This window comes from Zhongshania borealis, assembly GCF_039539625.1.
GTDB lineage: Bacteria > Pseudomonadota > Gammaproteobacteria > Pseudomonadales > Spongiibacteraceae > Spongiibacter > Spongiibacter borealis.
The window spans coordinates 115,344-230,686 of sequence record NZ_BAABDM010000003.1 but is presented as its reverse complement, the minus strand read 5'-3'; the positions used below and the strand labels follow the sequence as shown (position 1 = coordinate 230,686).

The window sequence follows — 115,343 nt, the reverse complement described above, 5'->3', positions numbered from 1 at the left end:
GACCACACTTAACGCCACAGAAGCTCGTTCCAAGCTTTACGCGCTGATAGATGAAACGTCTACTAGTCACCAACCTATTATTATTACTGGAAAGAGGGGCAACGCTGTTTTGCTGTCGGAAGACGACTGGAATGCCGTCAATGAGACACTTCATCTGCTATCCACTCCCGGTATGCGCGAATCTATCCGAGAAGGTATGGACGTCGAACTCGACAAGTGTAGTAAGAGCCTTGATTGGTGAGCTGGACTCTTTATTTCACTAAACAGGCTCAAAAAGATGCTCGAAAACTAGCGTCGTCCGGGCTAAAGGATAAGGCTCAGGAGCTGCTGAAAATTGTCCAAAGGAACCCGTATCAAAATCCTCCTCCCTTTGAAAAATTAATTGGGGATTTAGCGGGCGCCTATTCTCGCCGAGTAAACATCCAGCATCGCTTGGTATACCAAGTCTTAGAAGAAGAAAAAGCGATTAAAGTATTGAGGCTATGGACTCACTATGAGTAAAGCCTAAAACGGTAGAAATATCCCTAATAACGAAATACCTTTACTTCCAAACGTGCGCTTAATTACCAGATCAGGAAGCAGCCGCTTACATGCGTAATGTGGATGACTCCAGCGTCACCAGACTGTGTGAAAACTTTTGATCACCGTTTATCTCACGCTTATGATGAATCGGTCTTAGCCGGCGATCCAAGTTTAAGGCCGCATTTAGTATAATAAATTGGTAAGCCAAACCAGAGGCAATCTGCGATGACTCACCATATCAAAGGTCAATCAAGACACCAATCCACGTTGTTTCCAGAAGTAATTGATAACTTTGTTACTGAAGACAACCCTGTTCGAGTTATTGATGTTTTTGTCGACCAACTTGATTTGTTGAGCCTAGGTTTCGAGAGTGTTACTGCAAAGCAAACTGGTCGTCCAGGTTATCATCCAGCCACGATGTTAAAGCTCTACATTTATGGTTACTTAAATCGTATTCAATCCTCTCGCCGGCTAGAAAAGGAAACTCACCGCAACGTGGAGTTAATGTGGCTGCTAGAGCGTCTAAGACCTGACTTTAAAACCATTGCCGACTTTAGGAAAGATAACGGCAAGGGGATTAAAAATGTCTGTCGTAAGTTCGTTGACCTGTGCCGGCAAATCAATATGTTTGATGATTCCGCTTTCGCTATTGATGGTAGCAAGTTTAAAGCGGTCAACAATAAGGCTAAGAATTACACACCCAGCAAAGTCCAATTTCATATCGATCATGTTGAGAGCAGTATTCAAGATTACTTAAGTCAAATGAATACCAACGATAACGACGAAAAGGACACGTCCAGCTCAGTCTCAGCGTCAAAATTAGCATGGTATAAGCAGCGCTTGCTCGAGCTCAAGGCGCTTGAAAAAGAAGTGAACGAACACCCCGATAAACAAGTATCACAAACTGACCCTGATGCACGATTAATGAAGACGCATCATATGGAGCGGCAGGTCTGCTATAACGTGCAAAGTGCTGTGGATACTAAACACCACCTGATTGTTGCGCATGATATTGTCATGACAACTGATCGCGGCCAACTTGCCGTAGTGGCAAAGCAAGTCCAACAAGCACTAGATAAGAAAAATATCACCGTTATCGCCGACAAAGGCTATTTTAGTCGCACCGATATAAAGGCGACCCAAGACTTGGGTGTAACGGCTAGCATCCCTCAATCAGATACGTCAGGTTCGAAGAAAAAGGGTATATTCAATAAATCGCTCTTCAAATACGACAAACATAAAGATGTCTATATCTGCCCAGCGGATGAGGAGCTGCCGCATCGACGTAATGTGACGGACAGTGGCCTTGAGCTAAAGGTATACGTCAACCACATCGCTTGCCGAGATTGTGCGATCAGAGCTAAATGCACAAGATCACAAAACGAACCAAGAAAAATGAAACGTTGGATTTACGAAGATGATATCGACGTGATGCAAAAACGACTTGATGACAATCCCAGCCTATCTGTCCTGAGAAAACAAACAGTAGAGCATCCGTTTGGCACCATTAAAATGTGGATGGGTGCGACCCACTTTTTAATGAAGCGCAAAAAGAATGTGAGCATAGAAATGAGCTTACATGTGCTGGCTTATAACCTGAAACGAATGATGACTATAAAGGGAACCATTGGGTTAATGGAGGCTATGAGGCAATAACGGAGAAGTCGCCTTGTTTGGTATGTAAAGCCGCGAAAATCATCATTCTTGCCTCACCTTTATATTGCAGCGCAAAAAGTTAGTTCTAATCCTCATTATCGGTGACTATGTCATTTGGTAGGTGAGCGAAGCTTGTGACGATGTTTGGCGGCGTGATTGCGGTTTTCACACAGCCTCTCACATTAGCGGTCAGTCGCAGATCGGACTTCCTTATCACGTGGCATAGGCAAGCTTTTAATAGTGAGTGAATTAACTCTTAAGTTATTTTTGAGTCACCGACAAAGTTTGAAGAATTCCGCACTCTTTAACAGTGCTTTGACTGGCACAGCTATTTCGTAGCGCCATCAATTTGTCTTGAAGGTCTTGTAACTCATTTATTCGAAGTGCAACTTGCTCTATATGGCTATCAATCATTCTGTTCACATCCTCGCATCCCATTCCCGGCTGCTGATTTAGCTCGATCAGCTGCCGAATTTCGGCAAGCGAAAGATCAAGGCTCCGACAATGCTTGATGAACTTTAGCTGATCTACCGTTGCCGAATCATACAAGCGAAAGTTACCGTCACTGCGCCGCAGCGAGGCCAACAGCTTTTCTTTTTCATAGTGCCGTATGGACTGCACAGAACACCCAGTTAACTTGGCTAGCTCTCCAATTTTCACCAATCTCACCTCAATGCTTGACTCTATAGTTACCATAGAGTTTAGGCTAAGCATGATTTAAAGTAAAAGGAGCGGCGCAATGACACTGACTGGCAACGGCCAACCTGCAGAGAATACCGATGATAAAGGTGCTATAAGCACCCTGCAGCCCGATAAAATCTACGTTAGCCAGTTTGTGGTTTCCAAGATGGACTGTCCTTCTGAGGAACGCATAATTCAGATGGCTCTAGAGGGCATGGAACCGGATGTGGTTCTAGAATTTGACACGCCCAACCGCATGCTGAAGGTATTTCACAGTGGCAACCTTGTCGCCATACAGTCTCGTTTGGATTTGCTTAGCCTCGGCGCGAAAATTAAAGATACTCACAATTTAGACCACGATGAACTGTCGCAAGTGATAGCTTCAGCAAAAGAGGCAAGTTTAAAAGAAGGTACCATCCTAAAATGGTTACTTGCGATTAACGCAACCATGTTTGTTGTTGAATTTTTGGTTGGGTGGTTGGCGCAATCTGCTGGGCTTATTGCAGACTCGCTAGATATGTTCGCTGACGCGACAATTTATGGCGTGGCACTCTACGCAGTTGGCCACAGCGTCAAAAGGAAGCTGCAGGCTGCTCACCTTTCAGGCTGGTTGCAACTAGCGTTAGCTTTAGGTGCGCTAAGTGAAGTGATACGACGATTTATGTTTGGCAGTGAACCTGCGTCCACTTTGATGATGAGCTTTGGTTTTATCGCTTTGATAGCCAACGTAGTATGCCTAATTTTGATATCTAAAAGCAAAGATGATGGCGCACACATGAAGGCCAGCTGGATTTGCTCATCGAACGATGTGATCTCCAATGTGGGTATTATTTTAGCCGGCGTGCTTGTCGCAGCAACAGGTTCGCGTTACCCTGACTTGCTGATTGGCTTGGTTATTTCCGTCATTGTGTTGCATGGCGCGCACCGAATTCTGAAGTTAAAAGCTTAAGCAGTTCGGCGTTTCGAACGCTACCAGATACCAAACGGCATTCATTAAAAAGGTTAATTGTGACTAAACATTGGACATCTTATCTGCTGATAATACTGATTGCTTGCCAGTCAGTATTTGCTTTTGCGGATAACCATGACGTTCAAGACGCAAGTCCATTGGCTGTATTTGATCAAAGTAACATCACTCAAAACGAATTAATTGTTAAGCAGCTTAATACCAAAAATTCGACACATCTAGACAACTGCGACCACTGCGGTTTTTGTCATCATGGCCAGCTAGTTCCGGCACTCCTGTCATTTTCATCTGCTCCTAGCACTGTATTACTCAAAACCCAATATAATATGGCGATTCCTAACGACCCGCTATTCTCCTTCTACCGCCCTCCCAAAGTTTAAGCCTACGTTTTACTAATCTAACGACATTTCGGTTATTTCCGTAATGTTCAGCATGATTCCGTCTATTAAACGTGGATTTTTACATGGCTATTCGCTTTTTTATGCCTACGAGATTCGTATGGCGCACGCAACACAGCTTTAGAAAGCTGATGCTTTTATGTTTGTTTTTCGGCTGGCAAGTATCTTTTGCGCACGCTGAAGCTACAAATAACTCCCTTACGCTCAATGCCGCACTTAAGCGTGCTATCGAGCTAAACCCGTCATTAAAGGTTTTTGAGTTTCGCAATTCTGCGCTAAGTGGGCAGATGCAAATTGCGGCGCTAAAACCTGCCTATGAGCTAGGAATTGACGCAGAAAACTTTTCTGGCGCTGATGAGCTCAGTGGGTTTGATGGCGCAGAACTTACCGTTTCGCTCTCCTCTGTTTTGGAAATGGGTGATAAGCGCTCAGCGAGGCGGGGTATTGTTTCAAGTAGTCGCTCAGTGATCGATGCACAGCGACAAGTGGAATCATTGGAATTATTAGGCGAAGTGACCCGACGTTATGTGGATGCGCTTGCTGCACAGGAGCAGGTTACCCTTGCGAGAGAAGCCAATAGGCTTGCCAATGAAACGCTTAATATCGTGAGACGGCGCGCCGAAGCTGGGGCAGCGCCTGAAGCAGAGGTGAAACGGGCACTCGCGGCTGCGTCACAGGCTGGCCTAACGCTACAGTCCACCCAACAGCAGCTTAACTACTTAAAAGTTTCCCTCGCTGCTCACTGGGGTGAAAAAACGCCTAATTTTGTGACACTTGAAGGTGATTTATATCACTTTGGCACCGATATTGAGTTTGACTCGCTCTTCGCAAAAATGGAGAAGAATCCAGCAATCCTCATTTTTGCGGCTGAAGAGCGCCTCAAGGATGCCGAACTGCGCGTTGCCACAACACAGTCGAAAGCGGATGTCAGTTGGTCGCTAGGCGTGCGTCGATTTCAAGCAAACGATGATTCTGCACTGGTGGCCGGCTTCAGCATGCCGCTGTTTTCCGGCAGAAGAAACACAGGGGCGGTCTCTGCCGCGCGTGCCCAGCGCAATGAAATCTATGTACAAAAAGAAGTGGCTTTACTGAGTATGCACACACAATTGTTCCGTGCATTCCACAATAGAAAGCAAGCAATTCTCGCGGCCAAAACACTACAAAGCACCATCATCCCTGCGCTGCGAGATGCACTCAAAGAAACGCAAACTGCCTATGAACGTGGGCGCTATGGCTATTTGGATTACGTGTCTGCACGGCAGGAGTTACTGAATGCTCAGCGCACACTGATCGAAGCGGCTGCGTCTGCACTCACTTATGGCGCCGAAATTGAACAGCTAACAGCAGAGCCCTTGTCCTCGACGCTCTATAGCGTATCAAGCGATTTCTCAGGAACAGTACAATGAATATATACGATACGATTAAAACACCCATTATTAATGCCATTTTCTACGCCACAATTTGTTTTTCAGCATTAGTCGCCCATGCCGAAAGTGGACATGGCGATGAAGAAGATCATGACGAGGGCCACATTGAACTCTCTCAAGAGCAAATGAAGCACGCGGGTATCGGCCTAGCCCAAGTTGGGCCTGGCGCAATTCGCGAGACATTAGCCGTTTACGGGGTTATTACGAGCAACGCGGAACAAACCCAAGCCGTCACAGCCCGCTATGACGGCGTCATCCGCGCCGTCAATAAAACCATTGGCGATAACGTCCGCAAAGGTGATGTGCTTGTCACTGTTGAGGCGAATGAAAGCTTAAAAACCTATCCTATTTATTCTGCACTTAATGGTGTCATTAGTCAGCGCAACGCCAATATTGGCGAACAGACAAACGATAAAACACTGTTTGTTGTTGAAGATTACTCTAGCGTTTGGGTAGATCTTTCCGTGTTCCCCAAAGACATCGCCAAGCTCTCATTGGGGCAAACGGTAAGGATAAAAAGCACTAACCACGCCAGCACTGGCGAAGGGAGAATTTTCTTTATTGCCACTCAGGGTAACCCTTCTAATCAAGCCACCACAGCGCGCGTCCTGCTGAACAATGTCGACAATCTATGGAAACCTGGACTTTTTGTTAATGCCGAAATCACCCAAACAGAAACTGCTGCAGCCACTGTTATCAACAATGAAGCTGTGCAACTGATCGAAGGTGAAACCGTTATTTTCGTGAAAGGAGACGAGGGTTTTGAACCTCGTAATATCACCTTAGGTCGCACAGATGGCGAAGCCAGCGAAGTACTGCGTGGACTAAAAGTTGGCGAAACATACGTAATCAAAAATAGCTTTGTTTTGAAATCTGAAATGGGCAAGGAGGATGCTGAGCATGGACATTAATCACATCCACCGCACTGCGAACTCCAACCGCAGCTATTGCCACCAGCACTACGTTATTTCGTGGTGCGAGACCGTAGTAGGGCCTCGCTATGATCGATAAACTTATTCATTTTTCAATTGCACGCCGTTGGCTGATCATGTTTTTTGCGCTCGCCATTAGTGCACTCGGTGTGTGGAATTATCAAAACCTGCCCATCGATGCTGTACCCGATATCACCAATGTACAGGTACAAATTAATACGGGTGCACCCGGTTACTCACCGCTGGAAGTAGAGCAGCGGATTACCTACTTGGTCGAGCTGGCAATCACCGGATTACCTTACGTAGAGAGTACCCGCTCTTTGTCGAGATATGCGCTCTCTCAGGTCACCGTTGTGTTTGAAAAAGGGATGGACATTTACTTTGCCCGCAACCTGATCAATGAACGTTTGCAGCAGGCCAAAAGTGATATGCCCTCGGGCATTGAACCCGTGATGGGGCCAGTAGCGACCGGCCTCGGGGAGATTTTTCACTACGCGGTGCACGCAGACGACGATGCCCGACAGCCAAACGGCGAGAAATATGATGCGACTGCCTTGCGCACCTTGCAAGATTGGGTCATTCGTCCCCAGTTGCGTCTGGTCAATGGTGTGACGGAAATCAACACGATCGGAGGTTTTGAAAAAGAGTTTCACATCACTCCGACCCCTGCGCGACTATTAACCTTCGGCTTAAGCTTTGATGACTTGGTTGAGGCAATAGAAAAAAACAACGCTAATGTTGGTGCGGGTTACATTGAAAAAAATGGTGAGCAATATCTTATTCGCGCACCTGGGCAAGTTGCCGACATTGCTGAACTGGAGAAGATCATCGTCACTCACAAAGACGGTATCCCGATAACAGTAGGAGATGTCGCCGACATCAGTTTTGGCAAACAGCTCCGTACCGGCGCGGCAACCCGCGATGGGGAAGAAACCGTACTCGGCACCGCCGTGATGCTGTTGGGCGGTAATAGTCGCAGTGTTTCGGAAGCGGTTTCCGCAAAGCTGGTGGAAATCAATAAAACACTGCCCAAAGGGATCACCGCCGAGCCCGTCTATAACCGAACGGTACTCGTCGATAAAACCATTGCAACCGTACAGAAGAACCTACTTGAAGGTGCCGTACTGGTTGTCGTTGTTTTATTAGTCATGCTCGGCAACGTCCGCGCCGCTTTGCTCACTGCGATGGTCATTCCGCTGTCAATGCTAATGCTCATGACCGGTATGGTACAAGCCAAAGTCAGTGCCAACTTGATGAGCTTGGGAGCGCTCGATTTTGGTCTTATTGTCGACGGCGCAGTGATTATTGTTGAGAACTGCATACTAAGACTGGCTGGTAGGCAGCATCAACTCGGCCGCATACTCAAACTTGATGAACGCTTCCAAACCGTTTTCGCCGCGACACGGGAAGTTTTCACGCCAAGCTTGATCAGCGTTCTGGTGGTGATTTTAGTAAACTTGCCGATCCTCGCTCTCACCGGCGTGGAGGGGAAAATGTTTACGCCCATGGCCATGGCCGTGATCATCGCCTTATTGTCGGCCTTGGTGCTGTCATTAACCTTTGTGCCCGCTGCAGTTGCACTGTTGCTCAGTGGTCATATTGAAGAAAAAGACAACATCATTGTTCGTCAATCAAAACGGGTGTATACCCCAGTTCTGGCGTGGGTACTCAAATTCCGTTTCAGCGTATTAGCCGGCGCGGTACTGCTAATCATCGCTGTTGGTGGATTGACCACAAAAATGGGCACTGAGTTTATTCCAAACCTGGATGAAGGTGATATTGCCATTCAGGCTTTGCGTATTCCCGGCACCAGCCTTACTCAATCCCTCGACATGCAGTTTCGGCTTGAACGCGCCGTACTGGAAATACCGGAAGTAAAAACCTACTTCTCACGCGTCGGTACCGCAGAGGTTGCCAGTGATCCCATGGGGCCAAACATCTCTGATGGCTATGTGATGCTGAAAGATCGTGCAGACTGGCCCGACCCCGACAAGTCTAAAGCCCAATTGCTAGAAGATATCCGGCAAAAACTAACGCTCATCCCCGGAAACGCGTTCGAGATCAGCCAACCGATACAGCTTCGCTTTAATGAACTGATTTCCGGTGTTCGCTCAGACCTAGGCATTAAGATTTACGGCGACGATCTAGATCAGTTATTGAAATCAGGTTCTGAGATTGCAACGGCGCTTAACGGCGTTGAGGGTGCCGAAGGCGTCAAAGTAGAGCAGGTTTCTGGTTTACCTATATTGTCGGTTGAAGCCAATCGGCCGGCGCTATACCGCTACGGTCTGAACGTCGCTGATGTCCAAGAGGTATTAGCAGCTGCGACAGGTGGCGAAGAAGCCGGATTAATCTTTGAGGGTGACCAACGGTTTACCATCGTTGTACGGGTAGCGGAGGAAATCCGCAACGACTTGCGAGCGCTAGAACGGTTGCCGATACCGCTCCCGCAAGGAGGCTACGTACCACTCAATGAAGTCGCCACGCTCACGCTGGCACCGGGGCCGAATCAAATTTCCCGCGAAAATGGTAAGCGTCGTCTCGTTGTGAGTGCCAACGTACGGGGCCGGGATTTAGGTGGTTTTGTCGCCGATGTGCAAACTCAAATTGAACGAGAGGTGACCTTACCGCCCGGCTACTGGCTGGAATACGGTGGCACGTTTGAGCAACTCCAATCCGCAACGGAGCGGTTAAGCCTCTTAGTACCCGTGACACTTGTCATGATTTTTGCCCTACTCATGATGACCTTTGGTTCTGCGAAAGATGCGGCACTCGTATTCAGCGGTGTGCCACTTGCGCTAACTGGCGGTGTCATTGCGCTTTGGCTGCGTGACATCCCCTTGTCTATCACCGCAGGCGTTGGCTTCATTACGCTATGCGGTGTTTCGGTGCTCACCGGCGTAATGATGGTCTCGGCGTTTAGAGATCAGCTGGAGCAGGGTAATGATATCGATCTATCGATCAAAGAAGGCGCGATGTTACGGCTACGGCCGATATTAATGGTCGCGTTGGTAGCCGCGCTCGGATTTCTCCCGATGGCCCTCAACACCAGCACGGGTGCAGAAGTGCAACGCCCGCTCGCGACGGTGGTTATCGGTGGAATCATCTCCTCTACTCTATTAACCCTATTGGTTTTGCCCGGTTTATACCGTATGGCTTACCGCAAGCCCAAAAACATCCCTAAGGGTGATGAGAGTCAAATGGCATCTTAATCCTTCATCGTCTGGCCATTACTTATGGCCAGACGAATGCTCAACCATAAATATCGCTCTACTAATTCCTGGAGTACCGTTATGAAACAAATCAAAGTGTAGTGGCATAGTAAATTTGGCCACCTGACTAGGAGGGATATGGGGGTTGAGCCTGCATAAAAGCCTACGGCCTTCGTCGGATTACGTGTTTTTGAGCGTCCGCTTTTTACCATAAGGCGACTCATCGCATGTGATCTCTCCAGATTTCTTGGTAGCTATAGAAAAGCCCTACAATACTTTCAAGCTCTCATTGCAGCGCGGTTCCCAAGATTTAAAATCAGCTCCCCCACTTTTGCTTAATGCCTTACATAGTAGCAGGCCTTTTCAGCCTTATAGCGGGTCAGACCACACGGCAAATTCATTGCCGCTAGGTTCGGCAAAATGAAAACGACGGCCGCCGGGGAATTCATAGATTTCTTTCAGAATACTGCCGCCAGCGCGCACTATCTCGTTGCGAGTCTCCTCTAAGGTCGCGCTGTAAAATACAAGTAACGCACTGCCACTTTCGACTTTTGCACTCAGCGGCGCGCGGTAAAACCCGCCGTCAAGACCAACATCTGCAAACGCAGTGTAATCAGGACCATAATCCGTAAAAGACCACGCAAAGGCTTTGCTAAAAAACGCCTTGGTTGCGTCGAGATCAACCGCTGCGAACTCGACATAATTCAGCTTGCCGTGGATATTCATGTACTCACCTCTTTTAACTGGATGTTTGCATACTGAATTCTTAATGCAGAATTTCAATAATTTCTAAGGTAGCGGCAAGTAAACGTAGACGTCGGTCTTCAATTTCAACTGTCACGTAACCATAATCATCAATGGGCTGAATAATGCGCCCATGGCTGTATACATCGCGCTCTAGGTGATGGCCTACTGCCAATTTTTTCTGCCAACCCGGTGGCAGCGAACGGCCTTCCTCAACTTTCTTTTGCAAGCCTGGTGGCAAGGATTTCCCTTCTTGTTTGGCGAGGGCTGGCGTGGTTACCAGCAACAAAGCCGACGCAAATACAAATCCTAAAATCGCTGTTATTTTCATTTAAGTAGTTCTCACAATACACGACATAAACATCGCAACTAAGGCTCAGACAACAATTCATAAGCTAAGTGCTGCTGAGCGACCAAACAGCCAACTTTCGCTCGAGATCGCCTTTTACCTTATACTCTCCGCCCTGCCCCCAAGACCAGTCAGCATTATGCGTAAAAAAGACAAGAAAGCCGAAAACGACATCATAGAGGTGCTTACCCAAGCCTGCGATGAAGCCTTAAGCAATATTGCCGATTTTCGTTGGCTGACCCACGAATTAGACTACAGCAATATCAAGCAGAGCCTGACTGTACGTTGTATTTTTGATCCCGACGCTGACCTCAAAGCGCTAAATAGCAGCCCTGAAGGTCTCGCCTTAAAACATTCCATACGGGATAAGCTCCGCAGCGTGGGCTACTTACCCGGCAACAACTTAAGCTGGATCGAATTTGAACTCGATGCACCAAGGGGCAAACGCAAGAGCACCGCGAGTGAGCGCAAGGTTCACTAAGCTACTCGCGAATAACACAAAGGAAAAAATCCATTACCGAAAATCTACATCGCCAAAACTGGCGTGTTCCCAATTTCAATCGAAAACGTGCAAATGAACTATAATCCACAGCGCCGTCTAGTGCTTTTTGCGCGATTCATTCCAAATTGTTAGCCATGTGCCAATTTAAGACCAACAATGCCAATAAAAATAAAACCTAGGCTAAGTATTTTCAGTATGTCAGCGGGCTCATTGAATAGCATAATTCCTAGCATTGCCGTACCAATAGCACCAATGCCTACCCATACAGCGTAAGCTGTACCTACAGGCAAGGTTCTCATTGCGATACCCAGCAGCAAAATACTCAGCACAAGTGACAACGCCGTGGCTATTGTCGGCCAAAGTTTTGTAAAGCCATCAGTGTACTTCAGGCCTATTGCCCAACAAATCTCAAGCAGGCCCGCTGCCACAAGAATCAGCCAATTCATCAATACCTCTCCATCACAGGGGCCGTCCCCTAGTAATTGCCGAGAGGTGAGGTCGTCCTCACTTCAGAATTCCTAACGCCTAAAGCAACAGCGAAAATTCGCACAGCGTTCTTGGTTTATGGATCGTTTACCTAAGCCACGCTGTTCGCGACTCTACCATCGGTATGTACTAAAATATAGTGGACGACACTACGATCACTGCCCGCCCCGCGCCATGAAATCCTAGGCACTATCCTTGGCGGTTAAAAGACTAAACGCCCTTCTCAATGTGTGTCATAAGTTCCGATATAACATTGATAAGCGTCAGAAAATCAGGCGACAATACGGTTTACCCAAACCTCGATTTTAAGAATAAGGAAAACCCCAATGATTCAACCCTCGGCAATTTTTGCCCCTATTATGGTATTGGTATTATGGAGCTTTGTCATGATGACATGGATGGCCATTACCCGACTACCCGCCATACCAAAGTTAAAATTAGGCCGCGATGTTGGCAAACGCACCAAGGAATTAGGCGATCAAATGCCGGCACATATTCAATGGAAGGCCGACAACTACAATCATTTGATGGAACAACCTACTATTTTCTATGCCACTGCATTGGTATTGGCAATGCTGGGCGCGGGTGATGGCAGCAATCTCATATTGGCGTGGCTTTACGTTGGCGGCCGCATTGCCCACAGTTTGGTTCATGCAACAAGCAATGTTGTTCTACTGCGTTTCAACCTGTTTGCGTTGACCTCAATAGTACTATTGATCATGGCCATTAAAGCCTGCCTGATCATTTTCTGAAATCGCGTTGAAGTAAGGTAGTGTAGTGACGCTGCGAAGCCCTATAGCCTGGGCTTGCAGCGTTTTTTTATTGTTTTCTTAAACTGCTTCAGTAATTAGCGCATTACTGATACGCACCGCGCGATGAGGCTGAAACTGTGGCCCGTTTAACTGCTCTATTTTGCCGCCGCTGTTTAGAAAATCATCTACCTGCCGCGAGATCTCTGCCCGAAGACTTTGCTGATATTGATTAGAATGTGTGCCATGTTGTTTGATGTAACGATCCATATTTCCACCCCATTTACACTATTAGCATCTACGCCGCCGGCTCAGCGACAGTGAGAATGCTATACGTCGCTAATGACATTTTCGGGATGGTTTTATGACAGCTTTAAAAAAATAAAGGCCGCATAGCGACCTTTAAGAGTGTGACAAGCTTTTAGTATTTATACCGCAGGCATTTCGTCCGCCATTTCACGCAGCTTATTTTTTGCCACTTTATCCAAGGTAGCCCGAGGGAACTCATCTACCACATACACTGCACGGGGTACTTTAAAGTCAGCCAAATTGGCTTTGCAGTGGTCAATGATAGTTTGCGCAAACTGCTCATTATCCTCCGGTGCTCCCCAGCCTTTAATCACAAAGGCAACGGGCACCATATCAAGCATATCGTGCGCTTTGGCCACAACCGCAATTTCACCGATACCACCACCGGGAACCTGCATACAGACTTCCTCGACCTGGCGGGCAGAAACATTTTCACCCCCAACTTTTAGTGCATCTTTATCACGATCGCTGAAGTAGAAATTACCTTCATCACCCACGTGCACCATGTCGCCAGTTTTAAACCAGCCATTAGGCGTAAACGCCTTAGCCATCGCCTCAGGGTTTTTATAATACTCCAGAAATATATTCACGCCTCGCGTGCCCTGCACCCAGAGTTCGCCGATTTCACCCTTTTTACAGGTTTCACCGGTCTCGGGATTAACCACCGCCAAATGATAACCCGGTGTGGGTTTACCGATAGAGCCCTGTGGCCAATCGCTAACAAAGTCTGACCGCGTTGCGTGCGTCACGGTTTCGGTCATGCCCCAGCTGGCGAAAGACTTGGCTTTTAACCACGCTTCAATATCTTTCCAGATTATTCCCATGGGCATAACTTTTAAACTGTGTTTTTCTGGCACAGGCTCTACGCCAATCGCCTTGAACACAAAGGGAATCATTGAGCAGTGGCTTACCTGGTACTTCGCAATCACTTCCCAAAAACGGCTTGCCGAAAATTTGGGCATTAGCACCGCGGTACCACCCACCCCCAATGACCCCCAAAACGCCCAGCTTTGGCAGTTCACATGGAAAAATGGCAGAAATCCCAAATACACACTATCGGCCGTCATGCCCATACTCTGCGTGCCCATCACCCCAGACCACAATGCATTGGCGTGGGTGTGCACTACCGCTTTAGGCAGTGAAGTCGTCCCGGAGGTAAACATAATACCGGCCGGTAACATGGGCTCTGCAGGCCGCTCAGGTAAGCTAGCCTCGTCGGCATACAGATCTGCAAATGCATCGCCAGCGCAGCTGCCTTCTGCTGGCTCACCAGAGTTATCCTCGGTCACCACAATCCATTTAAGGTCTTTAGCGTGGGCCTCGATCTCTTTATAAAATTTGGGCTGGGTAATAGCGCCGACGGCTTCTGTATGGCTCGCAAAATAACTAATTTCACCGCCAACAGAACGTGTATTGGTGGTGACACCGACCGCGCCGATTTTAGAACAGGCATACCATGCCAAGACCATTTCTGGGCAGTTCTCGGCGTGGATCATGATTTTGTCGTGCTTGCGAACGCCTTTGGCGTACAAACCCGCTGCAATACGGCTGGTCTCGTCGTCGAAGGCGCTGTAGGTCCAACGCTTTTCCTCGCCAGAACGCGGCTCCCAAATCATAAATGGATGATCGGGTTTAACGCGCGCCCAGTGACGCAGCCGCTGGGGAATGTCCTGATCGGCAAAGTCAAATTCGGCGGCGGCTACCGCAATATCCAAATCCATGCTCATGAGTCTTCCTCTTATATTAATTAGTTATCACTAGGCTACAGTCGTATGGGGTGCAATCGCGACCAGATAACACTTATCTTAACCAAGGCATTGAGCCTGCTCTATGACATTTCCACTCAAATCCCTCGTAAGTGAGTGATTCGGTCAGTCGCTAAACTTCTGTTAGAATACGCCGCTTACATCTGCGCACGCCGCACCGCCTATTTACGCCACAGAAGCCGACACCCTATGACAGCTCTCTCCCCCACTTTGCAACTGGCCTGCGAACTCATTGAACGGCCCTCAGTCACCCCTGCCGACGCCGATTGCCAAGCTATTATGATGGCGCGCCTGAGCGCAATTGGCTTTGAATGCCAGTCTTTACGCTTTGGTGATGTGGATAATTTCTGGGCAGTACACGGCAGCAGCGGACCCATTTTTTGTTTTGCCGGTCATACCGACGTAGTGCCGACTGGCCCCGCCGCTAATTGGCAAACCCAACCCTTTAACGCGGTCATTCAGGACGGCATGCTACGCGGACGCGGCGCTGCCGACATGAAGGGCAGTCTTGCCGCGATGGTTACCGCCTGCGAGAACTTTGTTGCCGCCCACCCTGACCACAGCGGCCGTATCGCATTTTTAATCACTAGCGACGAAGAAGGCCCAGCCATTAACGGCACAGTAAAGGTGGTTGAGTGGCTAGAACAACAAAATGAGAAAATCACTTGGTGTTTGGTCGGCGAGCCTTCCTCTACCGATCATGTTGGCGATGTAATTAAAAATGGTCGCCGTGGTTCCCTCGGGGCGGTGATGACCGTCCGCGGTATCCAAGGTCATGTCGCCTACCCCCATTTAGCGAAAAACCCCATCCATGTCGCCGCCCCGGCGCTAGCCGCACTCGCCGCCGAGCAGTGGGACGAAGGCAATGATTTTTTCCCGGCCACTTCTTTTCAGATCTCTAATATCAATGGCGGCACTGGCGCCACCAATGTGATTCCTGGCGAACTCGAAGTGGTGTTCAATTTTCGCTTCTCGACTGAGCTCACTGCGGAGATATTAAAAGACCGCACCCACGCCATACTCGACAAGCACGGTGTGGACTACCAGATTGACTGGAACCTCAGTGGCCAACCCTTCCTTACCTCAGAAGGCCCGCTGGTAGAAGCTGCCCAACACGCCATAAAAGCAGTGACAGGTAAGGACACGATTTTGTCGACTGCTGGCGGCACCTCAGATGGGCGATTTATCGCACCCACTGGCGCGCAAGTTGTTGAACTCGGCCCCGTGAATGCAACGATCCACAAAGTAGATGAGTGCGTTAAAGCCGACGATTTAGATAAATTATCTTTGATGTATGAAGGGATGTTACGGGAATTATTGGCTTAAGTTTTTTAAAACAGCCACGAGCTACGTTCGATCTCCTTTGCCAAGGCCGAAGTCCACCCCAGTAAGGGAGTCCCAACATCGACACGAGGCACTCGCCACGGCGAACGCGAGGATTTAGCCTTAGCGTTCGCCGTCTCCCGTATAGCATTCCGTATTCGATTACTTAGGGAAGGCTCGCAGCGGGTAAATATCAAAGCGCACCGCTTTACCCGCCACAGACAACTGGGGTTTACGCTCGGCGAGATACGGCGCTTTCGGCGGGCGCTTAACCACGACTCGATGCCGCGCGCGCTGCAAGGCGATATCCAGCAAGGCGGCACCATCCTCATCCAAGCCGACCAGTGAATGGAAAAGGCGCATTTCTTTTTTGACCAAGGCCGACTTCCCCGATACGGGGAACATAGGGTCTAAATAGACCACATCAGGGCAATCGCCTTCGCCAAGCCCCGCCAAGTAATCCGCCGCGCCCAGCTTAAACAAATTCATCCGCGCTGCGATATCCATGGTATCGATGCTGATATTGGCACGCATTAAGCCATCTTCCAGCAGCGCCGCAACGACAGGCATGCGCTCACACATTGTCACTGTGCAGCCATTGCTCGCCATCACAAAACTATCACGACCGAGTCCGGCTGTAGCATCAACCACCGCTGGCCGATTGCGACTGCCGCCGAGGGCTTTGATCAATAATTCTTTACCAGGATGGCGATGATGCAAGGCGTGAACAAAATCAACGGCGACTGGGTTCTCACGCTGGGAAGGCGCTAAACCGATGCCCAAGCGGCCTTGATCGAAAAACACATAGAGTTGCTCGGGGTCTGGCAGCCAGTTTTTTACCAGCGCCAAACCCAAGCGGGCGGCCAAATCATCACAGGCAGCACTGGTTTTGAAAAATACCGGCGCTGTTAGCGATTTGCTCAAGACTTGGGCTTGGCCGCAGCGAAATCCAACATGCGGGTAAGTGGTATCATGGCCTGAACACCAAGCGCAGGATCAACGTGCACTTCGTTACCGCCGTGTTCTAGCACATAGGCAAGATTATCGAGGGCGTTCATCGCCATCCATGGGCAATTTGCACAGCTGCGGCAAGTAGCACCGCTTCCAGCGGTTGGCGCGATGATAAATTCCTTATCAGGAACCAACTGTTGCAGCTTATAAAAAATGCCCTGATCGGTGGCAATGATCATTTGCTTATTGGGCAGGTCACGCGCTGCATTAATAATCTGGGTGGTTGAACCCACCATATCTGCAATAGCAACGACGCTTTCTGGTGATTCTGGATGTACTAGCACAGCCGCGTCGGGATAGACCTTTTTCAGATCAAGAATACCCTGAGCCTTGAACTCCTCGTGAACAATACAGGCGCCGTCCCACAGCAATACATCGGCACCCGTTTCACGACGCACATAATCGCCAAGATGCTTATCTGGTGCCCACAGGATTTTTTGCCCTTCGCTGTCGAGATGATCAACCACATCTAAAGCAATACTAGAGGTGACCACCCAGTCGGCTCGGGCCTTTACCGCCGCAGAGGTATTCGCATATACCACCACGGTGCGGTCGGGATGCTGATCGCAAAAAGCAGAAAACTCTTCAATAGGACAACCGATATCTAAAGAACAGGTAGCCTCTAACGTTGGCATAAACACCTGTTTTTCAGGCGACAAAATTTTTGCCGTTTCGCCCATAAACTTAACACCAGCAACCACCAGTGTTGACGCCGGGTGGTCACGGCCAAAACGGGCCATTTCAAGCGAGTCGGAAACGCAGCCGCCAGTCTCTTCGGCCAGGGCCTGAATTTCTGGGTCGGTGTAGTAATGAGCAACCAGCACCGCATTGCGCTCTTTGAGCAAGCGTTTGATTTTTTCACGCAGATCCGCGCGCTCGGCAGCCGGCACTTGCGGCTGCTCGTGGAGCTTAGCTAAATGATCGCGAACCACCTGCTGGGCTGATGCTTGTTCCGTCATATTCAATCTCGTTCTAGGCGGATACTGGGGCGCGAAGTTTAACAGATTTGTTATAGGCAATCCCAGTAGACCGCTAAGCACGACTCAAATCGCAGGACCATATCGTAAAAATAGTGGTACAAATTAGCTACCAGCCTTGCAGGCAAGTCGTAGAAAAACCCCAAACCAACAATTAAATCCTTATATTTCATAGCCTTATATCATTAAAAAAACGACCTGCACGACAAGACAAATCAAACATCTATTTGTGAACATCTGTTGACTTAAGCAGCAGAAGCACATAAAGTGCACAAATGTTCACAAATAATATTTATAAGTCACACAGGCCAAGAGGAAATAGGCATGAACCTCAATACTAAACAATCGCGCAGCACCTGGCGCCGCATCGCCGACTCGCGACTAATCAATGCACTGGCAGCGCCCAACGGAATGGGTCGCTATTTAGAGGCCTTAAACCCAATGTGGTCGCTGGATCAAAATCGGATTCCGGCCATTATCACCGCAATTCATCGTGAAACCGACGACGCAGTGACCTTAGAACTGTCCCCTAATGGTGACTGGCCCGGCTTCCGTCCCGGTCAATTTTGCCAACTGTATATTGAAATTAATGGTCGCTTGCACAGCCGCAGTTACTCATTGAATAGTCGCGGCGGTCGAGTGAGCCTCACCGTAAAAGCGCAAGCCGACGGCCTTGTCTCTCGCCATATAAACAGTGCACTCAAGCTTGGCGATATCGTTCGTCTTTCCCCTCCGATGGGAGACTTTGTGCTTCCCGAGCAACTACCCGACGCGATCCTCATGGTTGCTGCCGGTAGTGGTATTACGCCAATCATCGCGATGATTGAAGCGGCGCTCAAACGCGGATACAAGGGTGGTATAACCCTGCTTTATTACAACCGTAGCGAAGCCGATACCTTATTCAATGCCCGCTTGCAGAAACTTGCCAGCAGCCACGGAAATTTTTCAGTCCTAGCGGTTTACAGCAACGGTCAAAGCGAGCTGCGCGGTCATTTTGAGCAGCAACATCTGCTCACCGCATTGGGTTTTCAAGATACCCTGAACTCACACACTGGTGCACTCAGCTTGCCAACATGTTTTGTGTGCGGGCCGGAAACATTAATTCAGTCGGTTAGCGAGGAATACAAGCAACTTGGCTATTCTGACAAGTTCCACGCCGAACGCTTTAAGGCCGTAGTCAGCCTGTCGGGTAATACCGAGGTCGTTGGCAAACTCGCCTTTAAGAACAGCCAATGTGAAGTAACCAGCGACAGTCGCAATCTTTTGGACCAAGCCGAAGCCGCCGGCCTTCAACCCCAAGCCGGTTGTCGCATGGGGATATGCCACAGCTGCAGCTGCCTCAAAACCGAAGGAAGCGTACGCAATATAAATAGCGGCGAAATTAGTCACGGCGAAGAATATATTCGCCTGTGTATTTCCCAGCCACTAGGCGATGTCAGCCTCGCGATATAACGCGCACGCATTGCAGGAGAGAAACAAATGAACACAAAGACAAATACCACCGCACTTACGCCTGAGATACTCGACGCCTTCGGCGCTGAGATAGAAGCCGTGAAACAACAAGCCCTCGCTGATCGCGGCGAACGGGATGCCCGCTATATTAAAAAAATTGTACGGATTCATCACATCTTAACCATATGTGCGCGTATTAGTATTTTTGCGTCGCTACTATTTTTACCCGCCGAACTGTTCGGTTTCAGCATCGCGCTGGGCTTCGCCAGTTGGCCCTTATTCTGGTTGTTCGCTGCTAGCGGTAGTATCGCCCTAGGGATAGCCAAAATTCTCGACAATATGGAAATTGGCCACAATATTATTCACGGTCAGTACGACTGGATGGGCGATCCACGCTTTCATTCCCGCTACTACGATTGGGACACCAACTGCCCAGGCGAACAATGGGCCAAATCGCATAATTACGAGCACCATACCTACACCAATATTCTCAATAAAGACCGAGATATCGGCTACGGCATACTGCGTATGGATCCCGCGCAAAGATGGCATCCGACGTATCTTGCCAACCCTATTTCTGCCACCTTCCTAATGTTATTTTTTGACATGGGTGTTGCCCTGCACGACGTTGAAATCGACAGCCTCCGGACGGGCCGAAAAACCTTCAAGGACGTATTACCCAAACTAAAGCAATCACTGCGTAAAACCGCGCAAATCTGGGGTAAGGATTTCATTCTCTACCCGCTTTTAGCTGGGCCATTTTTTCCGGTGATTCTTGCCGCTAATATTGTAGCCAGCGTCATACGAAACATCTGGACCTTCACTATTATTTTTTGCGGTCACTTTCCAGAAGGCGTACACAGCTTTACCGTAGAATCTTGTAAAAATGAAAGTCGCGGCCAGTGGTATTACCGTCAATTACTCGGTTCAGCCAATCTTAGCGGTGGAAAACTATTTCATGTCATGAGCGGCAATCTCTCTCATCAAATTGAGCATCATCTGTTTCCCGATGTACCAGCCCATCGCTACGCAGAAATGTCAGTTGAGGTCCGCAAGATCTGCGAGAAATATGGCCTACCCTACAATACAGGGCCGCTTTACAGTCAGTATGCTTCGGTATGGGTAAAAATATTCAAACTAGCGATACCACCACGCAACACCTCAACTCCGGTAGTAGTGTAGTCGGCCGTAAGGGCATAGCAATGAGTACAAGTCATAGCCTCAGCTGGCTGTGACTTGTACAATTAGCCCATCAGATCAGTAGCAGCCGAGAACCCCGCGCCGATGAGTCGCCCCCAAAAACGCCACCGCAGTCACAGTGACACCTTGATTAACACCCGACAGGCCTTGTTGGAAGCTGTTCTGGAGCTCATTAGCCGAGATAAAAGCTTTGATGCCATCAGTCTTCGTGAAGTCACCCGCGAGGTAGGTATAACGCCAGGCGCTTTTTATCGGCACTTTCCAGACATGAATACCTTGGGGCTGGAGCTGGTAACAACATCATTCAGCACCCTGCGCGCCATGCTTATTACCGTACGCGCCAATCCCATTCCCGAAGAGTTGATCATCCGCCGCTCAGTTGAGACGTTTGTAACTTACGTAGGGGCTTACCGACGCAAATTTCAGTTTATTGCCAGAGAAACCTTTGGTGGCGTCGCCTGCATCCGCGAGGCAATCAACGATGAGTTCAAACAGTTAGAGATTGAGCTTGCCCGCGACTTAAGCCGCATCGTTGCCAACGACAACTGGAGTGAGGACGACTTGCGGATGCTCGCCAACCTAATGATCAGGTCCATGATTCAAATCGTAAATCAGCAACTAATGGCAAGACCCAGAGGCGAAGATGACGCGAAGCTGATCGAATTAGCCGAGAAACAACTGCGCCTAATCGCACTAGGGGCCAGCTTGTGGCACAGTTCCGAAAAAAACAGTGATAAAAGCCACACGAGTACGCCGTAATGGATCTTAGCCAAGATCCCCAACAGCTTGTTGATGCAGTAAATCAGGTGATGCCCTTTGGTAAATACAAAGGCCGAAAACTACTAGAACTACCGGAACCCTATTTAGTGTGGTTCCACAAACAGGGTTTTCCGGCAGGGAAACTTGGCGAGCAATTAGGTTTGATGTATGAAATCAAGCTCAATGGTTTAGAGGGCATGCTCCGCCCCCTATTGCGTTAGTCGTCGAAGCTAGGGAGAGGTGCATTGACAAGAGGAATGGCTGGCAACGCCAACTCCTTTGAAATAATAGTGCCGCCTTCCATAAAGTAATCACCAAGGCTCAAGGGATTTTCAACCAATACATCCAGCACGGGAATTAACTGGCCTTTTAACGGCCCACCCACTCCAAGGACCGTTGACACAGGACCTTGATCACTCAGTAAAATATCTTGGCCAGCCTGAATAAACACGCCACCATTTTCCAAACTGTTGGGTAATACACCCAATTCAAGTATTGGCGCAAACACAATAGCAGCAGGACCCGAGTTAAGGCTGAATAAGTTGATCACATCAAACTGCGCATAGCTCTCCGTGCTCATCAGCAGGGAAGATACTAACACAAGTGTAGAAAGTGTTGAGCGTGTTTCTTTTTTTATGATTTTCATATCACGAACTCCATTTTTATCAGAATTAAAAAAGCCGGAGCGCTGAGCACTGTCAATGAGTAAAGCTACAGGCTCCGGCAAGGCATCTAACTTATCCGCCAAAATCCCACTTTAAACGCAGACCATAAGTGCGCGGTGGTGCCAAGGTCACAGTGCGACCGAAGTCTTGCTGTACCATCGCTTGGGTATATTCTTCATCTTTAGCGTTATTCACAAAACCAGTCAGCTGTAAACCAAGCGGGTCATAGAAGTATGATATACGGGCGCCCCAAGTTTCATATTGGCTTTGCTCATAAAATGGCGAGTTTTGAGGCGTAGTGTTGTAGCCGCTGTTAAAGTAATAATCCACACCAAATTCAACATCGCCAAAATCACCCATGCTGAAGAACTGATTAGCCGAAACACTCGAACTAAAACGCGGCGTACGAACGATCTTATTACCACTAAAGTCACGAGAAGTATCACCGACCAAACTGTCTGAACCAAAATACAGACCGGTGTCGTCGTCAAAACCTGCGCCATCTTTATAATCAGTATAAATCGCATCTAAGTAAGTTGCGCCGCCAGTGAATACCAGTCCTGGATTCCAATTCGGCATCGCCTGCCATTGGAAGTCGAACTCCGCACCTTCAATTTCACCGGTACCCGCATTTTTAAACGTCACGACACCACCGGAGGGAATAGCAACCAAGGCGGTGAGCAAGCCGTCTATTTCCGTCTTAAACAATGCGCCGTTCAAACGCAGTGTTCCGTCCAAGAAGTCTGTTTTAATACCGAGTTCAAAAGCGGTTGCCTCTTCACGTTCAACCGGATCTGGGTTGGTAAAGAAGTTAACAATATTGTAGGTCGGGCTCTTATAACCACGCTGCGCAGATGCAAATAACTGAATATTTTCAGTAGGGAATATCTGCAGAGCGATACGTGGCGATACTGTTTTCTCTTCCAAATCAGGCGCAGTAAAATCAGATATACGCGTATTTTGTGAACGGTCACCAGATTTATAGTATTCATTTGGTGGATCACCCGCGAGCGGACTAACCACATCTAAATAACTATTGGTAATTCCGCGGACTTCTTCTTGGTAACGCACACCAGCTGTCACATTCAGCCAATTCGTGGTGAACCACGTCGCCTGAGCATAAGCCGAGTTCGATTCCGTGGTCAAAATACCGCCATTACCCAGCACGATATCAGGCACGGTATTGAGAATCGGCCCAAGGATCGGTGCCAAAATATCCGGCAATCCCAGTGCCGCTGAAGCAACACCCGCGGCATTGAGCGTAAGGTATAAACTACCAAAGCCACCTTCGCCCTCTAAACGATACAAACCCGCTACCCATTCAACATCGTCAGATAACCAAGTGTCTTCGTTAGATAAAATCTGCAGTTCATAGGTTTTTTGATCGTTAAACTGATCCGCACTATAGAAATAAGCTTCAGCTATTTCGGTGGAATCGAGATCGTAATGCGCCTCATCGACAATGGCGTAGTTTTCAGAATAAATAAACTTAAGGTCAACAGGACCGGGGTGCCATTCAAAAATACCACCGTACAGCTCGTTCATCGTCGAGTTGCCGCCAAGGTCATTATTGTGCCAAACCCGATCTAGCTCATCAGGTTCAACACCACCACCAAGCAGCGGCGATGGGCGAGTATTCTCTTGCGATAAGGAGTTACTAGAAAATTGGTTTCCGTAGGCCGCGATCAGGGTCATGGCAAAACTATCCATGGGATCCCAACGCACTTTTACACGGGCGCCTTCCGCAAATTCGTCGCGCATTGGACCGGGCTCGCCGTAAACTTCATTACGGCCATATAGATCTTGGTAACTTTCAAACAATGACACAGTAGCGCCGAGGCTATCGCCTATTGGCAGACCTAAGTACAACTGGTTTTGGCGGGCATTATAATTGCCAAATTCTGTCTTAAAGTAACCGCCAAATTCCGCTGGTGGATCCTCTGTAATAATGCTGATCGCACCACCCGTCGCATTACGGCCGAACAAAGTACCCTGTGGCCCTTTAAGTACTTCGACGCGTTTAACAGCACCAAGGGTGTCTTGCTTACCTTGGCTCGGACCAATATTGATACCGTCAATGTAGGTAGCAATACTGGGGTCTGCGTTGGGCAAAAAAGCGTCACTACCAACACCACGCAAATATATAACGGTATAGCCATAGGCGTAGGTAAAGGTAAGACCTGGTGTCACTTTCTGTAAGTCGGCGGTTGATTCTACGCCCATGGCGTCTAATTTCTCGCTACTAAAAGCGCTGATCATAATAGGGATATCTTGCGAATCTTGCTCACGCTTTTGAGCGGTAACCATCACTTCTTCTATCATACGACTGCCCTGATTCGCAGCCATACCGTGCATTGGGAAGACTAAGCCAATTCCCGCCACGATCGCTAAACTCGATTTTATGCGACTGTCATTCATCAGTTTTACACCATATTATTAACATATTTTTGTTATGAATATCTTGATATTTCATAACATCTTTTTAAATTTTTATGCGCGTTATGTTTTCGAGATCATTGCCTTTAATAGCACTAATGCCGACAGAAAATCTGCCGCGGCCAATACTAGAAACGCAGGTGATAGGCCGTATAAATAAGCGCTCAATAGCCAGGAGGCTGCAGCTGCCTTAACAAAAAAGCTGATACTTGCCACCAGTCTCGAATCCGCTATTTTCAAGCGAAGTAGCGAAAACCCAAGACCCAAGACCCCAGCAATACCCACAAAGGTATTTACTGCTGACTTTGCCCCACCTTGGTAAAAGTCACTGTTTCCAAAACTCAGAATGAATTCTATAACAAATTCATTAAGCAGCGGCGTGGCGAGCAATAAGAATAAGCCCACATCCGACGTATAAACACTGCGATGATTAGGCGCCATTGGGAGCAAACGCCTTTTGTGCCACAGCCGTATTCATGAAATCGCGGAACCAAGACCAACGCCCATCTTTACAAGTAATCACGTGTACAAATGGCGACTTAATTTCATTGCCATTGCTTTTTGTGGTTAACCTCAGTTTTCCAACAACGATAACGCGGTCGTTTTCACAAATAAATTCATCGGCGTCGAAGACATGAATATTAACTGACGCCAAAACCGTGCTAAAGAATTCTCTACACTGGTCTTTACCGTGGTATTCACCCGCGTATGGAATTACCTCTGGACCATAAAATTCGATGACAGCATCGTCGTGCAAAAGCTCAACGATACCGTCGACATCGCCGTTACCAAAGCGCACAAATATTTCCTTGGTAAGGGCCAGATTGGCCGCCTCTAGACTTGCTGTAGTATTCTCAGTCATTTTTATTTCCTCTTATTCAGCGGGTGCAATGGTTATTTCAAGATGCTCTATTTCCGTCTGCAATGTCATTTGACACAACAAGCGGCTGTTCTCTGCAGCGTGCATTAGGCCGTCCAATATCTCTTGCTCGTCTTGGGCAACCTCATTCACTGCATGCTTATATTCATCACCGAGATACACGTGGCAAGTCGCACATGAGCAACAGCCACCGCAAAGTGCATCAATTTTCATCTCGTCGCCGAGCGTGCTAAACAACTCTTGGACATCGCTCACCTCATAGGTGCTCTGCTGTTGCTCTCTGTCTACAATAACTACGTTCACGATCTACCTCATAAAGCCAAATTTAAAAACATTTGCTTCAACAACTAAGGATTAGTCGATACCAACTTCAACGGCAAAGTGCTAAAACCGTAAGCAAGTAAACCACCAGATTGACGACTAGAATTGGCAAGCGTACCTTCAATTGCGGCGCACTTATCAAACATTGTGTTTAACATTATCTCTGCTTCGATCCGCGCCAATGGCGCACCTAGGCAATGGTGGATTCCGCGCCCAAAGGTAACGTGCTTAGAAACATTTTTACGCCCGAGAATGAACTGTTCAGGGTTTTCGAATACCGATTCATCGTGATTCGCCGCAGCCATAAAGAACGCCACCCAGTCACCGGCCTTAATTGCTTGCCCACCGACTTCGCAGTCTTTTAGAACACAGCGGAACAAACGCTGTGGTGGACCGTCGCGACGCAAACACTCCTCCATAAAGGGGCGGATTAAACTGCGATCTTGCTTGAGGCGCTCAAACCAGCTGCTGTCTTCCAGCATGACGCCCATTAAGTTGCCTAGGAAATAGGTTGTTGTTTCCGCTCCGGCAACTACCAGAGTGATACAGAACAGCACAACTTCTTCTTTACTCAGGCCATTGCCTTCGTATTCCGCAGTAATAAACGCGGTCATCAGGTCATCGGTTACTTCTTTACCTGCTTCAATATCGCTATAGCGCTCGCCTACTTTTGCTACAAAGTAGTGAAATAATTCTTCATTACAGTTTTGGCGCTCCTGAGGGGTAAAATCAGATGACACCATAAAGGCGTTAGCCCAACGTACTAGTTTCTTGTAATCTTCCTTCGGCAAGCCCATCAAATAGGTCATTACCAACGCGGGAATAACACCGGCAACCTCTTCCATGAAATCAATTGATTGGCCAACATTGCAATCAACAATTGCGCTAACGTCGCTGCGTAGGCGCTCAACGATATTGTCGTGAATCCGTTTGGGCGTGAAGGCCATTTTGGCTAGATTGCGCAGATCGGTGTGACGCGGCTTATCATGGTTTACCAGCATTAAGCTCGGCGCGCTTGAATTTGCCTGCATTGGGTCTTCAGAAGAAAAAATATCTGGATTGCTAAGCACGTAATCCACATCGGCGTAGCGGGTAATTACCCACGCAGGAAATGGCGTGTCTACACCGGGTACAGTACCAGGTGGATAATCCAGCAAACCGTGTACTGGCGACTGAGACCGCAGTTTTTTATACACAGGATACGGGTTTTGAATACACTCAGGTGACAGCATATTCGCAACAACTTCGTTCAAATCGGTGTCAGCACCGTCTACTACGTGACTACTCATATCTTCCTCATTATTTTGTTAAGCATTCTGAATTGTGGGTTGTAGGGCGGGGTCACCCAGCCAGAAATATCCAACCACCCAGATTTAAATATTGCGCGGGTATGTGAAAATTCATTAAAGCCATCTAGGCCGCGATACTTACCCATACCGCTACGACCAACACCGCCAAAGGGCAGGTCGTCATTGGCATATTGAAAAATCACTTCGTTTTTAACCAAGGCACCGGATGAGGTTTGCTCTGCAACGGTGTTAAATTCGCTTTCGTTATTACCAAAGTAATAAATAACCAAGGGATGCCCACCCTTGCGAATTTCAGCCAACTGGGCATCTAAGCTGCCAATGGTTTTGATTAGCAGCAACGGGCCAAATATTTCATCGCAACTAATCTTTGTTGATTCCGGCGCGTCGATGACGACATTCAGTTTGTAGGGCTGCGCTCCACTCTCTTCGCCGAAGCTCACAACCCGCGCGCCCTGCCCCTCAGACTCCGAGACCAAATCGGCAAGACGTTGGCGATGGCGGTCGTTAATCACAGTTACGCTGTCTACCGAGTCGGCATTGGCGTTCATTGCGGCAACGGCGTCTTTTAAACAATTAAGAAATTCATCAAGACGTTCTGGAGCGATCATTAAATAATCTGGCGCAATGCAAATTTGACCGGCATTGAAGTACTTGCCAAACGCGATACGCTGCGCGGTCTTTTTCAAGTTTGCTGACTGACTAACAATGACTGGCGATTTACCACCAAGCTCAAGGGTGAGTGGCACTAAATTCACTGCGGCAGCAGCCATAATGTGTCGAGCAACAGTTTCACCTCCAGTATAAATCAGGTGATCAAAGGGCAAGGTGACAAATTGCTGAGCAAGCTCGGCTTCGCCGCACACCACAGCGACTTCTGTTTTTTCAAAGTATTTCGCTATTAGCTCTGCCAATAACGCCGAACTTGCTGGTGTGAATTCAGAGGGTTTAATCAAGGCGCGATTTCCCGCTGCAAGCACTGACACCAGTGGTGATAGCGCAAGATTTATCGGGAAATTCCAAGGGCTAACAATACCCACTACACCCTTAGGAAAAGCCTGAGTAGCCGTCTTTGCACCGCTCATCCGCAAGCTTAAATCCGGCGTGCGGCGCGAGGCTTGCATCCAAAATTTCACATTCTTAAGTGCGTAGTTAACAGACTTAATCGTGGTGGTGATTTCGGCAAACGAGCTTTGATCTACCGAGCGATAACCAAAATCCGTAGATAAGGCGGTACAAAGCGGCTCTTCATTTTCGACCAGCAGGGCCTTTAAACGACTTAAACGACTAACTCGCTGCTTCAAGGACGGGAAGCGCTCTTCGTTGTAACCGTGGCGAAGTACATCGAATGCACTTTGTAATTGGATATCGATTTGACTGCTCATTACTCACTCGCATTATCATTTTTCGACAAATATAATACCGAGAGGAAATAGTGTCAACAGGAAACTGTTTCTTTATTATTACAGTGTCATTAGTGATATATCTTGACATAGCCCACCTAGGAACCTAAATTCACATACAAATCAGTATATTGAGGCCCACCTTGAACAAGCACTGGAAAAGCGCAGACGACGTACCTGTAACTGCAGATAACGCACCTAATATGTTTCTGGACTATTTTTACCCCATACATTTTTCCCTTGGGATGAAAATTGAGGCTGGATTAATGGAATGTGGCCGACTAGATCGCCACCAAACAGTCATCATGTGGATTTTGCGGTCAGAGACCCAACGCCGCGAGCAGTCAGTAATCAGTCGTAAAGACATCGTTAAAATGATGACCAACTGGTATGACATTACCAGCAGCAGTGTTTCAAAAGCCTTGCGCGCATTAGCAAAAGAGCCGTTGAGCTATATCACGATCTTAGAAGACCCCAAATCAGGCCGCGAGAAGCTCATTGAAATGACCCCGGCGGGCAAACAGCACTGCGACGAAATGATCGCTAGCGCCTGCGAAGTTATCAAGCGCATTACGGCGAACTTTGACGATGATGAGAATAAAATGGGTGTCTATATGTTTATGCGAATGGATGAGGAGTTCTCCAAAATCCGCAGCTAAGCAGACCTATTGCCAGCCTCAACGCTCTTCAGTTACTTGTGATATGCCCTATCTGTGGTCGCAGGATAATATCCTCGACCACCACATTGCGATCAAGTTTATAGATATCCAAAAAAGCACGCGCCACGTCTTCGGCAGGCATTAACTGCTCCATAGCCACGCCGCTGCCCTGCCATGAAGGCGAATAAGTGGGCCCTGGTGACACGCAGCACACACGCACGCCCTTACCTCGAACCTCTTCGCGCAAAGCCTTGGTAAAGCCACTCACCCCATGCTTGGCTGCACAGTACGCCGAGACACCGGCGTAGCCCTCAAATCCCGCGGTAGACGACATCGTGAAAATATCACCCGCCTGCCGCGCAATCATGCCCGGCAGCACCATTTTGGTAAGTAAAAAGGTACTGCGTAAATTTGCCGCGACAATCCGATCAAAATCGGCAACCGCCATATCCACAATATTCGTGCCCAGCCAGCTTCCCGCATTATTGATCAGCACGTCGACCTCACCCATTTCGGCGCTCAGCGTTGTCGCGAACTCGGCGACCTGATCTGCATCACTTACGTCTACTGCGTAAACCTTCACCTCAGCAGCTTCAGTGCATTCAGCGGCGACTTGGGTAAGGCGACTGTAGATTCGGGCAACAAGCGCGAGCCGAACCGGAAAATCGGCGTTAGCAAAACACCTAGCAATAGCGGCGCCAATACCTTGGGACGCCCCGGTAATCAATACCAAGGGCGCAGTATGTTGATCTGACATGGCAAGCCACCTAAGTCGTTTAATAATTACAGATAGCGCAAAGTACAGGTCTCTACGCTATTTCTTTAGCCCACTTTCAATTAATGTAAAATGGTCCAGATTCACTATGTTACCCCATTTATAGCGCACTATTCCCGCTCTTGGACCAGGCTATTAGGATAAACCCATGACGAGCAATACCCTCAACAACAAAGCCACCCGCTTGTTTATTCTTCTCGGCGGTTTTTTTGTAGCCAACGCCCTAATCGCAGAATTGATAGGCGTAAAGATTTTTTCCCTAGAGCACACCTTAGGTATTGCGCCATTGGATCTCGCGTTTTTTGGCATCGAGCATTTGTCATTTAACCTCACTGTAGGGGTGTTGCTGTGGCCCTTTGTCTTTGTACTGACCGATATCATTAATGAGTACTACGGTAAGCGCGGCGTGCAATTACTGTCGTATCTCACGGTAGGTTTAATAATCTATGCCTTTGCCATGTTCTTTATTGGTATTCATTTAGTCCCGGCCGATTTCTGGCCCCAATCTCATATTAACCCCGCACTGCCGCAAGCCGAGCAGGACAATTTGCGAGGACTGGTCAGCGACTATGACGCCGCGTTTAAGTTGGTATTTGGCCAAGGCCTGTGGATTATTCTTGGCTCACTGGTGGCGTTTCTCGTCGGACAAATTATCGATGTCATGGTCTTTCACCGAGTAAAAGAGATTACCGGGGAACGTTGGATTTGGTTGCGTGCCACAGGCTCAACCTTGGTTAGTCAGTTTATCGACAGCTTTGTAGTGTTGTTTATCGCATTTTATATTGGCGCTGATTGGAGCTTACAGTTGGTTTTCGCGATTGGCGTAGTCAATTATATTTATAAATTTTTAATGGCCCTGGTGATGACGCCAGTACTGTATGGCGTACATTACCTTATTGAAAAATACTTGGGAGAGGAGCTAGCCAGCACCCTAAAACAACAGGCACTGGCCGGGTCTGAATAAAGTACAATCAACTGAAAATATTACGCGAAATGATCATGCGCTGAATTTCGCTAGTGCCTTCATAAATACTCGTAATACGCACATCTCTAGCTAAACGCTCCAGCGGATACTCGCGATTATAACCATTGCCACCCAGAATTTGGAGGCCGGTATAACACGCTCGGTTGGCCGCCTCCGACGCAAACAACTTGGCCATTGACGCTTGTTTACCAAAATCGCCACCGCTCTCCTTCGTGAAGGCCGCTTGCATCAATAACAGCCGTGCGGCCTCCATTTCGGTGTATGCGTCCGCCAACATCCACTGCAAACCTTGGAAATTAGCAATTGGCTGACCAAATTGCTGACGCTCCTTGGCGTAGTCTCTAGCGTAATCTAAAGCAGCCTCACCTAATCCCAAAGCCATAGAGCCTACACCAATACGGCCACCAGCCAGTTCGCCTAAGGCCACTTGGTAACCCCGATTAACCGTTCCCATTAGCGCATTCGCCGGGATGCGGCAGTCGTCAAAATACACCGGATTCGTCGCCGAACCCTTCTGGCCCATTTTTTCTTCGGCGGGGCCAACAGTAAGACCCGGCGTTTCACGCTCAACCAGGAAGCAAGAAATACCTTTACCACGGGGCGCATCTTTATCCGTTACCGCCCACACAACAAACACCCCTGCGTATTCGGCGCTGGTGATATAGGCTTTAGAGCCATTCAAGACCCAACAATCGCCATCACGTACAGCACTCGTTTTCATACTAGAGGGATCAGAACCAGCGCCAGACTCGGTCAAGCAGAAACCGGCAGCCAAATATTCACCCGCGCAAATCTTCGGCAAATAGTGTTGTTTCTGCTCAGGACTCGCCACCGATTGAATAACCTCCGCCACCATATTCGTTACCGATACAGTAACGGCCGTCGACGCGCAGGCCCTAGCGAGGCCGGTAATAGCCAAGCTAAACGCCACAGTGCCAGCTTCAGTGCCGCCAAACTCAGCATCGACGTTCAGCCCCATAAAACCGAGGTCCGCTAGCTTTTTGAGATTTTCCAAAAATACACTACCGCCCTGCCCAGCATCTAGTTTAGCGGCATTGGCCAGCAATTCCTTGTCAGCGAAATCCCGTGCGGTTTGCTGAATAAATTGCTGCTCTTCCGAAAGATTAAAATTCATACCGACCACCCACTCTTTAGCCTATATGTAATAATAAAGGCGAGCGGGAGTCAGAATCACGCTCACTAAATGCCCTTTTATTTTCGATCACGGACGGCGACAACGCAGCCCACAAAATCAAACTCGGATCTTACTTTGGCTGCATCCGCAAACCGGCATCCATACGGATACACTCGCCGTTGATGTAGTCATTTTCAATAATACTGGTCACCATGTGCGCTATTTCGGCCGCACGGCCTAGCCGCTTCGGAAACAGCGGCGTGCTGCTCAGCGCCTCGTACACAGGGGCCGGAAGCGATTCGAACATTGGCGTATTAATTAAGCCAGGCGCAATACAATTAACACGGATACCAACGGTTGAGAGATCACGGGCAATTGGGAGTGTCATGCCAACAATACCGCCCTTGCTTGCACTATAGGCTGCCTGACCAACCTGGCCCTCAAAAGCTGCCACTGACGCAGTATTAATAATAGCGCCGCGTACCCCATCTTCATTTTCTGGGGTGTTCTTCGCCATTTGTTCGGCACATAACCGCAGTACGTTAAATGTACCAGTTAGATTTACTGCCAGTGTTTTACTCCACAAATCCAACGGGAAAGGGCCATTCTTCCCAAGAGTTTTACTGCCAGTAGCGATTCCAGCGCAGTTAACGCAGATATGAATTGCGCCGAAAGCGGCCATCGCCTGTGCAATACCGGCTGCAACCGAGTCTTCGCTGGCCACATTTACCTCGGCAAAGATAACTGAGTCACCTAACTCGGCAACCACTGCCGCGCCCGCAGTAGCGTTCAAATCGAATATCGCCGCCTTGGCGCCAAGGCTTAGCAGGCGACGCACAATCTCCAGCCCCATACCGGAAGCACCACCACTGACTACGGCCACCTTACCTTGAATATTCATATCGACTCCCAGCACCTATATGTGCCATAAAATAACGGGGTATTTATCACCCAAAGTTTGGCTCGATATGCGCCGCAACGGCGGCGCATATCAATAAGCGAGTATTTTGCCGGTATCACTACGGCTAAGACAATGACATCCAAGTGGAAATAAATAGACATTTTGTTATAATTTAGCGCCGACACTCTTGGCCAAAAAAACATGCGATCGCCCACTATCGCCATCCATTTCGTACGCAAATGCTTACAGAATTTACAACATCGGCCAGACCTCCAGCGCAAGCTCCTCAGCCAAAATAACATTAGCCCGAGCTTATTAGAAAAGCCCAACGCAAGAATTCCGGCAATTAGCTATGCCAATCTTTGCAGAGACACCATGCAAGCGATGGGCGACGAGCTAATGGGGTTTGGCAGTCAAGCCCAAAAGCTCGGCTGCTGGACCACCATGACAGAACTCGCTGCCAATGCACCGACGCTCGGCGAAGCATTAAAACGGCTCACCCGCTTTTACCGGCTAATTCCCTGGGGCTTATACACCAAGCTCGACGTGCAAAATGACGTGGCGAGCATCTCGCTTTCCTCGAGCGAGGCAAGTTCAGAATTCGACACCTACCTTTTCGAATCCTTTCTTTTTTATATTCACCGCACTGCCAACTGGTTAATTGGCCGCCAAATTCCGCTGTATCGTGTGGACTTTGGCTTTAGCCAACCGGACCATGCCGCCGAGTACTGGAATCTATTCCTGTGTAAAAATATTCACTATCAACAAGCACGCGCGCAAATTCATTTCTCTGCATCATTGCTTGATCACCCGGTTAACATATCCGCCCATGCTTTGGAAAAATTCTTAAGCCACGTCAATATTGCCATGATCACCCAAAGCTATACATCAAAGAGCTGGCACTACAAAGTCCGCTCGGTGCTCGAAACGAGACTTAACGCCAACCCTTGTTTCTCCGATATTGCCAGCACGCTTAATTTACATCCCCACACTTTACGAAGCTACCTGCGCCAAGAAGGCTTTCAATACCAAGATATAAAAAATCGGCTTCGCTGTGACAGCGCCATTTTCCACTTGAGTCACACAGGGCGTAGCGTCGAAGAGACAGCAGCACTCGTCGGCTTTTCAGAACCGAGCTCATTTATTCGGTCCTTTAAGAATTGGACTGGCGCCAAACCCCTTGAATATAAAAAGCGGGCATAATCAACTTAAGTTTTAATCCGTAAAGCAGCAATCGTTCGCTAAAAGTCGAGTTTAACTTTTATATAGCCGCCGCGCGTTACCTCAACTCGCGGAGTACCAACGACTCTATCGACATATTCTTCATGAGCTGAATCAAGTAAATTTTGACCAACAAATGAAATGCTTAGTCTTTTACTAAATTTCTTACTGAGGTGAAGATCCAGCTCTGTGTATTCATCAATGTTCTGGCTATCAACATCATCAACATAGCGCAGCGTTGAACTGACGCTCCAGTTTGCAGGTAAATCCCAATTTGAGCTGAGTGTAAGGCGGTGCTGTGGGCTTTCACCTTCAGGGTTTCGTACAGTCGGGTCATTGCTGCCCCGCGAATCCACATGCAGCTGCACATTACTGTATTGCAATTCTGCCTGCCAATAGGAGTTCAGCTCCGCATTTAATACCAGTTCTCCACCCCAAGAACGGGCATCGGCGCCATTATTAGCGATCAGCGGTACAATAAACGTCGGCGGTGGCGAGCCATTCAGCTCAGGCTGCCCCGGCTCAAATGTTCGCAAACCGCTGTACTCGTTAAAAAATAATGCCATATCCAGACTCAATGCTGGAGTAAAGCGATGCCGCCAACCGAGCTCATAGGCCCGGAGTGTTTCTGACTGAAAAGATTCACTGCCTTGAATCTGCAATTGCACTTCTGGCGCAGCATAATCAAAGCCGACTCGAGCATCATGTTCAGAGCGGCTCGGGGTACGCTTGGCTTGAGAAACAGCGAGCCAAGTGGCCCCAGCAGCACTGTAACTCCAAATAGCTCGCGCAGTAGGTTGAATTTCATTACCGCTAAAATCATTGCGCTCAAACTTACTGCCTGCGATGAATCGCCAAGTGTCGAAGGCTTTAAGCTCATACTGAAAAATACCACTGGCGACATCATATTGCCGATTTTCACGAGTAAATCGTATGTGCTGCTCCGGCAATTGATCTTTGGTATAGCGGTAGGCAAGCCCCCAGACAATTCGCTGCCGATCATCTAGGCGGTAATTCTGTTGAAAATCCAGATCATAGCTGTCGACGGTAAGATCAAAGAGCGAATCAGTTCTTTCTGTGTGATCGGCGTAAAATTTAACACTGTAATGCGAGCGCTCGCTCCGCTGGTGCTGCCAATGCAGCATCGCGTTGATTCCAGAGTATTCAATTTTGGTGAAAAACAGATTTTGTAAATTTGGCGAGCTCTGATCTGGAAGTAATAATTCTTCACCCTCCGAGCCTTCATACGCATTTAACTGCACGCTCAATGCACCACTGCTAGGGTTTCCTTGATCGTACCTAATCCCAGCCTGCGCGGCACTCCAGCCATCACGATTACCAAGACCATTTGGACGACTAGCATCATCGCGCTCAAAGGCCTTAATATGCGCGCGCAGATGCTTTTCTTCACCAAGGTTCATACCATAGCGATAAGAGGTAAACCACTTTTCTTCATCACCAATACCCGCCTCTAATACGCCCCCCTGCGTTTCAGCGCTGTGTTGAGTAACGATATTAATAACGCCATTAAAGGCATTAGAACCCCACAGAGATGCGCCGGGACCGCGCACTACCTCTATGCGTTCAATATTGCTTATTAAGGTATCTAAGCTGTCCCAGAACATACCGATTTTAGCGGGCGAGAACACACTGCGGCCGTCAACAAGAATCAATAGGCGATTTGTAAAAACCCCCCCATTAAATCCGCGAATACCAACCCCCCACTTGCCCGTGCCAAATCGCGTCACCTCGACCCCCGGCACTAAACGCAACAATTCAGGGATACTCGTCGCCGCGGATCGCTCAATCGCGTCCCGATTTAAAATATACACCGCAGCGGACGACTCACGCAGCGTCTCGCCGCGACGAACATCCAGAGACACATCGATATCTAATAATTCTTCAAGGCTTAAGGATGCGAAATCTTCTAACTCATAATTTTTAGCGCTCAGCTCACCCGCACACAGTCCCGCGCAAACAAACAACGCAGCCGCGGGATTCCTGTAAAATCTTCCATAATCGAGCATATTATTATTTTCCCTGAACTTCGTCCGCAGCGCTGAACTACCTTAGCACCGTTAAACTCACGACCCCTAAGTGAAGTGGAAATACCCTATTTACACCATAGGTAATTACACCCACTCAAATCAATCAAGGCGAGCTATGCTTTAGGAATAGCGATAAGCTAATCAAGATATTCAGGCGTCGTGACGGCCGCCGAACAGTGCCTGAAAAAGTATAGTGCAATATCAGATTTGCGCGAATTTGAGGGCAGCGGTCAATTAAACCAGCACGAGTGAAATGGCTACGGAAGTTTTCAAAAAACAACTAATAGTGATGAATGACATAGCGGAGGCTTATGGCAGAGTACCGCTGAAAAAATACAATCGCGGCACTCAGCACAATTGACATGCATCCACATAATGAGTAAAAAGGATCAAGGTTTTTTATTTTTTACCTAATAAATCAACAAGTTGCTGCAGATTTTCAACAACATAATCCGGGCGCGCGGTAAGTGGGTATGTCACGGTACCAGGCCGCTGCACATAGGCTGTTTGTAAGCCTACAGCCTTAGCACCAGCCAAATCCCAGGCATGGGCCGCAACCATTAATGCCTCTTCAGGCTGAATATCTAGCTGCTCTAGCACCCAGCGGTAAGGACGCGGATCAGGCTTATAGGCACGAATGTCTTCCACGCTAAAACGGTGGTCAAAATACTTAGTCAAACCTGCGTATTCAAACTGCGCGGCAACACCAGCATTAGAGGAGTTGGTCAAACTCACAATACGAAATCCAGACTCCGACAACGCTTGCAATGCAGACACCACATCTGGGTGGGCAGGCAGCTTGGTAATGGTACCGGCAATTGCCTGACGAGCCACAGCGGCGTCAAGCTCAACACCCTTACTGCTGGCAACCATCGTTAGTGCTGCCGTGCCAATCTGCGCAAAATCGTGGTAATCACCAGTTAAAGTATCAACTAGCGAGTAGTGCAACATGGTCGAGAACCACAGTGGCAACAGCGCTTCGCCACTAGGCAGCGCCGCGCCGACCGAGCGCCGCAACGGCGCGAGGTCCAATAGAGTTTCGTTGACATCAAAAATAATGACTTTGGGCGTCTGCATGGTATTCGCCTCCGCGGCATACGTTAAGGTCGGCAGCGCAGCTATCGCCACTACCATGAAAGAAAATACAATACCAAACCGCTTCAGTGTGGCAACGCACGCCCGGCAGATTAAGATTCGACTCACTGTCAAGATACCCTCAGTTAATAAGTTGTTTTGCCTCTGCGGCAATGGTTTTTAACGCAGCCTCTGTATACGCGCCGCGACCAAGAACACGAATAGCCAATGCCAGCGCCACCATGGCCTTCGCTTTCGACTCTGCATCAATGTCTTTGCGAATGTCACCGCGCACCTGGCCAACTTCAATACAGCGCCGGAAAAACCCCTCAATTTCGCGTAGACCGTTTGCCACGATGGCATTGACCTCGGCGCTGTGCGAGCCGCACGCCAAGACGGTATTAAACAAAAAGCAGCCCTTGCGCTCTGTGTCGGCCACTGTATTGGCAACAATGCCATCGAAGAATTCACAAATCGCTCGACACGGTTCATCGAGCGCTTCGAGCTTCGCCAGGGTGGTTTTGCGATTTTCGCTATCGTATTTAAGCAGGGTCTTTACAAACAGCGCCTGCTTGCCGCCAAAGGCATTGTAAAGGCTCCCGCGATTGATTCCGGTCTCTTTAATGAGATTTGCCATAGAAGCGGAGTCAAAGCCCTTACTCCAGAACACCTGCATGGCTTTTTCTAGCACAACATCTTCACTAAACGACTTTTCCCAGGGCATATCTTAACTCCTGCGCGATCACAACGGCATTTATAGCATGTATATACCGATCGTTACAAACTAGATACAGCTACCCTTAAATCCTAGAACATAACTACTCGAGATTAAAAAGCACTAAAAACAATAAAATTATCTTATTATAATTAAGGTATATCGATATCGTATAAGCAAATTGTTGACCAACTGTAGCGAATAATACTAATCTAGACCAATCGGTACAAACAATTCAACAAAGCAATGAATCGGAGAGTAGAACCCCATGAGTACACTCACCCTTCGCGATAGCGAGCAAGCTCAACGTTTTATGGATGCACCGCACTTCTTTGATGTTGTCTGTGGCGCCACACAAAAAGGAATGTTCAGCCACATCAACCACTTCGTAAACACCACAATGAACGACCCCCTCATGCAGTTCACGCGGGCCAAAGTAGTTTAACTATTGAAACGAGAGGCCTGCCCAGACTCTGTGCTAGCCTCCCAACACTAACAAGTGTTACTTACAGCGCGGACTAGCCTGCCTTTAAACGCCTGCCACCAGCCAATCAACGGAACAAGTGAATGAAGAAAGTAATTTTATTGACGATAATAGCGGCGCTTGTTGCTGCTTTTTTCTATTTCGATCTCAACCACTTGCTCACGCTGAATGGTTTAAAAAATGGTCTGGCAGACTTCGAAGCCCTACGTGCAGCGCAGCCACTACTGGTTGGCGGCGCCTTTTTACTTCTGTACATCGTTATCACTGCGCTCTCACTACCTGGCGCAGCAGTAATGACACTCGCCGCAGGGGCCTTATTTGGCCTTTTATGGGGCACTGTCCTCGCCTCGTTTGCTAGCTCTATCGGCGCGACGCTCGCTTTTTTGGTATCGCGGCATTTACTGAATAACACCGTACAACAGCGTTTTGGTGATCGCCTAAAGGCGATTAACGAAGGCGTCAGCAAAGACGGTGCGTTTTACCTGCTAACCCTACGATTAGTACCTGTCTTTCCTTTTTTCCTAATTAATTTAGTGATGGGCCTAACGTCCATTAAAACCGTCACCTTTTACTGGATAAGCCAAGTCGGCATGCTCGCTGGCACCCTAGTGTTCGTCAACGCCGGCACGCAATTAGCGCAAATTGAATCGCTGTCGGGCATTTTATCGCCATCATTACTCCTGTCGTTTGCACTACTGGGCGCATTCCCTCTCATTGCTAAAAAGCTTTTAGCCGTGATTAAAGCCCGACGCGTCTACGCCGAATACCGCAAACCTAAGCATTACGACCGTAATCTAATTGTTATTGGCGCCGGCGCCGGCGGACTAGTAACTGCCTACATTGCCGCCGCAGTTAAAGCCAAAGTCACTCTGATTGAAGCCCATAAAATGGGCGGAGACTGCCTGAATTATGGTTGCATACCGAGCAAGGCTCTCATAAAAAGCAGTAAAATTGCGCAACAGATGCGCCATGCCAGTCATTACGGTTTAGAGGATACCGAGCCGAGTTTCTCGTTTCGCAGTGTGATGGCACGAGTCCATGAAGCTATCCGTAAAATCGAACCACACGATAGCATCGAACGCTACCAAGACTTAGGCGTTGAAGTTCTACAAGGCTACGCCAAGCTTATCGACCCTTGGACCGTGGAAATTAAACACAATAGCGGCGAGATTCAGCGTCTCACCAGCCGCGCCATTGTCCTAGCCACAGGCGCCCAACCATTTGTGCCGCCACTGCCAGGAATAGAAGAAACCGGTTACCTGACCAGCGATACCATGTGGGATGAACTCGCCCAGCAAGATCACGCGCCAAAGCGCCTATTGGTACTTGGCGGCGGCCCTATCGGCTGCGAGTTAGCGCAAAGCTTTGCCCGTTTAGGATCACAGGTAACTCAGCTTGAAATGGCGCCGCGCATTATGGCAAGGGAAGACAAAGACGTTTCTGCATTCGCAACCACGTCGCTCGAACACGACGGCGTGACGGTGTTGTGCAATCACAAGGCCCTACGCTGTGAAATAGCTGGCGATAGCAAGCGGTTAATCGCGGAGCATCAAGGCGAGGAAATTAGTATCGAGTTTGACACTCTACTCTGCGCGGTGGGCCGAGTTGCTCGACTTAAGGGCTACGGGCTCGAAGATATCGGTATTGAGACCGACCGCACTATTGTGACCAATGATTACCTAGAAACTTTATACCCCAATATTTACGCCGCAGGCGATGTTGCAGGACCCTATCAATTTACGCATACCGCGGCGCATCAAGCCTGGTACGCCGCGGTGAATGCCTTATTTGGCCACTTTAAAAAGTTCAAAGTCGATTATCGCGTAATTCCCTGGACGACATTTATCGATCCCGAAGTGGCTCGAGTCGGGCTCAACGAACAGGAAGCAAAAGAAAAAGGCATTGCTGTTGAAGTCACCCGATATGGGCTAGACGACTTAGATCGCGCAATTGCAGATAGCGCTGCAAAAGGCTTTGTCAAAGTACTCACTGCGCCGGGCAAAGATCGCATTCTTGGCGTAACAATTGTCGGCGAACACAGCGGTGATTTATTAGCTGAGTTTGTACTTGCCATGAAGCACGGCCTCGGCTTAAACAAAATACTCGGCACAATCCACGCCTACCCTACTTGGGCAGAAGCCAACAAATACGCAGCCGGTGAATGGAAGCGCGCCCATGCACCGCAAAACGTCCTACGCTGGCTTGCCAAATACCACACTTGGCGCAGAGGCTGAACACAAGGCGATATCTTAAAAATCACCAAGCGTTTCAATGTAAATTCACTATTAAGGAGAGCAAAGATGAACAGCAATACCGAGATACCTGACGCCCTACACAAACCCCTGTCGCGCTCACTGCTTGCGCTTCGCCTGGGTGTCTTTGTGGTTATGCTAATGTGGACGCTCGATAAATTTGTAAATCCGGCCCACGCAAGCAAAGTATTTAGTAAATTTTACGGCGTGGATTGGCTGAATCACAACCTATCGGCTATTGTCGGCAGTGCCGAAATGCTCCTTATACTCGCCTTTGTTACCGGACTATGGCGGCGCTGGACTTACGGGGCGGTGTTATTGCTCCACGCTTTCTCGACCCTTGTGTCATACAAGCAGTATATGGCGCCTTTTGATAACTTACTGTTTTTTGCGGCGTGGCCTATGCTTGGCGCGTGCCTTGCACTGTATTGGCTACGAGACTGGGATACTCTGTTGGTTTTTCCGAATGGTAAACCGAAGCCTTGAATTAAGCTCAATCAATAAAGGTATTATGGGCGTGGTTTCACACAAATCTCGCCCGCAATACTTTTATAGCCAAACACCTCATCATGGCCCTTAATAGCGTGACTAGGCCAACAATAAGTCTTTGATTAAGGAAATAATGATCTTCACGCTAGCGTCCTTGCTTATAGACTGACTGACGTGCAAGCGATGCCAAAATTCAAAAGACGCTATCGCGTCTATGGCTTCGCGTGTATCAGGCGATACCAAATCTAACTCTGGCAGCCAAATATCTAAGTCTTTGCGCAACTTAAGCTGATTGTCACCGTAATTACTTCGTAATACTGCCGAACGCCACAGCAAGGCATGCGTCGCTAAAATTACTGGAGACAAAGTGATGTAGGCATTCGCATGACGCTCTATCGCGTGCTGTAAACGCTCGTCTAAGCTCCCGCTACGATCGCCGCCCCGAAACAAGTCCATATAGTGATCACGGATACGCGCGTCCAGCTCATTGTATAGCTGTTCCATTTCAGAGAAGTGCCGAAACACCGTACGAATGGCAATATTTGCTCGGTCTGCCACTTGCTGCGCTGTTGGGATCAGCACACCCTCATTAATTAAATCTAGCAGCGCATCAATAATAAGCTGACGACTACGCACACTGCGTTTAACACGGCCGTCACCAGCATCTTTTATTGACGGCAGTTTCGTTTCTTTCATAATTATCGCGACCAAAAACCGAGAAGTGTACTATAAGCAAAGACGCTTCAAACATTGCGATGCGCCTCAGTAGAAAAAGGAGAAATAAGGTCACCACGCCGAGCGACCTTGTTTTCGCTATAACGATTAAATCAAGACACGCTATTTCTGCAGCATATTCCGGGCAGAATCTTTAAATTTTTCAGCCTCGGAATCATCGTCAAGTAAATTACCCAAACTAAAAGGCACTTCGATACCCTTGGCCATACCCGGTTGGCTTTGCATAACACTTAGCCAACGCGCCAAATTATCTAAGCCATCTACCGAGACGCCAGACCATTTATACGTTCGCACCCAGCACCAGTTAGCAATATCCGCAATGGAATAGTCGTCGGCCAACCACTCGTTACTGGCTAAGTGCCCATCTAGCACCTCGAATAGGCGGCGGCACTCATTTTGATAGCGGTCAATTGCAGGTTGAATTTTTTCAGGAAAATAACGGTGAAAAACATTCGCCTGGCCCATCATTGGACCCACACCACCCATTTGAAACATCAGCCACTGAATGACTTTTGAGCGGCCCTTGGCGTCCGTTGGCATTAACTTGCCCGTCAACTCAGCCAAGTAGATCATTATTGCGCCAGACTCAAAGACAGCAAAATCATCATTGGCGCGATCAACAATCGCAGGAATACGTCCGTTCGGATTCAATGCCAGGAATGGCGCTTTCTTTTGCTCGCCTGCGCCAATATCCACATAGTGCGTCTCATAGGGCAACGCCAACGCTTCCAGTGTGCAGGAAGCTTTATGTCCATTTGGCGTCGGTGCCGTATACAAATCAATCATAGCTAACTCCTTTAAAATTTATACTAGTAGCCATGTTGGCCGCTGATGATGGACTGATAAAAATCATTGTCTAACACTTCATAGCAAGTCGACTTCGGTTTTAAGACATACACCACATCGTCGATTTCACTCAGATTGTATGACTGCTTGCGCAAATTGGCCTTAAACAGTTTAAAAGTTACGGTTGTCTCTGCCGCGGGTTGAATGCGTACAAACACCGGCCGCGCATAGGCCGGCATTTCGTTCATCACATACGTCGAAAATTCGACAGGATCGAACTCAAGCCCCGATTTCAAGGTGATTGCAGCCATACCCGCCCGGCCTTCAACCTCGGGAATTTGAACGCCATAAACATTGGCTATTTCAACTTGCGCATTGCCATTCAATATTTCCCCTACTTCATTGGTAGAAACATTCTCTGAGCGCCAGCGGAAGGTATCACCCAGTCTGTCAACGAACTCATAGTGTGCAAGGCCCAGCGAAAAACCGACATCAATCTGCTTAATCACATCACCGGTGTTAAACCAGCGATCATTCTTTTTGCGAACACCGGTCATTACTTTGCTACTAGATGCTTTTTTGTCGTTATAACCGTCAAACTTGAAACGATCATCAATCTTCATAAGGAGAACACCCGGCTCCCCTTTTTTCACTTCGACTAATCGCCCCTTTTTATCGCGGATCATTTCATCTGCATCAAAGTCATACTTAACCAACAGTATTTTGGCCGAGGTGGTTCCGATTGTTTTATCTTTATTCAGCAAATTTATGAAAATTGCATTGCCTTCACTCGAACCGTACATCTCGCTAATACGCGGGATCTTAAATCGCTTACGAAACACATCCCATACATCTGGCCGCAAGCCATTACCTACCATGGTCTTAATTGGATTATTGACCTCATCAGGCGATTCTTTTTGCATTGCCAAATACCGACATAACTCGCCAACATAAACAAATAACGTCGTTTGGTGTTCTTTTACTTCGGGCCAAAAGTTACTCGCCGAGAAGCGGCGCCGCAAAAATATCGATGCCCCAGAATACAAGCTAGTACCAACTCCAGGGCCTAAGCCAGTGAAGTGATAGAGCGGTAAACAAATATAGATTCGATCAGTCTGCTTTGCGCGGAACGCAATACGTGAGTACGGTTCTGCAGCTGACAAATAGCGACGATGGAGAATAAGCGCAGCCTTAGGCAAACCCGTGGTACCGGAGGTAAGGATATAACAAGCCTTTTCACCAGCGGTAATTTCAAGGGTTTCCGGCAAATTTTCGGTAAGCATACTAGCGAGGCTAGCCACAACATCGACAGCCCACGCGGGTGCAGCGGATTGCTCGCCCGTCGGCTTATTTAGCGCCTGATCTCTGACCCATATAAAATCATTATCTGCGAGGGGAAGCTCTTCTTTCACTTCGGCAATACTCTCAATGAGCTCCTCGCCGACTATGCACTTTGTTGAATTGGTTATATTGATACAATGAACCAGTGAACGACCTTTTAAGCTAGTGTTAATTAAGCCTGTCGCCGCACCCAACTTAGCCAAGGCAAAAAAGCAGGCCAACATTTCAATGCGGTTTTCCATTAACAGGCCAACACAGTCACCCCGCTTTACGCCCTGGCCCTTTAAAGCATGCGCAAACCGGTTCACTAAGGCATTAAACTCGCCCCAGTTTAATTCACGGCCTTCAAATAGAATGGCTGACTTATCTCCGTAACGCTGCGCGGTCTCTTGAAAGAGCCGTCCTAGGGATTTCTTTTCCGCATCCTTTGGCGGCCTAAACGTCAAGGCTGGCAGTACGGACGTAAAATCGCGCATTACTCTAGAAAATTCAGTCATTATTCAATATCTCTCATTGTTATTCGTTTGCTGCACTTAGCTTAGCGTCCCAGTATAGATAGCAACCTTACGAAGATACGCTTATTGGCGCTGCCCTCATGGCAGATGAAACTGTAGACCAACGGCTTAATTGCGAGGGTATTTTTATTGGCATATACTATGACAAAAAAATGATAACAAACATAGCAAAGCTCACATTATTACAGCCAGTTCGTATTCAAACACAGAGTAGGACTTCGGCATAATCAGTGCCTAAAAGTAGTGAGCTATGCCTAGCTGCAATCAAAACAATTATAAGGAATTAAGGTCACTATGCTAAAGCTACTCCGCATTCTCGTGTGCGCACCGGGCATCCTATTTACTTTCATCGGCCTGCGCTGGGCAATAGATCCCGCCGGTGCCGCAAAAGGCCTAGACGTCCCGCTACTCGAGGGGCTTGCGCGAAGTTCGCAAATCGCCGATACCGGCGCATTCTTTTTAGGCATGGGTCTAATGATATTGACCGGCTTGCTAACGGCCAGAAAAGTGTGGTTCCACACTCCAGCGCTTCTACTTGCCATTACAGCGCTCTACCGCGTTCTCGCATGGCTACTTCACGACGCCGCCTTTGCCCCGCAATTGATTGGTGTTGAAGTTGTTATTGCGACCATTTTATTCGTCGCGGCGGAAAAACTGGCAACCAAGCCATGATGCCGGCAACTCGAATTGCCGTCGCAACACTAATGGCACTGCTGACAGGCTATGGCGAAGCCGCGCCCACCGCTGAAAACAGACCCAACATCGTCCTCATTCTGGCCGACGACCTAGGGTTTAGTGATATCGCCTCTTACGGCAGTGAAATTCAAACGCCATCACTCGACGCACTTGCCGCCACTGGGGTCAGCTTCACCAATTACCATACCGCCGCGAGCTGTGCACCGACGCGCGCCATGCTATTAACCGGTGTAGACAGCCATAAAAATGGCGTACCCAATATTCCCGAAAGCATTCCACCTGAACACCAATCACGCGAAAACTACCGAGGCGTTCTCAGTGGCAATGTCGTCACCGTTGCCAGCTTACTGCAAACCGCTGGCTACCATACTTACATGGCCGGAAAATGGCACTTGGGCAAAGCCCGCGACGAGTTACCCTACCGGCGCGGATTTTCGCGAACCATTACCATGGCGGATACTGGTGCCGACAACTGGGAACAAAAGCCTTATATCCCTATCTACGAAAAAGCGAATTGGTTTGCCGACGGTGAAGAAACCACCCTGCCGACGGATTTTTACTCATCAGAGTTTCTGGTGAACAAAACCATCGAATTTATCGATTCAAATCCAGACACAAAACCTTTTTTTGCCTATATACCGTTTCAAGCAGTACACATCCCCGTGCAAGCACCACAAGAGTTCACCGACAAATACATTAATACCTACGAACAAGGCTGGCATGTTTTGCGCGAACAGCGTCAACGCCAAAGCAAGGCACTGGGTATTATCCCAAGCGACAGCGATATGGTGACGATGAGCAGCACCAATGATTGGGACAAACTAAGTGCCGACGAAAAACGCTTCCATGCAAAACGCATGGCCGTCTATGCGGGCATGGTCGATGCGATGGATCATCATATTGGCCGTTTAATCGCCCACCTAAAAGCCATCGGCAAATACGACAACACCATTTTCATTTTTTCCTCTGACAATGGCAGCGAAGCCACCGGAGGTGATAATCCCCGGAGTATCCCAAGTCGAATCGGCCTGCAACTGCAAGGCTATCGCAACGACTACCAAACCCTCGGCACCAAGGGCAGCTTCAACACCATTGGCCCGAGCTTTGCCAGCGCAGCGGCATCACCACTGGCCTACTACAAATTTTACGCTGGCGAAGGCGGCATGCGCGTGCCACTAATCATCGCCGGCAATGCTATCAGCGACCGGGCTAAACTGAACAATGCCTTCGCTTACGTTACTGATATTACTCCCACTATTCTCGAACTCACCTCCACCCCAGCGCCTATCGAATATTTTGGCGGTCGTCGCATAGAACCCATCGTTGGCCGCAGCCTCGTTGCGCTTAGCCGCGGCGAGATTGATCAGGTGTATACCGAGGACGACTTCATTGGTTACGAATTAGGTGGCAATGCCGCGCTCTTTCAGGGTGAGTATAAGATCGTTAAAAACCGTGGCCCCGTGGGTGACAGCGAATGGCATTTATATAATATTGTCACCGACCCCGGTGAGACCAAGAATCTAAGCGACGCCATGCCCGACAAGATGGCCGCCATGATGGAGCAATACCACCAATACGCACATAAGAACGGCGTACTAGAGGTGCCAGCTAATTTCAACGGCACCATTCAAGTCGCAATAAATGGCCTGCGTGATCGATTTGGCAAACAGATCCTAGTACTGCTACTCACCGTGGTAATTTGCAGTGTTTATTATGCCTTGTATCGAGGAAACAAAGACCAAGCGCCATAGTCAAAGTGAACATGGCGCCCAGCTAGACTAGATAGTTAAACCGCCGTCGACAACAATGCACTCGCCGGTGGTGTAACTTGAGGCATCTGATACCAAATACAATACAGTGCCGGCCATTTCCGCTGGCTCAGCATGCCGGTGCATTGGGATCGTTTTCACTGCCGTGTCGTAAATTTCATCATTACTAAACAGGGCGCCAGCAAACTTGGTTTTCGTTAAACCTGGTAATAGCGCATTAACGCGAATTCCGTGTTGTGCGCACTCTTTCGCAAACGCCTTAGTCATACTCACTACCGCAGCCTTGGTAATGGAATAAATACCCTGCAATGGCCCAGGCTGCAGCGCATTGACCGACGCCGTATTCACAATAACCCCACCGCCGTTTTCACGCATAATTCGGCCGCCCTCGACCGACATAAAGAAATAACCTCTAACATTAACGTCAACTGTTTTGGTATACGACAGTAGATCGGTATCAAGAATATCGCCAAAATAGGGATTCGCCGCGGCGTTATTTACCAATATATCGAGCTTGCCGTGACGCTCACGGATATGCGCAAATATATTACTAATGTCATCCATGCTCCCCACATGGCAGGGAAATGCTTCTGCACTGCCGCCACCAGTATTAATAGCATCGGCAACAGCCTGGCAGGCTTCAATTTTTCTACTAGAAACAATAACATGCGCGCCCTGTTCGGCTAATAATTTGGCAATCTCTTCACCAATACCACGGCTTGAACCCGTCACTAGGGCAATTTTGCCATTTAGATCAAATAAATTAGTCGCCATTATTATGTCCTTCCAGGAAAGTTGTTTATCGAGTGATATCAGAGCTACAGCAAGCCACCCCTATTCAATCACCCATCATTGATTTCACTGATCAAATTATTGATCGTGAATACGGCAATATTCTGTCGTCATAAATACGCAGAAAATTCTGTCATAAATACTGACATAATGTAAAGATTTAATAGAATTTCGCCGTATTACTCAGTAAAGTAGCTTTTTCATGGCATTGCCAATTTCATAACATAAAACGCTAAGCAATTGATTGCAGATAAATAAATACCCCAGCCACATCAATTTGCCACTACATCTAGGAGCCTCCATGATCGTATTACACGGTAACTCAGTTTCGCCCTATGTTCGCAAAGTCCTCACCGCACTGGCTATAAAGAAACTCGATTTTGAACAGATTCAACAGATGCCCTACTCTGGCGATCCCGGGTACTTAAAAATCAGTCCACTTGGCAAAATTCCAGCACTGCAAGACGGCGATTTAAACCTTTGCGACTCTACCGTAATCTGCGAATACCTCGAAGACAGCTACCCGGAGGTCGCTGTTTACCCACGCGACCCTAAGGCCAAGGCCAAAGCCCGCTGGATTGAAGAACTTGCCGGCAGCAAAGTTACCGAGTTGGCTTCCGGTATTTTCTTTCAGCGTTTTATGCGGCCCATGTTTCTCAATCAAGAAACCGACGAAGCCTTGGTAACAAAAATTATAGAGAAGCAACTGCCGCCAATCTTAGATTACATTGAGTCTATTCTGCCTAAAGAAGGCTTCTTGTTTGGCGAGCTTACTATTGCCGACATTAGCATCGTCAGCCCCTTCATTAACGCGGCCTACGCCAATTACCATGTTGACGCCGCGCGCTGGCCAATATTCAGCGGTTTTATCGAGCGAGTAAAAGGCCATGAAGTAATTGCACCATTGCTAGCGACAGAAGCCGCCATACTCGGTCTGTAAAGCGCCGTCGCATGCAGCTGCCACTCTCAGCTGCATGCCAGCTAGCAGTTTTTAAAATAATATAAATTAAAAAATATAAGACGGACGTCACAATGCCAATAGACCAAACCAAAGTTGACTCACTCATCGCCGAACTCGGCCAGCACGGGCTCGACAAATTAAATCCCAGCGAATCGCAGTTACGGAATTTATTAGCTAATGATCTGGGCGGGCCTTTGCAATTTATCAATATGCTCGCTTTCCATGACACGGCACAATATGGTGACAACAGCGACGCGGCCCCAGTCAGCGGTGAAGAGGCCTACAATCGCTATGGTGCGGTTGCAATTCAGCACGTTATGGAGCGCGGCGGCACACTGTTCGCAATGAATACTGTGGAGCAAACCCTTATCGGCGAAGATGATGGCTGGCAACAAATAATCATAGTGCAATACCCCAATGTCGATGCCTTCATTGATATGCTGTGTACGCCAAGCTACCAGGCCGCATTACATCACCGTGACGCCGGATTAAAAGCAACTAAATTATTGGTAAGCCGGCCACTGCTGGCGCAATAAATAAACTGACAATTTTCTGCTGTAAAGTGGTTATTCATATTAAAAGAGCACTTTTATGAGCCGTTTAACGCCTTATGTTTTTAGCATAGTGACCAGTCAGCGCCTCCTAAGGTGGCAGCGAAAACTGGCGGAGTTCCGTCGCAGCAAAGCAGGCAAACCTCATCTAGTCACGGTCTATTTGCGAATTAGCGACCCACACAGCTATATTTTACTGCAGGTTTTGAAGGCCTTATCCACGCGATATGATATCGCTTTCGATTTTAGAACCGTACTTCGCCTTCAAGAAAATATGTACCCTGCCCCCGGCTTGTGGGAACAAAATGCCTTTGCCGACAGCGCCTACCTAGCCAATATTTATGGCCTCGATTTCCCAATCGCACCGCCAATTACTACGCCAGAATTGGCGCATAGCGCTACCGCCCAGCTTTTGCACTGCGAGCTGCAAGGCGATTACCTCGACAAAGCATCGGCAATTTTCGAGACCTACTGGCAGGATCAAAGCGACGCACTGAACAGCCTAATCGATGCGCGTATCGCCAATAATGTTGAATGCTATCAACACCATCTCCTCGCCAATGAAACCCTGCTCCAAAACAAGGGCCATTATTTAAGCGCCATGCTTCACTACGGCGAGAAGCCCGGCAGCGAATGGTATTGGGGCCTGAGTCGCTTAGAATATCTTGAACAGCGCCTAACAACGCTCGGGGCCGTTAAAAATGCCACCGTTGATCCAATTAGCGCTCGCACCCCAACACCGGTTGAGCCAGAGCCAGCTACAGACACTCGAGCAGCAAGCGCTTCGCCCATCATCAACTATTGGTCAGCGCGAAGCCCCTATTCCTATATTGGGCTGATTCGCGCCAGAGAACTCGCGGCTCGTCACGGAGTAGCACTCGTCATAAAACCGGTATTACCCATGGTCATGCGGCGCATGCAAGTTCCTCAGCAAAAGGGCATGTATATTATTAGAGACACCAAGCGTGAGGCCGAAAAACACAATATTAAGTTCGGTTTTTCCGCTGACCCATTAGGCGCTGCCGTAGAGCGATGTTATGCCCTATTTGAACATGCTAGCGAAAACAATCTAGGGAATGAGTTTTTAGAAACCTTTGCCCGAAGCGTATGGGCAGAAGGTATCGACGCAGCCACCGACGCGGGAATGAAGACGATTGTCGAAACTGCAGGTCTAAATTGGTCATTGGCCAAGCCCTTGCTCAATAACGAGGACTGGCGTGGCTGGGCCCAAGAAAACCTGCTCGACATGTACGAAAATGGACTCTGGGGCGTACCCAGTTTCCGCTACCAGCAAATTGCTGTTTTTGGCCAAGACCGACTCGATAGATTAGAACAAGCCATTATCGATGACCGCAGCTAAGGCCAAACCCTGTTTGGTCTAGCCCTCAATTTGGCCAGTAGATGTATTCATCGCCGGGCAAGAAGTCCTCAGCCAAGGTTTTATCAACCGCAACCGGCGCTTCAAGCGTGTAAGGATAAATAGGCTTGCGGCCCGACGCGGCATGCTCGTCAAGCAGCCCCTTTAACCTCGCCAGTACGGCGGGTTGCGACATTGCTAAATTATTTTGCTCTGTAGGATCTTCAGCAAGATTGTAGAGCCAGTCTTTTTTTGGCCGCTCAGAAACATGTAGCTTCCAATCACCATCGCGGACAACACGATAATAACCGCTCTGCCAAAAGAGCGTGTCATGGGGCAGGGTCTCGGCCGGTTCCCCAAAAGCCCAGGGCATAATATTTCGACCATCAACAACAAGGTCTTCTGGCAATATTGCATCAGCTGCAGCACTCAAGCTAGGCATAATATCAATGTGATTAATCGGCGCGTCCACCTGCACCCCAGGCTGAATTTTAGCGGGCCACTTGATAAACATCGGCACCCGAATTCCACCCTCAAACATGGTGATTTTCCAGCCGCGATACGGCGAATTTATATCGGGCAAGCCGAGATAACCCGCACCACCATTATCACTCGTAAACAGAATAATGGTGTTCTCGCTAAGCCCCTCGGCCTCTAAACTCTCAACTATACGACCAACACTGCGATCCATTGCGCGGACCATTGCGGCGTACACCCGCAAGCGGTGGGGCTTAATATCACCAACCGCCTCATAGTCTTCACGCGTGGCTTGCAACGGCGTATGCACGCCCCAGTGCGCCAAATAGAGAAAGAATGGTCGATTTTTATTGGCTTTTATCACCTTAATCGATTCATCAGTCCAATAATCAGATAAGTAGCCCGCTGGCTTAAAGCGATCATCACCACTATTATTAAATGACGCCGCGTACTGCATTTTTGCCCATTCAAACTTGTCAATTGGGTCGAAATCCAATTTAGCGTTAACAACATTCGGGTCGTCTTCCGGTAAATGCATGCCGCTGGCCATAAACAAACTTTCATCAAACCCCTGGGCGTTCGGCGTGAATTCTGGCCCACGACCCAAATGCCATTTACCAATATGCACGGTATGGTAACCACGCTCTTTTAATACTTCGGCAATGGTAATTTCTGATCCGGGTAAACCTTTATCTTCATAGCTCAAGCCCCCCATATCAGCGTCGCGATTATAGAACGCGGGCGGTAACCCATGGTTGCCACTGTTGGCAATTTTAACCACCGAAGGCCCCATACCTGAGGGTAGCGGCGTAAATTCAAAACCTGTGCGGGTCGGATAGCGTCCCGTCATAATCATTGCACGGGAAGCCGCACATATCGGCGCCCCAGCATAAGACTGATTAAACATGGCACCCGCGGTGGCTAAGCTGTCTATATTTGGCGTCTGCACGCGTCCGTTAGCAACGCCGCCGCCAAACGCAGAAATATCATTAATGCCTAAATCATCCGCGACTATCACGATAATATTTGGCGGAGTCTGTTCACCTACCGCACTGGCGGTAGTCGGCCCCTGCTGCCATTCTATCTGCCGATTGGGGCCAATCGGCACCTCGCGTTCAGCTTTAAATTTAACAATCGCGAGCATAATATCAATGCGCTTTTGCCATAAGCCACCCCCGCCGATCAACAGCACAATGACTAGCCCGAGCAGAACTTTCTTTTTCATGAGCCAACACCTTTTACTTTATTATGGCTTTAACATTGCGCCGTTATGAAGATATATACAGCATGTAAAAAATTATAATAATAAGTCAAAAATACGTTAGTATTAACGTTCATACTAGTTCACAGATCATCACCACTGACAGTTACTCGCGTTCATTACAAGACCAGAGAATCAACTCACCGTTTTGCAGCGACACAGGCGAAGAAGGAATAACCATGGCACGCCCCTATATGAATAAAATCGCCCGCCGCAAAATGTTGCTAGAGACCGCCGCAGTCATTGTTGACGAATACGGCTGGAATACCCTAAGCATGATATCCCTAGCCGAACACGGCAAAGTAAGTCGGCAGCTCGTCTATCAGAATTTTGATTCAGTAAACGACCTTACAGAGCAAACTGCGTCATATATGTTTGAAAAACTCTATACGCAAACACATGAAGTCCTAGTTAGCCACACTGACGATATTGTTGTTGCCATCACCAAAGCCCAGCAGATTTTATTCAGTTTTCCCGAGGGTCGCGTACAAGCATTATGGGCCCTACTGTCCGACAACACCTCACATAACACGCCATTTAGTGCGGTTAGTCGCCGCTATCGAAAATTAATATCCGACCTATACACGCCAATAATTTCGCGCTCTATGAATTTAGACGCCCAGCACGCTGGCCAAGTAGCGTGGCTATTAATGATGTCATTCTGGGGTGGCCAGCAACTTATTCACGACAACACCATTAGCCAAGCCCGATCCTTAGAATTAATACAGTGGTACATCGAGCGCTTCGTTGCTGGATGTAAAATCAGCAACGAAGCCAGCTAAGATCAGTAGTTATAACGCGCCGTAATTCCCAATGAGCGCTGCGGCAAAGAAAACGCTTGATAGGAACCCTCTTCAGCGCCAACTCTTGTATCGACAACGGTATGTATATTTGCTGGCGCCACCTGATTAATAATCTCTTCGTCCGTGAGGTTCTTAGCCCACACCGCCAGATCAATAGAATCATTGCGCCAACCAAACCGCAGATTTGTGACGTTAGAGGCCGGCATATCGAACCGCGGATCCAAAGAAGAACTAGCATTAGCGGAACTGGAATACACATGATCTAGACGAGAGTAGACGTCGCCGCCGGAAAACGGTCGTCGCCAGTTCAGGGCGATATTGGCCTTAAACTTTGTGCCGGAAGGCAGCGCCTCTCCACTTAAATCACATTGACCAAGGTCGTTGTCAGCTTCACGTCCGTAATAACACTGGCCGCCTGTGTAGCTGTCATACAGCGTGTCGATGTAGGCAAGATTCACCGTCGCCATCGCGTTTTCAGTCAATATCATGGTCGAATCAACTTCAATACCGTCGACGGTGACCAGTTCAGCGTTGTTAACAATAAACACTAAACCGGCAAAGCTCGCATTTTGAAAATCTTTGTATTCGGTATGAAAAATAGACGCATTCACGCGCGCTCGGCGATCGAGGAATTCCGATTTCGCGCCAAATTCCACATTAATCACATTCTCTTCATCAAAGGGCCGTAACTCATCGGTGGCCGTGCCGTTTTGCAGACTAAAACCGCCGGACTTAAAACCAGAAGAGATTGCGCCATACAACATAGTGTCAGCACTTAAAAAATAACTTGCCGACAATGAACCTGTCACCGCTTCAAAGGCATCACTCTGGTCAAAATTATTGCCGTCTGGCGTCACTTGACAGATCAGATTGGTATTGAGTGGCGGTACACAGCCGAGTGCTGACAGTTGTGAGCTCTGATTCACTACACCGTGTTTGTCTTCGTAGGAATAACGAATCCCCAAGGCGCCTTTCCATTTTTCACTGAACTCAAAATCAAGCTTAGCGAATAGGCCAATATTGTCGGTATCTTGGGTAATATAGTAATCGCCACGATCACCCTCTACCCCAAAGGCAGGAATGACCAACGGCAATAAATTCAGTGGCAATACACCGCCGGAAATCAACTCATCGACAATCGCATCACCGTAGGCTTCGACATCTTCGGTAGCAAGGAACTCTGGTAGACTTTTGTCACCACGAATAAACTCGTTATTAAAGTAGAAACCGCCAAACAACCAATTGAAGTCATCGCCACCATCAGAAGCTATACGAAACTCTTGGGAGAACGAACTGCCCTGCTGACGGTCGATAAAATCAGCCACATGCAAACTGCTCTGTTCAACATCACTGACAAAATTTAGGCCATCGTAATCGTCATAGCTAGTGATAGAGGTCAGCGTGTAGCCATCTCCGGCGTAGCTTAGATTTAAAATAATGTCGTTTGAATCGCCTTGGTAGTAACTGCCATCACCATATTCAACTAGTCGGTCACTTGGATCATTGGGGATGGTTAAACTCCCGCCAGCATTGCGAACAATGCGCTGACTCTCCTCACTCAAATATACGTCACCGGTTAATGTGTTCATGTCTTTCTCTGCGTAACCGACAATCAGCCGAGCGCTTAGCGCATCTGAAAAATCGGCTCGTAGCTGGCCGCGAACTGCATAGCTATTTAAGCCATCTGCGCCAGGGCCGGCGACATTATCCATGAGTTCACCGCGGCGAGTATCTACCACACTTAAACGTCCGCTCAACCAATCGTTTAATGGGCCACTGACATAAGATTTAATTTGCCGTAAATCATCGCTGCCAAGATTGACCTCAAACATGGCTTCTAGCTGCTCGCTAGGTCCTTGGGTCTGCACACTTATCACGCCTGCAGTAACGTTTTTACCATGCAGCGTACTCTGCGGGCCTTTCAATACTTCGACTGAACTCACATCCACTAGATCGCCAATACCAATCCCTGAGCGAGAGCGGAACGCACCGTCAATAAAGAGGCCGGTAGCGGGTTCAAAATTCGGTATATTTCCGGCATTGCCAATATTACGAATGCGGAAAGTAGTCGCCAGAGGGCTGATATTGGTAAGTACGATCAGTGATGGCACTTGCGCGGCAATATCGCCAATATCGTTAAAGCCCATATCAACAAGCTGATCTGCCGTGAGCGCAGATACCGATACCGGCACCGTTTGCATATCTTCTTGGCGCTTTTGCGCCGTAACAATCACTTCTTCTAACTGCGCAGCCTGTATTGGCGTAGCAGAAATGGCGGCGACAGCGGCCAGCCCACAAAATCCATAATTCCGTTTATTCATTTTTATTTACCAGATTTACTCTGTGAAAGCACCTGCGAGTACAGCCGTATTAGTCGCCGGTACGGATTGATTATTATAGGAGCAAATCTAGCAGAAACTTTACATTGCGTAAACTTTTAATTATTACTGCTGTTAACCATCACGAATACATTATTTAAAGGCGGAGAAGTGAGTATAAGCAGCGCCAATTTTTGCTTTGGCTACTCGCGCTACTCAAGACCGCAAAGGATTGCCAAAAGGACAGTAAAGCTGGGCCCGCAAACCACCACCAGGCTTGTTGGTCAAGCGAAGTGTGCCCCCGTGGCTGAGAATGATTTTATGCGCAATGGCCAAACCTAGGCCCATTCCAGACGAGGTCGAAGTACGTGACGCATCAACGGTAACAAACGGCCTTAGCACATCCTCCAGTCTACTCTCCGGGACGCCAGGCCCCTGATCATCAATATTGATAAATACGCCTGCTGCCTGTACTTGCATCTCCACATAGGCGCTACCTGCATGCTTACAGGCATTATCAATCAAATTCTGTATAGCGCGCCTCAAACTCATTGGTCTACAGTACAAATGCACTGTTTGATCCACGTGATATTCGATGGGTACCGACTCCTCAATCAAGTCTTCACACAAGCTCGCCAATAAATCACCCAAGCTAATACGCCGGATCGGCTCCTCGGTACTATCACCACGTACAAAATCGATAATTGACGCGATCATAAAGCGCATGTCTTTCACTACGCGCTGCAAGCCTTCCCTCTCCTTCTCGTCATGTAATAAATCACAACGCAGCTGCAAGCGGGTCACAGCTGATTTCAAATCGTGGGAAATGGCCGCAAACATTTCAGTTTGGCCATGCAATTGTCGCTGTAGGCGTACTTGCATTTCATTAAAGGCTCGCAGTGCCACGCGGGTTTCTCGTGGACCTACTTCTTCTAAAGACTCAACATCGAGGTTAACGCCAATTTTTTCTGCCGCTCCCGCCAGCCTATTGATCGGTGCGATAAGTTTTAAGATAAGATGCCATGCCAGTAACAAAGCTAGGGCGGTAACCACGACAAGATATATGATCACCCGATCACTAAAGAGCGAGTTTGCCTCAGGAAGCTCTGCATGAAAGGACGCCGTTTCATCATCAGGAAAATGGATATTCACTAAAATATCCACGCGTTTTTTTTGCTCCTGCCCCAACAGCGGCCAAACACCACCAAAACGACGCACACAAACATCAACCTGATAAGAGGGACGTGTCTCGAAAGGTTGAAAAATGCGCCGCGATATTTCAGAAGAAGCACCATCTTGCTGACAAGCAACAGCTTTGATCGGTACGATATCTGGATAAGTGGTTAAAAACTGAGTTTGCGCAGCGCTTAAAATATCATTCCGCTGATTTGCGGGGAAACGGTAAGCTAGATCCACAATCCCCATTATGCGCTGTCCAAAATCTGTCGCTTCGGTAAGGACAACACTCGCATAACGATTCTCCTTATAAATCATTATGCTAATCATGTGTGATACCACAAATACTAAGGTCAGCAGGAGAAGCGCACGCGCCTTAAGCGTATCGGGTATCACCCCTTTCATATCTGGTCTACAGCGCAAGTAAACAGATAGCCCGCCCCCCAAGCGGTTTTAATAATTTCCGGTGACTTAGCATTATCGCCGAGCTTACGACGCAAACGACTAATATGAGAATCAATACTGCGATCAAACGCGGCACTATTACGCCCCTTAGTTAAGGCTAGCAGCCGATCTCGAGACAGAGGAATCTGCGGATTTTGCACAAAAACAAGCAACAAATCAGTTTCGCTGGTCGATAGCGGAATCACTGTAGAGTCATTATCTAACAGTTCCATTCTGGCAGGCTTAAAACGCCACCCAGCAAAACAATACACACCTTGCGCCCGCTGCACAGACGTATTACCACTGCGACGCAGCACGGCCTTAATCCGAGCAATAAGCTCGCGACTCCCAAATGGTTTTACAATGTAGTCATCGGCACCCAGCTCCAGACCAACTACCCTATCGATTTCGTGATCTTTTGCGCTGAGTATTATCACCGGGGGGCTTTCTGGGTCAGCACGGAGTTGACGACATAGCTCAAATCCGTCACGACCTGGCAGCATGACATCCAGCAGGATAAGGTCTGGTTTACGTTGCGAGAGTGCCGCATACATCTCTTCACCATTATCTGCTGTCACGGCGTCATAGCCTTCAGCAACTAACAGCTCTGACACCAACTGCAATATATCTTCGTTGTCGTCGACAACTAGGATACATAACTTTGAATCTATTCCCATCGTGTTTGCCACCAATCCTGCATAAATCCCGCCGAAACTTGCACGCTAACTAGGTACTTGTGGAACGCTTCAATTGGCCTATTTCAAGCCTACTGCGCCTTATCACCTAGCCCAAACAGCCCTAAACTACTATAGTTGCTCGGCTAAAGCCCGCATAAGCAGCTTAGCAGTTCGACAGTCTGGCGAACATCGCAATGGTTTGACAAGTACTATTCTCCGAGTAGTTACTGTTGCAATCAAACTCGGCTATCTGGCACACTTTGTTACAATCCTGACAATACTTTTCACACTTTAGATGCCAAAGTGCTTCGCATAAAATCGGTTAACAGGAGCCTAGATGCAGATTGGAAAAAGCTATTTTAAGCTATCTCTGGCTATCTGCTTCGGGCTTTTGAGTAGTGCCAAGACTATTGCTATTGAGACGCTCAGCGCCAAAGAGCTGAAATATAGTTGTGTCGAATATATTGCAAGCGCCACAAGCCCTAAAGGGGTAATGTGTGATGCCTATCTGCAAGGTTTTGTTTCTGGTAGCAGCCATATTACCGTAGCCGATGCCGAGCAATCAGAATTTACGCAGCGAGCGATAAGAAACCGAGCCCCAGGAGGCAGCATAGCAATTGATTCATTGAAGGGCGCACGGTATTGCCTACCAAGCGACATCAATATTCCAAGCCTCGCCGCGCAGATTGCCACTACCGAGCTGGGTAAAGCTGATCGTTTGGCGAGCGGCCTAATGACACAGGTTTTGAAAACCCACTACCGCTGTTGAGCGAGACTTTGTAGTTACTTCGTCAACAGGGAGTTTCTACAGCAGTATTCATGCTTAACAACACAGAGAGATCTATGAAGCATACCTTCAGTATTTCTGCCTTACTAGCGACTATATGGTTAGCTAATTCGGGCCACTACACAGCCCTGCTGCTGTCTTTCGGTGCAGTCTCGGTGGCACTGGTAGTTTGGCTTAGCCATCGCATGGATGTTGTTGATCACGAATCACAGCCAATACACTTGACGCGAAATATTCCTCGCTACTATTGCTGGCTCGCGGTACAAATCGTTATCAGCAATATCGATGTAGTAAAGCGGGTATGGACTGGCAACAGCAGTATCAGCCCCGGGTTTAAGCGCTTTCCCGTTAGTCAAGAAACCGATATTGGACGTGTAATCTATGCCAATTCGATCAACCTCACTCCCGGCACAATTGCCGTTGAGCTGAGCGACAACGAGGTGCTAGTACATGCCCTCACTCAAGCTAATCTCAATGATCTCGATACAGGCGAAATGGCCCGTCGAGTGGACCTGCTGGAAAAATGATGCTCGCTGTAACGACGGTTACCTTACTACTGGTAATGGCCATGGCAATGGTCAGGGGGTTTGCCGGCCCCACAATATTTGACCGTGTCCTAGCGGCCAACTTATTCGGTACCAAAACAGTTTTACTGATTGCCGTGCTTGGCTTTTTGTTTGGGCGACCTGAGTTCCTCGACATTGCACTGCTTTACGCATTGATGAATTTCATCAGTGTGATCGCGCTCTTACGTTATTTTGAGCACACTCAGAAAGCTGAGGAAGGGCGTTCTGCCGATGAATGATCTATTGGGTTTCTTAAGTGCCGCCCTACTCCTTATGGGCAGTGTTCTCATTTTCACCGGCGCTCTCGGCGTTTTACGGTTTCCTGATATATACAGCCGCATGCATGCCGCTGGCGTAACGGAAACCCTTGCCACCACACTTTTATTAGTAGGCTTAATGCTATTGGCGGGCTGGACTCTGGTTCTGCTCAAACTCGTAATGATCCTATTATTTATTCTATTTACCAGCCCGACTGCAAGCCATGCCCTGGCAAAAGCGGTCTGGCGACACCAACAACACGAAAACAAAGAAGGCGCCTCCCATGACGCGTAACAGCACCAGTGGCATCGCTGCGGCGAGGAGGGTATTACTATAGAACTCTTTATTAACATCAGCCTGCTCAGCCTACTTTTCGCAACAGCCTTAGGCATTGTGTTCAGCCGTGACCTCGTAGCCGTAGTTATGTTAAGCGGTATTTATGGTTTTCTATCCGCTAGCTTTTTCGTCTTGATGGATGCTGTTGACGTTGCCTTTACCGAGGCGGCAGTTGGCTCTGGAATATCACCATTACTTATGTTGCTGACCCTAGCATTAGTTGGTCGCAAAGAAAAAATCAATCGCGGCCGAAGCCTCCCAGCTTTAATTTTGGTATGCATTACCGGTGTGTTATTGCTTATCGGTACGCTTGGCATGCCGACATTTGGCTCGGCAGACGCACCAATCCACTCCCACGTGAGTTCGCGGTATATCAGCCAATCTGCCGACGAAATCGGCATTCCGAATATTGTCACCTCCGTACTGGCCAGCTATCGTGGATTTGATACCTTTGGCGAAGTAGCCGTGATTTTTACCGCCGGCATCGGCGTGTTGTCATTGCTCATGTTAAAACCCACTCAAAGCATAAAGCCCGTTATAGACGGTGCCCATCACCACAAAATACTGCGTATCGTCAGTAAAATTTTAATTCCCCCAATTCTTCTGTTTGCCCTGTATGTGCAGTTTCACGGCGAGTACGGCCCTGGGGGGGGATTCCAGGCGGGCGTAATATTTGCCGCCGCCATTATTTTATACACCATGTTTTTTGGCGTTGACCTCGCCCAGCAAGTTGTCAGTTCAGCCGCGCTAAGGGTGCTAGCCGCCTTCGGTGTGCTTCTCTACGGATCCGTGGGGCTCGTGTCCATGCTCAACGGTGGCACTTTCTTGGATTACTCTGCATTAGCTGAGAACGCGATCACCGCGCAGCACATTGGCATTATTGTTATTGAGCTTGGTGTCGGTATTACCGTCGCCGCCGTGATGGTGATGATTTTTTACAGCTTTGCCACACAGCTGAATAATCCAAGAGAGCCAAACGAATGACACTTCTGTATTCCCACTACAACTATTGGATCGTTGTCGCACTCATGATGGTTGGTTTTTTTATCGTGATTGCCCAAGGCAACTTGGTAAAGAAGCTGGTTGGTCTTAATATCTTCCAGACCTCTGTCTTTATTCTTTATATCAGTGCGGGAAAAATTAACGGTGGTAGTGCGCCCATTCTGAATGACAGTATCACTGTCTATTCCAACCCACTGCCCCACGTCCTCATCCTCACCGCCATAGTCGTCGGTATTGCCACCACTGCGCTTGGCCTAGCGCTGGTAATAAGAATTAACAAAGCCTACGGCACTATTGAAGAGTCTGACATTCAGCAGCGAGACCACTTGTGCTAAGCCATTTACCTATTTTACAAGTTATACTGCCACTACTCGGTGCGCCCGCCTGTCTAATATTAGGGCGCGGCAAGCTGGCGTGGCTATTCGCGCTGTTAGTCAGCGCCCTCAGCTTCATTATTGCCGCTACACTACTCAACACGGTCTATCACGACGGTGTAATTAGCTATGTTCTCGGCGGCTGGCAAGCACCTTGGGGCATTGAGTATCGCATTGATTTATTAAATGCGTGGCTGCTAGTCATCGTATCCGGCAGCAGCACGGTCGCCTTACTCGCCGCACAAAGCAGCATTAATGTCGAAATTCCACAAGACAAGCACACAATCTTTTTTGTCGCTTGGCTACTGTGCCTTGCCGGTCTGCTGGGAATACTCGCTACCGGTGATGCGTTTAACGTCTTTGTCTTTTTAGAAATCTCTTCGCTATCCACCTACACTCTTATTTCGCTCGGGCCCTCTAGGCAGAGCTTATGGGCCGCTTTTCGTTACTTAATTATGGGGACGATTGGCGCCACATTTATCTTAATTGGTATTGGCTTCCTCTACATCATGACCGGCACGCTGAATATGCAGGACTTGGCTACGCGCCTGCCACCAGCGAGTGAATCCTCTACGGTATTTGCCGCTTATGCGTTTATTCTGGTCGGCATCAGCCTGAAACTTGCCTTATTCCCCCTCCATCTCTGGCTACCAAACGCGTACAGTTATGCGCCATCAATCGTCACTACTTTTTTAGCAGCCAGTGCCACCAAGGTCGCGCTTTATTTACTAATTCGTTTTACCTACACGATATTCCCGAGTGAATTCAGTCAAATCGATATACCACTTGAGGATATCTTTATTGCACTGGGTATCGTTGCGGTATTCAGCGCCTCTATTGCCGCGATCTATCAGGCTGACATAAAACGCGCGATCGCTTATTCAAGCGTAGCGCAAATCGGTTATATGATTATTGGTCTAGGTATTGGCGGCGTATTAGGACTACAGGCAACATTACTTCATATTTTCAACCATGCACTCATGAAAGCCACCCTGTTTATGGCACTCGCGGCCATCGCCTACCGTATTGGCGCTACTACCCTAACGGCCATGCAGGGACTAGGTCGGAAGATGCCATGGACAAGTTTGGGTTTTGTAGCCGGCGGCCTAAGCCTTATTGGTGTGCCCTTAACGGCGGGTTTTGTCAGCAAGTGGTATTTGGTTTCCGCGGCTGCATTAAGCGGGCGCTGGCCCCTCGTATTTCTGATTCTATTAGGCTCACTGTTGGCAATCGTCTACATCTGGCGAGTCGTTGAGGCGCTGTACTTTAAACCAGCCGCCGACAACGCCCCCGTTAAGGAAGCTCCTTTTGCAATGCTACTGGCACTCTGGTTGTTAGTCTTCAGTAATATCTATTTTGGCATCGACACGCGCCTGCCTGTTTCTATCAGCGCCGAAGCGGCAATTGCATTACAGGAGGGTCGGCATTAATGAGCGCGCCAAACCTGTTAATAGATGCAGCGATTCTAACGCCCTTAATTGCGGTGCTGGGTGTACTTGCCTTTTCTCGCATGCAGAATATCCGCGAAGCGGTATCGATCCTCGCCGGTTTTGCGCTGATCGCAATCAATTTAGCGCTGTACTTCAGCTTTAATGAAGGACAAGAACTGTCTCGGCACTGGCTGGAGATTCTGCCGGGGCTGAGTTTAAGCTTCAAAGTTGATGCAATGGGGCTGGTGTTTAGCCTTGTGGCCAGTTTACTTTGGCCCGTGACCACCTTATATGCCATCGGCTATATGCGCGGTCACAATGAAGATAATCAGACCCGATTCTACGCTTGCTTTGCCATATCCTTGGCGGCAGTAATGGCGATTGCCTACGCAGAAAACCTGTTCACTCTATTTGTTTTCTACGAAGTTTTATCGTTATGCACCTACCCCCTAGTAACCCATGCTGGCACCGAAAAAGCCAAACAAGGTGGCCGTATCTACCTTGGGATACTAATGGGTACGTCGATTGCTTTCTTCCTTCCTGCGATTATTGTGACATGGCTAGTGTCCGGCACCCTCGACTTTCGCCCCGGCGGCATTTTCCCTGAGCAATTAAGCACTGGCTTACTGTCTCTGCTTCTCGCGCTCTACGTCTTCGGTGTAGCAAAGGCGGCTGTCATGCCATTTCACCGCTGGTTACCTGCGGCAATGGTCGCTCCAACTCCGGTCAGCGCCTTACTCCACGCCGTGGCCGTGGTAAAAGCTGGGGTGTTCAGTCTTGTTAAAATTTTAGTCTTCATTTTCGGGCTAGAGACGCTGCAGCAAATCCCAGCAACAGATTACCTGCTGTATCTAGCCGGTGCAGGCGTGGTCTTGGCATCGTTGGTCGCCCTCCGCCAAGACAATCTTAAAGCTCGGTTAGCCTACTCCACAGTCAGCCAACTAGGTTACATCACCGTTGGGGCGCTGCTTGCTGTTGAAAGTGGCGTAGTGGGCAGCGTGATGCACATAGCAACCCATGCGGTCGGCAAAATAACCCTGTTCTTCTGCGCAGGCGCCATTTTAGTGGCCAGTCACAAAAGCGATATTAGCGATATGGCCGGGCTCGGCAAACAAATGCCCATCACGATGGCTGCCTTTTTTATTGCCTCGCTCAGTATTATTGGCCTGCCACCCACTGCGGGAACGTGGAGCAAATGGTGGCTACTTACGGCTACATTGGAAACCGAGCAACTTGTTCTCATGGCCGTATTATTACTCAGCTCCCTACTAAACATCGCCTACCTGCTGCCCATTCCGCTGCGCGCCTTCTTTTCGGGCAATGGCCAGCAGGCCGGCCCGGTCGTCATTAAAGAGGCGCCACCAGCGGCGCTGCTTGCACTGTGTATTACTGCCGGAGCCTGCGTACTCTTGTTTTTCTTCCCCAATCCGCTTTTCGAATTGGTATCCCAGATATTTACGGAGGGAACGCGATGAGCAATTCCCAGGACTTTTTCGACCGGCCCGAAACACTGCGCCGTATTCTTTTTAGCCTTTATGTTATTTGCGGCCTGCTATTCGGTTTGGATTTTATTATTCATCGCCATACCGAGCACCCGCTGGAAGGCCTCTACGGATTTTACCCCTTATACGGCTTTATTGGCTGCGTCGTACTTGTGATCGTTGCAAGCTGGATGCGCAAAGGTTTAATGCGTGACGAAGATTATTATCAGCAGTCCGGCCTGATTCGCAAGGAGGACAATCATGCTGGGGATTGAATTACCGCCGTTTCTTATTTTTTACCTAGGCGCTGTCATCGCCCTCCTAGGCGGCGCAAGCTGGCGCGGCCCGGTCATGATCGTGGTCATTCTTCTAAGCGCTCTAAACCTCTGGCAATTACCTGCGATCTATAGTGTCGAAACCGAGCTAATGGGCATGGCCCTCAAGCCAATTCACATTGATCGCTTGAGTTTATTGTTCGGCTATTTATTCCATATTGCCGCGCTAATCAGTGTAATTTATTCCCTCCACATCAAAGATCGCATGCAACAAGTGGCCGCTATGCTCTATGCAGGCAGTGCGTTGGGTGCCGTCTTTGCTGGCGATTTACTGACTTTATTTGTTTTTTGGGAAATGCTGGCCATCACCTCGGTGTTTTTAATTTGGGCCAGACGCACCGAAAGAGCCTATAGCGCGGGGATGCGCTACCTGATTATTCAGGTTATCTCAGGACTACTTCTGCTGGTCGGTATCATCTTGCATGCCCAACAAAGCGCTAGCCTGATGTTTACCGAAATCGGCCTAGGCTCTATGGCAAGCTGGTTTATGTTCATGGCGTTCGGCATCAAGTGCGCCTTCCCGTTCTTCCATAACTGGCTAACCGATGCCTATCCTGAAGCAACCCCAACCGGTACTGTATTTTTAAGCGCCTTCACCACTAAAGTTGCCGTGTATGCTATGGCAAGAGGCTTTCCCGGCACTGAATTGCTGGTGTATATCGGCGCCACCATGGCCTGTTTCCCTATATTCTTCGCCGTTATTGAAAACGACTTACGTCGCGTACTCGCCTATAGCTTGGTTAACCAGCTAGGTTTTATGATGGTGGGTATTGGTATTGGCACAGAGCTAGGTATCAACGGCGCCGTTGCACACGCCTTTAACGACGTCATCTTTAAAGGCCTGCTATTTATGTCTATGGGCGCGGTGCTATATCGCACTGGGCGCATTAATGGCTCCGAACTCGGCGGCCTTTATAAATCGATGCCGAAAACCGCCATACTCTGTATTGTTGGCGCGGCCTCTATATCAGCATTCCCACTGTTTAGCGGCTTTGTCAGCAAATCAATGATCATGTCGGCAGCGCTCAAAGAGAACTTTGATATCGTTTGGTTATTGTTGCTATTCGCGTCAGCGGGTGTATTTCATCACGCCGGTATTAAAATTCCTTACTTCGCTTTTTTTGCACACGATTCAGGTATTCGCTGCAAAGAAGCCCCTTGGAATATGCTATTAGCAATGGGCATTGCCGCCACGCTATGTATTGCCATAGGCATCTTTCCGCAATTGCTTTATCAGCATCTGCCCTTCCCCACCAATTACAGCGCCTATGACGTGAGCCACATTCTCACCCAGACTCAGCTGCTATTTTTCTCGGCACTGGCGTTTGTTTGGCTAAATCTGAAAGGTTTGTATCCACCCGAATTACCGTCAACCAACTTAGACGTAGATTGGCTGTATAGACGCCCGATACCGATGTTTATCAATGCCTGCGGCCGAGTTTTCCGTAAGGTAGACACATATGCTCGTGGGCAAATAATCAGCGCAGGCCATGCCTTCGAACAAAGACTAGGCAACTTGCACGGCAGTAATGGAATATTTTCCCGCACTATATCAATTAGCAGCATGGTGGCATGGATGGTCGCGCTACTCGCATTGCTACTAATAATCCGATTTATATAGTAATACTAAGGCCCGTCGTCGGACGGGCCTAATTTTACCTACAACTACCCCCTCCAATAAAAAACTCCCTTTTAGTGAAAAAGCCCTTCATCGCTTAACCCTGTCTTAACCCGCAATCCACTACTCTTCACTGCAAGAATAGTCCTCGCTGTCTGGCGGCCACGGACTATTTCCTTTGACAGCAAGCGAATACAGGGAATCAACCATTGCCTACATCAACCACTACTCAGCGTTTGGCCGCGCTTTGCCTGAGCTCTGCAATTTTGGTTGGCTGCGCGGCTACACCGAATAGCCATAGCTACGCAGATCAAGCCCGACGGGATTTTGCGCCTATTACGAACACCACTGCAGAGAAAAGCGAAGCGAATTTGATAAGCCTGCCGGACCTTATCGGTTCAAACAGTCTTAATGCACTAATTTCACGTGCCGTCGACGCTAACCCTAGCCTGCAGCAAACCTTACTCACCTTAAAAATAAGTCAAATGGAACGCCGCCAAACTGGCGCGGCCAGACTTCCCGAACTGGACGCAGGTCTCAACGCAGCCAAGCAAGATACAAAGGACAGCAGCGCAGCAAACAACGACACAAGCTATAGCGGCTCATTGACACTCAACTGGCAACTCGATGTGTGGGGCAAGTTGAACGATCGCTACCTGGCGGCCGCTAAAGATATTGCCGAGCAGCAGGCGTTGTATCAATCAGCAAAGGACGCACTCGCGGCCGAAGTAATAACCGCCTGGCTAAACAGCATCGCCCTAGGGCATGCCATTGATATTGAAAGCCAGCGACATAGCAGTCTTGAACAAACCGCCAAATTTATCGAAAACCGCTACCGCAGCGGACTCGGTAAACTCGAAGATATCGATACTGCGCGCAGCGCCGTGTATCGATCAAAAGCCACCATGGCGGAATACGCTGAAGACTTAGCTCGCCAGCGGCGCGCTTTAAGCCAATTACTTGGCCAGAGTGATCTTGTCGATTATCAGCCGACCACACACTACCCTGATGTATTGCTGCCGATAGAGGCTCTGCCTAATCAAAATCTACAACGACGCCCGGACTTACAAGCCGCGTACCTAGCCATTGAGGCCAAAGCCCTACGCAGCAAGGCCGCATACAAAGACATGTTACCCAGTCTTAGCTTACAGGCGGCACTTACCGACTCAGCGACATCCCTCTCATCGGCATTACTAAAAAGTCCTGCTTGGTCGCTGTTAGGACAATTAGTCGCGCCGATATATCGCGGCGGCGAGCTGCGCGCCGCCGCAAAAATTGCTGATTTAGAAACTGCCCAAGGCTACCAAGTGTTCAGAGAAGCACTTCTCACCGCAGTTGCCGAAGTAGAAGATGCACTTGGCAGTGAACAGGAGTTAGCCAAACGTCAGCGCCACATTACCGATGCACTTGCTGCCGCCGAACGCACCGAAGCCCAGTATCAAAGTAAATACCGCGCGGGCTTAGTGGACATTCTCGACTTGCTCAGTGTGCAACAGCAAAACTATGACCTAGCAGCGCAACTCGACAATCTTATTTATCAACGACTCGCGAACCGGATCACCCTCGGTCTCGCCTTGGGCCTTGGAGTACAAGCATGAGCCGCAAACTATCCCCTAAACTTATTCTACTGCTAACCATCGCCCTGCTCATTTCTGTTGTTCTCTATGTGATGGCCGCCAGCAAAGCGCAAATGAAAAAACCCATGCCAAAACCGGCAGAACAGCACGAGAAGGCTAGTGTAAGTACCACCATCGTCAATATCGGCGAGTATCAGGCCAGTATTATTGGTCATGGCGAAATGAAGGCCCGGTATCAATTAGCCTTAACAGCCTACGTTAGCGGCCGCATCGAATCCTTATCAACCGACTTTGAAGCCGGTCAGTTGGTTAAAGCCGGCGCCCTACTCGCAAAGATCGAAGACAGTGATTACCGCGCGACCGTTGCCAAGGCAAAATATGATTTGGAAGCCGCTAAGCAGGCCCTACTTGAAGCCGAACGTGAGCAGGCTCAGGCCCAAATAGAGTGGCAGGCGTCAGGTTTAGACGGCGATCCTGACTCAGAATTGGTCTTGCACAAACCCCAAGTCGCTACCGCTAAAGCCGCCGTGAACCAGGCCACGGCCACTTTAAGCAGTGCATTAAAAGACCTCGAACAAAGCCGTATTACCGCGCCTTTTGACGCGGTAATTGTGTCGCGCGATATTGCACCAGGCAGTTTTGTACAAACAGGCAGTGCGATTGGCACCTTATACAGTGCCAGCCGCTTAGAAGCAGAAATTCCACTGAGCGCCCAACAGTGGCAAAGCCTGCCCACGACCGAGAACATAAACGCTACGCCATTAACGGCAACAATTACGGATGTGGAGACCGGCGCTTCATGGACAGGGCAGGTATTGCGCACCGAGGGTCACCTCGATAGCAGCACCCGCCAACGCGCACTGGTGGTGGCAGTAGAATCACCCATGACGAAATCACCAAGCTTAATTCCCGGCACCTTCGTCAAAGCCAGTATTCAAGGCCGTCCGGTAGAGGGACTATGGGAACTGCCAAGCTCCGCCCTTAGCCAGCGGGGCAAAATTTGGTATATCGACGCCAACAGCCTGTTAGCAAGTTTCGATGCCACGCCCCAATTTAGTATTGGCGACAAACTCTATCTAACTCCCCCAGCGCAACTCGCCAGCGCCGCCCAACACGTGCTGATTCATCCATTAAGTAGCTATACCGAAGGGATGGGTGCACAGCCCCAGGAGTTAGAAAATGAATAACGGTGGACCCATGCGGGGTATTATTTCCTGGTTTGCCAGCAATCCGGTCGCCGCCAACTTGATGCTGCTACTGGTGATCGTGCTTGGCGTAATGGAAATGGGCAGCATTCGCAAAGAAGCTTTTCCCAGTTTAGAACCCGATAAGATAACCGTGTCGATGGTCTACGACAGCGGTTCAGCCGAGCAGGCAGAAGAAGGCCTGACCATCAAAATCGAAGATTCATTAGAAGATGTTATCGGCATTAAATCCCTTACCAGTAGCTCGACTGCCAATGGTGTGTCGGTAACCGTCGAAAAGAAAACCAATTATGATTTAGACGTATTATTGCGCGATGTAAAATCCGCAGTCGATGCCATCTCCAATCTTCCCGACCAAGCTGAACAAGCTGTTATTGAGAAGGCGCAACGACAAGAACACGCGCTCTGGCTGCAACTTTATGGCGAAATGGATCGCCATAACCTTCAACAATTAGCTGAGCGACTCAAAACGGATTTACTCGCCAATCCCAATGTTAGCAAGGTCAGTATTAGTGGCAAGCTCGACCCCATGATGTCGATCGAAATTGATGAGGGCCGCTTGCAAGCCTACGGCCTAAGCTTGTCCGATGTTGAAACCGCGGTTAACAATGGCTCTACGACGACGCGCACACCGGTGCTGAATGAAAAAAATATCTATCTGCAATTAAAAACCGCACAGCAGGCATATGAGAAAAAAGAGTTTGCCAATATTCCTCTGTTAACAAGCACTGAGGGCACCGAAATTCGCCTCGGTGACGTTGCCACTATCCACGACACATTTGATGACGAAGGTTCAGTTTTGTCCCGCTTTGGCGGCAAAGACAGCATCGCTATGCAAGTTATCACCACTGGGAACGATGATATTTCCAATACCGTAAAAGGAGCTCAGCAGGTTGTAGACCAGTGGCTTGAAGATGGCCGTCTGCCAGAGTCCGTGCGACTGGCAAGCTGGTATGATCGCAGCGAAAGCATCATGGATCGCCTCAATCTACTCGTAAAAAATGCCCTGCTCGGCGTAATACTGGTATTTGTTATGCTGGCGCTATTCTTAAATTTAAGTGTGGCAATCTGGGTTGCACTGGGCCTGCCGTTTATCTATTTCGGCACCCTGTTTTTAATGGGCGATAGCGTCATGGGCATGTCGCTAAATCAATTCTCTACCTTCGGGCTAATCATGGCGCTGGGGATAGTTGTCGACGATGCGGTGGTGATAGGCGAAAGTATTTATACTCAGCGCGCTAAATATGGCGACACCTTGGACAATACCATTAAGGGCACGATGAATGTCGCCCTGCCGACCCTGTTCGGCATACTCACCACCGTCGCTGCTTTTTATTCACTCTCCAAAGTCAGCGGTAATTTGGGTCAGATTTACTCTCAGTTCGCCGTGGTAGTGGGTATCTGTCTGCTACTGTCAGCAGTGGAATCTAAATTAATTCTGCCGTCTCACCTCGCGCACTTGAATACCCGGCAAAACGCAGCGAAAAATCCATTAACAAAGGGCTGGCAGAAATTACAGAACGCCATTGATGCAGGCGTATTTTGGTTTACCGAACGTTGCTATCGCGAAGTGATTGAAACAGCTTTGCGCCAGCGCTATGCCGTTCTGGTGTTGTTCCTCACTATTTTCATTGGTGTGGCAAGCATGCCATTCACCGGCGCAGTGAAATTGAGTTTCTTTCCTTCCATTAGTGGCGATACCACCCAAGCAGCTCTGACTATGCAGGCTGACGCCAGCTTTGGTATTACCCATCAAAATTTACTGACACTGGAAAAAACCGCGTATACCGCCGATGCTCAGTTACGTGGCAATGTCGGAGACACCAGTATCGTCAATCTACAACTGCTATCAAGCGGTATTCAATCTGGCCAAGTGACCGTCGAGTTAAGCGAGGACACCCCTTATAGCATGGATGCATTCACCTCGCGCTGGCGTAAACTCGCCGGCAACTTAGAAGGCGCACTGTCCTTAACCATTCGCAGTCACCGCCACATGGCAGATGCCCTGCGCGTTGAATTACGCTCTAGCGATGACGACGTATTGGCCGCAGCGGGCCAAGCATTGAAAGAAAAACTAGAAGCCATCCCCGCGGTGAATGGCATTGAAGACAACCTTACCCCCGGTCAACCCCAGGTTGTGCTGAAGTTAAATGACCAAGGTCGAGCGCTGGGTTTAACCACCCAGGGTCTAGCAACTCAAGTCCTGCAAGCCTTTGAAGGCCAAGTAGTACAACGCTTCCAGCGCAGTACTGACGAAGTCGAAGTAAAAGTGCGTTACCCAGAATCTGACCGAGGTAATCCATCTAATTTATTGGCAGCCAAGATTCGCACCAGCGATGGCAGTGTGGTGCCACTGTCGAGTATTGCCACCATCGACTATGGCTTCACCCGGCAATCGATTTCCCGTATCGACAATATGCGCGCCATCTATATTTCATCCGATGTCGATAAAAACCTGCTGTCTTCGACCGAGCTCGTTGCCCAACTAAAAAACCAGATCATTCCACCACTGCTTAAAAAATACCCCGGCTTAGATGTGCATTTTGCCGGCGAAGCTGAAGAGCAGGCAGAAACCCAAACATCAATGGCTAAGGTGTCGATTATGGCGCTGCTGATCATTTTTATGCTGCTGGCCATTCCGCTACAATCTTATGTGCAGCCCCTAATTATCATGACCGCCATTCCCTTTGGGGTGGTCGGCGCTATTCTAGGCCACTGGTTTAATGACCTGCCCTTGGGTATCCTCTCGTTTAACGGCATTATCGCCCTGAGTGGCGTAGTGGTGAATGACAGCCTATTACTGGTATCGCGATTCAATGAAATTAAAAAAGAAGCCGACAATATCCACGATGCGATCAGCGAAGCTTGCCGCAGTCGCCTACGCGCCGTGTTTTTAACGTCGGTCACTACCTACGTAGGTCTAGCACCGTTAATGGGCGAAACCTCAACGCAGGCGCAATTTCTCATTCCCGCGGCAGTATCACTTGCTTACGGCATTCTGTTTGCGACAGTTATAACGCTTATCATTATTCCCTCTCTGTTGTATGTTCAACACGATGTTGCCACGCTATTTACTCGGGCAAAGAATCGCTTACTTACGACTACCATCACATAATTGAGCCTTTGCTGTTATGAATATTCTTCTAGTAGAAGATGATCTTGATCTGGCAGCCACCGTGGTGGACTTCTTTGAACTGGAGTCCACCATCTGTGACCACGCCGCCAATGGTGTAGCCGGACTCAATCTCATTCAGCAAAATGACTACGACGCGATTATCCTCGATATCAACATGCCGAAGATGAATGGGCTGTCGGTGTGTGCGTCAATGCGTCAGGAGGGAATCGATACCCCAGTACTAATGCTCACGGCCCGCGACACCCTTGAAGACAAACTTGAAGGCTTTGCATCCGGTACCGATGACTACCTAGTCAAACCCTTTGAACTCAAAGAGTTATTGGTCAGAGTCAATGCACTCGCCAAACGCCGCAGTGGTCAAGTCGAGAAATTTCATATCGCTGATTTGGCGATCGACACGCGCCTAAAGCAGGCCGTGCGCAATGGCGAAACACTTAAGCTGTCGCCCACTGGATATAAGATACTAGAAGCTCTTGCTCGGCGCAGCCCTGCGCCCGTAAGTCGCGAAAAACTTATCCACGCAGTATGGGGCGACAATGTACCTGACAGCAATAGTTTAAAAGTTCACCTGTATAATTTACGTAAGCTAGTCGATCAGGATAATAATAAAGCCTTAATTCAAACCATCGGCAGTCAGGGCTTCGCCTTGCGCTCGCCCGCTGATTAGAGCAAGAATAAATGCAAACACGAAAACTTGGTCTAAGTCTCCGCCTCTACGTTTTACTCAGCTTACTGTTTCTTATCTCCAGTATGGTCGCGCTATATTCAGTGGTAACCGTGCAGTATTTTATTCAGGGTTTGGACACCATCACTCGCAAAAATATGATCGACGTAGCCAAAGCCGTGAAACTGGACGAGAACGGACGTGCAACACTACTCGACTTTCAGATCAGCGACGACTGGGCAAAGGTACCAGCGCTTGTTAGAGAGCACATCAGTGAACCGCCAAGCCAACCCTATGAATTCAAAAAATTTATTATACAGCCCAGCATATTTTCCAAACCTGTCGCTGCCTATTTTGTAACTCAAGCCATAACCGCAGATGGCAAGCTATGCTATATCTCTCGCCATTCTACGCGTAAAACCTTTGAGAAAATGGCCTTCACTCGAAAAATTAACCCTGTAAGCGGAGCATTATTTACAGCCATCGCAGTACTTCTAGTGTTTGGCACACTCTTACTATTAATCCTGCGGTCTGTCGCAAATCCAGTTGAAGCATTGCGTGACTGGGCAAAAAGCTTAAACCCCCAGCGTTTAGTCCAAGACCCGCCAACATTCCGCTATAGCGAACTCAACACCCTCGCGGAGCTCATTCGCAGTAGTCTATTGTCAGTACAACAGTCACTCGAACGCGAGCAAAAATTCCTCCGTCACGCCAGCCACGAGTTACGCACTCCCATCGCCACCATCAGCAGCAACATAGAATTACTGAACAAAATTCACCCTAATCCCGAAGCCAATGAAAAACGTATTATCGACCGCATTGACCGGGCCAGCGCGACCATGCGCCATCTTACTGAAACATTGTTGTGGCTGAGTCGCGAGGACGGAACGCAATTGCCAAAACAGGCCACGCGCTTAGATTCTCTGATTCAACAATGTCATCAAGAATTGCAGTATCTTTTGCAGAACAAAGCCGTGACTGTGCATATTGATACCAAGGAGGCCACTCTCTCGCTACCGGCTATCCCCACTAAAATTCTCTTGGATAACTTAATCCGCAACGCTTTTCAACATACCCACGAAGGTGAAGTCCGCATACACCAAAGGGGCAGCCGCGTCCGTATCAGTAATCGCGAAACAGAGCCCGACAAAGCGTTGAACGAAGACCTGGGTTTTGGTCTGGGACTGGACTTAAGCCGTAAGCTAGCCGAACGTTTTAATTGGACATATCGCAATGAGCACAACACGCTAGGTCACGAGGCTGAGATCGAATTTCGCTAAGTTCGGGTACACAGTAGGCGCAGGATACGAGCTCGCTATACCCGCAATATTAAAATCCGTAAACTAGCGCCACACACTAGTGAGCAATTAGGATGACTACAGGCTTATATCCGCGCTCGACCAGTATTTCGACAGTAATCAACACTGAGTCCGTGCATCAAATCTACGTTGAAGCGAGTGGCAACCCTCAGGGTATACCGGTGGTTTTTCTGCACGGCGGCCCAGGATCAAGCTGCAATCAAAATCATCGCCGCTATTTCAATCAGGAACATTACTACATAATTGCCTTTGACCAGCGCGGCTGTGGACTCTCGACACCAAAAGGCGAGCTTAGCGACAACACCACCCAAGACCTAATTCACGACATTGAAGCTATTCGCCAGCATTTCAATATTACGCAGTGGCTAATATTCGGCGGATCTTGGGGCGCCTGTTTGGGTTTACTTTACGCGCAGGCCTTTCCTCACCGCGTTAGCGGCATGATCCTGCGCGGCTGTTTTCTAGGCCGGGAACAGGATCTATTTTGGTTTGCCCAACAAGGCGCCAGCGCACTATTTCCCGATGCTTGGCAAGCGTTTATCCAAGACATTCCAGAAGCCGAACAAGCGGATCTGGTGAAAGCATTCTATCAGCGCCTGCATCACGGCGATCACACCAGCCAATTAAAATATGCGGGGATTTGGTCAGATTGGTCGAGCAAAGTCGCCACTCATAACCTGAGTTCCGGTGCATCAGCAAGGGTGCCGGATGACGCGCTTATTTTGAAAGTACGGATAGAGACACACTATGCGCTACATCGCTACTTTATCGACGAAAATCAAATACTGAACAATATCGATAAACTCCCCAAGGTACCGGTCACCATTATTCACGGTGAATTAGACCGCACCTGCCTATTAAGTGCATCACAGCAACTGTCGGCCAGCATTGCTAATAGTGAACTGATCGAACTCGCCAACACTGGCCATTTAATTGAAGAAAAAAACATGATCGACGCACTCGTGAACAGCACCGACCGCTACGTCGAGATGTTACAATACACGGCCGAGACCGCTACTAAGTAACGGCAATCCCACGACTTTTGAAGAATATACCCACAGACTTTGCGCTGCTAATCTTCGCGCAAAACTTTTAGCGAGATGTGCACTATGGAAAACATCGTTATTGTTGGTGGCGGCGCCGGTGGTTTGGCACTTGCGACTCAACTCGGCAATAAATTCAAACGCAGCAAAACCACACAAATAATCCTAGTCGACAAACACCCTAGCCATATCTGGAAGCCTCTCCTTCACGAAGTTGCAGCAGGCTCACTCGATTCCGCCTTTGACGAACTCAACTACCGCTACCATGGTAAGAAAAAGCATTTTAATTTTCTGCAGGGTAGCTTAGAAACCATAGATCGCGAACAGCAAAATTTAGTATTAGCCGCACGCTACGATGAAGACGGCGAATTGATTACCCCAAAGCAATACCTTCCCTACACCTATGCAGTGATTGCCATTGGCGGCATTAGCAATGATTTCGGTGTACCTGGTGCGAGAGATAACTGCTATTTCTTAGACGACAAAGCCCAAGCCGAACGTTTCCATCAACATTTATTAAACCAGACCGACCGCCTCAGCTGCGAATCCTTAAATGGCGACAAAAATACCGCCGAGCGTAAAGATCCGGTATTACGTATTGGCATCGTTGGCGGCGGCGCCACTGGAGTAGAGCTCGCAGCCGAACTACAGCACACTGCCGCAGGTCTGTCGGGCTACCAGCGCAATGCGGCCGCTAAGGTAAATTACAAAATCACCTTGATTGAAGCTGGCCCGCGTATATTACCCGCACTTTCTGAAAAACTCTCAAAAGCCGCCACGCGTACCTTGGAAAAAATCGGTATTGAAGTACGCTGCGATACAGGCGTAAAACACTGCTCAGACGAGGGCTTCACAACCTCAACGGATGTGGCCATCGATTGTGATATTCGTGTCTGGGCCGCCGGTATTAAAGCGCCACCGCTGTTAGCCGAGATTCCAGGTCTAGAATCAAACAACCGCAATCAGCTACTGGTTTTACCCACACTCCAATCAAGTAACGACGAGCGTATTTTTGTGATTGGTGATTGCGCCAGTTGCGCACTCCCGGCCGGCGGCTTTGTACCACCCCGCGCTCAAGCCGCGCACCAAATGGCCAGCCTCGTATATAAAAACCTCCTGCGTAGCCGCCGCAACAAGTCCTTAAAAGATTTTCGCTACCGAGATTTTGGCTCCTTGGTATCGCTTAGTAATTACAACACCGTCGGCGGCTTAATGAGCGGATTTGTTGGAAGTGAAATGCGCATTGGCGGCCCCATTGCGCGCCTAGCGTATTTATCGCTCTACCGTATGCACCTATTGGCAATACACGGCGTTTTCAATTCCTTGCTCATTGCGCTGGCCGGCCGCATTCACCGGGCGATCAAACCGAAACTTAAATTACACTAACGCAACAAGCACTCTATGGCAGCGACTTATAAATTCAGCCGGCCGCTGCCTTATGTTGTCGTAGACTAAGACTAGAAATCAGGGCGTGAAACAAGCATTGAGATCGCTAAACCAATACCTGCCGTGTACTCGCAATATAGTGATGAACCTGCTGTTCCGTTTCAGGATCGACATATTCAACAGGGCGCCGGTCATTCGGGCAAGGCATGCGCGGGGTAGTGCCAAACAACCGACATATTAACGGCCGCTCGCCATACACAGTACAACCGTTGGGGCCTAAGTGTACGCAGCTAAGCTCACCCAAGGCCGCTTCATGCTCGGCGTCTGTCTTCACCGGCAAGCGCGACATCTCTTCCGACGAGGTCGTTACCGGCCCGCAGCAGTCGTGACAACCCGATACACATTCAAAAGATGGGATACGTTCACGCAGGCGCGCGATAATATCTCTATTCTGATACATATAATTCAGCCTCCTCAGAAGAATCCGCCGCGAGTTCACACTCTTCGTCTCTGAGTGTAAGCACCTCATAAGCGTCCGCGGTCACCGCGATGGTGTGCTCCCACTGCGCCGACAGCTTTTTATCGCTGGTCACCACAGTCCAACCATCCTTTTTGGTTTTCACCTTTGCCCGACCCTGGTTGATCATGGGTTCTATGGTGAAAGTCATGCCCTCTTCTAAAAGTAGCCCCCTACCGCGCTGGCCATAGTGTAAAACCTGAGGCTCTTCGTGCATTTCTCGGCCAATACCGTGACCGCAGTATTCGCGAACGATGGTGTAGCCATGTCGTTCCGCATACTGCTGAATGGCGTGACCGACATCACCTAGCCGAGCGCCGGGTTTCACTTCTCTGATGCCCGCCCACATAGCGTCGTAAGTGACGTTAACCAGACGTTTAGCCTCTGGCGCCACATCACCAAATAAATACATTTTACTGGAGTCCGCAATAAAGCCGCCCTGCTCTAGGGTGATATCGACATTGACGATGTCACCAGACTTCATCCTTTGATTACCCGCAGGAACACCATGACACACCACATTATTCACAGAGGTATTGAGGGCGTATTGATAGCCATACTGGCCTTTGCTTGCTGGCCGTGCACCCAGGCTGTCGACAATATAACGTTCAGCGAGGTCATTAATCTCCATCGTAGAGATTCCAAGCTCCAACTGCGTGTCCAAATAACGAAATACCGACGCTAGCTGCTGCCCCGATTCACGCATTACCTGCAATTCTGCTAGGCTTTTTAGTCTAATATCAGCCACCGACAATCTGCCGTGTCTCGACATTGGCGCGCTTCATCTCTTCATTCACAATCTGCGTAAACGACATGCTCGGATTCGCCTCGGCGAGCATCCCCATTTTCATCCAATATTCAGCTTGAGCATTGATTGAACGCACCATAACTGCACTGGCTTTACGAATCTCTTCATGCAGCTCATCACTTATTTTCACAATACCCATGACCAACCTCAATATACGGTTTATATACGAATTGTATACTCCCAATATGTCAGCGGCAAGTTGGGAAAACAGTTTTTACAATGAGCAAGGCGCTCTGGAACAAATATACCCATGAACTTATTCCACTCTAAGCCGATACAATCAACAAAATCCGCCACACACTTTCTGCCGTACAAACATCTATAACACCTAATAATTTTGGCCAGAACGCTTAATTCACGGTAGCTGCCGGTATACAACGCGAACAATAGACCGAAACCACCCTTGGACTGATGGCGACAGCAATCTTGACACTGTCTACATAGCGCGTTAACCTTCACAAACTTGACACCGTCTAGTTACGAATTCTGACTCAAAAAAATCAATCGGAGACCGTTGGCATGAGCCTATACCCAAATATGTTAAAACCGCTGGATCTCGGCTTTACCGTGCTGAAAAATCGCGTGATTATGGGCTCTATGCACACAGGGCTAGAAGAAGCTGAGAATGGTTTTGAGCGCATGGCTGCCTTTTTTGCAGAGCGAGCGCGCGGCGGTGTATCGCTAATTGTCACCGGTGGCTTTGGCCCCAACATACGCGCAGCGACCCATGAGCACACTAAAATGCTGCGTAGCGAAGAGGACTGTGTAGGCCATCGCATTGTTACCGAAGCAGTACACGCAGAAGACGGAAAAATCTGTCTGCAGATTCTGCATACCGGACGTTACGCGTTTAACGAAAATCCCATCGCACCGTCAGCTATCCGTGCTCCTATTAATGCATTTACCCCGGAAGCAGCCAGCGTCGATCAAATCGAAGAGCAGATTCAGGACTTTGTGCGCACTGCGGTGCTAGCCCAGAAAGCCGGTTACGACGGCGTCGAGATCATGGGTTCTGAAGGCTATTTCATTAACCAGTTTTTGGCCAAACGCACAAATCAACGCGAAGACGAATGGGGTGGCGATTACGCAAACCGTATGCGATTGCCCGTTGATATTGTGCGCCGTGTGCGCGAAGCCACTGGCGAAAACTTTATCATTATTTATCGTTTGTCGATGCTCGATCTTGTTGAGGGCGGCAGCAGCTTTGACGAGGTAATGACCTTAGGTAAGGCAGTTGAAAAAGCAGGTGCAACAATCATCAACACCGGCATCGGCTGGCATGAGGCGCGCATTCCAACCATCGCCACCAAGGTTCCTCGCGCCGCGTTTACCTGGGTTACTGCAAAATTCCGCGAAGGTCTAACGGTACCTGTAATTACCTCAAACCGTATTAATACACCCGAGGTTGCCGAGGAAGTATTAGCGCGCGGCGACGCCGACATGGTCTCTATGGCGCGTCCCTTCCTTGCCGATTCTGACTTTATCATCAAGGCCGCAGCGGGTCGCAGCGACGAAATTAACACCTGTATCGGCTGTAACCAAGCCTGCCTCGACCACATCTTCAGCGGCAAATTAACGAGCTGTCTGGTGAATCCCCGCGCCTGCCACGAAACCGAACTGACTATTTCACCAACAAATGCTCGCAAAAATATTGCAGTGGTTGGCGCAGGTCCTGCTGGACTCGCTTTTGCCTGCACAGCAGCAGAACGCGGCCACAGCGTCACTTTATTCGACGCGGCTAGCGAGATCGGCGGCCAATTTAATATTGCCAAGCAGGTTCCGGGTAAAGAGGAGTTTAATGAAACAATTCGTTACTTCTCTAAACGCCTAGAAGTAACCGGCGTTCAAACGAAGCTCGGCGTAAAAGTTGATCAGCAGGCCTTAAACGAAGGAAATTTCGATGAGGTTGCTCTAGCGACCGGTATCGTGCCCCGCATGCCACCTATCGCCGGTATCGATCACCCGAAAGTCATGAGCTATCTAGACGTGATTCGTGACGGAAAAGCTGTTGGCAAAAAAGTCGCCATCATTGGCGCCGGCGGAATCGGCTTTGACGTTGCTGAATTTCTTACCCACGACAGCGACGCGAGCACAAACATTCAAACCTTTATGCGCGAATGGGGTGTGGATATGAGCATGCAAGCCCGTGGCGGTATAGAAGGTATGAAAGCAGAATTAGGTGAACCATCCCGCGAAGTGTATTTGCTACAACGCAAAGCCTCCAAAGTCGGCAATGGCCTTGGCAAAACGACCGGCTGGATTCACCGTACTGGCTTGCAGAAAAAAGGCGTTAATATGATTCCTGGCTGTGAATACCTAAAAATTGATGACGCCGGCCTGCACATCCGCGTGGGGAACGAAGAGTCTGTGCTCGATGTCGACAACATCATCATTTGCGCCGGCCAAGAGTCACTCACTGAGCTGAGCGAAGGTTTAAGCATGCCTTACCACTTGATCGGCGGTGCACACCTTGCCACAGAGCTCGACGCAAAACGTGCCATCGATCAGGGCACTAGAGTAGCCGCAACGATTTAAACTGCAGTGCTTGTGCAGAGGCGGCATCGTGTTCGCCTCTGTATCTTTTTCCAATCAAGCTATCCGCACACAGCCTCTTATTGCTCTTCTCAGGCGACGACAAACTACTCCGCTATGGCGTAGCCAAATTGACCCCTGGCGACATATAAATATCATCGTAACGTACACCACCGTTGCCATACGGTGCATCTACTGGCCCGGTATTACAGATGGCCATAAATGAGATAAGTGGCTCCGCCCTCGCCATCCGAAAGTCAGCCCCTGTAAATACCTTCTGCTGGCGCGGAAATTCACCTCCACGTAGATATAAATCAAATGTTTGACCACCATCATCTGCGGGCGCGTTATTGACCACATACCACATCTCATACCAAGTATCGGTTTGCATCTGCCGCGCACTTTCACCGGTAACAGGATCAATGATATTCGCGTACTGCTTAAATCCCTTCGACACCATCAAGGCACCCGTATTTTGGATACCATTGGATTCAGCTTTATCGGTAATACGAATCATTGCTTCAAAAGCATCATAATTAAGCTCCGCAATTTCCGACGCCGTTTTATTGCTTAAACCAAAGGAATGATTATTAGGAAAGTATTCAACGCTAACGCGAGTATAAAAGGTATACGTTTCCCCGACTTTAACCGCCACTGGCAGAGGCCGCGAGCTTAGCGCTTTACGATTTCCAACTACCCCATCCGCCGCCGGCTTTTTGATCATATAGCGATTCCCAGTTGCGACATCAGTTCGTATTTCGGTTATTTGCGGCGTCTCTACACGGGGCTGGGTTTGATTGTCTGGATCGGCTAAAGACCAAACTTGAATTCCTTGGGTGTTTTCAAAATTATCAATTTCTATCCAATCAGCAGCGTTCGCCGTTAACGACGCTGCCAATACAATGGAAATAATCAGCACACTGTTCCGCATAGTCATCAATACGAACCTCAATCCTCTAAAAAACATCGTACGCCAATTTACAAACACCGCGGCGTACCACAAGTATTACAATAGCAAGACGTGCTATTGCTCTGCGCGCGAGGGATACAATTCGTAAAGAATCCGCCGCAGTCCTCGTTCAACTTCCGCGCGCTCTGTCGACTCAATAAAACCAATTGAAAAGGTTTGCGGTGTATCCAAAAACTTTTCCTTGCCGCTGCGACCAAAGCCTAACACCGTCATATAAGGCCGACTAACATAATCATCAGGATACTCGTCGTCCTCATGATGCAGTATGTAGAGCATTCGTGATGATTGGACATCGCCAAAGGCATACCACTCCGGCGCTGGCAGGTCACCTTTAAAGGGTTCATCAATTAAATGAGATTTGTTATCGACAGAAGCATACCAGAAATCATCTTTATCCATCTCGCCCCCAGGAACCCCTTCATACTGCACCCAATATTGATGGCCTTCACTGACTTCCGTCATGGTAAAATCGCAGCGGTCAGGATAAAAATCCCACTTACCCTGCCATTTACCATTTCCTGACGTGAAAATTATTTGCACATGATGTGCTTCCTCTATTGAAACAACAGACGTCGATGGGTCAGTTCCCGCATTGATAGCATGAAAATAGCTGCCATCCTGCTTGTGTATTGCATTGGGAAAACCACGATACTCGCCCTTCCAACCAGACCCCACTTCCGGCTTAAATCCAATCCAATCAACACCGTCCCTATCGATCATGCTTGAAAGTCCACCACCTTCCTTCTCAAGGAAAAAAGTCGCATTCGCGACACTGATAATATAAGCGGAAACTCCACCGGCCGAGTCATCGACACCATGCGCCAAACGCACCGTCTTTTCAGATGGGACCACCGCACATGCGGACACCAAGAACATAAGGGTGAACATTAGAAGGATTAACTTTTTACCTTTAAACATAACATTTACTCACCATATAATTATTTATTGAAAATACTGAAACGTATTCATTACCGTCATTTCAAATACAATAACGGCTCATGCAGATCCTCCTGTATTTGTAAAAAGGAATTGTCTTAAACAACTCTTCCGCAGGAATCATTGCAAATGCCCAAAAAACAGAAATATCAAAATATAGAACTAACACCGCACAAAGGGGAATCGACATCACCCACTGGGTGAAGAAATGAATTTTTAGAACACGTGCGCTTTCACCTAGAGCCCTCAGAATATTACCGGAAACCGTATTGTAGGCACGAATAACGGGCAGCATAATATACAGCGGCGCAATAGTGGCTAACGCCAGCTGGGTTTCAATTTCAATATTGGGGTAGATATATGGCATACATTGGCTGAGTATAAAGAAGACCACCGCGACCAACATCGACATCAAAATTCCCACTCGCATGCAGTCGTTAACAAAGTCTCTTAGCTGGCGTGCATTTACCGTCCCCAGGGCTTGACTGATACTAATTGCGCTAGCCTGAGCCCAAGCATTAGTAAATTGTGTTCCTGCTCGCAGCCAAGGAAAGATCAGCGTAATCGCAACAAATGAAAACAATTCAAGCTGTGCATACAGTAATTGGTATACCGTCGCCCCAACCGACAAGACAAAGAAATTGGCCGCAATAGGAAATATTTCTAGAGACTGGAGCCGAATTTCAGTCAGAAACCGACGACTCTTGGGGTAACGGAGATCCACTTTGGCGTCTATTTTTAGTGAATAATAGAAGTATATAGCACGTAAAAGCACTGCAAAAACACTACCCCAGGCGGCACCATCAACACCAATACCCTTAAACGCGGAAAGACCGTTTATTAATATATAACTCACCAACACATTCACAGGCAGCTCAATTAAGAAACCTTTAAGGGCCACCTTGGAACTCCCACAGCCATTACAAAATGCCGTGCACACTTGCGTATAAGCAGTAATCAGAATCACGTATTTGCTTATCGACATATAACTCTCAACCAACGGCGAAAGCGCTATATCACTAGTAATTGCGGCGACAATATCGCCACTAAAAACACTAATTAAGACGAAAAACAAAAATGCTGTTGCCACATTGATAATCAAGCCAACCCAATAGGCAACCGCAAGATCGGCTTGATTTTGTCTTCCGTACGCGCGCCCAACAAGCAGTTGAATCCCGTTGGCGATAGCCACTTCGATACCCAAAGCAAAAGCGACAATCGTCGCAGCGATACCCATCGCGGCAACGGGGAGCTCGCCGAGTGGCGCCACCAAAAGTGTGTCGATCATTAGCATCGATTGAACCAATAAGGCATTGACTGCCAGTGGCCACGCTAACGCGAAGTTACTGCGCATACCATCATTGGATTTCACTAGGATAAACACCCTTTTACTGAGCTTTCACAGCTCGCCCAAAATGCGCCAAGTATGTCTAGCCAACAACAGACAGAGACCATCGGCGAGCCGCCACACTATAAATAACAACTCGTAGTGTGGCAGCAAAGGCCTAAACCGCAGCGGGCCTCTTTTTCATCAACGGTAGCGTTGAGCTTTTCTGCAATAATATGCCAATTGTCAGAATGATGGTTGCGCAAATGACGAACATCAATCGACCCCACAATGGATTCGGTATCAAGCACATCAGCATTATCGCTGCGCCCATTATCATCACCATCAAACCTAACTTATGGCGCTGCTGACTATCGGCCTCTCCTTGCAAATCATCGGCGATATAGGGTGTTTTTAGGTCTTCAAAAAAGCGCTCAGTTTCTGCTCTATTCTTATCTGCAGTTTCATTGTAGAAAAATGAGGTAGCGCAGAAAAATCCAGCAGTAATAAACAAATGGCCGCCAATCGTTAGGATAATATTCATATCGACGGTTTCACGATTAGTGAGTGACTCAATCCCCAGCATTGCTGCAAATACATCTGCCGTAAAAACATTCATCACAAACCATGAAACAAAGAAACCGACTGCAACCGTCGCCCAGGATGCCCACGGCGGTGTTTTCTTAACAAAAATCCCAAACAATAAGGGCACGAGCAATGGTACTTGCACCATTGTCGACACAGACATCATTAACTCAAACAGGCTAAGTTCTTTGAGGGACGCAAAGAATAAAGCAGCAGTGATTACCAAAAGACCACTTATAAAACTAATAAGCTGACTAATTCGCAGTAACTTCGTATCGTCTTTGATCTTGTTCCGCCGAGCCAAAAACGGCTGGTATATGCTTCGAATGAAAATACCGGCGTTCTTGTTCAAGGCTGAATCCATCGACGACATAGACGCCGCGAAAAGTGCCGCCATCAGTAGGCCAACGGTCCCCGCCGGCATAACAAGGCGAGTAAACTCTAGGTAAACAGCATCTTCCGCTTTGTTGCCGAGGTCCGAATAAGCTGCCGCAGCATCCGGATACAGGGATGCCGCCGCCCAAGGGGGGATAAACCAAATAATGGTACCAATGCCCATTAGAGTCATTGCCAGCAAAGAGGCTTTACGGGCATTTTCGGAGTCTTTTGCGGTTAGAAACCGAAATGAATCATGTAGATTCATAATCGTAATGATTTGCTTCGGTATAAAGAACAGAAACGTACCGACCAGTATCATGGTGTGATTCATATTCGGACCGACGAGGAATCCCCCCGGGAAATTGCGAACCATCTCTACTGGGCCACCTACTTTAACCAATGCCACAATAGCGCAAGCCACGGAGATTACAGCAACCACCAATGTCTGCACGAAGTCAGAGGCGACTACGCCCCACGCCCCAGACAGCACCGACACAAAAACCACCGTCAGTCCTATGACAATAATGGTTAAGGTGATATCTGCACCAAATACCGCACTGGTAAAAACCCCTAAAGCATTTAGCCATACACCAGCGTTAAGGAAGGAAAATATAATTAGCGCCCACGAGAAGAAGAGCTCATTACCGTGACCAAATCGCCGCCGAACAGCTTCAGTCGGCGTATCAACTCGCATCTGCCTGAAGCGATGAGCGAAAAATGCCCAGCCCACAAAGTACGCAAAGGTATTGGCAATATAAACAAGGGAAATAGCAAAGCCATCCGCGAAAGCCTTGCCGGCGGCTCCAGTGAACGTTACGGCGGAAAATTGCGCCATGAATGCCGTGGCGCCAACCATCCACCACAACATCCGACCACCGCCTCGAAAATAATCACTGGTCGATTTTTCTGCCATTCGTGCAAACACGGCACCAACGGCAAGGATCATGACAAAGTAAACAGCGATCACAATATAATCGTAAAACATGATTTTACCTATCTATTGCAGATGACTTACATCTGTCCAGTTATTATTATTTCTGATTAGGTCAATGAGTTGTTGATACTGACTGCCTTCCTTGAACGATGGGTAAGGGGTATATGGTTCACCACTAATATCTTTGACGAATTGCCGAGCTAAGTAATGCCAGTTCCGCTCAGTGTCGCCAGATATATCTGGCAAATCGTCAACAATATCTTTGGGTATCGGTAGTTCTTCCCAGGTTTTACTATCGCCCCAGTAAAACAAAGGGCCCATGCCGTAATGGCCCTTGATATAAATCGCACCTTTGGTGCCATGAAAAACAATATGATTATCATCAAAATTAGGCGTTAGCCCGCCGTGCTTAAACAAGGCTGACACAGGTTTCTTCGCAAAAGGGCTTTCTAACTGTGCAAGTACTGTGTACGACCACTCGACATTGCTCTCGCCCCACTTCAACGCTGGGTCGTTCAAATCCTTAGGAATAAAATCTCGTCGTGTCTTGAAGTTGTGCACACCCTCTACAATGGGGGCTCGACCGAGGTCATCTCGCACCTCCCCCATGATCGATAGAATTTTTTCACCAACCACAGACGTGACAATCGAGATCATATGAGTGAAATTATTATTCAGGCGACCACCACCCTCTTCCTTGCGATGGGACCAACCGAAGGGAATGTCCCGTTCCAGGTTAAAGTGCGATATACACTCAACTTCAACCGGCTCCCCGATCGCGCCACTCGCCACCAGCTGCTTAGCGTGTAAGATATGCGCCATATACCGAAAGCTCGCCGCGAATGCCGTTTTAACCTTTTTCTGCATCGCCATTTGGTATAGCTCGGCAGATGTTTCACCGCTGTCGGTAAGCGGCTTGTCACTGAATACATGGCAGCCAAATTCTATCGCTTGTTTAATCGCATCATAGTGTGCCCCGCCGGGCGTCGCGATCGAGACGATGTCCGGTCGGCAGGCTTGCAATGCCGCTTGCCAATCTGTGCTCGCGTAGGGAATAGCCATTTTTTCTGCAACGTCATTCAGCACGCTGGGCGTTCTGCCAACAATACCGACTACCTCAGCGCCAGCACTCCGGAATGCGTCCGCATGCCCTTGGCCTGCAAATCCGGTCCCCAAAATTAGCACTTTTAATTTAGCGTCCATTTTTCCTCCTGTTAAATTATTATTAAATCCAAGCGCTATGTAACTACCAGTTCCACATAGTGCCGTCTTCCAAACGACTGACTGGCAAATATGAGCGTTTATAAGGAAAGGCTTTAGCAGCCTCCTCATCAAATTCAATACCCAGACCCGGCGCATCACTGAGATACGCCATACCATCAACGATTTCCGTGCGGTGTTGAAAAATTTGGCGTAGATTCTGGTCGCCAAAGCCAACAAACTCTTGAACACCAAAATTAGGTGCCCAAGTATTCAAATGCATATGTGCAGCAAAGCAAATAGGTGACAGGTCTGGCGCGCCGTGGGGTGCCGTTTTAACGTTGAAAATACTGGCAAAATCTGCGATTCGCCGCAGCGCCGTTATGCCACCGGCATGTGTCGCTGCCACCCTAATGTAATCAATGAGTTGGTTCTGAATAAGGTCCTTACAGTCCCAAATGGTGTTATAGGTTTCACCAATAGCGAGTGGTGTGGTGGTGTGCTGCCGGATAAGCTTGTAGTTCTCTTGATTCTCAGCCATTGACGCATCTTCAAGAAACATTAGATTGTAAGGCTCTAGCAACTTGCCCAATCGCGCCGATTCAATTGGTGTGAGCCGGCTATGAACATCGTGAACAAGCTGCACCTCATTCCCCAGACGGCTTCTAGCACGCTCAAATAAATCGACGATCATGTTGAAATATTTTTGCGTAGACCACGCTTCTTCAGGAGGGAGCGGACGACTACCTTGCATTTCAAAGTAATCTTTCTTGTCACCCAACACACCGTAAGTGACCGCAAGCCCCGGAATGGCAGATTGCAATCTGACGGCTTTAAAGCCTGCAGCGACATGCTTCTCAGCGTTGTCTAGGGTGTGCTCAATATTCTCGCCATTGGCGTGTGCATACAAAGTCACGCCTTTGCGGCTCTTGCCACCAAGCAACTGATAAACAGGGAGTCCAGCGACTTTACCCTTAATATCCCACAGCGCCATATCAATGGCGGCGACCGCCGCCATATTGATTGGCCCTTTGCGCCAATAAACACCGCGATATAGATACTGCCAAATGTCTTCTATATCGTGCGCATTTCGACCGATTAAACAGGGGATAATATGCTCTTCTAAGAGCGTTACAACCGCCTGCTCGCGGCCATTCACCGTGGCGTCGCCTACACCATAAACGCCTTCAGACGTAGTGACTTTGACCGTGACAAAGTTTCTACCAGGGCAGCACACAAACACTTCAATCTTATTTATTATCACTTAGCAAGACTCCGGAACTGCGAATATAAATCGATTTACTAAATCGGTTTAGTTGCTTAAGTTACCATAGTAAGGCAGTATGTCAACAGGTTTAAGAAATCATCAATTCAACGCAGAACACACTGAATGGCAAAGGTAAGACTGGTCGATGTAGCAGCCCACGCTGGCGTGTCCAAGAGTACGGTATCGCAATATTTAAGTGGGCGTTTCGACTATATGTCGAAGGAAACAAAGGAGCGGGTTCAACACGCAATTGCAGAACTCAATTACGTTCCAAACACCATCGCACGCAGCTTAAAGACCAATATAACCAAGACCATTGGCATCATTGCACGTGATGTCACGGGTTTTTATACCAGCAGGACAATACGGGGCGTTGACGACTACTGTAAAAGTAGCGACTACAACGTATTAATCTACAACACAGATTTTGACCCCGATAAAGAAGCCCAGGCACTCAATAATCTAAGACAAATCAATGTCGACGGCATTATCATTTCACCTTCGGGCACAAACACCAGCCTAATAAACCATTTTGTTGAACAGGGTTTGCCAATCGTCCAATTTCAGCTCGAGCACGATGGCACTGAGAAAAACATTATTCTGTCGGATTACAAAAAGGCGGCCTTTGATGCAACCGAGTACTTAATTCAACTTGGTCATCGCAGAATTTGTTTCGTCACCCAAGAATTTAACAAAGTGAAGTCGCGCAAAGATCGCTTTCTTGGCTATTGCGCCGCATTAAAAGCACATGGCCTGCAATTTGATGAAAGTCTAGTGCAGTACTGGCATCGCGAAGAAGGCTTTATTAGCTCACCTCTGGCCTTACTTGATCAAGAAAATGCCCCTACCGCTTATTTTACTCAGCACTTAGCGATAACCTCAGACTTACTCAAGCAACTCAATCAAACAGATTTAAAGATTGGCGAAAACATTTCGCTAATTGGTTTTGAAGACCTGCCAATGGTCGAATTTTTCAAAACGCCAATTACGGTGATCAAAGAAGATCCCTACAATATCGGCATGGAAGCTGCCAAATCATTACTTACGCTGATTCAAGATAAAACTGCGCCCGCTAAAAAGCTTGTCTTACCCTGCACGCTAACAATCCGCGAATCGTGTCATAAGGTAGTATAAACCGCCGAGGTTCGCCCAGTTTCCATTTGTTTGAAATTAGGGCGAGCGAGTAATCCTGATCAAGCCTAAGGAATAACATCCACTATGCCTTACTCTTTAGGCTCCTTAGCCGGCCCCGTTAGCAAATTCAAAAAAGTAACTTGCGCATAATCACCATTGGCCTTATCAATCTCCCACTCCCCAGTACCTAAACATTTTGGATACCAAAAACCAGGATCATCTTTAATACTGCACTGATTGTAGGCGCCTGCTTTGAAGAAATGGGCGTCGCCGGTATAACCTCTAGGATAATCAAGCTCATCAACTTTACCGTAGGCATCGACGTTATCAGCCAAATTTATTTGGTACTCAACCGTGCCGTGGCGCGCCGTGGAAAATCTTAAGTACATCGTATTTTCATATACATTAACTTCGTAACTAAATGCCTCGTCTAGCGCAATACCTGCATCGCCCGGATCAACCGGGTCACCCCAGTCCTTGCCCCACACTACATAACTTATATCTTTTCTGGCAGGATTATCTTTCTCTAAGTTTCGTTCGTAATTCCAGAAAACCGAACCGTATTCGTGATCTGGCCATTTTTTATAATATATTTTTAGTGGCTCGTTACCCCAGCCATAGCCCTCCCCCGCGGCGACTAACGCCGGATCCTTAGCGCCATGGATTTGACCAACCACCACCGAAAATGCCGGATTTTTCTCTGGGTAAGTCGCTCGCTTCGCAACATGATTTACCATAACAGTGGCCTGCAGATTGCCACCAATTTGCGAAAAATCACTAGCGCGCTTGTGGTTTTTTAGCGCGAAATTGTGGGCAATACCTTTTGGCTGACCTGCAGAAGCGGGAATTACATGATGTAATTCGCTGCGAGTATTAGTTGAATTAGGGGTTGTAAACGCCTTATTCGGCGCGGCGAATACCATATACCCCTCAGAATTTAGGTAGAAAAAATCAGGATGTTGATAGACCTGAATTTCATCCACACCAATCTCGTCAACTTTGCCGTTATTATCACTATCCGTTGGGATTGTGATTTTCCAGGTGCTTAAATCAAACTTATCCGCTGGAAGGAGAACTTCCTCATTAGGCCTCGTTTCGCTCGGCGAGCCGCAAGCAGACAGGAATAATGCCGTTAATAGCATCATTTTCCCTAGGAAAAAAGTTACACCAATTTTCATAATATTCACCAAACCAATTATGAGAAAGCAAAAAAAGACGGGGCTCAATAGACCCGTCTCTTTCCACGCGTTACTTACTTATTGCTAAATTTAGCCAGCGCTAGAATTTAGCCCGCACTCCCATCACGAAGCGGCGGTCTGACTCTTGTACTTCCCACAGTGTACCTGTAGCACTGCGATTAACCGTTGGTTCACCAGTGAGATTAGACACGTTAGCAACCAAACTGATGGTTTCATTAACATCCCAGTTAGCGGACAAATCCCATTGCTGTAACTCATCTCGGTAATCATTACCTGTGGTTGGGTCATCGATGTCAGGGTTATTATACGCAACCAATTCACCAACGCGCTCTACTCGCTTTTCGTTGTTTTCATCAAGGAAACTGTCACGGTAGGTATAGGCTAAACGAATACCGACACCGCCGTATTCCCAATACATCTGCAAGTTATACGAGTTCTCTGAGATATCAGCCAGAGGCACACCATCCGGATCCTCGCTCTGCGAGAGAGTGTAGTTGGCATTCAGTCCCAAGCCAGACCAGTAGCCAGGCAAGAAGTCAAAGTTTTGCTGATAGCCAACTTCAAAGCCTTGAATAGTACCAGATGAGCCGTTTGTGGTAGTAGATGTCAAGATTCCTCGACGACCTTGCGCATCGTAGGCATCAAATTCTGCCTGATCAGATGTGAATACATACGTGGAAGAGTCACCGGTTGCCTCAGGTCTTATACAGATATTTCCAGGTATTGTTTTGTTTTGTATCGCAAGCGCAGTAGGCTCATAAGCGCAATAGGTTTCCGTTTTTAAGAACGACGCAACAGACTTATAAAACAATGTTGCCGACACCATATTACCGCTGCCGAAGTAGTGCTCAAACGCGATATCGAATTGCGTCGCGCGGTAGGGATCAAGTGCAGGGTTACCCCGAGTCGCAAGAATATAATCACCATTAAAATTAAAGGTCGGGCTTAACTGCTCAAAATCAGGTCGCGCCATTACTTTTGCAGCAGCAAAACGCATTAAAGTGTCATCGGTAAGGTCGATCGTCGCATTAAAACTCGGCAGGAAATCTTGGTATTTATTGGAATCACTGACCAAGGCATCACCGGCTTGGTTATAAGCAGTAGAGGTAATTTTTGTTTCGACAACACGACCACCAATGACAAATCTTACGTGATCAAAGTCCATATTTGCTTGAATGTAAAATGCCGTCGACTCCTCTTTGATATTCGCAAAAGCACTGGTAAGGGCCTGTAAATTATCTTCTAACGAGCCCGTCGTAGCATGGCTGGTACCCGCTAGGAGCTGTTGCACCATTGCAAATGAAGCTCCCGCATTCTGCAACAACTGACCGTCATACACTGAGAAGTTGGTTAAGTGACTCGGGCCAACCATGCCGGAATGGTCGAATGCATCACCGGAGTAATTCTGATTGACGATGGTGCCGGGAAACATTGCAGCAATATCATCCTGCCAAAACACAATAGGATCACCATTTGCGTCTGTCACTTCGCTATGGAGGTTAGCCTGACGCAATTGCGAGGCCGTTTTACTGTATTCATTTTCAGCCGTACGGAAACCCGCTTTAAGTGACGAGATCCACGTCAAACCACCCGGATTAAAGTATTCAAAATCGACGCGAAATGCCTCTTCTTCATTGTCGATATACTCGCGTTCATGCCGGAATTCCCGTAGCGCGAGGTTTTCCGTCATTAAATACGGGTTACCGTCATCATAAATAATGCTCGCAGCCTGGTTGTCACCCATGATTACCGTACCACTTGGCCGGTACTCATTCGACGCGGAAGGATTGAGCGCCTCCGCTTCAGGGTCTAATGCTCGCCAATTGAACTCTGAACTTGGCAAGTAAGTGCTCGATTCCGCTGATGAATATTCAGCCGATACATTTAACTGATCGCTAAGATTCCAATCACCACCGAAGGCAAAGGACGAAGATTCAGTTTCACGAAACTCGCTCCATGTTTTCGGAATAATGAGCGCATTCTCAATACGATAATTATTTAAAGCACCATTTGAATCTTCATAGCTATCGCTGCTCGCAACCGGTGTTTCAGCCGCGTGCAATATAGAATACGCCTCTTGACCGCCGGTGCGCTCGGTTGCATTCAAATCGAGATAGACACTACCCGCCTCTGATGCCGGAGCCCACTGCATAGAAATATTATATGCAGTGCGCTCACGTTCTTCCGTAAACGGTTCAAACTTGTGTTCAGAGGGAACAACATAATCACCGCTAGCGGTATTTTGTGCATCGGGCAGCCCAAGTGCGGCGCCATCATAAATAAACTGACTTACCTGAAACGTATCTTGACGCAGGGTACGATCTTGATATGACACCATCCCCATCAAACCAAAACTACCAGCGTCGCCTAGGTCCCAGTTATCACCACCGGCAACACTTACCACTGGCGCCCATTCTTTAGCTTTGTCCGCGTACTCTGCATCCATCGACACCGCAAACAAACGATCAGGCAGATCGAGAGGCCGCGCTGTTTTTAAGCTAATCGTGCCGCCTAGAGCGCCTTCCACCATATCCGGCGTAGGTGATTTAATGACCTCTACAGCCGACAGAAAACTCGCCGGGAAATCCTGAAAATTGACGCCATTACGGCCATCACCCATGGTGGAACGACCGTTTAACTCGACCCGGTTTTGGGAAAGGCCACGTATAGAGACCTCCGAACCGACACCAAAATCGCGATTAATGGATACCCCGGTAACGCGCTGAAGGGCCTCAGCAATATTGTTATCAGGCAATTTACCGATATCCTCAGCCACGATCGAGTCGGCGATACGATCGGAACCTTGCTTCATGTCCGCCGCCGCCGCCATGCTGCTTCTGATCCCGGTAACAACGACCTCTTCAAGCGGGGAGTCCTGTGCAAATGAAGAGACTGGAAGCGCCGCAGCAATAGCGCTTACGAGAAATTTAGCCTTGAAACTTGGGCTGCGTTTGATAGACCCACGCTGGGTATCGCGTTCTTTGCTCATATTATTATTTCCATTTCTATATCTGTTAAGAGATAGCAGCACTTCCTATTGCCGAAACGTATACATAAATCGATTTACTAAACCGATTTATGTAATTTATCACAAAGATTAAATAAGTCAAATTACTTCTAAGAATGAGGATCTAGAATGGATATCAACATCAATGCCTTCATAACGGTGCTTGCTTTACTAAAAGGCTCCTCAGTTAGATGGCGATACGGAGTAACAGTCAAACCTCTGCTTATTTTCTAAAGATCACATAGCCGTCCACAAAAAAGCCCCGCATGGAATCCACGCGAGGCTTCATTTTGGCTGTCGCCGTTGATCGGCGACATTAGTTAAATATTTTAGCTTTTCGGAATTTTAAACGTCCACACACTGCCACCTTGGTTCAGGTTCTTAGTGCGTTTGGCGACCTCGCCTCCCCACAATGGAATCGCGCCACCCCAACCAGAAACTATAGTAACGTATTGCTCGCCATCCTTGTCCCAGGTGATAGGGGAACTAACGATGCCAGAACCGGTATTGAATTTATAAAGTAATTCACCGGTTTTAGCATTGAAGGCCATTAAATAACCTTCTGGATTACCCATAAATACCAGGTTACCCGCCGTAGCAAGGACGCCACCCCACAATGGCGCGTTGTTTTTAAACTCCCATTTCACGGTACCAGAGACCGGATCTATGGCTTTAAGCGAACCAATATGGTCGTCAAATATTGGCCGGATCGTAAAGCCAGCCCCCAAATATGCCGCGCCCTTTTTGTAGTTAACCGGCTCATTCCAAATATCCATGCCCCATTCGTTTGAAGGTACATAAAAGTAGCCGGTATCTTGGCTATAGGCCATTGGCATCCAGTTTTTACCACCCAGAAAGGATGGAACAGCAAATACCGATTTACCTTTATTACCGTCAGTACCCGTCGTCGCAGGATTACCTGGGCGCATCGCCTCATCAAAGATCGGCGAACCGTCTTTATTCAAGCCCTTAGCCCAAGTCATTTCCTTAATAAAGGGCAAACCACGAATAAATTTACCGTTGGTGCGATCAAGCACGTAAAAGAAACCGTTGCGGTCAGCGGTTGCCGCCGCCTGAATAGTCTTACCACCTTGCTTGTAGTTAAACGATACCAGCTCGTTTACACCATCAAAATCCCAGCCATCATGTGGCGTGGTTTGGAAGTGCCATATAATTTTGCCGGTATCGGGATTAATCGCGAGGCGCGAGGCACTGTATAAGTTGTCGCCGGGGCGCAGATGCGAGTTCCAAGGTGCGGGGTTACCAGTACCAAAGAACAGCAGATCAACTTCAGGATCGTAAGTGCCGCCTAACCACGTGGCCGCGCCGCCGGTTTTCCACATATCGCCGGGCCATGTTTTACCAGCTTTGCCACCAGTAATACCATTCTCTTTACCGTTCAAGTAGCCCATATGGCCCTCAACGGTTGGCCTACTCCAAATCATTTCGCCGGTTTTCGCGTCGCGGGCCTCAACCTTCCCCACAATACCGAACTCACCACCAGACACACCGGTAATGACCTTGCCTTTTACAATCAGTGGCGCAGCAGTCATTGAATACCCTGCCTGATAATCGCCAACAGTTTTGCGCCAGACTGGCTTGCCCGTTTTAATATCAAGCGCAACCAATTTGGCGTCGAGGGTGCCAAATATAACTAAATCACCATAAAGTGCGGCACCGCGGTTAACCACGTCACAGCAAGGCATAATGCCGTCAGGCAGACGTGCATCGTACTGCCAAAGCTCTTCACCTGAGGCAATATCCACCGCATAGATCCGTGAGTACGACGCGGTAACATACATAACCCCATCTTTAATCAAGGGCTGGGATTCTTGACCACGCTGTTTCTCACCACCAAAGGAGAATGACCAAATCGGCGACAGTGATTTTACATTTTTGGTGTTAACAATTTTCAAAGGGCTATAGCGTTGCCCCTGTGGCCCAAGGCCGTAAGATACAATATCACCCGTCGTTTTTGCGTCGTTTAGTATATCTTCATCAGTGACGCCCGCATTAGCGAGCGAACCAAAACCCACAGCAGCCACCGCAGCGGCAACTGTTACAGACCTTGCCAAGCACATTATTCTCATCGGAAATCTCCTTCCTTATACTTAGATTTTATTGTCGAACACTGAATTTAATAAAAATCTCAATAAATAATTTTATTAAGCTATCGCAAAATCTTGTCCACGAATTATTAACATCGTGAGCATATTATTGCGATCCGGACCTGAGTATGTGGCGCCGACGAAACACTCACAATTGATCTAGAGGCGTGTACCTACTATCCATTGGTACTGGTTTAGTACTAAAAATTGCAAAATAAATTACTGAGGCATAAAACCGCGGCACGCTTATTCCGCGTCAAGTTCGTAGGTCGAGGGTAGGTGGTAGGAAACACGGTACTGGGAGAATATTTTTTCCATGTCGCCATTTTCAATCATCGCTGTAATAACGTCATTCACGGCGTAGCCAAGCTGGCGATAATTCTCTTTAATGGCAATACCAATATCCCAAGTTTTTCGCCCAAGGGATTCAAGGCCGTCGTCATCTATATCGAAATTGCCGGGTCGATTTGGCAAGCCCCATTCCAACTGCGAGCGCATCCCGGCAACTGCGCTTAATTTACCGGCATTTAGATCTTTAAGCGCGCCGAAGACCGTAGCATAATGGTGAACGTTTTCACGCAGACGGCCCTGATAGATACCAACTAGAAAAAAATCGGGAAGGCTGTCTAATTCCACACCAATGGCTTGATACTGAAAGATGGCAAGGTTTCTCACCTCACCGGTCTTGTTGAGGTCTCGCACTAGCTGCCAAGACTCTTTATGGTAGGGCGCAAGCATAACCACCATGTCATTGCGAGGCAGGCCGTAGCCGTCTTGAGCGTAGGAGTACTCACGGTCATAGGGCACTCGCAGCATTACGTCCGCTTTTTTCCGATCGATAACACTGCCTTTCCAAATAGCGTTACGCAAATCGTCGTCAACACTCTCATCGGCGGTGAGCCACAACCAACGCGCCTCTAGTCCAAGCTCCCGTGCAATGTACTTGCCGAGCTCTACATCAATACCGGCAGGCTCACCCTCTTGCATAAACGAATAGGGTGCAAAATCGCGATACACGGCAAACTCAATATATTTAGACGCAATCACGTCGTCGTATGTTCGCGCATGAGCAAGACTCGCTGTCATCAGAACGAGCAGCGCATACAACAGCGTCGTCAGCTTAAACATATATGAGCTACCCATTATCGAACACCTATTCGTCAAGTTTACGGGTGTCTAAGTAAGCGCGAATTGCCCACATAGCCTCTTGGCTGAGAATGCCCTCAAACGGCGGCATATAAACCCGACCGTCGATCACAGCACCATGCCGAACTCGAGTCATAAACCACTGGTCCGACTCTTGAATATCAATATATTCAGCAGGGTCATTCAATTTCCGCAAATCTGGGGTCATTCCACCGGAAATCGCCTGTAAACCATGGCAGCGTGCACAGTTCTGATTGTAAGCAGAGTCGCCCACACGAATTGCCTCAGCATCGCCACGATAGGGATTCTCTTCACGCCATCCTTCACCCAGTTGTGGCAGAGTGTCCGTGTTTACCGCCTGGGGCGTCACATCACCGTGCGCGAAGCTCAAGTTCGCCTGTAACCCTAGAAAGAAAACAACACTACCTAGCACGGCACGCCTAACAGATAAATTACGCATAATATTCCTCAACCATTCTGACATTATTTTTAAACTCGACGGCACCACGTTCAGGCAATCCGTATTGTCCAGATAGACTAACAAACGGGGCATTTCCGACAATTGTGCTTTGGTGCCGTGCCGCAAGCCGACAACTACTCCCTAAGTAGTAGTGGCCGAAGAATTTGATTGGGAAGAGTTAAGCGAGTTTATTAGCAAAATAATCTACTACTTTAGTGCTAGTTCTTTGCGACCTTTTGCATATATCAATAGTGCTGCGCCGGTCATAGCATTAGCGATAGATCTGGTCTTGTGCTTTGAATGCCGCTAGCACCCCGCGTATCACGATTATAAAAATAGAGATATAAAGTGTATATAAAATATAGAGCAACGCCGCTGCGCTGTTGTGCTTGCGTCATTGTGCCACTGAAAAATACGTGGCTAGCGAAGGGATTTTTACTCTGCCTAGTAGCGCTCACGTCGGCAGCTTTAGCGAGCGCCGATGAACCGCGCAATGTCGCGGTATTGTTTCTTGAACAAACTCAAATAGCTAAGCCGGTACTGTCACGAATTCGAATTACCCCCAGTAGCGCCGGTCTCGATGGAGCCAACGTCGGCATTAGCGACAACAATGCCAGCGGACGCTTTACCGGCGACCACTACCAACTCAATAGCAAGATAGTTGAAGACAGCAGCGCAGCGGCGCTTGCCGCCAAAGACTGGCTAGAAGCGGGCAACAGCCTGATTATTGCCAAGCTACCTGCGGCCACCTTACTCAGCCTTAGTCGCGATAAAGCCATTGCTGAACATGCCATTATTTTTAATATCGCCGCCAAAGACGACGCCCTGCGCAGCAGCCAATGCCTCCCCCGCTTGCTGCACACCATTCCTAGCCGCGCCATGCTCACCGATGCCCTAGCGCAATTTTTAATGTCAAAACGCTGGAAGCGCTGGCTAATACTGCGCGGCCAGCAAAGCGAAGATAAATTATTCAGCGCCGCACTCACGCGATCGGCCCAGCGTTTTGGGGCGAAAATAATCGACGAGCGAGAATGGAAATTTAATGCGGATTTACGCCGTTCTGCACAGAATGAAATCAGCCTGTTCAGCCAAGCTAAAGATTACGATGTAACGTTAATTGCGGACGAAATAGGCGATATCGGCGAGTACATCCCGTACAACACCTGGCTGGCCAGACCCGCCGCTGGCACCCAAGGCCTAACGCCCACGGCCTGGCATTGGAGCATAGAGCAATGGGGAGCCGCCCAGTTACAACACCGCTTTGAAGACTACGCTAAACGCGACATGAGCGATATCGACTATGCAGGCTGGCTTGCAGTACGCGCCATCGGCGAAGCAGTGAGCCGAGCCAAAGCCAATGATGCCAAGCATTTATATACCTACTTGCTCAGCGATCAATTCCAGCTCAGCGCATTTAAAGGCCGGCCCCTAAGTTTTCGTCGTTGGAACGGTCAGTTGCGCCAGCCAATACCACTGGTGCAACCCAATGCGCTGGTAGGCCAATCGCCACAAGAAGGCTATCTGCATCCCAGTTCAGAAATGGACACCCTGGGCTACGACCGCCCTGAAGTACATTGCCTATTCGAGGTAAAAACACCATGACCCGCTCCCGTTCAACCGCAGCGCTTATTTTAGTGGGCTTGTCGGCCCTGCCGCTCCCCAGCATCGCCGAACAAGTCTATGTGTCCAATGAAAAAGACAATACTCTGTCGGTCATTGATCTCGAACGCCTTGAGGTCGTTGCCACTATTCCCGTTGGCTTGCGCCCGCGCGGCATTACGTTTAATAACGACTTTAGCCAGCTGTATATTTGCGCCAGCGACTCCGACAGTGTGCAGGTCTTAGACGTTGTGAGCCAAAAGATTATTGCGAATCTGCCCTCTGGTGAAGACCCCGAGCAATTCGCCCTGCACCCAGACGGTAAACACCTTTATATCTCCAATGAAGACAATGCCATTGTCACCGTAGTCGATACTGAAAAACGCGAAGTGATAAGCCAAATCACCGTGGGCTTAGAACCTGAGGGTATGGCGGTAAGCCCAGATGGAAAATGGGTGGTAAACACCTCTGAAACCAGCAATATGCTGCACTGGATAGACAGCAGCAGTCACGAATTAGTCGACAATACTCTAGTAGACCAGCGCCCGCGCCATGTGGAATTTAGTGCAGACGGTAAGCAATTGTGGGCCTCATCAGAAATTGGCGGCACTGTCAGCGTTATCGATGTAGAGACAAGAACCATAGGCCAGGTATACCGCTTTCATATTCCCGGTGTACACCGCGACAAAGTACAACCCGTTGGCATTACCCTAAGCCGAGACAATCGCTACGCCTATGTGGCACTGGGTCCCGCCAACCACGTTGCCGTAATCGATATAGCCAAACAGAGCGTAATTAAATATCTGCTCGTAGGCCGCCGCGTGTGGCATTTGGCCTTAAACGGCGACGAGTCCCGACTGATCAGCAGTAACGGTATCAGCGGTGACGTCTCGGTTATCGATGTCAAATCCCTTACCGTGCTAAAAAGCATCAAAGTCGGACGTTTTCCTTGGGGGGTCGCGGTCAAGCCGTGATAGACGTCATATGACACACTCTGCCCTAAGCATCAAAAACCTAAGCTACTACTACGGTGAGCGCTGCGCCCTAAATGAACTGAGCGTAGACATTGCCGAGGGTGTGTTCTTTGGATTACTCGGGCCCAATGGCGCAGGTAAAACCACACTTATGTCATTGCTAACACGGCTATTAAAACCCGCCAGCGGCGAGATTACGGTCTTTAACTACGCCTTAAACAAACAGGCCAATCAGGCGATGCGTAATATTGGCGTGGTATTTCAACAAAGTACCCTCGACTTAGATTTAAGCGTTGCGCAAAATCTCGCCTACCACGGCGCATTGCACGGCATTGCCCCCAAAGAAGTGCGCATCCGCATCCAACAGGAACTCACCCGCTTTGATCTCGCGGACCGCCGTCATGAGCGTGTACGCAATTTAAACGGCGGACACCGCCGTCGTGTTGAGCTTGCCCGCGCCCTGCTACACCGGCCTAAATTACTGCTGCTAGACGAAGCATCCGCAGGCCTAGATATTGATACCCGCGCGAGTCTAAATCGGCACCTGCGGCACTTATGTCGCGACGAAGGTATTGCCGCACTGTGGACCACCCATTTGATAGAAGAAATACACGAAGATGATCAGTTGCTCATACTGAACGGCGGTCGCAGTCTCGCCCAAGGTCAGGTGCAAACCTTACTAAGCAAACACGACGCAAAAAACCTGCCCGCGCTATTCTCTCAGCTTACAAGGCCAGCGGCATGACTTTTTCTGCGTATTACTTCTGCTTTGTGGGTATTCTCAAACGCGAGATGTACCGTTTTGTGCAACAGCGCTCGCGGTTCTTGTCATCCCTCGTTCGCCCGCTATTATGGTTGGCAGTATTTGCCGCGGGATTTCGCTCTGCCCTCGGCATTGCAATTATCCCGCCCTATGAGACCTATATTAGTTACGAGGTCTATATCGCACCGGGACTCATCGGCATTATTCTATTGTTTAACGGCATGCAAAGTTCACTATCAATGGTCTACGACCGCGAGATGGGCAGCATGCGTGTACTACTGACCAGCCCCATTTCTCGCGCCTACTTGCTGGCCTGCAAGCTCCTAGCAAGTTCATTGGTATCACTATTCCAAGTCTATGCCTTTGTTGCGATTGCGCGCCTCTTCGACATTCACCCGCCGCTGCTTGGCTATGTTTACCTGTTACCCGCCGCACTATTGCCAGCGCTAATGCTCAGTGCACTCGGGCTATTTTTATCCTCAGTAATACGCCAATTAGAGAATTTTGCTGGGGTAATGAATTTTATTGTATTCCCTATGTTTTTCCTCTCTTCAGCACTCTATCCACTATGGAAAATGCGGGAATCAAATGAGATCATTTATCAGATTTGTGCACTCAACCCCTTTACTCACGGTGTCGAGTTAATTCGTTTTGCACTCTATGGCCAGTTCAACACCCAGGCTTTTGTCGTCTGCGCCACCACCACCGTGGTGTTTATGGCGCTGGCGATAATTGGCTACGACCCAAAGCATGGCCTACTCAAACGCAAAGCAGGGGGCAACTGAGCTCATGAACAGGTCCAAGCAGACTAGCGCATTGCGCGTATTAGACATAAACAACACGTCGGTATTGCGTTATATTACAGCCGCGTGCATGCACAAAAATATAAATGTCTTATCGCCGCACGAGGTATCAAGACCATGATTCATATCATTATTGCCGACGACCACCCCCTATTCCGCGAGGCCATTCGCAATGCAACCCAGCAGCGTTTTACCGATGCATTGATTGCCGAAACCGCATCACTAGACGAAAGCCTTGCGTACATTGAAGTACATCCAGACGTCGACTTAGTGTTACTCGATTTGAATATGCCGGGAATGGACGGACTCAACGGCATTGTTACCCTCCGTAGTACCTACCCAGATGTGCCGGTTGTGGTGTTGTCGGCTGAAGAAGATAAAAACATTGTGCTGCAGTCCATGACCTACGGCGCAGTTGGTTTCATCACCAAGTCGATGCCCCGGGAAAAAATTATCGCCGCTATTGAGCAGATTCTCGATGGCCAAGCTTTTCTGCCACCAGACATTATTCGCCGTAGCGGCAGCGATAACAACAACCGTCGCCGTGAAAGCCCCGGCATACCGAGTGAGATTATCTCCTCGCTGACACGCCGCCAATTATTGGTATTTGAGCGCATGGCAAAGGGCGAGTCGAACAAGCAGATCGGTTTTGAATTAAACATTGCCGAAACAACTGTTAAAGCGCACGTATCAGCAATTTTACGCAAGCTAAAAGTCCACAATCGAATGAAGGCAGTACTGTGCGCGTCGGCTATTGATTTTGAACACTATTTACATCGCTCCCACTGAGAGGCAGGCGCAACACTAGTTTATTTTCTGCGCTTAGCAGCGCTTATTTTTCTGACAGCAAATAGACCAAAATCGATTTTAGCTTTAAGGGCTTAATCGGCTTATTCAATAAATGAAAACCCAAGTCCTTAACCTGCTGCCGCAGCTCGTTGCTGTAGTTCGCGGTTATCATCACACTGGGCACAGCGGTCGCTAAGCGCTCGCGAATAATGACTTCAGCATCTAAGCCCGTCGTATCGTCGTCTAGGTGATAATCCAAAATCAAGGCATCTGGCGGCGGATTGAGTAATTCCGGTTTATTACGCAAGTCGTCTAAGCTCTGTGCAGATACAAGCTCGCAGCCCCAATTGCCTAGCACCTGTTCCATGCCATCACAGATCGACCAGTCATTATCGACTAGCAATATGCGTTTACCGCGCAAAGGATCCTGTAACTGCTCTGGAAGCTCGTCTTCCTCAACAAAGCTATTTTCATTAGCGCCGCCGTAGGGAACACACACCGAAAATACCGAGCCCTTGCCCAAGTTCGACTGCAATTTAATCTCGTGATTTAACACCGTAGACAATTTATCGACAATGGCTAACCCCAAACCTAAACCTTTATCCTCGCGCTGTTTTTTGGCATTGACCCGTTTGAACTCTAAAAATATTTCTTGCAACTGATCTGGAGGTACACCTACACCAGTATCGCACACTTGAATTTCGAGGTGGTTAGCACGACGTCGGCAGCCCAGCAGTATTCTTCCCTGATCTGTATACCGAATAGCATTACTCAAAAAATTACGCAGTATTCGCGCTAGTAACTGACTGTCAGAGTGAACAGAAATATTGCAGGGCACAAAACTAAAAGACAAACCGGCTCTCGCCGTCTGTTGCTCAAACTCATTGGCCAAATTGCGCATTAAATCATTTACCGGAAAATAATCTAAGATTGGCTCAACGATACCGGCTTCGAGCTTTGAAATATCAACCAAGGTTCCCAGTAGCGACTCAACATCACTGAGTGAATAACTTAAGGAGCTCACCAGTTTGATCACTTTATCTGGCAGTTCGTAATCCATTAAGGCCGTAGCAAAAAGACGCGCGGCATTTAAGGGCTGCAATAAGTCGTGACTCGCGGCCGTCATGAATTTTGTCTTAGAGAAGTTAGCCTCTTCGGCCTCCCGCTTTGCCTCCAATAGCGACTGCTCGGCTAAAGCGCGCTCGTCAATTTCTATGCGCAGCTGGTGATTTAGTGCCGACAGCTCAACCGTACGTTCATGTACTCGTTGTTCCATATGCTTATAGGCATTTTTAAGGGCCTCAGCGGTACGCCGTTGTTCAGTAACATCTTGATAAGTATTAACATTGCCGCCACCGGGTATCAGGTGGCTCTTAATAGCGATTACTCGGCCATCGTCGAGCAGTTGTTCGGTTTCAAATAATGAGCGCTGTCCGCGGTGGCTCGCGGTATCCGGCACGTACTTAAAACGTTGAAGTGGCGAATCATTAAACAAGCTATCAAACGGCGTGCCGCGATCGAGATTTTTCGGTTCTAAGCCAAGTAAATTGGTAAAGTGCTCATTCCAAGCCTCTACCTGGTGCTCGTCATTCACCAGCACAACGCCGAGAGGTAAATTGGCGATGAGTGATTGTAGTATTCGGTTCTGCTCAGCCAAGACTTTTTCTTGTCGGGCAATTTCGCTTTCTTTTACCTGAGTAATATCGCTGTAAGCAACCACTAAGCCGTCGTCGGCGGTTGGTCGTTCAGAAATTTGCAGCCATCGCCCATCAGCTAGACGAATAACGGTGTCGCGAAAAACATCACCGCGTTGCACGAGTTTTTCAAATGGCTGACCTTCCGGATCGTATATACCGTGTTCAAGGGCCATTGGCGTAAGCTCTTTAAAGGTGGTAACACCCACTTGTATTTTGGCCTTGGTGTTACGCCAGAACTCGTAAAAATGACTGTTCGCTAGAACTAAGCGACGGTTTTTATCAAAGAGCACTATCGCATCAGAAATACTTTCAATCGTATCTAACAAGCGTTGCCGAGAATGAGCAGACTCAAGCCGCGTCTCTGTCAGGCTTTGGTTAGCTTCTTCAAGTTTATAAAGCGTTTTACGCAGTTTTATTGTGCGATCTTTAACTTTGTCGGCGAGTAAAGCAGCATTCTGAAACGAACGGTAAGCATCACCGTAATTTGCCCAGCCCTGTTCTACCCGTTCGATGAGCACTTGATTGGTCTTTCTAAGCTTCTCGTTTTCGTAGCGCAGGGCTTCAATCACACTTTCCACGCCATCACTTTGCGCGATATTGCTATCCATCATCAGTACTCGCTTGCGATTGGATTACACCGGCTTCAAGCCGTAAATGCGTCGGCCTCACCGATAACCACACCGGTGAAAGTGTGATTCACATGCATGGCGTCGCAGTGTTCGCCGTAGGTGTTAAAGCCAACAACCTTATAGCGTTGATACAGCGCCGACAATTCCTCATATACGCCCTTGCCTTCTGCCTCCATACGACGGTGAATACAGTCGTAACCGATGACCAATTGTGGCTCGCCTATTTCCGCGACAACGTCTTCCATGCGGTCTTCAAATTCGGCAACTAAACCGCCGTCACGCATTTTGGTCAGCACAATACCGGTATCAATCGCACAAAAGAAGGTTAGGCTAAGGTCATCATTCACTTGCTGTATAGAGCGGGCAAATGAATTTTCACCTACCTGTACCGACAAAGGATGCAAGGCATAAGACACTGAATTTAATTCGTCGAGGGAGATACCCATCACCCGGCAGTACTCTAAGGCTGCGGGTTCCGCGTTTAATTCATGGGCAATACGTTTAGCTGGGTCCGCTTTGGTCACCACCATTTTCTCACCATCGGCGACCAGATGATGACCACTCAGCACGCTAAACGGGCAGGTGGTATTAATAAGAATAATAACGGCAGCATTGCTAAAAAACTGCTTATCGTAGTAAACATGGGTATCGCGAAAATGCAGGTTATCGCCGGCCGACCCACCAACCAAGGGAATACCTGTTAGCGCCTCATTCAAGGCGCTGAGCACTAATTCCTCGCGAATCGACATTCCATCGAGTAGCGACAGAGCAAAACTGTTGTATGCCATTGGCGCCAATGCGCGGTTTTCCATCCGCTGCATCATTTCCTTTACGGTGTCGTAAGCGCCGCGTTCAGAAAATGTTGCTAAGTTCTGCAGCAGTGCGGTTTCAACCACAAAGTGCTCTGCCGACAAACAGAACCCCGTAATAGATCCGGGTGGTAATCCCAATGGCGATATCTCGCCGGCGGTAGTGCAACCTAATACCGGTACATCACCAAACAATTCGGCCAAGGTATCGCTCAATTGCGCGCGGTCATAATCGACGCAACAAAAGAAAATCACACAAGCGGGACGCGCCATAGCAAGACATTGATGCAGTTCTGTTGCGGCGTCTACTGCATTCTTTTTAGCAGAACCGCCGTAACTAACGGCCGGCCCCAACTTATTAAAATACGGCTTTTCTGCGGTATTCATGTTGTTTCCTCTATGCATATCGTTATTTTTATTGCGACCGTGACACGATCTCGATTTAGCTAAATCGCTATGCCATGCGTCCATTCAGCAGATCGACGCGGTCAGCTAAGTCGATATTTAAGGCGTCAATATCCTGACGTCGACGTGGACGCGGTAATTCGATGATTTCTTCTCTAATGACTCTTGCTGGCGAAGTCGACAAAAACAATATTCGGTCGGCCAAAGCAACAGCCTCGTCCAATTGATGGGTAACATAGACAACCGTAAATTGTCGCGCCTGCCAGACACTGAGCAATAATTCACGCAATTCCGCTGCCGCCGGCTGATCTAACGACACCAAGGGCTCATCGAGTAGCATTATATCGGGCTCGGCCATCAGCGCCCGTGCCAAGGCCACCCGACGCTGCATGCCACCAGAGAGTTGATTAGGATATTGATCCGCTAAGCCGGCCAGCCCTACATCATTTAAGAGCGTATGCGCGCGCTGAATAGTCAGTGTACTCTTTTGAGATTCTGACACCAAGCAGACATTTTCAAGCAAAGTGAGCCACGGCATTAGCCGCGCCTCCTGAAACATCATGCCCACGTTTAACGGCGTTAAACTCGTTCTTTGGTCGCGAATACTACCTTCAAATTTGCAATCAATACCGGCAATAAGGTTCAGCAAACTGCTCTTACCAGCCCCGGAAGGACCTACAATAGCCACGAACTCACCGCTATTAAGCGCAAATCTCAAGTCTTTAATAATGGGCACGCTAGCATTAGGATAGCGTTTTTCTGCAATGTGCACATTCATCATTGTCGCCACCTCATAACGGCATTTTCCCAGCGGCGGATCACGCAACCGTCAAGCAGCAATACAATACCGACAAAGGCAAAGGTGTAAGCCAAGATACCGGCAATATCAAAGTATTGAAAATAAATCCCCAGCTGAAAGCCCACCCCATCACTGCAACCCAATAGCTCAGCAACCAGCACGATCTTCCAGACCAAGGCCAGTCCAGCGCGGGTTGCCGCCAGTAAATAGGGGTATAGTTGCGGGAGGTACACTTTACAGAGAGTTCGCCAACGCGAGATATTAAAGGCCTTGGCGACCGCCATCAGCTTGCTATCAATGGCTTTACCACCCTCGCGCAGGGTCACCACAATAACTGGTATTTTGTTAATCACCACCGCAGCTACCGCAGCCACCTCATTTAAGCCCAGCCACAAAAAGCACAGAATAATAACGACCAGTGCGGGAATGTTCATGAACACGGTTACAATACCGTCAAGTAGCAAATCGGCTCGACGGGAATAGGCCATCCACAAGCCAAGGGGAACGCCAAACAGCATGGCAAGTACAAAGCTAAAGCCAACACGCTGCAAGGTCGCCAGCAAATTTGCCAGTAAACTGCCCTGTGCCGTCTCATGCCAAACGCGCAGCCCAATTATATAAGGGCTTGGTAACAGTTCTGGATGCCAAAACATGACGGCGGCCTGCCAGAATACTAGCACCCCGAGAAAAGACATAAACCGCCACTTTGCTGTTACCACTTAATTCACATTAAGACTCCTGGCGCTGCAATAACTGCCACCAGAACATCCCCTCGTCGAAGTTATTATTCTTATCTTTTCTATTGGGCTCGGTATTTTTTAAGCTCATCATTGTTGCTGCACCCGCCTCCTCCACTAAAGTGGACGCCGTAGACGGATATAAAATGCCGTAAATTGTGCGTATCGCCACGGCGTCGGCGGGGCTCAATGGCTCAGGAATACCTGCGCGATACGCCGCTTTCAAGGCGGAAAACACCGCATAGCTGTCGGCTTTTAGCAGGGGCCGTATTGCCTCCCACTCGGTATCTGACTCGGCCAGAATCGCCTTGGCCTCAAACGAGGCAGCAAAAAAGGCATTCATTAGCTCTGGTCGACGCTCAGCGCTGCTGCGCTCAAATACCCAGCCGAGCATCGGCACTTTGTGTTCAATACCAAACACCCCAAGCAGCTCCTCGGTACTCAGCAGGGTTTTCATCCCCGCCGCAATGAGCCGCGCGTTGTAATGCCAGTAATTAATCACCGCGTCTAATTCACCCGCTAGCAATAGGTGGTTTAACAGGGGCGGCGCGGCAAATTTAATATCGCTTATCTCGTTTAAATCGACTCCGAGTACTTTTTTACTGTATGCGCGAAACAGCAACCAGCCCTTATCCACCGGGCCACCGGCAACCCCGATGCGTTTGCCACGCAAATCCGCCAGCGAATGTATATTGGCAGCTGGCGACACCACTAAGCCGCCAATCGCAGTGGAATACGGCGAGTAGCCATATTCACGGCGACTGTTTTTCTGCTTGTTCACCCACACCCAGTCGTTCACCACTAGGTCGACACGACCACCTTGCAGCGCAATGACCGTCGCTTGGGGTGAACCGAGATCAACTACTGCCAGTTCAAAACCGTGTTTGTAATCTAAGTTGTGACGTTTTATGACGTCCAGTTCCCAATTCACGGTGCCGTATTTTAAAGCGCCAACGCGCAACACCTCGGCGGCATTCACACTGAAACTGGCAATACCTAGCAGCACCGCGCACAAGCAAAGGCAACGTTTAATTAGCCCGCGCACAGCGTTCATGACTCTGCCATCTGCCGAGAATTTTTGACATTTCTGAACAGCAGCGGTCGCACATCATTGTGACTTTGCGCTTGCGCCACCGCGGATTGAATCAAATGGTGATGGGAGGATTTATCACACACGGGATCAGCATTATCCGCGCTACCGGTCAGGTGATAGGCCTGGCAGCGACAGCCGCCAAAATCATCGCCTTTCTCCGGGCAGCTCCGGCAGGGCTCCGCCATCCACGCATCGCCACGATACTGATTAAAACCGTCTGAACCGTACCAAATATCTTTTAAAGGCGTGTCCTTTACATTGGGAAACGCAATAGGCAAATCTCTGGCACTGTGGCATGGCAGCGCAAGGCCGTCTGGCGCCACCGTCAAAAACAGTGAGCCCCAGCCATTCATACAACCCTTGGGCCGGGTTTCATAATAGTCAGGCACCACAAAGATCAGCTGCATTTTTTGCTGATACTGTTTTCTATAACGCTGGGTAACTTCCTCGGCGTGGCGGAGCTGCTCTTTAGAGGGCATTAAGCTCGCGCGGTTATGCAAGCCCCAACCATAATATTGCACATTAGCGAGCTCAACGTAGTTGGCGCCAATCTGCACACAAAGCTCAAGTATCGATTCAATATGATCAATATTATGGCGATGCAAAACAAAATTAATCACCATGGGGTAGTCAAACTCTTTGACTACCTGCGCCATCGCCAGCTTCTTATCAAATGCCTTGTGGCTGCCGGCAATCTGATCGTTAAGCTCTTTATCGCTGTCTTGGAAACTAAGCTGAATATGGTCGAGGCCAGCCGTTTTTAGCGCAGCAACCCGCTCGCGACTTAAGCCCATTCCCGAGGTGATTAAATTACTGTAGTAACCTAGGCTGCGTGCCTCGCCGGCGAGATCTTCTAAGTCTTGACGCAGCAGAGGTTCGCCGCCAGATAAACCGAGCTGCGCGGCACCCAGCTTTCTACCCTGCCGCAATACTTGCAGCCACTGCTCGGTATCCAATTCATCCTTAATTTGCGCAAACTCAATAGGGTTCGAACAATACGGACATTGCAGTGGGCAACGGTAAGTCAACTCCGCTAGTAGCCAGAGTGGCGGGCCTATACGCTTAGGTGCCACTGGGCCGGATAAAACAGGGCTAGACAAAACGCGTCCAACCTTTGTCATTTGCGCCTGTAAAAAAATCGATTACATCTTCGGCAATACCTTCACCCTCTGGATATTTTTCTTCGAGGAAACGACTGATCTCAGCCACGGACCGCACGCCATCACAGGCACTTAAGATTTCACCGGCACTTTCGTTTAGTTTCACCATACCCTCGGGATACAGCAGTACAAAGCCGTCTTGCACCGGCTCCCATTGCAGGCGAAAGTGCCGATGTAAGGTTGGTATTTGCTGAACGTCGTTCATAGACTCGTCCTCACAATTTGCTCATCACCGAGATGATGGTAGGGTGGCTGCATATGCACATGAGCCATACTAATGGCGTCTAATAGACACCACAGAATATCCAACTTAAATTGCAAAATATTCAGGGCATGCTGCTGTTGTTCGGCGCTGCGAAAATGCGCCAAAGTGACGTTTAAGCCGTGATCGACATCACGACGCGCCTCGCCCAATCTTTTACGAAAGTAACCGAGGGCCTCGGTATTCACCCAGGGGTAATGTTCTGGCCAGCTGTTCAAACGACTTTGATGAATTTCGGGGGCAAACATTTCGGTGAGCGATGAACATGCGGCCTCTTGCCAGCTCGCTCTTCGCGCAAAATTAACATAGGCATCGACCGCAAAACGCACACCCGGTAATACATGGCGGTGGGTGAGCAAATCATCTCGGTTCAGCCCACAGGCCTCGCCTAAATACAACCATGCCTCAATACCGCCCAAATCGTCACCACGACCGTCGTGATCAATGATGCGTTGCAGCCATTCACGACGAACCGCTTTGTCGGGACAGTTCGCTAACACCGCAGCGTCTTTTATTGGGATATTGCTTTGGTAATAAAAACGATTAGCCACCCAGGCGCGGATCTGATCCTTGCTGCACCGCCCCTCATGCATCGCAATATGGAAGGGATGGTGGATATGATAAAAACGACCTTTGTCGCGCAGGCGCTGTTCAAACTCCTGCCGCGACCATGGCGCACTATAGTCGCCGTTTGGCCAATTACTCTGCGCTAGCTGGCTCACCGGTTCGCTCCCTGACTCAGTGGCCGAGCCGCCTTATCAAGACTCGCAGCCTGGCTTGCACTTACCCCACTCCTGCATGCCTCAAGCATAATTTCCATACCATCCGCAGCGACCTCGATACCCTCGCCGGTTAATATCGCCCGCTCGGGGGAATCTTCATCAAGAATCGGATTGGTGTTATTGATATGGATAAGAATTTTGCGCTGGTGACTGAATTGGCGCAGTTTTTCGATCATCCCGCCGCGACCTGATTGGGGAAGATGGCCCATCTCTTTGGCCAATTTAGTACCGACACCCGCAAAGATCATTTCGTCCTCACGCCAGAATGTACCGTCAACTAATAAGCAGTCACTTCGCTGCATAAAGTCGACAACGCTATTGTCCAGCCCGGCTAATCCCGGCGCGTAGAGCACGCTGGTCCCTGCGTTTACATCTTCAATATAGAGCGCGACATTGTCACCGGGGTGCGGGTCGTGACGATGAGGCGAATACGGCGGCGCTTTTCCGCAAATTGGCACGGCGGTGATACGCAGGCCGTCAAAGCCATCTGGGATGACGGCGCTGCCATCAATGGCCAGTTCGCGGTAATTGATACCGCCGCTCCAGCTTTCCAGCATGGTAAAAATAGGAAAACCACTGCTTAAATCTTGATGTACCATGCGACTGGCATAGACATCAAAGGGGCAGCCCTCGCGCAACATCAGCAAGCCGCTGCTGTGATCAATCTGGCTGTCGACCAGCACCACGGCACCAATGCCGGTATCGCGCAAACCACGCTTGGGCTGGAGGGCGACATTGGCTTCTAGCTGAGCGCGGATATCCGGTGAAGCATTAATCAACAGCCAAGAAATACCGTCGATACTCACGGCTATGGATGATTGGGTTCGCGGCACTGCGCGAATCTTGCCATGGCGAACGCCGTAACAATTCTGGCAATTGCAGTTCCATTGCGGAAATCCACCGCCTGCGGCAGAACCTAATACATGAACTCTCATTGCAATCTACTTCTCTGAGGCGGCCACCTAAACAGGGTTCAGGCGGCCAGCAAATTTAACGGTTTGCAAAATACATAGTGACTTCAAAACCTAATCTCAGATCTTGGTACGCTGGTTTAATCCACATAAGACTGACCTCTGTTATTCAAGTAATTATTGAGTTTGTGCAGCAGAGAACCGGGAGTCGTGTTTCTGCCACCCTTCGATAGTAAGCACCACGCCTCGGCGCGAACACTGTACTTTAGGACTATACTCGACGACTTTTAGTGCTAGATTGCACTGGAGCCAACAGACCATAAATCCAACGAATAAAACCTGGTAGCCACAAAATAGGCAAAAAAAAGCCGCGACCTTAAGTCGCGGCAAATACAACGTCCTACCATTGCCCAGCGCGCCCCCTGACATAGGCCGCGCCAATTCAAATCACGCATTAGTACTACGGCGTCACAATAGCCTTCACTTCCAAAGCGCGCCCGCTAAGCGTTGTAAACCGCTGCGATTAATACCAGCCTAGACTCAGAAGAAACCCAGTGGACTGGTGCTATAGCTCACCAACAGGTTCTTGGTTTGCTGGTAGTGATCTAACATCATTTTGTGATTTTCGCGGCCAATACCTGACTTTTTGTAACCACCAAAAGCGGAGTGAGCTGGGTAGGCGTGATAGCAGTTAGTCCACACCCGACCAGCTTGAATGCTTCGACCCATACGATATGCCCGGTTCATATCCCGCGTCCATACACCCGCACCAAGACCATATTCGGTGTCATTAGCAATACTCAATGCCTCTGCTTCGTCTTTAAAGCTGGTTACACCCAGTGTTGGTCCAAATATTTCCTCTTGGAAAATGCGCATTTTATTGTTACCGCGCATCAAAGTCGGTTGCATATAGTAACCACCAGCAAGATTGCCCTCTAAAACATTGCGGCTACCGCCAATCAACATCTCAGCGCCTTCGCCGCGACCGATTTCCATATAACTGAGGATCTTCTCCAGCTGCTGCAAGGACGCCTGTGCGCCAACCATGGTTTCAGTATCCAGCGGATTACCCTGCTTAATTTCTCGCGCGCGAACCATTACCCGCTCCATAAACTCGTCGAAAATACTCTCTTGAATCAGTACGCGCGACGGGCAGGTGCAGACTTCGCCTTGATTAAAGAAACCCATCAACGTGCCTTCAACGCATTTGCTGATGTAGTCTTCTTCGTAATTCAAAACATCTTCAAAAATAATATTGGGTGATTTACCACCGAGCTCTACGGTAGACGGAATCATGCTGTCGGCGGCGTACTTAAGAATTTGCTCGCCCACTGCGGTTGACCCGGTAAAGGCAATTTTGGCAATACGTGGGCTAGTGGCTAAAGCTGCACCCACGTCCTTACCGAAGCCGTTAACAATGTTAACGATACCAGCAGGCAGTACATCCGCAATCACTTCCATTAGCACAAGAATACTTGCTGGCGTTTGCTCTGCTGGCTTCATTACCACGCAGTTACCTGCCGCCAATGCAGGTGCCAATTTCCACGCCGCCATCAACAGCGGAAAGTTCCAAGGAATAATTTGACCAACTACGCCCAGTGGCTCATGAAAGTGATAAGTAGCGGTATTCTCATCCAGCTCCGCAGCGGTCCCTTCTTGCGAGCGAATGCAGCCAGCAAAATAACGGAAATGATCAACCACCAATGGCAGATCAGCATTGAGCGTTTCACGCACGCCTTTGCCATTTTCCCAGCTTTCCGCTACTGCGAGCATTTCAAGCTTACGTTCAATACTGTCGGCAATTTTAAGCAATACATTGGCGCGCTCACCGGGCGATGTCTTGCCCCAGGCATCCTTCGCTTTGTGTGCGGCATCCAGCGCGAGATCAATATCGGCGGCAGATGACTGCGGCACTTCACAAAATGGCATACCGGTTACCGGCGTGATGTTTTTGAAGTATTTGCCGTCTACGGGAGCGACCCATTGGCCACCTATGAAATTCTCGTACCGGGGCTTAAATGTGATTACTGAGCCGGCTTCACCTGGTTGCGCGTATATCATTTTTCCAACCTCGCTTTATATTATTAACATGATCGATTCTAAATTAAGCCCAGCAGTCGTCAGGGCTGGTATTCATCATGCTATGTTGATTAACGACAATCATTAACTGTACTTTGGTCGCTTCGATCCTAGTCACTTAGTAGTAGACCTAGTTCGATAGCCAAGGCAGCCGCGTGCGCCAAAGAACACAATGCTTATTATTTCCGCAAAAAATCCGGGTTCTCTCGGTGAGAAAAGCCCGGAAAGCATCGACCCTAGGGGAGATAAGTATTAAAAGTTTGCGATAAGACCCAGCGCAATTGTGCTGATTTCTTCGTCGTTGCTGCCAATTTCCAAGGTGTTCACGTTGTATTCCACCACGGTGCGTAATACCGCATTTATGTCGTGAAACCAGGCAACCTGGCTGGTGCTGTTATTCCACTCTGTCGCGGTTTCTACCGTGGTTTCACCATAGGAAATAACATAGCGCTCAGCGCCCATGGTGTACGAGGCTTGCGCAACATAGCCATTGCTGTCGACTTCCTTCCCGTTCTCAGAGATCAAACCCTGCAACGCCAAGGCCGAGTCCGTCGCGGGCCCAAGGAGTAGGCCCAAGCCTTCGCCCGAGAACCCAGACAGGTTCAAGGCCAAGCCACCAGTTTTAAATTTGGCACCGTACGAAAGGCCCTGCGAATCAACATCGGCAACGCCCACAGCGTCACTCTCTGAGCTCTGTTTCAAAAATCCCAACCACGCAGTGAGGGAATTCCCTTCGCCCAAAGTGGTATTGTAGGTAAGTTCGCCTTCAATGCGCGGCATGCTCTCTTCACTGCTGCGACCGGCGCCGGTATCGGTAGTGGTATTACCCGGATCAATTAAGCCAAGCGCCAGTTTAAAGCCATTGGCAAAATCGGGACTGCGATACGTGATCTGTGCATGCGGGAATGGATAGTGGTAGCCGCTACCGATATGACCAAACGACACGCCTTGGCCGTCAATCAATCCCAAGGTGTCGTTAACCGCGCCGTAGCCTTGCAACATTTCATCCAAGAAGATATTTGATCGGCTGAACAAGGTGAAGTCCTTACCAAATAACACCTGCCCCCAATCAGCGTCGACCGTCGCGTAGAATTGACGAACATCAATACCCGTCGAGGTTACCGCTGTGTCGCTGTCATTAATCGTTACCCAGAAGGATGAGCGTCCACCAATTTTCAGGTCTCCCATCTGCTTACTAAAATTAAATCCAACCCAGTTCGGCAACAGACCCATTTTGATCCGCGACTGCGTACGATCTACGCCAGATATATTGTTATCGGTATCGCTTTGCACAAAGAAGGTATTGAACGACGCATCTATCGATACGCTCGTTTCATCTTGATTGTAAATTTCTACAGCCGACATAGCTGGAATACTAAAAGCCAGCGCTGTAGCGCCAGAAACCATGTGCCGTATTATTAATTTCTTATTCATGAGTTCCCCCAAAATTTTGGCTGGTATAGCCATCATCAGCGCCGCAATAAATTGCTCGCTACATCTAAAGATATCCCCGCTCTGCGGCGACGCACTTAATATGCGTACTTTTATGTCATTCCCCCATACCACCTTGCGACACAATCGAATGTCTTTTGGCTATGAGACCCCGGCAATAAAGTGCTACTTCTAAAGGATTAAATGCCGCGACTGATTAGGCCTGACATTGCCCTATACGAGACAAAACTCGAAAGCTAAGTATCAAAAAATCCGGTAAGCAAAGGACTTAGATTCAGGAAGGGAGATATGCCGCAGAAGGTATCCTTCGCCCCGGTGCTTTACCGAGACGAAGACGAGGTCTTACCAGCTGTATTTTACCCCTAGCGCCAAACTACGCGGTGCTGCTGGACTTAGGAAACGTGGACTTTCATTGTCTAGATCATCAATTACTTCGTCGGGTTCCCCATACAAACCAAAACGCTCATAGTCTTGATCAAATATATTCTTGGCCTGAATATGCCACACCATATTCTTTAGAAGCTGATATTCCACCCCAGCATTCACCACCGTATATGACGATGTCCTGTCATCTGCATTGGCTTCATCGCCACGTAAATACACACCGCTACTACTATTTATCGCAAGACTGCTATTGAGTTTTTCGGTCCATTGGTAAGCGAGTGACAGCTTGGCGCTGTGCTCGGGAATTGACGGAATTTTATTACCTTTATCTACTTGCAGCGCGCCATTAACGCTATTTGG

The 115,343-nt window shown here is 48.6% G+C and carries 106 protein-coding genes (2 of these 106 cut by a window edge); 50 read left to right on the top strand and 56 right to left on the bottom strand.

Annotated elements, in window-relative coordinates; all coding sequences use genetic code 11:
* From ABD836_RS10400 to ABD836_RS10390, 3 genes are all read left to right on the top strand, one after another.
* A protein-coding gene (locus ABD836_RS10400) for a type II toxin-antitoxin system Phd/YefM family antitoxin (protein WP_344935467.1) crosses the window boundary here: on the top strand, positions 1 to 241 show its 3' portion. It extends 2 nt beyond the left edge of the window; the window shows 241 of its 243 coding nt (coding positions 3–243); its start codon straddles the left edge of the window (only 1 of its three bases is visible, at position 1); the stop codon is at positions 239 to 241.
* Positions 238 to 501: a Txe/YoeB family addiction module toxin gene (locus ABD836_RS10395; RefSeq protein WP_344935465.1), complete on the top strand. Its 264-nt coding sequence runs from the start codon at positions 238 to 240 to the stop codon at positions 499 to 501. The genes ABD836_RS10400 and ABD836_RS10395 overlap by 4 nt, the downstream gene beginning before the upstream one ends.
* A 246-nt stretch (positions 502 to 747) precedes the next feature.
* Entirely contained in the window at positions 748 to 2,178 is a 1,431-nt protein-coding gene (locus ABD836_RS10390; protein WP_344935463.1) for an IS1182 family transposase, read from the top strand.
* A 261-nt stretch (positions 2,179 to 2,439) separates the two neighbouring features.
* Here ABD836_RS10390 and cadR read toward each other — a convergent pair whose 3' ends face one another.
* Entirely contained in the window at positions 2,440 to 2,838 is a 399-nt protein-coding gene (cadR, locus tag ABD836_RS10385) for a Cd(II)/Pb(II)-responsive transcriptional regulator (protein WP_344935461.1), read from the bottom strand.
* Between the two features lie 79 nt (positions 2,839 to 2,917).
* Here cadR and ABD836_RS10380 point away from each other — a divergent pair, with 79 nt between their 5' ends.
* From ABD836_RS10380 to ABD836_RS10365, 4 genes are all read left to right on the top strand, one after another.
* The gene (locus tag ABD836_RS10380; protein ID WP_344935459.1) at positions 2,918 to 3,808 is read left to right on the top strand and encodes a cation efflux transmembrane domain-containing protein; all 891 of its coding nucleotides are present in this window, start codon (positions 2,918 to 2,920) and stop codon (positions 3,806 to 3,808) included.
* Positions 3,809 to 4,355: 547 nt separating this feature from the next.
* Complete coding sequence (locus tag ABD836_RS10375) at positions 4,356 to 5,630, top strand: TolC family protein (RefSeq protein WP_344935457.1); 1,275 nt, start codon at positions 4,356 to 4,358, stop codon at positions 5,628 to 5,630.
* Entirely contained in the window at positions 5,627 to 6,562 is a 936-nt protein-coding gene (locus tag ABD836_RS10370) for an efflux RND transporter periplasmic adaptor subunit (RefSeq protein ID WP_344935455.1), read from the top strand. Before ABD836_RS10375 ends, ABD836_RS10370 begins: the two co-directional genes overlap by 4 nt.
* An 89-nt stretch (positions 6,563 to 6,651) precedes the next feature.
* A complete protein-coding gene (locus ABD836_RS10365) occupies positions 6,652 to 9,795 on the top strand; it encodes an efflux RND transporter permease subunit (RefSeq protein WP_344935454.1) in 3,144 nt (1,047 codons plus the stop codon).
* Positions 9,796 to 10,164: 369 nt separating this feature from the next.
* On the opposite strand, the gene ABD836_RS10360 is transcribed toward ABD836_RS10365, so the two are convergent.
* Positions 10,165 to 10,521: a VOC family protein gene (locus ABD836_RS10360; RefSeq protein ID WP_344935453.1), complete on the bottom strand. Its 357-nt coding sequence runs from the start codon at positions 10,519 to 10,521 to the stop codon at positions 10,165 to 10,167.
* 40 nt (positions 10,522 to 10,561) lie between these two features.
* Positions 10,562 to 10,870: a hypothetical protein gene (locus ABD836_RS10355; protein ID WP_344935452.1), complete on the bottom strand. Its 309-nt coding sequence runs from the start codon at positions 10,868 to 10,870 to the stop codon at positions 10,562 to 10,564.
* Positions 10,871 to 11,027: 157 nt separating this feature from the next.
* On the opposite strand from ABD836_RS10355, the gene ABD836_RS10350 reads away from it, so the two are divergent.
* Positions 11,028 to 11,369, top strand: coding sequence for a hypothetical protein (locus ABD836_RS10350; RefSeq protein ID WP_344935450.1), 342 nt, complete (start codon positions 11,028 to 11,030; stop codon positions 11,367 to 11,369).
* 149 nt (positions 11,370 to 11,518) lie between these two features.
* Here ABD836_RS10350 and sugE read toward each other — a convergent pair whose 3' ends face one another.
* Positions 11,519 to 11,836 carry a quaternary ammonium compound efflux SMR transporter SugE gene (sugE, locus tag ABD836_RS10345; protein WP_344935449.1) on the bottom strand — a complete coding sequence of 106 codons (318 nt, stop codon included), beginning with the start codon at positions 11,834 to 11,836 and terminating at the stop codon, positions 11,519 to 11,521.
* A gap of 366 nt (positions 11,837 to 12,202) precedes the next feature.
* Here sugE and ABD836_RS10340 point away from each other — a divergent pair, with 366 nt between their 5' ends.
* The gene (locus ABD836_RS10340) at positions 12,203 to 12,628 is read left to right on the top strand and encodes an MAPEG family protein (protein ID WP_344935448.1); all 426 of its coding nucleotides are present in this window, start codon (positions 12,203 to 12,205) and stop codon (positions 12,626 to 12,628) included.
* Positions 12,629 to 12,706: 78 nt separating this feature from the next.
* On the opposite strand, the gene ABD836_RS10335 is transcribed toward ABD836_RS10340, so the two are convergent.
* Both ABD836_RS10335 and ABD836_RS10330 read right to left on the bottom strand, forming a co-directional pair.
* On the bottom strand, positions 12,707 to 12,895 hold the full coding sequence (locus tag ABD836_RS10335; RefSeq protein ID WP_344935446.1) for a hypothetical protein: 189 nt from the start codon (positions 12,893 to 12,895) through the stop codon (positions 12,707 to 12,709).
* A gap of 158 nt (positions 12,896 to 13,053) precedes the next feature.
* Positions 13,054 to 14,661, bottom strand: coding sequence for a class I adenylate-forming enzyme family protein (locus ABD836_RS10330; protein ID WP_344935444.1), 1,608 nt, complete (start codon positions 14,659 to 14,661; stop codon positions 13,054 to 13,056).
* 228 nt (positions 14,662 to 14,889) lie between these two features.
* On the opposite strand from ABD836_RS10330, the gene dapE reads away from it, so the two are divergent.
* Positions 14,890 to 16,026, top strand: a complete 1,137-nt coding sequence (dapE, locus tag ABD836_RS10325; protein WP_344935442.1) for a succinyl-diaminopimelate desuccinylase — start codon at positions 14,890 to 14,892, stop codon at positions 16,024 to 16,026.
* A 159-nt stretch (positions 16,027 to 16,185) separates the two neighbouring features.
* Here dapE and ABD836_RS10320 read toward each other — a convergent pair whose 3' ends face one another.
* On the bottom strand, positions 16,186 to 16,947 hold the full coding sequence (locus tag ABD836_RS10320; protein ID WP_344935439.1) for a class I SAM-dependent methyltransferase: 762 nt from the start codon (positions 16,945 to 16,947) through the stop codon (positions 16,186 to 16,188).
* On the bottom strand, positions 16,944 to 17,993 hold the full coding sequence (nadA, locus tag ABD836_RS10315) for a quinolinate synthase NadA (protein WP_344935437.1): 1,050 nt from the start codon (positions 17,991 to 17,993) through the stop codon (positions 16,944 to 16,946). The genes ABD836_RS10320 and nadA overlap by 4 nt, the downstream gene beginning before the upstream one ends.
* Before the next feature lie 342 nt (positions 17,994 to 18,335).
* On the opposite strand from nadA, the gene ABD836_RS10310 reads away from it, so the two are divergent.
* The 4 genes from ABD836_RS10310 to ABD836_RS10295 all read left to right on the top strand — a co-directional run bounded on the left by ABD836_RS10310 (position 18,336) and on the right by ABD836_RS10295 (position 21,643).
* Positions 18,336 to 19,463 (top strand): ferredoxin reductase, encoded by a 1,128-nt coding sequence (locus ABD836_RS10310; RefSeq protein ID WP_344935435.1) that lies wholly within the window; start codon positions 18,336 to 18,338, stop codon positions 19,461 to 19,463.
* Positions 19,464 to 19,490: 27 nt separating this feature from the next.
* Complete coding sequence (locus ABD836_RS10305; RefSeq protein ID WP_344935433.1) at positions 19,491 to 20,645, top strand: fatty acid desaturase family protein; 1,155 nt, start codon at positions 19,491 to 19,493, stop codon at positions 20,643 to 20,645.
* 102 nt (positions 20,646 to 20,747) lie between these two features.
* On the top strand, positions 20,748 to 21,422 hold the full coding sequence (locus tag ABD836_RS10300; RefSeq protein ID WP_344935431.1) for a TetR family transcriptional regulator: 675 nt from the start codon (positions 20,748 to 20,750) through the stop codon (positions 21,420 to 21,422).
* On the top strand, positions 21,422 to 21,643 hold the full coding sequence (locus ABD836_RS10295) for a DUF3820 family protein (RefSeq protein ID WP_344935429.1): 222 nt from the start codon (positions 21,422 to 21,424) through the stop codon (positions 21,641 to 21,643). Before ABD836_RS10300 ends, ABD836_RS10295 begins: the two co-directional genes overlap by 1 nt.
* Here ABD836_RS10295 and ABD836_RS10290 read toward each other — a convergent pair.
* From ABD836_RS10290 to ABD836_RS10260, 7 genes are all read right to left on the bottom strand, one after another.
* A complete protein-coding gene (locus ABD836_RS10290; protein WP_344935426.1) occupies positions 21,640 to 22,170 on the bottom strand; it encodes a hypothetical protein in 531 nt (176 codons plus the stop codon). The genes ABD836_RS10295 and ABD836_RS10290 overlap by 4 nt on opposite strands.
* Complete coding sequence (locus ABD836_RS10285; RefSeq protein WP_344935423.1) at positions 22,160 to 24,505, bottom strand: TonB-dependent receptor; 2,346 nt, start codon at positions 24,503 to 24,505, stop codon at positions 22,160 to 22,162. Before ABD836_RS10285 ends, ABD836_RS10290 begins: the two co-directional genes overlap by 11 nt.
* Before the next feature lie 81 nt (positions 24,506 to 24,586).
* A complete protein-coding gene (locus tag ABD836_RS10280; RefSeq protein WP_344935420.1) occupies positions 24,587 to 24,964 on the bottom strand; it encodes a hypothetical protein in 378 nt (125 codons plus the stop codon).
* A complete protein-coding gene (locus tag ABD836_RS10275) occupies positions 24,954 to 25,385 on the bottom strand; it encodes a nuclear transport factor 2 family protein (protein ID WP_344935417.1) in 432 nt (143 codons plus the stop codon). The genes ABD836_RS10280 and ABD836_RS10275 overlap by 11 nt, the downstream gene beginning before the upstream one ends.
* A gap of 12 nt (positions 25,386 to 25,397) precedes the next feature.
* Positions 25,398 to 25,706 (bottom strand): 2Fe-2S iron-sulfur cluster-binding protein, encoded by a 309-nt coding sequence (locus ABD836_RS10270; RefSeq protein WP_344935414.1) that lies wholly within the window; start codon positions 25,704 to 25,706, stop codon positions 25,398 to 25,400.
* 44 nt (positions 25,707 to 25,750) lie between these two features.
* The gene (locus tag ABD836_RS10265; RefSeq protein WP_344935412.1) at positions 25,751 to 27,013 is read right to left on the bottom strand and encodes a cytochrome P450; all 1,263 of its coding nucleotides are present in this window, start codon (positions 27,011 to 27,013) and stop codon (positions 25,751 to 25,753) included.
* Positions 27,010 to 28,416 carry an aldehyde dehydrogenase family protein gene (locus ABD836_RS10260; protein WP_344935409.1) on the bottom strand — a complete coding sequence of 469 codons (1,407 nt, stop codon included), beginning with the start codon at positions 28,414 to 28,416 and terminating at the stop codon, positions 27,010 to 27,012. The genes ABD836_RS10265 and ABD836_RS10260 overlap by 4 nt, the downstream gene beginning before the upstream one ends.
* 161 nt (positions 28,417 to 28,577) lie before the next feature.
* Between ABD836_RS10260 and ABD836_RS10255 the strand changes: the two genes are divergently transcribed.
* Entirely contained in the window at positions 28,578 to 29,093 is a 516-nt protein-coding gene (locus ABD836_RS10255; protein WP_344935407.1) for a winged helix DNA-binding protein, read from the top strand.
* Positions 29,094 to 29,121: 28 nt separating this feature from the next.
* On the opposite strand, the gene ABD836_RS10250 is transcribed toward ABD836_RS10255, so the two are convergent.
* Complete coding sequence (locus ABD836_RS10250; protein WP_344935404.1) at positions 29,122 to 29,850, bottom strand: SDR family oxidoreductase; 729 nt, start codon at positions 29,848 to 29,850, stop codon at positions 29,122 to 29,124.
* Between the two features lie 166 nt (positions 29,851 to 30,016).
* Here ABD836_RS10250 and ABD836_RS10245 point away from each other — a divergent pair, with 166 nt between their 5' ends.
* Positions 30,017 to 30,832 carry a queuosine precursor transporter gene (locus ABD836_RS10245; RefSeq protein ID WP_344935402.1) on the top strand — a complete coding sequence of 272 codons (816 nt, stop codon included), beginning with the start codon at positions 30,017 to 30,019 and terminating at the stop codon, positions 30,830 to 30,832.
* 7 nt (positions 30,833 to 30,839) lie between these two features.
* On the opposite strand, the gene ABD836_RS10240 is transcribed toward ABD836_RS10245, so the two are convergent.
* Together ABD836_RS10240 and ABD836_RS10235 are read right to left on the bottom strand one after the other, a co-directional pair.
* Positions 30,840 to 31,988, bottom strand: a complete 1,149-nt coding sequence (locus ABD836_RS10240; RefSeq protein ID WP_344935400.1) for an acyl-CoA dehydrogenase family protein — start codon at positions 31,986 to 31,988, stop codon at positions 30,840 to 30,842.
* Between the two features lie 130 nt (positions 31,989 to 32,118).
* The gene (locus ABD836_RS10235; protein WP_344935398.1) at positions 32,119 to 32,889 is read right to left on the bottom strand and encodes an SDR family NAD(P)-dependent oxidoreductase; all 771 of its coding nucleotides are present in this window, start codon (positions 32,887 to 32,889) and stop codon (positions 32,119 to 32,121) included.
* 201 nt (positions 32,890 to 33,090) lie between these two features.
* On the opposite strand from ABD836_RS10235, the gene ABD836_RS10230 reads away from it, so the two are divergent.
* Positions 33,091 to 34,092 carry an AraC family transcriptional regulator gene (locus ABD836_RS10230; protein ID WP_344935396.1) on the top strand — a complete coding sequence of 334 codons (1,002 nt, stop codon included), beginning with the start codon at positions 33,091 to 33,093 and terminating at the stop codon, positions 34,090 to 34,092.
* A 38-nt stretch (positions 34,093 to 34,130) separates the two neighbouring features.
* On the opposite strand, the gene ABD836_RS10225 is transcribed toward ABD836_RS10230, so the two are convergent.
* The 3 genes from ABD836_RS10225 to ABD836_RS10215 form a co-directional block, all read right to left on the bottom strand.
* A complete protein-coding gene (locus ABD836_RS10225) occupies positions 34,131 to 36,137 on the bottom strand; it encodes a TonB-dependent receptor plug domain-containing protein (protein ID WP_344935394.1) in 2,007 nt (668 codons plus the stop codon).
* A gap of 420 nt (positions 36,138 to 36,557) precedes the next feature.
* The gene (locus ABD836_RS10220) at positions 36,558 to 37,361 is read right to left on the bottom strand and encodes a haloacid dehalogenase type II (protein WP_344935392.1); all 804 of its coding nucleotides are present in this window, start codon (positions 37,359 to 37,361) and stop codon (positions 36,558 to 36,560) included.
* Between the two features lie 13 nt (positions 37,362 to 37,374).
* Positions 37,375 to 37,956: a TetR/AcrR family transcriptional regulator gene (locus ABD836_RS10215; protein ID WP_344935390.1), complete on the bottom strand. Its 582-nt coding sequence runs from the start codon at positions 37,954 to 37,956 to the stop codon at positions 37,375 to 37,377.
* A gap of 259 nt (positions 37,957 to 38,215) precedes the next feature.
* Between ABD836_RS10215 and ABD836_RS10210 the strand changes: the two genes are divergently transcribed.
* The 3 genes from ABD836_RS10210 (at position 38,216) to ABD836_RS10200 (ending at position 41,169) form a co-directional block, all read left to right on the top strand.
* Complete coding sequence (locus tag ABD836_RS10210) at positions 38,216 to 38,392, top strand: hypothetical protein (RefSeq protein WP_344935388.1); 177 nt, start codon at positions 38,216 to 38,218, stop codon at positions 38,390 to 38,392.
* Between the two features lie 122 nt (positions 38,393 to 38,514).
* Positions 38,515 to 40,665 carry an FAD-dependent oxidoreductase gene (locus tag ABD836_RS10205; RefSeq protein WP_344935385.1) on the top strand — a complete coding sequence of 717 codons (2,151 nt, stop codon included), beginning with the start codon at positions 38,515 to 38,517 and terminating at the stop codon, positions 40,663 to 40,665.
* A gap of 66 nt (positions 40,666 to 40,731) precedes the next feature.
* Positions 40,732 to 41,169 (top strand): MauE/DoxX family redox-associated membrane protein, encoded by a 438-nt coding sequence (locus tag ABD836_RS10200; RefSeq protein WP_344935383.1) that lies wholly within the window; start codon positions 40,732 to 40,734, stop codon positions 41,167 to 41,169.
* Between the two features lie 102 nt (positions 41,170 to 41,271).
* Here ABD836_RS10200 and ABD836_RS10195 read toward each other — a convergent pair whose 3' ends face one another.
* From ABD836_RS10195 to ABD836_RS10185, 3 genes are all read right to left on the bottom strand, one after another.
* Entirely contained in the window at positions 41,272 to 41,868 is a 597-nt protein-coding gene (locus ABD836_RS10195; RefSeq protein ID WP_344935381.1) for a TetR/AcrR family transcriptional regulator, read from the bottom strand.
* A gap of 141 nt (positions 41,869 to 42,009) precedes the next feature.
* Positions 42,010 to 42,693: a glutathione S-transferase family protein gene (locus ABD836_RS10190; RefSeq protein ID WP_344935379.1), complete on the bottom strand. Its 684-nt coding sequence runs from the start codon at positions 42,691 to 42,693 to the stop codon at positions 42,010 to 42,012.
* A 23-nt stretch (positions 42,694 to 42,716) separates the two neighbouring features.
* Positions 42,717 to 44,531: a long-chain-acyl-CoA synthetase gene (locus tag ABD836_RS10185; protein ID WP_344935377.1), complete on the bottom strand. Its 1,815-nt coding sequence runs from the start codon at positions 44,529 to 44,531 to the stop codon at positions 42,717 to 42,719.
* Positions 44,532 to 44,843: 312 nt separating this feature from the next.
* On the opposite strand from ABD836_RS10185, the gene ABD836_RS10180 reads away from it, so the two are divergent.
* On the top strand, positions 44,844 to 45,221 hold the full coding sequence (locus ABD836_RS10180) for a hypothetical protein (RefSeq protein ID WP_344935375.1): 378 nt from the start codon (positions 44,844 to 44,846) through the stop codon (positions 45,219 to 45,221).
* Positions 45,218 to 46,996, top strand: a complete 1,779-nt coding sequence (locus ABD836_RS10175; protein WP_344935373.1) for an arylsulfatase — start codon at positions 45,218 to 45,220, stop codon at positions 46,994 to 46,996. Before ABD836_RS10180 ends, ABD836_RS10175 begins: the two co-directional genes overlap by 4 nt.
* A gap of 27 nt (positions 46,997 to 47,023) precedes the next feature.
* Here the strand turns inward: ABD836_RS10175 and ABD836_RS10170 are convergent, their stop codons facing one another.
* Positions 47,024 to 47,788, bottom strand: a complete 765-nt coding sequence (locus tag ABD836_RS10170; RefSeq protein ID WP_344935371.1) for an SDR family oxidoreductase — start codon at positions 47,786 to 47,788, stop codon at positions 47,024 to 47,026.
* Between the two features lie 319 nt (positions 47,789 to 48,107).
* On the opposite strand from ABD836_RS10170, the gene ABD836_RS10165 reads away from it, so the two are divergent.
* The 3 genes from ABD836_RS10165 to ABD836_RS10155 all read left to right on the top strand — a co-directional run bounded on the left by ABD836_RS10165 (position 48,108) and on the right by ABD836_RS10155 (position 50,678).
* A complete protein-coding gene (locus ABD836_RS10165; RefSeq protein WP_344935369.1) occupies positions 48,108 to 48,746 on the top strand; it encodes a glutathione S-transferase family protein in 639 nt (212 codons plus the stop codon).
* Positions 48,747 to 48,838: 92 nt separating this feature from the next.
* Entirely contained in the window at positions 48,839 to 49,303 is a 465-nt protein-coding gene (locus ABD836_RS10160; RefSeq protein ID WP_344935367.1) for a DUF1330 domain-containing protein, read from the top strand.
* A gap of 55 nt (positions 49,304 to 49,358) precedes the next feature.
* Positions 49,359 to 50,678: a DsbA family protein gene (locus ABD836_RS10155; RefSeq protein ID WP_344935364.1), complete on the top strand. Its 1,320-nt coding sequence runs from the start codon at positions 49,359 to 49,361 to the stop codon at positions 50,676 to 50,678.
* 25 nt (positions 50,679 to 50,703) lie between these two features.
* Here the strand turns inward: ABD836_RS10155 and ABD836_RS10150 are convergent, their stop codons facing one another.
* Positions 50,704 to 52,377 (bottom strand): sulfatase, encoded by a 1,674-nt coding sequence (locus ABD836_RS10150; RefSeq protein ID WP_344935362.1) that lies wholly within the window; start codon positions 52,375 to 52,377, stop codon positions 50,704 to 50,706.
* Positions 52,378 to 52,592: 215 nt separating this feature from the next.
* Between ABD836_RS10150 and ABD836_RS10145 the strand changes: the two genes are divergently transcribed.
* The gene (locus ABD836_RS10145) at positions 52,593 to 53,195 is read left to right on the top strand and encodes a TetR/AcrR family transcriptional regulator (protein WP_344935359.1); all 603 of its coding nucleotides are present in this window, start codon (positions 52,593 to 52,595) and stop codon (positions 53,193 to 53,195) included.
* 2 nt (positions 53,196 to 53,197) lie between these two features.
* Here the strand turns inward: ABD836_RS10145 and ABD836_RS10140 are convergent, their stop codons facing one another.
* The 3 genes from ABD836_RS10140 to ABD836_RS10130 all read right to left on the bottom strand — a co-directional run bounded on the left by ABD836_RS10140 (position 53,198) and on the right by ABD836_RS10130 (position 57,831).
* Complete coding sequence (locus ABD836_RS10140) at positions 53,198 to 55,537, bottom strand: TonB-dependent receptor (protein ID WP_344935357.1); 2,340 nt, start codon at positions 55,535 to 55,537, stop codon at positions 53,198 to 53,200.
* 213 nt (positions 55,538 to 55,750) lie between these two features.
* Positions 55,751 to 57,040, bottom strand: a complete 1,290-nt coding sequence (locus tag ABD836_RS10135) for a sensor histidine kinase (protein WP_344935353.1) — start codon at positions 57,038 to 57,040, stop codon at positions 55,751 to 55,753.
* Between the two features lie 71 nt (positions 57,041 to 57,111).
* Positions 57,112 to 57,831 carry a response regulator transcription factor gene (locus tag ABD836_RS10130; protein ID WP_344935350.1) on the bottom strand — a complete coding sequence of 240 codons (720 nt, stop codon included), beginning with the start codon at positions 57,829 to 57,831 and terminating at the stop codon, positions 57,112 to 57,114.
* Between the two features lie 337 nt (positions 57,832 to 58,168).
* Here ABD836_RS10130 and ABD836_RS10125 point away from each other — a divergent pair, with 337 nt between their 5' ends.
* The 17 genes from ABD836_RS10125 to ABD836_RS10045 all read left to right on the top strand — a co-directional run bounded on the left by ABD836_RS10125 (position 58,169) and on the right by ABD836_RS10045 (position 76,348).
* On the top strand, positions 58,169 to 58,600 hold the full coding sequence (locus ABD836_RS10125; protein ID WP_344935348.1) for a Rap1a family protein: 432 nt from the start codon (positions 58,169 to 58,171) through the stop codon (positions 58,598 to 58,600).
* A gap of 74 nt (positions 58,601 to 58,674) precedes the next feature.
* A complete protein-coding gene (locus ABD836_RS10120; protein ID WP_344935346.1) occupies positions 58,675 to 59,145 on the top strand; it encodes a Na+/H+ antiporter subunit E in 471 nt (156 codons plus the stop codon).
* The gene (locus tag ABD836_RS10115) at positions 59,142 to 59,423 is read left to right on the top strand and encodes an MrpF/PhaF family protein (RefSeq protein ID WP_344935344.1); all 282 of its coding nucleotides are present in this window, start codon (positions 59,142 to 59,144) and stop codon (positions 59,421 to 59,423) included. The genes ABD836_RS10120 and ABD836_RS10115 overlap by 4 nt, the downstream gene beginning before the upstream one ends.
* Complete coding sequence (gene mnhG / locus ABD836_RS10110; RefSeq protein ID WP_344935341.1) at positions 59,416 to 59,736, top strand: monovalent cation/H(+) antiporter subunit G; 321 nt, start codon at positions 59,416 to 59,418, stop codon at positions 59,734 to 59,736. Before ABD836_RS10115 ends, mnhG begins: the two co-directional genes overlap by 8 nt.
* Before the next feature lie 33 nt (positions 59,737 to 59,769).
* The gene (locus ABD836_RS10105; RefSeq protein WP_344935913.1) at positions 59,770 to 60,762 is read left to right on the top strand and encodes a DUF4040 domain-containing protein; all 993 of its coding nucleotides are present in this window, start codon (positions 59,770 to 59,772) and stop codon (positions 60,760 to 60,762) included.
* Complete coding sequence (locus ABD836_RS10100; protein ID WP_344935338.1) at positions 60,759 to 61,115, top strand: cation:proton antiporter subunit C; 357 nt, start codon at positions 60,759 to 60,761, stop codon at positions 61,113 to 61,115. The genes ABD836_RS10105 and ABD836_RS10100 overlap by 4 nt, the downstream gene beginning before the upstream one ends.
* On the top strand, positions 61,109 to 62,584 hold the full coding sequence (locus ABD836_RS10095; RefSeq protein ID WP_344935336.1) for a monovalent cation/H+ antiporter subunit D family protein: 1,476 nt from the start codon (positions 61,109 to 61,111) through the stop codon (positions 62,582 to 62,584). Before ABD836_RS10100 ends, ABD836_RS10095 begins: the two co-directional genes overlap by 7 nt.
* The gene (locus ABD836_RS10090; RefSeq protein ID WP_344935334.1) at positions 62,584 to 64,059 is read left to right on the top strand and encodes a proton-conducting transporter transmembrane domain-containing protein; all 1,476 of its coding nucleotides are present in this window, start codon (positions 62,584 to 62,586) and stop codon (positions 64,057 to 64,059) included. The genes ABD836_RS10095 and ABD836_RS10090 overlap by 1 nt, the downstream gene beginning before the upstream one ends.
* Entirely contained in the window at positions 64,056 to 64,340 is a 285-nt protein-coding gene (locus tag ABD836_RS10085; RefSeq protein WP_344935331.1) for a hypothetical protein, read from the top strand. The genes ABD836_RS10090 and ABD836_RS10085 overlap by 4 nt, the downstream gene beginning before the upstream one ends.
* Positions 64,327 to 66,021: a Na(+)/H(+) antiporter subunit D gene (locus tag ABD836_RS10080; RefSeq protein ID WP_344935329.1), complete on the top strand. Its 1,695-nt coding sequence runs from the start codon at positions 64,327 to 64,329 to the stop codon at positions 66,019 to 66,021. Before ABD836_RS10085 ends, ABD836_RS10080 begins: the two co-directional genes overlap by 14 nt.
* Positions 66,022 to 66,227: 206 nt before the next feature.
* Positions 66,228 to 67,616 (top strand): TolC family protein, encoded by a 1,389-nt coding sequence (locus ABD836_RS10075; RefSeq protein ID WP_344935328.1) that lies wholly within the window; start codon positions 66,228 to 66,230, stop codon positions 67,614 to 67,616.
* Positions 67,613 to 68,782, top strand: coding sequence for an efflux RND transporter periplasmic adaptor subunit (locus ABD836_RS10070; protein ID WP_344935325.1), 1,170 nt, complete (start codon positions 67,613 to 67,615; stop codon positions 68,780 to 68,782). The genes ABD836_RS10075 and ABD836_RS10070 overlap by 4 nt, the downstream gene beginning before the upstream one ends.
* Entirely contained in the window at positions 68,775 to 71,915 is a 3,141-nt protein-coding gene (locus ABD836_RS10065) for an efflux RND transporter permease subunit (RefSeq protein ID WP_344935323.1), read from the top strand. The genes ABD836_RS10070 and ABD836_RS10065 overlap by 8 nt, the downstream gene beginning before the upstream one ends.
* A 16-nt stretch (positions 71,916 to 71,931) precedes the next feature.
* A complete protein-coding gene (locus ABD836_RS10060) occupies positions 71,932 to 72,603 on the top strand; it encodes a response regulator transcription factor (protein WP_344935320.1) in 672 nt (223 codons plus the stop codon).
* Between the two features lie 11 nt (positions 72,604 to 72,614).
* Positions 72,615 to 73,880, top strand: coding sequence for a sensor histidine kinase (locus ABD836_RS10055; protein WP_344935317.1), 1,266 nt, complete (start codon positions 72,615 to 72,617; stop codon positions 73,878 to 73,880).
* Positions 73,881 to 73,972: 92 nt separating this feature from the next.
* Complete coding sequence (gene pip, locus ABD836_RS10050) at positions 73,973 to 74,944, top strand: prolyl aminopeptidase (RefSeq protein ID WP_344935314.1); 972 nt, start codon at positions 73,973 to 73,975, stop codon at positions 74,942 to 74,944.
* 84 nt (positions 74,945 to 75,028) lie between these two features.
* The gene (locus ABD836_RS10045) at positions 75,029 to 76,348 is read left to right on the top strand and encodes an NAD(P)/FAD-dependent oxidoreductase (protein ID WP_344935312.1); all 1,320 of its coding nucleotides are present in this window, start codon (positions 75,029 to 75,031) and stop codon (positions 76,346 to 76,348) included.
* Between the two features lie 106 nt (positions 76,349 to 76,454).
* Here ABD836_RS10045 and ABD836_RS10040 read toward each other — a convergent pair whose 3' ends face one another.
* The 3 genes from ABD836_RS10040 to ABD836_RS10030 are packed head-to-tail and all read right to left on the bottom strand — an operon-like array spanning position 76,455 to position 77,812.
* The gene (locus ABD836_RS10040; protein WP_344935310.1) at positions 76,455 to 76,808 is read right to left on the bottom strand and encodes a YkgJ family cysteine cluster protein; all 354 of its coding nucleotides are present in this window, start codon (positions 76,806 to 76,808) and stop codon (positions 76,455 to 76,457) included.
* Positions 76,795 to 77,613 carry a type I methionyl aminopeptidase gene (map, locus tag ABD836_RS10035; RefSeq protein WP_344935308.1) on the bottom strand — a complete coding sequence of 273 codons (819 nt, stop codon included), beginning with the start codon at positions 77,611 to 77,613 and terminating at the stop codon, positions 76,795 to 76,797. Before map ends, ABD836_RS10040 begins: the two co-directional genes overlap by 14 nt.
* Positions 77,606 to 77,812: a ParD-like family protein gene (locus ABD836_RS10030; protein ID WP_344935306.1), complete on the bottom strand. Its 207-nt coding sequence runs from the start codon at positions 77,810 to 77,812 to the stop codon at positions 77,606 to 77,608. The genes map and ABD836_RS10030 overlap by 8 nt, the downstream gene beginning before the upstream one ends.
* 380 nt (positions 77,813 to 78,192) lie before the next feature.
* Here ABD836_RS10030 and ABD836_RS10025 point away from each other — a divergent pair, with 380 nt between their 5' ends.
* Positions 78,193 to 80,208, top strand: coding sequence for an oxidoreductase (locus tag ABD836_RS10025; protein WP_344935304.1), 2,016 nt, complete (start codon positions 78,193 to 78,195; stop codon positions 80,206 to 80,208).
* 112 nt (positions 80,209 to 80,320) lie between these two features.
* Here the strand turns inward: ABD836_RS10025 and ABD836_RS10020 are convergent, their stop codons facing one another.
* The 6 genes from ABD836_RS10020 to manD all read right to left on the bottom strand — a co-directional run bounded on the left by ABD836_RS10020 (position 80,321) and on the right by manD (position 87,799).
* Complete coding sequence (locus tag ABD836_RS10020) at positions 80,321 to 81,142, bottom strand: hypothetical protein (RefSeq protein ID WP_344935302.1); 822 nt, start codon at positions 81,140 to 81,142, stop codon at positions 80,321 to 80,323.
* Between the two features lie 87 nt (positions 81,143 to 81,229).
* Positions 81,230 to 82,093, bottom strand: coding sequence for a hypothetical protein (locus tag ABD836_RS10015; RefSeq protein WP_344935299.1), 864 nt, complete (start codon positions 82,091 to 82,093; stop codon positions 81,230 to 81,232).
* A gap of 61 nt (positions 82,094 to 82,154) precedes the next feature.
* A complete protein-coding gene (locus tag ABD836_RS10010) occupies positions 82,155 to 83,483 on the bottom strand; it encodes an MATE family efflux transporter (protein WP_344935298.1) in 1,329 nt (442 codons plus the stop codon).
* 133 nt (positions 83,484 to 83,616) lie between these two features.
* Positions 83,617 to 85,386, bottom strand: a complete 1,770-nt coding sequence (locus ABD836_RS10005) for a sodium:solute symporter family transporter (protein WP_344935296.1) — start codon at positions 85,384 to 85,386, stop codon at positions 83,617 to 83,619.
* A gap of 12 nt (positions 85,387 to 85,398) precedes the next feature.
* Entirely contained in the window at positions 85,399 to 86,538 is a 1,140-nt protein-coding gene (locus ABD836_RS10000; protein WP_344935293.1) for a Gfo/Idh/MocA family protein, read from the bottom strand.
* 43 nt (positions 86,539 to 86,581) lie between these two features.
* The gene (manD, locus tag ABD836_RS09995; protein WP_344935290.1) at positions 86,582 to 87,799 is read right to left on the bottom strand and encodes a D-mannonate dehydratase ManD; all 1,218 of its coding nucleotides are present in this window, start codon (positions 87,797 to 87,799) and stop codon (positions 86,582 to 86,584) included.
* Positions 87,800 to 87,925: 126 nt separating this feature from the next.
* Between manD and ABD836_RS09990 the strand changes: the two genes are divergently transcribed.
* Positions 87,926 to 88,936 (top strand): LacI family DNA-binding transcriptional regulator, encoded by a 1,011-nt coding sequence (locus ABD836_RS09990; RefSeq protein WP_344935288.1) that lies wholly within the window; start codon positions 87,926 to 87,928, stop codon positions 88,934 to 88,936.
* 89 nt (positions 88,937 to 89,025) lie between these two features.
* On the opposite strand, the gene ABD836_RS09985 is transcribed toward ABD836_RS09990, so the two are convergent.
* The 5 genes from ABD836_RS09985 to pedF all read right to left on the bottom strand — a co-directional run bounded on the left by ABD836_RS09985 (position 89,026) and on the right by pedF (position 96,856).
* On the bottom strand, positions 89,026 to 90,114 hold the full coding sequence (locus tag ABD836_RS09985) for a polysaccharide lyase family 7 protein (RefSeq protein ID WP_344935285.1): 1,089 nt from the start codon (positions 90,112 to 90,114) through the stop codon (positions 89,026 to 89,028).
* A gap of 100 nt (positions 90,115 to 90,214) precedes the next feature.
* On the bottom strand, positions 90,215 to 93,124 hold the full coding sequence (locus tag ABD836_RS09980; protein WP_344935282.1) for a TonB-dependent receptor: 2,910 nt from the start codon (positions 93,122 to 93,124) through the stop codon (positions 90,215 to 90,217).
* A 347-nt stretch (positions 93,125 to 93,471) separates the two neighbouring features.
* Entirely contained in the window at positions 93,472 to 95,232 is a 1,761-nt protein-coding gene (locus tag ABD836_RS09975; RefSeq protein WP_344935279.1) for a PQQ-dependent methanol/ethanol family dehydrogenase, read from the bottom strand.
* Positions 95,233 to 95,496: 264 nt separating this feature from the next.
* Complete coding sequence (locus ABD836_RS09970; protein WP_344935277.1) at positions 95,497 to 96,393, bottom strand: substrate-binding periplasmic protein; 897 nt, start codon at positions 96,391 to 96,393, stop codon at positions 95,497 to 95,499.
* 10 nt (positions 96,394 to 96,403) lie between these two features.
* Positions 96,404 to 96,856, bottom strand: coding sequence for a cytochrome c-550 PedF (gene pedF, locus ABD836_RS09965; protein WP_344935275.1), 453 nt, complete (start codon positions 96,854 to 96,856; stop codon positions 96,404 to 96,406).
* Positions 96,857 to 97,255: 399 nt separating this feature from the next.
* Here pedF and ABD836_RS09960 point away from each other — a divergent pair, with 399 nt between their 5' ends.
* The 5 genes from ABD836_RS09960 (at position 97,256) to ABD836_RS09940 (ending at position 101,784) form a co-directional block, all read left to right on the top strand.
* On the top strand, positions 97,256 to 98,458 hold the full coding sequence (locus tag ABD836_RS09960) for an ABC transporter substrate-binding protein (RefSeq protein ID WP_344935273.1): 1,203 nt from the start codon (positions 97,256 to 97,258) through the stop codon (positions 98,456 to 98,458).
* Positions 98,455 to 99,429, top strand: coding sequence for a YVTN family beta-propeller repeat protein (locus tag ABD836_RS09955; RefSeq protein WP_344935271.1), 975 nt, complete (start codon positions 98,455 to 98,457; stop codon positions 99,427 to 99,429). Before ABD836_RS09960 ends, ABD836_RS09955 begins: the two co-directional genes overlap by 4 nt.
* 10 nt (positions 99,430 to 99,439) lie before the next feature.
* Complete coding sequence (locus ABD836_RS09950) at positions 99,440 to 100,174, top strand: ATP-binding cassette domain-containing protein (RefSeq protein ID WP_344935268.1); 735 nt, start codon at positions 99,440 to 99,442, stop codon at positions 100,172 to 100,174.
* Positions 100,171 to 100,977, top strand: a complete 807-nt coding sequence (locus ABD836_RS09945) for an ABC transporter permease (protein WP_344935266.1) — start codon at positions 100,171 to 100,173, stop codon at positions 100,975 to 100,977. Before ABD836_RS09950 ends, ABD836_RS09945 begins: the two co-directional genes overlap by 4 nt.
* Before the next feature lie 135 nt (positions 100,978 to 101,112).
* On the top strand, positions 101,113 to 101,784 hold the full coding sequence (locus ABD836_RS09940; RefSeq protein ID WP_344935264.1) for a response regulator: 672 nt from the start codon (positions 101,113 to 101,115) through the stop codon (positions 101,782 to 101,784).
* A gap of 43 nt (positions 101,785 to 101,827) precedes the next feature.
* Here the strand turns inward: ABD836_RS09940 and ABD836_RS09935 are convergent, their stop codons facing one another.
* From ABD836_RS09935 to ABD836_RS09875, 13 genes are all read right to left on the bottom strand, one after another.
* Positions 101,828 to 104,092, bottom strand: a complete 2,265-nt coding sequence (locus ABD836_RS09935; protein WP_344935262.1) for a hybrid sensor histidine kinase/response regulator — start codon at positions 104,090 to 104,092, stop codon at positions 101,828 to 101,830.
* Between the two features lie 32 nt (positions 104,093 to 104,124).
* A complete protein-coding gene (nosP, locus tag ABD836_RS09930; RefSeq protein WP_344935259.1) occupies positions 104,125 to 105,306 on the bottom strand; it encodes a nitric oxide-sensing protein NosP in 1,182 nt (393 codons plus the stop codon).
* A gap of 67 nt (positions 105,307 to 105,373) precedes the next feature.
* Positions 105,374 to 106,105, bottom strand: coding sequence for an ABC transporter ATP-binding protein (locus tag ABD836_RS09925; protein ID WP_344935257.1), 732 nt, complete (start codon positions 106,103 to 106,105; stop codon positions 105,374 to 105,376).
* Entirely contained in the window at positions 106,102 to 106,818 is a 717-nt protein-coding gene (locus ABD836_RS09920) for an ABC transporter permease (RefSeq protein ID WP_344935255.1), read from the bottom strand. The genes ABD836_RS09925 and ABD836_RS09920 overlap by 4 nt, the downstream gene beginning before the upstream one ends.
* A 34-nt stretch (positions 106,819 to 106,852) precedes the next feature.
* A complete protein-coding gene (locus ABD836_RS09915; protein ID WP_344935252.1) occupies positions 106,853 to 107,914 on the bottom strand; it encodes an ABC transporter substrate-binding protein in 1,062 nt (353 codons plus the stop codon).
* On the bottom strand, positions 107,911 to 109,074 hold the full coding sequence (gene pqqE / locus ABD836_RS09910; RefSeq protein WP_344935249.1) for a pyrroloquinoline quinone biosynthesis protein PqqE: 1,164 nt from the start codon (positions 109,072 to 109,074) through the stop codon (positions 107,911 to 107,913). The genes ABD836_RS09915 and pqqE overlap by 4 nt, the downstream gene beginning before the upstream one ends.
* The gene (gene pqqD / locus ABD836_RS09905) at positions 109,046 to 109,318 is read right to left on the bottom strand and encodes a pyrroloquinoline quinone biosynthesis peptide chaperone PqqD (RefSeq protein ID WP_344935246.1); all 273 of its coding nucleotides are present in this window, start codon (positions 109,316 to 109,318) and stop codon (positions 109,046 to 109,048) included. The genes pqqE and pqqD overlap by 29 nt, the downstream gene beginning before the upstream one ends.
* Entirely contained in the window at positions 109,315 to 110,097 is a 783-nt protein-coding gene (gene pqqC, locus ABD836_RS09900; protein ID WP_344935244.1) for a pyrroloquinoline-quinone synthase PqqC, read from the bottom strand. Before pqqC ends, pqqD begins: the two co-directional genes overlap by 4 nt.
* Complete coding sequence (pqqB, locus tag ABD836_RS09895) at positions 110,094 to 111,092, bottom strand: pyrroloquinoline quinone biosynthesis protein PqqB (protein WP_344935242.1); 999 nt, start codon at positions 111,090 to 111,092, stop codon at positions 110,094 to 110,096. Before pqqB ends, pqqC begins: the two co-directional genes overlap by 4 nt.
* A gap of 55 nt (positions 111,093 to 111,147) precedes the next feature.
* Entirely contained in the window at positions 111,148 to 111,219 is a 72-nt protein-coding gene (gene pqqA / locus ABD836_RS09890) for a pyrroloquinoline quinone precursor peptide PqqA (protein ID WP_103683251.1), read from the bottom strand.
* Between the two features lie 389 nt (positions 111,220 to 111,608).
* Entirely contained in the window at positions 111,609 to 113,129 is a 1,521-nt protein-coding gene (gene exaC, locus ABD836_RS09885) for an acetaldehyde dehydrogenase ExaC (protein ID WP_344935240.1), read from the bottom strand.
* 270 nt (positions 113,130 to 113,399) lie between these two features.
* On the bottom strand, positions 113,400 to 114,581 hold the full coding sequence (locus ABD836_RS09880; RefSeq protein ID WP_344935238.1) for a porin: 1,182 nt from the start codon (positions 114,579 to 114,581) through the stop codon (positions 113,400 to 113,402).
* Positions 114,582 to 114,941: 360 nt separating this feature from the next.
* Positions 114,942 to 115,343, bottom strand: the final stretch of a protein-coding gene (locus ABD836_RS09875) for a TonB-dependent receptor (RefSeq protein WP_344935235.1). Its footprint extends 1,899 nt past the window's final position; only the last 402 of its 2,301 coding nucleotides appear in the window; its start codon lies beyond the right edge, outside the window; the stop codon is at positions 114,942 to 114,944.

Coding starts and splice junctions, on each gene's coding strand:
- ABD836_RS10390 (WP_344935463.1), top strand. CDS start 748: ATGACTCACCATATCAAAGGTCAATCAAGACACCAATCCACGTTGTTT.
- ABD836_RS10380 (WP_344935459.1), top strand. CDS start 2,918: ATGACACTGACTGGCAACGGCCAACCTGCAGAGAATACCGATGATAAA.
- ABD836_RS10375 (WP_344935457.1), top strand. CDS start 4,356: ATGCTTTTATGTTTGTTTTTCGGCTGGCAAGTATCTTTTGCGCACGCT.
- ABD836_RS10370 (WP_344935455.1), top strand. CDS start 5,627: ATGAATATATACGATACGATTAAAACACCCATTATTAATGCCATTTTC.
- ABD836_RS10365 (WP_344935454.1), top strand. CDS start 6,652: ATGATCGATAAACTTATTCATTTTTCAATTGCACGCCGTTGGCTGATC.
- ABD836_RS10360 (WP_344935453.1), bottom strand. CDS start 10,521: ATGAATATCCACGGCAAGCTGAATTATGTCGAGTTCGCAGCGGTTGAT.
- ABD836_RS10355 (WP_344935452.1), bottom strand. CDS start 10,870: ATGAAAATAACAGCGATTTTAGGATTTGTATTTGCGTCGGCTTTGTTG.
- ABD836_RS10350 (WP_344935450.1), top strand. CDS start 11,028: ATGCGTAAAAAAGACAAGAAAGCCGAAAACGACATCATAGAGGTGCTT.
- sugE (WP_344935449.1), bottom strand. CDS start 11,836: ATGAATTGGCTGATTCTTGTGGCAGCGGGCCTGCTTGAGATTTGTTGG.
- ABD836_RS10340 (WP_344935448.1), top strand. CDS start 12,203: ATGATTCAACCCTCGGCAATTTTTGCCCCTATTATGGTATTGGTATTA.
- ABD836_RS10335 (WP_344935446.1), bottom strand. CDS start 12,895: ATGGATCGTTACATCAAACAACATGGCACACATTCTAATCAATATCAG.
- ABD836_RS10330 (WP_344935444.1), bottom strand. CDS start 14,661: ATGAGCATGGATTTGGATATTGCGGTAGCCGCCGCCGAATTTGACTTT.
- dapE (WP_344935442.1), top strand. CDS start 14,890: ATGACAGCTCTCTCCCCCACTTTGCAACTGGCCTGCGAACTCATTGAA.
- nadA (WP_344935437.1), bottom strand. CDS start 17,993: ATGACGGAACAAGCATCAGCCCAGCAGGTGGTTCGCGATCATTTAGCT.
- ABD836_RS10310 (WP_344935435.1), top strand. CDS start 18,336: ATGAACCTCAATACTAAACAATCGCGCAGCACCTGGCGCCGCATCGCC.
- ABD836_RS10305 (WP_344935433.1), top strand. CDS start 19,491: ATGAACACAAAGACAAATACCACCGCACTTACGCCTGAGATACTCGAC.
- ABD836_RS10300 (WP_344935431.1), top strand. CDS start 20,748: ATGAGTCGCCCCCAAAAACGCCACCGCAGTCACAGTGACACCTTGATT.
- ABD836_RS10295 (WP_344935429.1), top strand. CDS start 21,422: ATGGATCTTAGCCAAGATCCCCAACAGCTTGTTGATGCAGTAAATCAG.
- ABD836_RS10285 (WP_344935423.1), bottom strand. CDS start 24,505: ATGAATGACAGTCGCATAAAATCGAGTTTAGCGATCGTGGCGGGAATT.
- ABD836_RS10280 (WP_344935420.1), bottom strand. CDS start 24,964: ATGGCGCCTAATCATCGCAGTGTTTATACGTCGGATGTGGGCTTATTC.
- ABD836_RS10275 (WP_344935417.1), bottom strand. CDS start 25,385: ATGACTGAGAATACTACAGCAAGTCTAGAGGCGGCCAATCTGGCCCTT.
- ABD836_RS10265 (WP_344935412.1), bottom strand. CDS start 27,013: ATGAGTAGTCACGTAGTAGACGGTGCTGACACCGATTTGAACGAAGTT.
- ABD836_RS10260 (WP_344935409.1), bottom strand. CDS start 28,416: ATGAGCAGTCAAATCGATATCCAATTACAAAGTGCATTCGATGTACTT.
- ABD836_RS10250 (WP_344935404.1), bottom strand. CDS start 29,850: ATGTCAGATCAACATACTGCGCCCTTGGTATTGATTACCGGGGCGTCC.
- ABD836_RS10245 (WP_344935402.1), top strand. CDS start 30,017: ATGACGAGCAATACCCTCAACAACAAAGCCACCCGCTTGTTTATTCTT.
- ABD836_RS10240 (WP_344935400.1), bottom strand. CDS start 31,988: ATGAATTTTAATCTTTCGGAAGAGCAGCAATTTATTCAGCAAACCGCA.
- ABD836_RS10235 (WP_344935398.1), bottom strand. CDS start 32,889: ATGAATATTCAAGGTAAGGTGGCCGTAGTCAGTGGTGGTGCTTCCGGT.
- ABD836_RS10230 (WP_344935396.1), top strand. CDS start 33,091: ATGCGATCGCCCACTATCGCCATCCATTTCGTACGCAAATGCTTACAG.
- ABD836_RS10225 (WP_344935394.1), bottom strand. CDS start 36,137: ATGCTCGATTATGGAAGATTTTACAGGAATCCCGCGGCTGCGTTGTTT.
- ABD836_RS10215 (WP_344935390.1), bottom strand. CDS start 37,956: ATGCCCTGGGAAAAGTCGTTTAGTGAAGATGTTGTGCTAGAAAAAGCC.
- ABD836_RS10210 (WP_344935388.1), top strand. CDS start 38,216: ATGAGTACACTCACCCTTCGCGATAGCGAGCAAGCTCAACGTTTTATG.
- ABD836_RS10205 (WP_344935385.1), top strand. CDS start 38,515: ATGAAGAAAGTAATTTTATTGACGATAATAGCGGCGCTTGTTGCTGCT.
- ABD836_RS10200 (WP_344935383.1), top strand. CDS start 40,732: ATGAACAGCAATACCGAGATACCTGACGCCCTACACAAACCCCTGTCG.
- ABD836_RS10195 (WP_344935381.1), bottom strand. CDS start 41,868: ATGAAAGAAACGAAACTGCCGTCAATAAAAGATGCTGGTGACGGCCGT.
- ABD836_RS10190 (WP_344935379.1), bottom strand. CDS start 42,693: ATGATTGATTTGTATACGGCACCGACGCCAAATGGACATAAAGCTTCC.
- ABD836_RS10185 (WP_344935377.1), bottom strand. CDS start 44,531: ATGACTGAATTTTCTAGAGTAATGCGCGATTTTACGTCCGTACTGCCA.
- ABD836_RS10180 (WP_344935375.1), top strand. CDS start 44,844: ATGCTAAAGCTACTCCGCATTCTCGTGTGCGCACCGGGCATCCTATTT.
- ABD836_RS10175 (WP_344935373.1), top strand. CDS start 45,218: ATGATGCCGGCAACTCGAATTGCCGTCGCAACACTAATGGCACTGCTG.
- ABD836_RS10170 (WP_344935371.1), bottom strand. CDS start 47,788: ATGGCGACTAATTTATTTGATCTAAATGGCAAAATTGCCCTAGTGACG.
- ABD836_RS10165 (WP_344935369.1), top strand. CDS start 48,108: ATGATCGTATTACACGGTAACTCAGTTTCGCCCTATGTTCGCAAAGTC.
- ABD836_RS10160 (WP_344935367.1), top strand. CDS start 48,839: ATGCCAATAGACCAAACCAAAGTTGACTCACTCATCGCCGAACTCGGC.
- ABD836_RS10155 (WP_344935364.1), top strand. CDS start 49,359: ATGAGCCGTTTAACGCCTTATGTTTTTAGCATAGTGACCAGTCAGCGC.
- ABD836_RS10150 (WP_344935362.1), bottom strand. CDS start 52,377: ATGAAAAAGAAAGTTCTGCTCGGGCTAGTCATTGTGCTGTTGATCGGC.
- ABD836_RS10145 (WP_344935359.1), top strand. CDS start 52,593: ATGGCACGCCCCTATATGAATAAAATCGCCCGCCGCAAAATGTTGCTA.
- ABD836_RS10140 (WP_344935357.1), bottom strand. CDS start 55,537: ATGAATAAACGGAATTATGGATTTTGTGGGCTGGCCGCTGTCGCCGCC.
- ABD836_RS10135 (WP_344935353.1), bottom strand. CDS start 57,040: ATGATTAGCATAATGATTTATAAGGAGAATCGTTATGCGAGTGTTGTC.
- ABD836_RS10130 (WP_344935350.1), bottom strand. CDS start 57,831: ATGGGAATAGATTCAAAGTTATGTATCCTAGTTGTCGACGACAACGAA.
- ABD836_RS10125 (WP_344935348.1), top strand. CDS start 58,169: ATGCAGATTGGAAAAAGCTATTTTAAGCTATCTCTGGCTATCTGCTTC.
- ABD836_RS10120 (WP_344935346.1), top strand. CDS start 58,675: ATGAAGCATACCTTCAGTATTTCTGCCTTACTAGCGACTATATGGTTA.
- ABD836_RS10115 (WP_344935344.1), top strand. CDS start 59,142: ATGATGCTCGCTGTAACGACGGTTACCTTACTACTGGTAATGGCCATG.
- mnhG (WP_344935341.1), top strand. CDS start 59,416: ATGAATGATCTATTGGGTTTCTTAAGTGCCGCCCTACTCCTTATGGGC.
- ABD836_RS10100 (WP_344935338.1), top strand. CDS start 60,759: ATGACACTTCTGTATTCCCACTACAACTATTGGATCGTTGTCGCACTC.
- ABD836_RS10090 (WP_344935334.1), top strand. CDS start 62,584: ATGAGCGCGCCAAACCTGTTAATAGATGCAGCGATTCTAACGCCCTTA.
- ABD836_RS10085 (WP_344935331.1), top strand. CDS start 64,056: ATGAGCAATTCCCAGGACTTTTTCGACCGGCCCGAAACACTGCGCCGT.
- ABD836_RS10080 (WP_344935329.1), top strand. CDS start 64,327: ATGCTGGGGATTGAATTACCGCCGTTTCTTATTTTTTACCTAGGCGCT.
- ABD836_RS10070 (WP_344935325.1), top strand. CDS start 67,613: ATGAGCCGCAAACTATCCCCTAAACTTATTCTACTGCTAACCATCGCC.
- ABD836_RS10065 (WP_344935323.1), top strand. CDS start 68,775: ATGAATAACGGTGGACCCATGCGGGGTATTATTTCCTGGTTTGCCAGC.
- ABD836_RS10060 (WP_344935320.1), top strand. CDS start 71,932: ATGAATATTCTTCTAGTAGAAGATGATCTTGATCTGGCAGCCACCGTG.
- ABD836_RS10055 (WP_344935317.1), top strand. CDS start 72,615: ATGCAAACACGAAAACTTGGTCTAAGTCTCCGCCTCTACGTTTTACTC.
- pip (WP_344935314.1), top strand. CDS start 73,973: ATGACTACAGGCTTATATCCGCGCTCGACCAGTATTTCGACAGTAATC.
- ABD836_RS10045 (WP_344935312.1), top strand. CDS start 75,029: ATGGAAAACATCGTTATTGTTGGTGGCGGCGCCGGTGGTTTGGCACTT.
- ABD836_RS10040 (WP_344935310.1), bottom strand. CDS start 76,808: ATGTATCAGAATAGAGATATTATCGCGCGCCTGCGTGAACGTATCCCA.
- ABD836_RS10030 (WP_344935306.1), bottom strand. CDS start 77,812: ATGGGTATTGTGAAAATAAGTGATGAGCTGCATGAAGAGATTCGTAAA.
- ABD836_RS10025 (WP_344935304.1), top strand. CDS start 78,193: ATGAGCCTATACCCAAATATGTTAAAACCGCTGGATCTCGGCTTTACC.
- ABD836_RS10020 (WP_344935302.1), bottom strand. CDS start 81,142: ATGACTATGCGGAACAGTGTGCTGATTATTTCCATTGTATTGGCAGCG.
- ABD836_RS10015 (WP_344935299.1), bottom strand. CDS start 82,093: ATGTTTAAAGGTAAAAAGTTAATCCTTCTAATGTTCACCCTTATGTTC.
- ABD836_RS10005 (WP_344935296.1), bottom strand. CDS start 85,386: ATGTTTTACGATTATATTGTGATCGCTGTTTACTTTGTCATGATCCTT.
- ABD836_RS10000 (WP_344935293.1), bottom strand. CDS start 86,538: ATGGACGCTAAATTAAAAGTGCTAATTTTGGGGACCGGATTTGCAGGC.
- ABD836_RS09990 (WP_344935288.1), top strand. CDS start 87,926: ATGGCAAAGGTAAGACTGGTCGATGTAGCAGCCCACGCTGGCGTGTCC.
- ABD836_RS09985 (WP_344935285.1), bottom strand. CDS start 90,114: ATGAAAATTGGTGTAACTTTTTTCCTAGGGAAAATGATGCTATTAACG.
- ABD836_RS09980 (WP_344935282.1), bottom strand. CDS start 93,124: ATGAGCAAAGAACGCGATACCCAGCGTGGGTCTATCAAACGCAGCCCA.
- ABD836_RS09975 (WP_344935279.1), bottom strand. CDS start 95,232: ATGAGAATAATGTGCTTGGCAAGGTCTGTAACAGTTGCCGCTGCGGTG.
- ABD836_RS09970 (WP_344935277.1), bottom strand. CDS start 96,393: ATGGGTAGCTCATATATGTTTAAGCTGACGACGCTGTTGTATGCGCTG.
- pedF (WP_344935275.1), bottom strand. CDS start 96,856: ATGCGTAATTTATCTGTTAGGCGTGCCGTGCTAGGTAGTGTTGTTTTC.
- ABD836_RS09955 (WP_344935271.1), top strand. CDS start 98,455: ATGACCCGCTCCCGTTCAACCGCAGCGCTTATTTTAGTGGGCTTGTCG.
- ABD836_RS09950 (WP_344935268.1), top strand. CDS start 99,440: ATGACACACTCTGCCCTAAGCATCAAAAACCTAAGCTACTACTACGGT.
- ABD836_RS09945 (WP_344935266.1), top strand. CDS start 100,171: ATGACTTTTTCTGCGTATTACTTCTGCTTTGTGGGTATTCTCAAACGC.
- ABD836_RS09940 (WP_344935264.1), top strand. CDS start 101,113: ATGATTCATATCATTATTGCCGACGACCACCCCCTATTCCGCGAGGCC.
- ABD836_RS09935 (WP_344935262.1), bottom strand. CDS start 104,092: ATGATGGATAGCAATATCGCGCAAAGTGATGGCGTGGAAAGTGTGATT.
- nosP (WP_344935259.1), bottom strand. CDS start 105,306: ATGAATACCGCAGAAAAGCCGTATTTTAATAAGTTGGGGCCGGCCGTT.
- ABD836_RS09925 (WP_344935257.1), bottom strand. CDS start 106,105: ATGATGAATGTGCACATTGCAGAAAAACGCTATCCTAATGCTAGCGTG.
- ABD836_RS09920 (WP_344935255.1), bottom strand. CDS start 106,818: ATGTCTTTTCTCGGGGTGCTAGTATTCTGGCAGGCCGCCGTCATGTTT.
- ABD836_RS09915 (WP_344935252.1), bottom strand. CDS start 107,914: ATGAACGCTGTGCGCGGGCTAATTAAACGTTGCCTTTGCTTGTGCGCG.
- pqqE (WP_344935249.1), bottom strand. CDS start 109,074: ATGACAAAGGTTGGACGCGTTTTGTCTAGCCCTGTTTTATCCGGCCCA.
- pqqD (WP_344935246.1), bottom strand. CDS start 109,318: ATGAACGACGTTCAGCAAATACCAACCTTACATCGGCACTTTCGCCTG.
- pqqB (WP_344935242.1), bottom strand. CDS start 111,092: ATGAGAGTTCATGTATTAGGTTCTGCCGCAGGCGGTGGATTTCCGCAA.
- exaC (WP_344935240.1), bottom strand. CDS start 113,129: ATGATATACGCGCAACCAGGTGAAGCCGGCTCAGTAATCACATTTAAG.
- ABD836_RS09880 (WP_344935238.1), bottom strand. CDS start 114,581: ATGAATAAGAAATTAATAATACGGCACATGGTTTCTGGCGCTACAGCG.